Here is a 115,343-nt window from a genome sequence, read left to right as displayed (position 1 = left end):
ACACCGGTGCCGGCTGCCTGTTCATCGTCAAGAATTACGAGGGCGATGTGATGAATTTCGACATGGCCGCCGAAATGTCGGAGGGCGTCATGCAAGTGGTGACCAATGACGACGTCGCGGTCGAGAACTCCTCCTACACCACCGGCCGGCGCGGCGTCGCCGGCACGCTGGTGGTCGAGAAGATCCTTGGCGCCGCGGCCGAGCAAGGCATGGCGCTGAAGCCGTTGAAGGCGCTTGGCGAACGCGTCAATGGCGCCACGCGCTCGATGGGTGTTGCGCTGACCAGTTGCACTGTACCGGCCGCCGGAAAGCCGACCTTCGATATCGGCGACGGCGAGATGGAATTCGGCGTCGGCATCCATGGCGAGCCCGGGCGCCGACGCGATGCGTTGAAGAGCGCCGACGCCATAGCCGAGGAAATTTGTGCGGCTATATCTGGCGATCTGGGTGACAGGGCAAAAGGTCCGGCGCTGCTTTTCGTCAACGGCTTTGGCGGCACGCCGCTGATAGAGCTCTACCTGATGTACAACAGCGCCCGGAAAATCTTCGAGAACACCGGCGTGACGGTCGCCCGATCGCTCGTCGGGTCCTATGTGACATCGCTCGACATGGCCGGCTGCTCGATCACACTGACCATGCTCGACGACGAGACGACCGCATTGTGGGACGCACCGGTATATACGGCTGCGCTGCGCTGGGGGATGTAGCACACGGCCAATGCCGCACTGTGGCTTAGGACAAAAAGCGGCCGTCAAAAAGCAAGCCCGCTTCGATGTGCGAAGCGGGTCTTTGCAAGAATCCCCAGAAACAGTCGGTGACAACACTGTCATGCGCCATGCCGAGCATTGTCAGGCCAGTGTAGTGGAGTTAGGCACACTGTTGCTTTGTTTACCTTTGGTAAGGTAAGGAATCCGGCGGGTTTTGGGAGAGCAGAACATGCGCTACAATTGGGATCGGGCGCCGACGGGTTTCGAACGTCACAGAAAGGCGCTGGCCGCTGCCTTGCTGATCGCCGGCGGTTTCGGACTCGTGCTCGCGGCGCTGCCGCTCTAGAACCAATCCGAATGGCGAAGTCGAGACCGCCTCGGGATGCCCTGGGCGCGAGCGGGCTTCAACGCACCTGGCCGGTCACCGCGATAAAGCGGCGGTCCCGTCCTTCAAATCCCTGACTGAAGCGTTGCACGAGCACGGCTAGCACTGCCGATTTGCCATCCGGGGTGAACGCATACGATTCCGACAGGCTGTAGGAAGTCGGGCAATTCCTCGAGCGGGGCACGGCTTTGTCCTCATGCAGCAGCTTGAACCGCTTGCCATCCTGTCCCAGCAGCGTCAGGCGGAAACCGAGCGCCTTGCCGGCCGTGGCGCCTTGCAGCGTCCCGTCGAAACTCGACGAGCAATCCGTCGTGCTCTCGGCTAGGGTCTGGTCGAGCTGGATGGTCGAGATGCCAAGCTCGTCATAGCTCGGCGAAAGCCATTTCTGCGAAACCTGCTCCAGGCGCGCAATGTCCTGGTAACCGATCATGTCGTCGGGAAAGGTGAACTTGTCCACGGCCGTCCGTTCGCCGCGCGGCGCGATGGCATATCGGGCGAGCAGAGGTGCCGCCTGCGCGGCTGCCTGTGCCCTCGCCTGCTCCACCGTCAGGGTCGAATCCTCGGTCTCATCGGCGATGTAGATCGGCTTGCCGCCGACGAACTCGTCGGTGCGTGTGTCGATGATGTCGATCTCCGACCAGCCCGAATCCGAAACACCGGCATCGAGCGTGCCGTACTGCTCGAAGGCGAAATAGTTGCCGTCCGGCGAAAAGCCGATAATGCGCCTCGCCGCCGCATCGCCTGCCTGAGCGGCAGAAGCGACCATCAAAAGCACCGCCGCCAACACGGCAATCTCGCATCGCAACTTCATTGCGCCCCGCCCCATTATGACCTGGACCATCGTGCCGGGTATTTGCGACCAAGGCGAGGTCGCCAAAAGACGAAATTGCACATGCTTGCAAAAACAGCATACGCTACTTCAAAGACAGCAAACATTCCTGGGGAGGAAGCTGGATGGCGTCACGCTACCACGAGGTCTATGACGGCTGGAAACGCGATCCGGAGAAATTCTGGGCGGATGCGGCCAAGGCCATCGACTGGTTCTCGCCTCACGACACCGTGTTTGATCCGAATGCCGGCGTCTACGGGCGTTGGTTTGGCGGCGCCTCCTGCAACACCTGCTTCAACGCCGTCGACCGCCACGTGGCGGGTGGCCGCGCCGATCAGATCGCGCTGATCCATGACAGCGCGATTTCAGGCACGATCAGGAAATTCACCTATGCCGAACTGAAGCGCGAGGTGGTCGCGCTGACATCTGTGCTGAAGAACCGCGGCGTCCAGAAAGGCGATCGGGTCATCATCTACATGCCGATGGTGCCGGAAGCGGCCTTCGCCATGCTTGCCTGCGCCCGGATCGGTGCCGTGCATTCGGTCGTCTTCGGCGGCTTTGCCTCGCACGAGCTCGCCACCCGCATCGACGACGCCAAGCCGAAGCTGATCATCTCCGCCTCTTGCGGCCTGGAGCCTGGACGCGTCGTCGCCTACAAGCCGCTGCTCGACAAGGCGATCGAGACGTCGCGGCACAAGCCCGAAGCCTGCCTCATCCTGCAGCGCGACCAGTTGCGCTGCGAGCTCAGGGAAAACCACGATATCGATTATGCCGACGCCGTCGCCCGCGAGCGGGCCGCGGGCGCCAATGTCGACTGCGTTCCGGTGCTTGCCACCGACCCGCTCTACATCATCTACACGTCCGGTACGACCGGCCAGCCCAAGGGCATCGTGCGCGACAATGGCGGCCACATGGTTGCGTTGAAATGGTCGATGGAGAACGAGTTCGGCGTCAAGCCGGGCGCGGTGTTCTGGGCGGCTTCCGATGTCGGCTGGGTGGTCGGCCATTCCTACATCGTCTACGGCCCGCTGCTGCACGGCTGCACGACCGTCATGTTCGAAGGCAAGCCGGTCGGCACGCCCGACGCCGGCACCTACTGGCGAGTGATATCAGAGCACGGAGTCGTCGCGCTGTTCACCGCGCCGACCGCCTTCCGCGCCATCAAGGGACAGGACCCAAAGGGCGAATTCGTCCCGAAATACGACCTGTCGAAATTCCGCACGCTGTTCCTCGCCGGCGAGCGCGCCGATCCGGAAACCATCAAATGGGCGGAGCAGAAATTGCACGTGCCGGTGATCGACCATTGGTGGCAGACCGAGACCGGCTCGCCGATGACGATCAACCCGGCCGGATTGGGCCTGCTGCCGGTGAAATACGGCTCGCCCGGCGTGCCGATGCCCGGCTACGACATCCGCGTGCTCGACGATGCCGGCCACGAAGTGCCGCGCGGCACGCTGGGCAATGTCGTGGTCAAGCTGCCGCTGCCGGCCGGCTGCCTGCCGACGCTGTGGAATGCCGATGACCGGTTTCGCCAAGCCTATCTCGACGAATTCCCCGGCTTCTACAAGACGGCGGATGCCGGCATGATGGACGAGAACGGCTATTTGTTCGTCATGGCCCGGACCGACGACATCATCAATGTCGCCGGCCACCGGCTGTCGACCGGCGCCATGGAGGAGGTGCTGGCCGCGCATCCCGATGTTGCCGAATGCGCCGTCATCGGCATCGCGGATGCAATGAAGGGCCAGGTTCCGCTCGGCTTCGTCGTTCTGAATGCGGGTGTCGCGCGCGACACCCGCGCCATCGAGACCGAGGTGGTCACCCTGGTGCGCGAGCGGATCGGCCCGGTCGCCGCCTTCAAGACGGTGGTGACGATCAAGCGCCTGCCAAAGACGCGCTCCGGCAAGATCCTGCGCGGCACAATGCAGAAGATTGCCGACAAGGAAGAATGGACGATGCCTGCGACCATCGACGACCCGGTCATTCTCGACGAAATCACCGCGGCGCTAAAGGGACGCGGAATCGGCCTGTAAAGACATCGGACCATCGACAGCTCGCCGGTAGCCAATTTGGCTATTGTGCAATGCAGCAAATCGCCATGCAGTTTTGTCGGGGCGCCCACCGACGATACGGCATGGCTCAGCAAAAAACCACATTTGGCGGCGTCGACATTCTTCGATTTCTCGCCGCTGTCCTCGTGATGTTCTACCACTATGGTTACTGGGCCTTTCCCGCCGGCGTTTCGGCACGGGCCACCGGCGGCATCCCGCCGCATCCGGAATTGGTGATTCTCGGCTCCGGACGGGTCGGGGTGCAGGTGTTTTTCGTCATCAGCGGCTTCGTCATCGCCTTCAGCGCCGAAAACTCCAGCCCCTTGTGGTTTTTCGAGGCAAGGGTGAAGCGGCTGGCGCCGGCGGTCTGGATTTGCGCGCCGATCACCGCGGCGGTGCTGCTCCTCGTCGGGCTCAGCTGGCCGACGGATGCCGTGAACCGGCTCGTCCGCACGGCATTGTTCGTTCCCTACTCCCCCTGGGTCGACAGCGTCTATTGGACCCTCGGCATCGAGATTGCCTTTTACGCCGTCGTCTGGACCTTGCTGTGGCTCGGCCGCTTCCATCTGATGGAAGTCGTGGCGATCGTGATCGGCATGGTCAGCACGCTCTTCTGGTGCCTGTATTATCCGCTTGACTGGTCGAACCTTGCCGAGACGCGTTGGCTCGCCCTGCTGCTGATGCATCACGGATGCTTCTTTGCGACGGGCGTCATGATCTGGCTGAAGCGCTTCAAGGCGGTGACGCCCTTCCGTCTTGTCCTCTGTGCGCTGTTTCTAGCCGGCTGCGTCCTGCAGATCGCCAGTTCGGTCGAAGAGCAGATGCCATACGCGCCACCGATCGTCTTCTTCCTCGTTGCCATCGCCCTGATGGCATGGTCGTTGCGGCTCGACCTGTCCTGGCGCGGCTGGCGCCGGATCGGCCTGATGACCTACCCTCTCTATCTAATCCACGATGTCGTCGGCGCGGCCATCCTCGGCGCCCTGATGCGTGCGGGAGTGCCATACCTGCTTTCGGTGTCGGGGCGACCCATGATCGCCGCAAGCTGGCTGATTGCTATCGAGGCCGAACCGCGAATCCGGCATCTGCTCGACCACACCATCTTCCGCTATCGTCTCAAGGCTGCGTAACGGCGCCGGCGTGTCACGCCGGTTCCTGGCTGCAAACGTCCTGCTGTGGAATGTGCGGCGCGAAGCATGGCATCCACGCTCTTTGCGTGGCATGACGACGCTCGGGGTCAAGCGAGGAGATCGACCAACGCATAGCGGACCTTTCTTCCCGCCGACCCTGTCGGCCTCACGCGCAGGCTGCCGATCATGGTCTGTTCGAGGGGCATTCGTGTCCGCTCACGCCGGCCTCGGGCCCGGTATGGACCTCCCTGCGCAGGACGACGACGATCTGCTCAATATTCGTCCCTATAGACCGGCCTCAGGTGTTCACCTTCGTCCGCGCTTCCGATTTTTCCAGGTAGTAGGACGAATATTTGTCGAAGAATTTTTCCGAGCCGCCGATCGATCCATACTTCGCCAGCTTCTTCAAGTCGACCTTGTTCAAGACGACGCCGACGATCTTGTTGGCGATATAGGGTTCCGAGCTCAGGATGGATTGCACCATCGCACGCGGCGTGCGTCCCCACTCGGTCACGAGCACGAAGCCGTCGGCAAGCGGAGCAAAGGCCTTGGCATCGACCACGGGGCCGAGCGGCGGCAGATCGACGATGATGTACTCGAAGGTTCCCTTGGCGTTGTCGATGAAACGCCGCATTCCGGCCGACGACAGAAGCTCACTTGTATGCGAGAAATGGCCGCGCGGGACGGCCGGGACGATCGCCAGCTTGGTCTGCCGGTCGATCTTGCCGACGGACTGCCAGGTCTGCCCGCTCACCACCGCTTCCATCAGGCCTTGCTCGGCCTCCATGCCAAGGCTGCGGCTCAGCCCGGGGTTACGCAGGTCGCCGTCCACGAGCAGAGTTTTCGATCCGTTGGCGGCAAGCAGTCCAGCCAGATTCGCCGCCACGGTCGACTTGCCCTCGCCGGGAAGGACCGAGATCACGCCAATGACCCGGCTGCCCTGCCCTTCCATCACGACGTCGAAGGCAATTTTGGCGCTGCGAAGCGTTTCGGAAAACATAGATGCCGGCGCGTCGATGCTCACCCGCATGCGCGCGCGTCTCTCAGCGGCCGACGGTGATTGGGCGGTTTTGACGTCCGCCTGAACGTCATCACGCTTATCGTCCTTAGCGACCTTGCTGCCAATTATCGGCAGGTAGCCGAGGAATTTGAGGCCGACGCGATCGCGAACGTCCTCGCCGGTCCTGAAGAACCGTTCCCTGAATTCATTCAGGCCACCAACCCCGGCGCCCATCATCAGGCCAAGCACAAGCGAAAGTCCCAGCACTATGGACGTGCGCGGGGTTGCCGCGGATTGCGGCAGCGTCGCGTCCGAGATGACGCGGATCTTGCCGACCGGGAAGGATTGCTGCTGGGAGGCTTCCTCGTAGCGGCCAAGGAACGTCTGATAGAGCGTCGAGAGCGCCGTTGCCTTCTGCTCCAGTTCACGCAGCTTGACCTGCGACTGGTTGTCGATGGAACTCTTGCCAGCCGCTAAGGCGACATTTGCGCGGAGCGCCGTCTCACGCGCGAGAGCGACTTCGTATTCGTTGCGGTAGCTTTCGGTCAACTGCTTCAGCTCGCCGAAAATCTGCGCCGATATGTCGGCCTTTTCCTTGGCAAGTGCGACCGCCTGGGGATGCTCAGCCCCGAAATTGGCTTCGATATCCTGCTGCCGCTTGGCGACAGTGAGATAGCGGGTCTTGAGCGTTGAAATGATCGAGTTGCTTGGCTGGTCGGCGGATATGGCGGCGTCCCTGAATGCGTTGTCCGAACCGCTTTCGACAATCGACTTGTATTGCTGGTAGCGGGCGCTGGCGCGGGCGGTATCGGCCTGCGCCTCAATGAGCTGGCCATTGAGGTCGCCGAGCTGCTTGTCGCTGATCAACTGGCCATCGTTGACGGCCAATCCATGTTCGGCCCTGAATTTCTCGACGGCGAGCGCCGCTGCCTGGGAACTTTCGCGAAGCTCCGTCAGCCGGCCTTGCAGCCAGACCGCCGCTCGCTCGGTCGCATCGAAGCTGGCATCGAGCTGGTCCGCGAGATAGGCGTCGGCATAGGCTTTGGTGATCGCGGTCGCAAGTGCGGGATCCGTCGCCTGATAGGCGATGGAGATCACATAGCTTCGACCGATGCGCTCGGCTTGCACCTCGTTTTGCAGTTTGAGGATCGCGTAATCGCGGCGTGACGAGGCAATCATCGCGTCACGCGTCGCCGGATCAAGCTGGGTAACGTCGGTGGTGCCCACGGCGGGGCTGGGACGGAAGTACCGGATCACACCGCGCACAAAACCGGCAGCCTTCGACACGGCCGACGTCGGAGGATACAAGAAAGCGTCGTTCTGATCGAGCTTCTGCTTGTCGACGACCACCGCCGCCAGCCTTGCCGAGTGGAGAATTTCGATCTGGCTCAGAATGGCGGAATCGGTTTGCATGCTGACCGACGCCGCCGAGACCTCGTCAACGACCTTGTTCAAGCCTTCGTCGATCAGCACACGGCTCGTTGCCATGTAGGTGGGAGGCGTGGTCTGCAAATAGAGCACGCCCAGAAAAAGACCGATGGCAGCACACGCCGCGACCACCTTTGCCTGCCTTGCTGCCATGCTGAGCAGGCGCTCGACATCGATGAAATCGTCGGCGTTGACTGGGTCCGAACTCGGCAATGGTTTCCTCTTGTCGAGAGGAAAATTGGCATAATTCATCTTCGGTCCAATTCTAGTTTGCATCTAGAGCGGCGGTCCCTCAAGTCGACCTGTGCCGCCGCTCTAATTCTTATTTGAGCATCGGATTTTCCCAAAACGGTTCTCCACTTTTGGGTCCGATGCTCTCGTTTGCAGGCGCTAAAGCAGGATCGGGAGCATCAGCACGTATTCATGCCAGACACCTTCATGCCAAATGGATCGGAGTGTGTCTTGGGTCACCATCCATAATTCTCCCAAAAAATGGGCATTATGCGGCTTCCACCCGGCGCTCATGCGATCGGACGAACTCCTGAAGCATCTCGAAGATCGGCCCCTTCATGTCGTCACGCGCCAGCGCGAAGGCGACATTGGCCTGGATGAACCCTTCTTTCGAGCCGCAATCGAACATCCGGCCGTTGAAGGGCTGGGCGAAGAAAGCCTGGCTCTGCGCAAGGCGAACCATGGCATCGGTCAGCTGGATTTCGTTGCCGGCACCGCGCTGCTGATTGCCGAGCAGCGCAAATATCTCGGGCTGCAGGATATAGCGGCCGTTGATGTAGTAGTTCGACGGCGCATTGGCTGGAGCCGGCTTTTCGACCATGGCGGTGACCTCGAAGCCCGAGCCGACATCCGCGCCGCAGCCGACGATGCCATATCTGCTGGTCTCGGTCGGATCGCAGCGCTCGACGGCGATGACATTTCCGCCGGTCTGTGCATAGAGGTCGGCAATTTCAGCGAGACATCCGCGCCCGCCGAAGGACACCATGTCCGGCAACAGCAATGCGAAGGGTTCATCGCCGATGACTTCCCGGGCGCACCATACCGCATGGCCGAGACCTTGCGGCGACTGCTGCCGGATGAAGCTCGTCGCACCAGCCACGGGAAGCAGGCTTTCCAGCGCCTGAAGCTGCGCCGTCTTGCCGGTCTGCTCCAAAGTCCCGATCAATTCGGGATGCAGATCGAAATAATCCTCGATGACCGCCTTGTTGCGGCCCGTCACGAAGACAATGTGCTCGATGCCGGCTTCGAACGCCTCGTCCACCGCATATTGCACGACAGGCCTGTCGACGACCGGCAGCATTTCCTTCGGCATCGACTTGGTCGCCGGCAGGAATCGCGTTCCAAGCCCCGCTACCGGTATGACTGCCTTCCTGACTTTCTTCATCGCTTATTCCTTCTGAGGAGATCGACTTCAACCTGTCGCAGGCCGCGAAACTGTTTTTCACCTGCCTGCACGTTTCACCTCCCCCGCACCCACGGCAAATTGCGCCGCCACCCTCCGCAGCCGGACGGCGATCGGCATGCCCATATGCCGAACCGCCGCCGGATCGCTGAGCGCCGTCCACACCGCCTTGAGCGGGGACCGCGCCTTGATGTGCTGGACCAGCGACAGGAATGACGCCGCCTTGCGCAGGCTGCGTGTGCGCCTTGCGAAAGCGGCCTCGGCCTTTGCGTCCATCGAATGGGTTCTGGCGAAAGCGAGGTCCGCCTTGCGCATCGCCTCGACGTGATGAAGTTCGAGCACGCGGGAAATGGAGCCGGTCCGGATATGGTAGACATAGCCGGTCGTCGGCTCGACCACGCATTTGCCGCCTTTGGCCAGAGCACTGGCCAGCAGGATGTAGTCTTCGCCGATGATCAGGCTTTCGTCATAGCGAAGCCCGTTTTCGTTCAGGAAGCGTCGCTGGAAGATCGGCTTGAGATAGCCGAGGTTGAACCTGGATTCGAAGACCACATTGCCGGCGATATAGTCCGCCAGCGAGATTTCACTTAAGCCCTCGAGATAGTCGGCCGGGAACATCGTCTCTTCGGCAACGCCGTCCTCGCGAACGACCTGGAGATTGTCGACCGCGATCTCGGCGCCCGCTTTTTCGGCGCGGTCAATCATGGTGCAGATTCGCCCGGGATAGATCGCGTCATCGGAATCGAGGACCGCGACCCACCGGCCGCGGGCAAGCTCAAGGCCGGCATTCCTGGCGCCGCCGGGACCACGGTTCTGTGCAAGGGCGACGACGCGCACGATATCCTCGGGATAGGCCCGCGCCAGATCGAGCGTCCGGTCGCGCGACTGGTCGTCGACGACGATCACCTCAACGCTGACATCACGCTGGGCGACGGCGCTGGCGATCGCCCGCTCGATGGTCAGCTCCGCATTGTAGGCGGCAATGACAAAGGTGACGTCAGGCTGCACGTTTGCCCCCTTCCTGCGGCGAGGGCAGGCCGTACTGTCGGATTTCACGCACGCCGACAAGACCGCTCACGACGCCGATATGCATGATGCCGCGAAGCACGCTGCGGTTCCTGCGCACGGGACTGATGGCGACCGGGATTGCCGATGCGAAACAAAAAACCGCCTTTACCGAGGCGAGGCCGACTTGCCTGACCAGCGCGAGGCCATGCGCATCGCGCCCCAGGAGGTGCCCATGCGTCTGCCCGACGCGGAACCGGCGGCGGCGGAGCCAGTCGAATGCGGCCCTGGCGCGCGGCACCACTTCATCGACCCAGGCCTGCGGCGAAAAGGCGATACGACCGCCGGCCTTGACCATATGGTCGAAGAATTCGGTGTCCTCGCCGCCGGTCTGGCCACGCGCCAGGCTGAACCGCCGGCCGCGGAGGCTGTCGGCGCCCGTCCTGAGCAGGACGTTGCAGGTGTAGCCGGTGCGGATCTCGCCGCCCACCCAGACCGGCAGGGTGGAGTGGAAATCGCCGCGGCGCATCCAGTCGGGCGCGTCCGGCCGATAGCGCGCCCGCACGGGCCCGAGCACGGCGGCAGCGCCACTCACTTCCGCCGTCGCAACCAGTTCGGCGAGCCATCTGGACGATGCCGTTTCGTCATCGTCGAGGAAGGCGACGAAATCCGCCATGCTGGCGTCAAGGCAGGCGTTGCGGGCGATCGAGATGTTGCGCGCCGGGCAATGACGATAGCTGATCGGCAGCTTCAGCGTCTCCGCCAGCGTCGCCACCAGCAACTCGGCCGTCGGCCCGTCATCATTGTCGGCGACGATGACGCGGATGTCGATTCCCGAAGGCACCTCCAGGGCGGCTATGGAGCGGAGCGTGTCGGCAAGCTCCGGCCGCCGAAACGTGCAGACGCAAATGTCGATGCTGCGTTTTTTTTCGGCCACACCCGTCACGCTATCCTCCTACGCTGCGATCGCGGTCCAAGCAGCTGCAGCCAGAAGCCGACCGACCAGCCGAAATGCATGACCATCGCCGAAATCCCGGCAAGCGCACTGTCCGGATTGCGCTGGCTGATGGCGGTCCACACGCCATAGCCGAGACAAACCGACGCCCACACCAGAAGCGGCACGACCGCCAGCCAATGCACGAAGAAAAAGGCAGAGAGAAGGACGACAGGGAACACCAGGAGCGGCACCATCTGTCGGAGCTTCGGTATCATGCGGTGCTTGAGAACGTTCTTTGCGCGACCGCGGCCATAGCCGAGATACTGGAAATACAGGCCGGCGAGCGACGCGCGCGGGTAATAGATCATTTGCGTCTTGCCGCTCATCCAGATTCGGTAACCGGCCTGACGGAGCCGATAGTCGAGCTCCGCATCCTCGTTGTGGCTGAACGTCTCGTCATACCCGCCCACCGCCTTGAAGGCCGATATCCGCATCAACGCATGGTGGCCGTGATCGACCCACTCGCCCGCCGAGAGATGCCGATGCTTGGAGCCGCCCGTGCCGAGCTTGGAATTCTGTGCGGCCGCCACCGCTTTCTGCACCGTGCCGCTGCCGCTGGTCAGCATGGAGACGACGACCGAATCGGCGCCAGTAGCCAGCGCCTCCTCGACCAGCCGATAGCAATAGTCCGGGGGGTAGCCGCCATGCGCGTCGATGCGAATGAGATATTCAGCCCCCTCGCCGTAACTGGCGACGGCTAGATTGATCGCCGCGCTCTGGAGGCGCTTTTCATTGTGAAGAAGGATGATCCGCGGATCCTTCCCGGCAATCTCCTCGACGATCGTCCGTGTGCCGTCGGTGCTGCCGCCATCGGCAACGACGATCCTGGCGCCGAGCCTCTCGGCCGCCGGTCGAAGCTCATGAACAAGCGCACCGATGTGTGCCGCTTCGTTCAGGCACGGAATCACGATCAGGCTGGGCGCAAGCTTTTCGGTTGGCGTCATCGGCCCATGTCCATCCCTAGCCATCCTAAGCCAGTGCCTGGGCAGCATACGGACCCTGCACAACCGTCAACCCGCGAAGCTTCTCGACGAGCGCCCGGCAATCGCTGCGATCGTGGCTCCAGGTTCGCGGATTGCGGGCAAGAACACGCGCCCGCAATTTCCCGAAACGATGCTCGTCCATATCCCCCAGGGCGGCTTCGAGCGCCTCGGGCGTGGCTTGAGGCAAAAGAACGCCGATGCCCTGCCGGTCGAGAAACCGGCCAGTTTCAGTGTTGCCCATCGAGATCGGCACAGCGCCGAAGCGGCCGCCCTCATAGAGGCGGTTGGGCAGCAGCCATTCGGAATTCAGCCCCTGCTCGAAAAAGTCGATGGCCCAGGAAAAATGAACCTCGCGGTAGATCGCCGCCATATCTTCGGGGTTCCGATAGGGCCCGCCAAACGAAAGCCAGGGCTCGGCTTCGACAAAATCGTGAAAATCCGGAAATTCGGAAAGCGCGGGGCGGCCCCTGAGAATGATTTCGAAGCGACCGTCGAGCCGTCGGGAAAATTCGGCCAGAAGCTCCAGGGAGCGGCGGCACCGGAGTGCACCGAACCAGCCGATCCGCCAAGGCGGAGCGCCGGGATCATCCGCCACTATGCGATCGTCCAGCGAAACCGCGGCAGGCTCGAAATATTTGTTTTCGAGCAGTTCGACCGGCGCGGCAATCTGCCCGAACGGCTTGAAATAGTTGTCGATAAACGCCGGCGAACTGGTCACCAGCAGCTTTATGTCCCTGGCAAGATAGCGCTCCGCGCCGCGCATCGCCTTGCCCAGAAAATCGTCGCGAAGCACCAGGCGATGGATGTCTAGACACTCATACACGATCGGCACCGTCGCCTGGAACGCCGATCTGGCACGCCGGGCAAGCGCCAGCATTTCCAGGTTGCGCGCGACGATGAGGTCGGGTCTTGGCATCGAACCGAGTTTCGAGCCGATCGAGACCGCAGCCTTTGTGACCGCCGCCAGCCGCTGGACGAATCGGCCGTCGCGCGTCGCGCCAAGATCGATCGGCTGCAAGCCCTCGACGTCAGCCATCGGGCTTGCTGTCCGACGGAAGCCCGCCAGTGTGACCTGGGCGCCGCCTGCCTTGAGCATTATGATCCGCCGGCGCACGGCCGGGTCGGAGACGTCGTGTACCAAGTACAAGACATGCAGCATGAAAACTCGACCGCTGTTGGCCCGCCCGCAAGAATCCTAGTCCAGCTCGTGCTGCATCGCAACATTTTTGGTGCAGCGTAGCAGAAATCCACGTTTTTTGTTGCGCTGCAAAATCGATGGGTTAATCTCGCTCTGCTTGGGCCGCATGGACCGCGCGTTGACCTGCCACTGGGCTGCGCGCCAATAATCACGACGCGAGACCATCCTTGGCGTGCAGCATCTTCGGCCAATCCACCCCAATCCGCCCACTCGGCACGCGTCGACCGAACCGCGGGACCTACTTACGAAATGAGGTCATTCCATGAAGATCGCGGTTGAAAACACCGTCTGCCTGAACACCGGGGATGCAGCGATCCTCCTGGCGATCCGCCACGTTTTCAAGACGATCGTGCAGGACGATATCCAGTTCTACGTCTTCGACAGCCAGCCGGAGGTGGCGGCGAGGCTCTACAGGAAGAAAGAGTATCCGGATCTCGAATTCCACAAGCTGCTGTCGGAGTCGCGGTTCCGCTACAAATACGGCAGCGGGCTGAAGAACCTGTTCAAGCCGATCTACAACCGGCTCGTCCTCAACGCCCTGCGGCGGTTCGGCACCGGCGGCGTGCTTCGGAGTTTTTGCAGCCCAAGCAATCGCCGTGGTCTCGACATCTACAAAGACGCCGACCTCGTGGTCACGACAGGCGGAACCTATCTCGTCGAGACCTACAATCTGGAACGGCGCCTCAACCAATTCCGGATCGACGCGATACTGGGCAAAGACCCCGTCTTCTTCACGCAATCGCTTGGCCCGTTCAACAAAAGTTACAATCGCCAAGAGTTGAGCCCGATCTTCGACCGGAGCCCGCTCATCCTGCTGCGCGACGAGCGTTCGAGAAACCACATTGTGGACATGGTGAAAGACCCCGGCAAATGCCACGTCGTGGCCGACGCCGTCTTTGCCCTGGCCGATACCGACAGGATCGGAAATTTTCTAGCCTCCGGCCAGTCGGCAGCGGTCACCGGCCGAGTCGCCATTTCCGTGCGCCACTGGAACTATGTCAGCGACGGCGAGGGCGGCATGCGCCGCTATATCGACTCGATCCGCGAGATTGCGACCATCCTTGTCAGGGACCACGCCAAGGAGGTCACCTTCGTCTCCACCTGCCAGGGGGTGCCGGAATACGCCCATGATGATTCCAAGACGGCGCGGGCGATCGTTGCCGAGCTCGATCCGGAGATCGCCAAGCATGTCAGCGTGGACGCTTCGTTCCACACGCCGGAGCAATTGATGGCCCTGGTGAAAGGCTTCGATTTCGTCGTCGCAACGCGCATGCACATGATGATCATGTCTCTCTGCGTCGGCACGCCGGTGCTGCCGATCGCCTATGAATTCAAGACCAAGGAACTCGCCAAGCGGATCGGCGTCGCCGACCTGCTGCTCGACATCGACACGGTGACGCCCGAGGAAGCGAGCGAGAAGCTCGGCAGACTTACCGCGAATCTCGACCTCTATCGCAGGACGAGCCTTCAGGCAGTGCTTGAGGAGCATGCGTCGGCGATGTCGGCAGGTGAGCTTTTGAGACCGGTAATCGCTCGCCTAGCGGGCGTTGCGCATGGCGCTGGAAAGCGTGGTGAACAGGGCGCTGCGCGACTGTCGCAGGGCAAGCATGAGGATCAGGCCGATCGAATAATTGAGGGCAACCGCCAAGACCACCGCGAGCAGGTCTGACTGGCCGGTCAGCGATGCCGGCAGCCATCGGTACACGGACCAGGCAAGCAGCGACGACACGATGAAAAGCCCCTGCATGATCAGGAAGTCGGCTGCGGTCACCGGGCCGACCCGGTGGACCAGGACGGCAAGCACTGGGACGCGCAGCACATAGCCGCTGATTGCGTAGGCCGCCGCGACGCCGACGGCGCCCCAGTGCAATCCGATGATGAAGGCGGCGACCGTCGTCAGCGACGAGTAGATGCCCCAGTGGAACATGGTCTTGGTCTTGCCCTGGCAGATGAAGATCCATCCGGTGGTGCTTGAGACGGACTGGATCAGGCTGGCGATGCCCAGCCAGGCGAAAATCGGCGCCACCGCTGTCCAGCGCTCGCCGAAGAGAAGCCCCACCACCTGGTCCGACGTCAGCGTCAGCGCCGCGATGCCGGGCATGGTGACGGCCGCCAGCATCCAGTTGGTTCGCACATAGATGTCGCGAAACCGCGCCTTGTCCTCATGAATGCGGCTCAGCAGCGGCACCATCACGCGTGTCAGCGGCTGGTTGATGTTCTGCAGCGGAAACAGCAGGAGCTTGTAAGCGCGGTCATAATAACCGAGCTCGATCGGGCCAGAATATTTTCCGATCAGAATATTGTCGAGATTGCGCGAGAAGAAGTTGGCCAGATTGAAGCCGGTGAGGTTGGCGCCGAAAGACAATATGTCGGTATCGACCTTCAGGTCCGGCCGCGACGGCGTCCAGCGCGCCACCTGCCGTGCCGCCGCTAGTGCGACAACGGCAGAAACCGCCGGGCCGATGACCAGCGACCAATAGCCCAGCCCCGCATAGGCCGCGACTGCGGTAGTCGCGAGTCCGGCGGCGGCGGCAATCACGTCGTTCAGCGCGAGCTGGCCAAAGCGCAAATGACGGTTCATCAGCGCCAGCGGCACCGCGGCGAGGCTGCCAAGAAGCAGCGGCAAGGCAGAGCCGATGGTAATCCCGACCATACGTTGATCGCCATAGAAGGCAGCGATGGCGGGCGCCAGGCATGCCACCACCACGGCACTGCCCAGCCCAACCAGCGCACTGATCCAGAATACCTGGTTGAGCTGCTCTGCGCTGATATCCTTGCGCTGGACCACAGCCTGCTGGAGGCCAAGGTTCTGAAGCAGCCCGACAAAGGCCACGATCGGCGCGACGGAAGCCACTAGGCCGAAATCCTCCGGGACAAGCAGACGGGCAAGCACAATCACCGAGAGAAACTGAATCGCCATCTTGAAGCCTTGCGCGCCGATCGTCACCACGCCGCCGCGCAGGGCGACGCGACCGAACTGGGGGGGCGGGTTGGCGTTCATGCCGGGTGCCTGGCTTCGGCCAGCTGCGTGACGATCTGCGCAAAACGCTCGTTAAGCGCGTCCGCGTTGAAATCCTGCTCGATCTTGCGGCGCGCCGCACGTGCGATGCGCTCGCATTTCTCCGGGTTCTCGGCCACCCAGACAAGCTTGCGGGCCAACGCCGCAACGTCTCGCTCCGGTGCGAGGAAGCCTGTCTCCTGATCCTCGATCAGCTCGGGGATGCCCGAGTGATAGGTGCTGACCACGATCAGCCCGGCGGCCATAGCTTCCATCAGCGCCACCGGAATACCCTCGAGATCGCCGTCCTGCGCAGCAACGCTGGGCAGCAGGAACACATGGGCATCGCGCAGGCGCTGCTTGACCTCGGCGTGCGGGCGCGGCCCGAGGAAAGTCACGCGGTCGGCAATGCCAAGATTTAAGGCGAGCTTCTTCAACTCCTCCAGCAATTCGCCGCCGCCAATCACCGAATAGACCCAGTCGCGCCGCGGCAGGCTGGCGAGGGCGCGAAGGGCGAATTCGATGCCCTTCTTTTCGGTCAGCCGGCAGACGGAGATGAAGGACAGCGTGTCCCGGTCCCAGGAACGCCAGTGGTAGTCGATCTCACCCGGCCGCACACCCATATGGTGGACCCTGACCTGCGCGGGCGGCGCGCCGACCCCGATCAGGGCGTCGCGGAAAAACGCATTCACCGGCAGTTGGAGAACGCCCTTTTCGAAGACGACCTTGTAGCGCGTGAGCGTGTTGTCATGCAGCGGTTCGCCGACATCGCGGCCGTGGAATATGGTCACCAGCGGAGCTGAAATCCTGCCTCGTTTCATGGCGCGGGCGACGCGCATGCCGTTATTGCCGAAATGCGCGACGATCACGTCGGCGTTCTGCAGCTTGCGCGCAAAGGCGATGTCGATAGCGGTCGAGAGTTTATCCCAGAACCTGCCGGACCATCTCCTGAGCGTCGGGCGAAAGCGCCCCAGTCCGCCCCACCAGCAGACGACCTTCCCAGGCAGCGCCTGCCAGCAGCGATCGTCGATGTTGCGATCCTTGCCGAAGGACGTCTCGTTGCAGACGACGCCGACTTGCATCCCGCGCTCAAGGCACCCGGCTATCTGGTCGAGGACGAATGTCTCCGACAAAGAGGGGAATTTATCAACTGCGAAGCAAATCTTCATTGAGTGGACGATCTTTCGAGGCCGGTCGGCGATCTGCTCGCGCGGATAGAGGCTGACGCCCGTCGCCGTCGTGCGAGGCGCCTCAAGCGTCTGGTGTTGTGGGTGTCGTTGTCCCAAAGCCATCCCCTTGGGTCAGGCGCAAAGGCAGGCTTCTGGGCAACGTGTATGCTCTTGGGCGAAATGCATCAGGCGGCACGCTCCAGCGCGCCTTGCCTGGCGTTGTCGAGAACACCGAGGAAGGTCGCGAACTGGCTGTCGGGGTTCATTTGCGGTCGCTCCGAAAACAGCTGCGCCGCCGCCGACAGCTTGTCGTACTCGGCCTTGTCGCTCCATAGCCGCCTGACCGCCGCGACCCAGTCGTCGAGCGGTGCGTCATAGTCGAGCACCACGCCGCCGGCGCCAATCGCTTCCGGCAGACCGCCGCGCCGGGACCCGACGACCGGAATGCCGCTGCAATGGGCCTCGGATGCCACCCGCCCCCAGGCCTCTTCCCATTTGCTCGGCGCCAGCAGGATCTTCGTGCGGCCATAGACCGTCTTCATGTCGCTGGTGCGGCTTTCCAGCCTGACGTTGCGCAGCGGCGCGATGGTCTGTTCGATCTGCGCCCGGTGGTCGTCGTCGAGCTTCCAGCTTTCGACGAACAGGAACGGGATTTCGGGGCACTGGCCGGCAATACGCACGGCGAGTTCGAACCCTTTTTCATTGTAGGGGTTGATCAGCGTGACGAATTCGCCGGTCGTCGGCGTGCTGTAGAGCCCGGGATTGATGGTCGGCGGGATCACGGTCGAATCGATTCCGAACTTTTCCTTATAGGTGCGCGCGGTGAATTCGGAATTGGCGATATAAAGCGCCGAATGCAATTCGCGCAGGTCGCCGGCCAGTTCGTGGAATTCGACGTTCCGCAGATAAACCACCAGCGGCATGCCGAGCGCCTGCAGCGCTTTTCCGATCGGCACCGATTTGTGGCACTGCACGACGGCGACATCGGGGTTGAGCCGTTCGACGGCAAAGCGCGCCGCTTGCCAGGGAAACCACGCCCGCACCACCGGGTAACCGGGGTAGCTGTCGATGACCGCACGCTGGCGAAGTAGCTTCATCTTGGCGCGCGCCTTGAAGCCGAACATGCCATCACCGAACAGCGCCGCCAGAACTGAGGCGTCATGACCATGCTCGCGCAACTGCTCGACCAAATGGTGCGTGCTCGACTGAACGCCACCGCTGAACTGCGGTGTGTAGCCATTGCCGCCTGCAAACAGAACTTTCATGGACCTGGCTCCTTGCTGGACAGCCCTATCGTCACGCCGCCATCCTGCCGATCGAGTGATATTCGATGCCGTAGCGAGCGATGACCTTGGGGTCGTAGAGGTTTCGGCCGTCGAAGATGATCGGCGTGACCAGCGCATCCTTCATCGCGTCGAACGACGGCGCCTGGAAGTTCTTCCACTCGGTGGCGATCATCAGCGCATCGGCGCCACGCAGCGCTGCCTCCTTGGTGCCGCACAAGAGCAGATCCTCGCGCAGTCCGTAGATGGCCTGGCATTCCTGCATCGCCTCGGGATCGTAAGCCTGCACTTTGGCGCCCGCCTTCCAGAGCGCTTCCATCAAGACACGCGCCGGCGCCTCGCGCATGTCGTCGGTATTGGGCTTGAAAGCCAGGCCCCACAGCGCAAAGGTCTTGCCCTTCAGATTGCCCTTGAAATAGCGGTTCACCTTGTCGAACAGGACCGACTTCTGTTCGTTGTTGCGTTCCTCGACCGCGCGCAGCAGCTTGGCATCGAATTTGACGCCTTCGGCGGTCTTGATCAGGGCGCGCACGTCCTTGGGGAAGCATGAGCCGCCATAGCCGAGGCCCGGATAGATGAAGTGGTAGCCGATGCGCGGATCGCTGCCGATGCCCTTGCGGACCTCCTCGATGTCGGCGCCCAGCTCCTCGGCCAGATTCGCCATTTCGTTCATGAAGCTGATCTTGGTCGCCAGCATGCAATTGGCGGCATATTTGGTGAACTCGGCGCTGCGCACATCCATCACGATCATCTTCTCGTGGTTCCGGTTGAATGGAGCGTAAAGCTCACGCATCACCGCCTCGGTATCCTCACTGCCGGTACCGACGATAATGCGATCGGGCTTCATGCAGTCGGCCACCGCGGAGCCTTCCTTGAGGAATTCCGGATTGGAGGCGACGTCGAAAGTCAGATCCTCGCGGCCCCGCGCCTTCAGCGTCGCGGCGATCCTGGCCTTTATCTTTTCGCAGGTGCCGACCGGCACCGTCGACTTCCCGACGACGATCTTGGGCGCGTCCATCTCCCGGCCGATGGCTTCGGCAACGGCCAGAACATATTTTAGGTCGGCCGAACCATCCTCGCCCGGAGGCGTGCCGACAGCGATCATCTGGATCTGGCCATGCTTGACGGCGGCCGCGGCATCGGTGGTGAACTTGATGCGGCCGGCTGCGTGGTTCTCCTTGACGAGATTTTCGAGCCCGGGCTCAAAAATCGGGATGAGACCCTGATTGAGCCGCTCCACTTTTTTCACGTCGATGTCGACGCACATCACCTGATGTCCGACTTCGGCAAGCACCGCCGCCTGCACGAGACCGACATAGCCAATTCCAAAGACCGTCAAATTCATTTGATTTCATTCCTGTTCAAGACTTCGGAGCGCTTTCGGTCCGGCCGGTTCAGATTAGTCTTTACTTTACGCTGCATACCAGCGATTCCGGAAACTGGCACGGCTGGCCGAGCGCCGTGAAGGCGACGCGGTCCACCTGCAAGGTAAGCTTGCGGCCCGGATCCGAAAACGGCCCCATCCATTCCTTCATCGTGTCGCTGCCCCAGAGGCTGAAGAATATCTTTTGCGCATGGGTGGGCAGCTTTGCCGGATCAGTGATCGTGTTCATCAGTTGGCCGTTGACGTACCAGCGCAGCCGGTCCTTCTCCCAGACGAAGGCGTAGTCGTTAAAAGCCTTGTCGGCGCCGCCAGCTACATCCACCAATTTCTCGTTGTTGCCCTTGCCGGCTACGTACGCGTTGACCTGCACCTTGGAGGTGTCCTTGGTCAGCACCTCGAAGTCGATTTCATCCCACGGCTGCTTGTCAGTGGGGCCGATGTAAGTAAAGAAAGCGGCGTTGATGCCGGAGCCCGCATCGGTTTTCATCCGCGCCTCATAGGTGCCATAGCCGAAGCGCTGCTTGGTCTGGACCTCGCCACAGGCAAAGTCACGATCCTTTAGTTTCTGCTTTTCGAAACCGAGCGTCAGCATGCCGTCGGAAAGCCGGACCTGGCTTTTGGACCAGGTGCAGTTCTGGTGCTTGCCGTTCGTCCAGCCGTCGGCAATGTACCAACGCGCACGATCGAAGCTGGTGAAATCATCGACGAACGATGGCGCAGTCGGGATCTCCTGCGAATGGGAAGGGGTCGGGCCTGCAACCAGGCTGCCGAGTGCGAGCAGCAGAAACGCGCCGCCCGAACATAGCTGCCTCAGGTTTCCTTGCCTGATCGAGCGCTTGAACGGCCTGCCGCCGGTTGCTGGGGTGGACGTGCTTTTCGGATCCGCGTTCATACCAAACTCACCTTTGTGCTGCGCCCCCAACCCAAAGTCGACGTTCAAACCATGACGAAACGAGCTGACCTTGACCTTCTGCCAGTACGTTCCTTGTGCCGCCTCTTTACTTGCCCAGTGACACCACACCTCCTGTGGGCCCACCCAGGGATCTTGAAGTTCACCCTGTGCCGGCGGCCGGCTTGGCGAAATCAGCCTTGGCGGTCGAGCTACGCTGGGCGCCTTCGTCGAAGATTGCATCCAGCGAATGACGGAGATCCTTCATCAATTCGTTCTGGCGCGCGAGCGCCGCGATGCGCCGCTCATAGTTCAGGATCGACTTCGTCAGCTCGCTGACCTCGGAGGATCTGCTGGAGGAGGCCGCCCCATTTTCCATCGCCTCGACTAGGAAGGCCGCGTTGGTGGCCGTTGTCCGGTAGCGATTCTCAAGGCCGTTTTTCTCCGCCTCGACCTCGGCTGCGATCTGGTCAAGCAGCTTTGCCAGGCGGTCAATGCGCGAGATGTCGGTCTGCCTGTCTCGAGCCGGATCCCTTGATCTGAAGCCAAATATCGAGGCCATGCGCTCAGTTTCCTGTCATAGCCGGCCTAAGGCTATCCCTGTGCCCGTCCGGGCCAAAAAAGTCTTGTCGCATCGTCCAGCTCCTCTGACAGGGGGACATTTTCGGGCCGATTCAAACAGCCAATCAAAATTGCTGCACCGCAACATACATGCCATCCCCAAAGCGAGTAGGCAACCAACTAGTGCGGCGAATCGGAAATTCACATCACTTTGGAGCAGGGTAAGGACCTGTTGACATGATCGGCATGGCGCCGGTTGCGGACAGCTCAAGTCTCGGCGACCGGGCTGGTTGCGGCCATGAGAAAGCGCAGCGGCGGCACAGGCTGCTTCGAGGCAAAGCCGGCGCGGCGAAACAGCGCATCCAGCTTGTCGGCGGCCACGCCGCGAAGGATGGGGATGAGGTTGGATTGGCTGGCCAGGGCGTAGGCCGCAGCCGATGTCAGCCCCTGCTCGTTCTTCACGTCGAGGAAGTTTCGCAACCGATATTTGTCGCGGACCTGCCGTTCGTGCCTTCTGAGCACGGCCTTAGAACCTTCCGGCAAACTGTCGATCGCCAGCAGCGCCAGATCCGCGTCTGCCAGACGCTTGAGATCCTGCGTCTTGTGCTGACCGCTCAGCGAATCCGCGCGAACGATGGCGCCATAGCCGCAGGACCTGATGACTTTGAAGCGCGCCCCGCAAGCAACCGCGCGCGCGTAGAGTTCATAGTCTTCGCCCAGCCGCAGGTTTTCGTCATAACGCAGCCCATGCCGGTCGAGAAACGCGCGGCTGATCACCGGTTTGAGGAAGCCCAACTCACCTCTCCGCACACGGCGACTGGAAATATTGCCTTCGATGAAACGCTCGAAATCGAGAAATTCCGGATCGGCCGAAAACCGCGGAGCGGTGATTTTCGAGACGTCGGTGACCGCATCATCCCTGATCATCATGATGTTGTCCGCAGCGAAATCCCAATCGGCGCTGGCGAACAATTCGCGAAATCTGCCCTCGAGAAAAAAATCGTCGGCGTCCAGAACGCTGATGAACGGCGATTTGGAGCTGGCGATCGCGGCGTTGCGGGCGAAGGAGGGACCGCCGTTGACGTCGAGCCGGATGACGGAAAGCTTGCCGCTGCCATCGTCGGCCGCCCGAGCGACTTTCGCGGTGTCGTCGGTGGAGGCGTCATCGACGACGACGACTTCCGCCACCTCCGGCTCGCGCAATGCCGATCCGATGGCAACCGGGATTGTCCGCGCCGCGTTGCGGGCAGCGATGACCACGCAGACCTGGGGTTCCGTCACCAATTCGCCTCTCGACTGCACCGTAGCTCCGATTTCCTCGCTGGGTCGCGTTGAATGGCCAATGCAGCTCTCGTCCTCACTGACTGTCCGGTCGTTTAAAAAGCGCCAGCCAGCGCTTATGCTGCAATGCGAAGCAAAGCATCGTCAAAATCATTCGCCCCGTCCAGTCTTTCCTGTCGGTATCTCATGGCGCAATCGATGGGCGGTGAAATGCCCGCGGACAGACGGAACGCGTCGCAAACCGTCCCTGCTCATTCTGGATGGAGCCGTCAGCGCACTCGAATCGCTGATCACCAAGTCGACAGAATTTAGGCCATACTAGGGGTCGAGGCTGAAGGGAAAATCCGGAAGCCGGTTGTCACGGATGCTTCGGGCGAGCAGTCCGCCGGGAATCCGGCCGACGCTACCTACCGTCCGGTCAGTGGAGGCTTCTCCTTGCACTGAACTTCTCGCCATCGGCCGCTTCGGTCACACTCAGCATTCGTTCCGCATCGCGATTCCTATCAGCCGACGTCGGGGTATTTCTGGCAACCATGACGAAAAGCAGCAGAAAGTAGCCCAGCTGGATGACAATGGCGCAGGCTATAGCGCGAAAAAGCGTTGTGCCAAGCGAAGCGCCGTCGAGATAAGACCAGGCGACCACGATCGCCAGAGCGAAAATCATGCCGACAATGAATTTTGGTAGCGACATACCCGACAGCCCGTCAACCTGCCCGGGCAAATATCGTTGACCCACCCCGAGCCTCCCTTCGACATGCGAGCTTGTTGAGGCCACTCGCTTTCTTTGGCCGGTTGCTTCCGGCCTTCCCACGCTGTCCATACTCTGACAGAAACAATTTGCAACTCTATTAAGGTGGGCAATAGCGGGCGAGGCCAACGGCAAATTATTTTGGATAAGTTCGCGGGATCGACTCTGCCATGTTGCGATGCACACATCGGGTGGCACGACCAATCTCCCGGTATGGACTCACATCAGTAAGAGCCACAATATTAATCAGTATTTTACTTTAAAATCCCTCTATATTTTACAAATCTACAGAGCGATAATGCTCAAGGACGAGGCACAAAGAGGGAATCGCCCAAAATCAGCCTCAAAAAGGCACTAGATTTTTCAAGGTTGCCCATAATTTGTCACAAACTCGCCACAAAGGCCAAAATTTGAGCAGGATCGGTTTATCATTTAGTCAATTCATGACGTGATTATTTCAGGCGCTCAAGGAATTGTGTGTTGCGATGCAGCATTTTTTTGATATTGTGTGGTAAACCATCCGTTCAACGTATGGAGTTTACGCATGAGGGACGTAGCCAAGCCGGCCAACGCGGATTTTTCGCAGGCCGGTATCGACTTTCCACCAATCGGCGGCCTGCTCAAACGCAGCTTCGATATTGCCGGTTCACTGATTGGCCTGGTTGCTCTCAGTCCGCTGTTTGTGATGGTCGCGCTGCTTGTCAAATTATCCGACGGCGGGCCGATTTTCTACGGTCACAGCCGGATCGGTCGGGGAGGACGGATTTTCCCGTGCCTCAAGTTTCGCACCATGGTTCAGGATGGCGAACGGGTGCTGGCGGCATATCTTGCCGCCAACCCGGAAGCCAACGCCGAATGGGTAGCCACCCGCAAGCTCAAGAACGATCCGCGCGTCACGCGCGTCGGGACCGTGCTGAGGAAGCTCAGCCTCGATGAGCTGCCGCAGATCATCAACATCCTTCAGGGTGACATGAGCCTTGTCGGGCCTCGCCCCGTCGTGCGCGACGAGCTTGAGATCTACGGCAGTTCGGCCGTCTATTACCTGAAATCGCGCCCCGGCCTGACCGGGCTCTGGCAGGTCAGCGGCCGCAACGACGTTTCCTATGACAGCCGCGTCGCATTCGATCGCCACTATGTCGAAAACTGGTCGCTGTTCGAGGATATTCGCATCATCATCAAGACCGTGCCTGCCGTCTGGATGTCGCGGGGCTGCTACTGACCGGCCGGGAGCCGGTTCTGTGTGGAGGAGTGACAGTCCAGGCGCCAAACATTCTGCAGCAAGTTTCATCGGGCGGGGCTAAAACGGATCGGAAAACGTTCAGTTGAAAACAAATATCTTCGAAATCTCCTGCGCCGGCATTGTTAGCAATCGCATGCGGCGGATGCGGCTTATGACCACTTGCCTCGCGCTGGCGCTCACCATTCCCCAACTCGCCGTCGCCGATGAGTACCGCCTTGGATCGCAGGACAAGCTGACCATCCGCGTGGCCGAATGGCAGACCGTGGAAGGCACGTTCCGCGACTGGACGGCCGTCAACGGAGAATACACGGTCGGCCCGTCTGGAACATTGTCGGTGCCGTTCGTCGGCGAAATGCCGGCATCCGGCAAAACCACATCCGAGATCGCGGCAGCGATCAGCCAGGCGCTCCAGCGCAAGCTCGCTTTGGCGGACCGGCCGGAAGCCTCCGTCGAAATGGCGCAGTACAGGCCGTTCTACATTTCCGGGGAGGTCCAGACGCCCGGCCAGTATCCTTACGTGCCCGGCCTGACCGTCCTGAGGGCGATGAGCATCGCGGGTGGCCTCCGGCGGGTCCCCGAAGGACAGCGGTACGACCGCGACATGATCAATGCCAAGGGCGATTTTGACGTTCTCGAAGACCAACGGGTCCGGCTGATCGTCAGGCGCGCGCGCATCGAAGCGGAGATGGCGGACAAGCCGACATTCGACGTGCCGAAGGAGGTGGCCGACGATCCGAAGGTGGCAAGCGTCGTTGCGGACGAGATGGCAATCCTGACGGCTGATCAAAAGAAGCTCAAACTGCGCCTTCAGGCGCTCGACGATTTGAAGAAGCTGCTGCAGAGCGAGATCGATTCGCTGCAGAAAAAGATCGTCAACCAGCAGCGGCAGGTCGACTTGGCAAAGGAACAGCTCAGCGGCATCGGCTCGCTGGCGCAGAAAGGCCTTGTCGTCAACACGCGGGTTCTGACTTCGCAACAAACGATCGCCGACCTGGAAGGCCAGATCCTGGATTACGACACGGCCATCCTTACCGCCAAGCAGTCGATCAGCAAGGCCAATCAGGATGCCATCGACCTGGAAAACACTCAGAATGCGAGCCTCGCCGCCGACCGGCAACAGGTAGAAGCCGATCTCAGTGCGACGATGCTCAAGATGAACATGCAAACCGGCCTGATGGCCGAAGCCATGGCGGGGGACCCGGCGTTGCAACGCTATCGCGACGGCGAAGAGCCAACGATGTCGTTTGCCCTGGTTCGGGTGGCCGACGGCAAGACCAGCGAAATCGCCGCCAGCGAAGACACGCCCGTGCTGCCCGGGGACGTGATCAAGGTGAAGCTGGCGCCAATGGCTAGCCAATAGGCCTTCGAGCGATCGAATACCAAAACGTCAGCTGACGCTCAAAGGGAGCGTCATGCCAAGGCCGTCCGCATAGATGCACGCTCCTCAGCGAGGAGCGGCTATCCGCGGGGAAGCGTCGTTGTGATCACCAAAAGTGCACCCCACGAAGCCTGGTTGCAGGAAATCCAGCCCGATAATTCGCGAAAGTGTGGCGCCCCAGATTACATTCGTTTTTGATGCCAACTTTAACAGCCGAATATCAAGGCGACGTTCAGCGCTTTGCTTAGCCCTTTGCGGTTTCTGGTTCGGCCAGGTCGGCCGCAGTCCACCGAGGACGGGCGACAGGCACCCTCACCAACTTGAAGTAGCTGTAATACAGGAGGAAGGAGCCCATGATATAGGGGTTGAGGGTCTCGACCTCGACGAAGGACCGGATGAACAGAAGCACCATCACGCCGGCAAGAATCACAGACTCGGCTTGCCATGTCCTGAATATCAACGCCGATATGTGGCCCCACAGCGTGCGCACGATGATCAGCGAAATCAGCGTCGCCCCGACATAGCCAAGTTCGACGACGGCTTCGATATAGGTGTTGTGGAAGTGGAAGCCGCTTCGGGCCGTGATGTAGAATTCGTTCCAAAGCCGCTCGGCCTCGGCGAAACCCTGCACCCAATAGGCCGCATAGCCGACGCCGAGGATCGGCGCTTGCTGCGCCGCATCCCAGCCCTGCTCCCAGAGATAGGTCCGTCCGGTGAGCGTAGAATCCTTTCCGAAGACGCCAAGGACGAAATCCAAAAGTCCCGCAAAGGCAACCGCGGTCACCGCGACCAGCCCGCATGCGCCGACCAGAAAAATCACCCTTCGATAGCGGAGCGAAAGCTTCTTCGCCATGGCAAGCAGAGCGACCAGAGCGAGAACTGCCGGTATCGAAGCCATCGAGGTGGCTGAATGCGAAATGACCAGTAGATAGGCCGACAGGACGAGAACGGGCGCCGTCAAGAGAAGGCTGATCCGGCCGCGCCTGAGAAAGGCCAGGAAGACAACGCAAAAATAGATGCCAAGGGACGCGACAAAGCCGATCTGGTTCTTAGAGCTGAATGCGCCAGTGAAATTATACGTCCCGTCGAGGACATCATAGGAATAACCCCCAACCATAAGCGAATAGAGCAGGACGAGAAAAATCCCGATCAGCGAGCCTATCGTCAACGTCCGGACGCTGACGGTGCGCGCGGCGATATAGGCGCAGGCGATATGGGAGCAATACTGGATTGCCGTCCGCAACGTGATGCCTGGGGCATCCGACCAGAAAAACGAGAGGCAGACGTAGACTGCAAACGCCAGCGGCAGCCACGCGCTGGAGGCATGTCGCAACAGCCTCCGGTAGTCTACCAGGATGAGGGGAAGCCAGACCGCATAATAGGCCAGGATCAAGATCTGGCCGAAAACGAAGGAGTAGGAGAACGCCCAAATGGATATGGCAACAGCAAATGTGCCATAGACCGTGCTCTTCTCCGGGTCGACCAACAGAGATTTTGGAATCTTCATCTCGGTAGCGAATTCCCGTCCATGCAGTTCAATGCCAATTCGCCGCCGCGCCATGCGCGAACGCGTTCATTGTGCAGTGCAATATAGCCCATCCCCTACAGCCTGTCACCCAAATGAGGCAAAAACAGCCATAAGGCGCCCCCCCCCGGGAGGGCGATAAGAGAGGAACTCTCGTTGCGGGAGCGGAAACTCGTCCAGTTGATCCCCACCGGCCATCCGCTCGCAAACAGCGCCCCAGCATCACGGTCGGCCGGTCAAGAGCCATCGCCGCCGGATTTATGAGAAGCTCGGCATCGCCACCGCGAATTGTCTTTGCAGTTCTTCCACCACCGGCCCGAGAAGGTGTAGCCAAAGGCCGCGTCGTTGAAGCGGCTGCTCCTGGCTCACCATGAACCCGTTCGGAGACTCCAGACTCCGGCTTGAACTTCTCCTCCGTTGACTTCACATTCGCCGCCGATTGGGAGGACGAGCACATGACGATGAGTTTTGCGGGACGGTTTGCCGGACGATCGGCCTTGATCACCGGTGGCGCCTCAGGCATCGGCCTGGCTGTCGCGCAAAGAATCGTTGAAGAGGGCGGACGCGTTTGCGTCTGGGATCGCGACTCCAGCCAGATCGAGCAGGCCAAGGCTGTCATTGCCGACTTGCACGGCGTGACTGTCGACGTCGCCGATCCCGTGGCGGTCGAACAGACCGCCCGGCAGACGATCGATGCCCTTGGCGCGGTCGATATCCTGGTCACCAGTGCGGCCATCACCGGACCGAACATGACGACCTGGGACTATTCGGTGGAGGATTGGCGCCGGGTCATCGACATCAACATCAACGGCGTCTTCTTCTGCAACAAGGCGCTTGTTCCGCACATGCTCGAGCGCAATTACGGGAGGATCGTCAACATCGCCTCGATCGCCGGCAAAGAGGGAAACCCGAATGCCTCAGCCTACAGCGCGTCAAAGGCGGCGGTGATCGGCCTGACCAAGTCGTTGGGCAAGGAACTGGCCAAGACCAAGGTGACGGTGAACTGCGTCACGCCGGCGGCGGTGCGCACCGCGATCTTCCAGCAGATGAGCCAGCAGCACATCGATTTCATGTTGTCGAAGATACCGATGGCGCGGTTTGGCGAGGTCGAGGAGGTGGCGGCGCTGATCTCGTGGATCGCTTCCGAGGAATGCTCCTTCACGACGGCCGCCGTTTTCGACGTTTCCGGCGGCCGGGCCACCTATTGAAGCAAGTCGGGCGATTTACCGCCAGGACCGCCAGACTGGAGTTCACGTCGTTTGCTTAGGGTCGAACCTCCACTGTCCGACGAAGACCTGCTCGACCGCTTCCAATGCGCGGCCTTCGGCTATTTTCTGGAAAGCGTGAATCCGGAAAACGGGCTGGTCGCCGACACCTCGCGGCCAGATTGGCCGGCAAGCATCGCGGTCGTCGGCTTCGCGTTGTCCTGCTATCCGGTCGGGGTCGAGCGAGGCTGGATGACACGCGACGCAGCCGCGAAGCTGACGCTTGCCGCACTGCGCTTCTTCTGGAACAGCCGGCAAGGCAATGGCGACGACGTCAGCGGCCACAAAGGCTTTTACTACCACTTCCTCGATATGCGGACCGGCCTGCGCGCCTGGCGATGCGAGTTGTCGGTGGTGGACACGGCGCTGCTGATCGCCGGCGTGCTCGTGGCTGGCGCCTATTTCACAGGCGACACTGACGACGAAGCCGAAATTCGCGACCTGGCGGAAATGCTCTATCGGCGCGTCGACTGGCGATGGATGCAAGGCAGCAGTCCGACCTTGCGACAGGGCTGGAAGCCGAACAGCGGTTTTCTGCGTTATGGCTGGGAAGGCTACAACGAAGCGACGATCCTCTACGTCCTGGCGATGGCCGCCCCCGACAAGCCAGCCTCGGACAACAGCTATGCCGGCTGGACGGCGACATATCAGTGGGAAAACATCTACGGCTACGACGTGCTCTACGGCGGCCCGCTGTTCATGCACCAGTTCTCGCATGCCTGGATCGACTTCGACGGCATTCGGGACGCGTTCATGAGGGAGAAGAACTCGGACTATTTCGAAAACAGCCGCCGCGCGACCTACCTTCACCGGGACTATGCGCGGCACAACCCCTCCGGCTACGACGGTTACGGCGAAGGACTTTGGGGTCTCTCGGCGGGTGACGGACCCGGCAAATTCCGCGCGCGGATCGAGCGGCGGCCGCGGAAATTTTCCGGCTATGCGGCGCGCGGCGCACCGTTCGGCCCCGACGATGGAACGATAGCGCCGTGGTCGTATCTCGCATCGCTGCCCTTCGCGCCGGAAATCTGCCTGCCGGCGCTGCGCCATCTCAGAGAACGCCACCCTGAGGTGGTCGACGGTTTCAGGATGCCGAGCGGCTTCAACCCGACGCTGGCGAACCGGCGGACGTTCGGGCCGAGCGGCTGGATATCGGATGCGCATTACGGACTGGACCAGGGCATCGTCGTGCTGATGATCGAAAACCACCGCTCGCGCCTGATCTGGGACCTGATGCGGTCGAGCCCGCATATCCGTCGCGGCCTGAGCAAGGCCGGGTTCAGCGGCGGCTGGCTGTCGCAGCCGGCGAGCCCTCCCAAGGACCCTGCTGAATGACGGCTGCTGCCCAGCTGTTGCTGTCGTGTCGGGCACGAAGACGTTCGCCCTCCCAGCAACTCGCGCTTGCTGGGAGGGACGTTCGATTCCGTCCGGCTAGATTTACTTAGCCGGCGAACGTGTAGGCGGTCTTTACCGTAGTGTAGAATTCCGCTGCGTAGCGGCCTTGCTCGCGCGGGCCGTAGCTCGATCCTTTGCGGCCGCCGAAAGGCACGTGGAAGTCGACGCCCGCCGTCGGCAGATTGACCATCACCATGCCGGCCTCCGAGTTGCGCTTGAAATGCGTGGCGTGCTTGAGGCTCGACGTGCAGATGCCCGACGTCAGCCCGAACGGCGTGTCGTTGGCCACCGCCAACGCCTCGTCATAGTCCTTGACACGGATGACGTTGGCGACCGGTCCGAAAATCTCCTCGCGTGAAATGCGCATGGCGTTGGTGGCTTGCGTAAACAGCGCCGGCTGCAGGTAAAAGCCGCGGGTGTCGCGATCGAGCCGCTCGCCACCGAATGCGAGATCGGCGCCTTCCTGGCGACCGATAGCGATATAGTCTTCGTCCTGTTTCAACTGGCTCTGGTCGACCACCGGTCCGACCTGGGTTTTCGAATCGAGAGCGTCGCCTACGACCAGCTTGCCCAGGCGATCCTTCATAGCGTCCACGAAGCGGTCATGGATGCCATCCGTCACCACCAGGCGGGACGATGCCGTGCAGCGCTGGCCGGTCGAGAAGTATGCGCCATTGATCGCACAGTCGACGGCGACGGCAAGATCTGCATCGTCGAGCACGACAAGCGGGTTCTTACCACCCATTTCGAGCTGGAACTTGCGCATGTGCTCAACGCTGGCGCCAGCGACGCGCTTGCCGGTGCCGACCGAGCCGGTGAAGGTGATGGCATTGAGGTCAGGGCTGTCGAGCATGGCCTGGCCGACCACCGAACCCTTGCCCATGACGAGGTTGAGCACGCCCTTCGGCAGGCCAGCGCGGTGCAGGATATCGACAATGGTCCAGGCGCTCTCCGGAACCAGCTCGGCCGGCTTGAAGACGATGGTGTTGCCATAGGCCAGGGCAGGAGCGATCTTCCACGCCGGGATTGCGATCGGGAAGTTCCACGGCGTTATGATGCCGACAACGCCGACCGCCTCCCGCGTGATCTCGACACCGACGCCGGGCCGCACGCTTGGAACCTGCTCGCCAGACAGGCGCAGCGTCTCACCAGCAAAGAAATCGAAGATCTGGGCGGCCCGCACGGTCTCGCCAATGCCCTCGACCAGCGTCTTACCTTCTTCGCGCGCCAGCGCCCGGCCGATTTCATCTTTACGCGCGGTGATCTCGTCCGACGCCTTCCTCAGCACCGCATGGCGTGCCAGCAGGCCCGATCGGGACCATGCCGGAAATGCCGCTTTCGCCGCCGCGATGGCCTGCCGGGCCTGCTCGGCGTCCCCCGACGCATATTCGCCGACCACGTCGTCGAGATTGGACGGGTTGATGTTGCGGGAGCCGGCATCGCCCACCCACTCGCCATCGATGAGGTTCTTACGAATCGGGATCATGTCGCTATCTTCCTTGTCGTCCTTCGATTGCCGTCTATCTGGACCACCGGCCGCCACACCGCAAGGCCGCCGGCGGCAAAGTTCTCCTCCTCGACCGGCATGTGCTAAGCAGGTTTCGGAAAAGTGTCTCACGGTTTTCCGACAAAAACCTGCGACAAACAAAAACCTAAGCAGGCGAAGCCCCGCAAGCCTGCTTAGGTGTCGAGGTGGTAAAACATGATTCTTGAAGGTGCGACGCGGATCGCATCAGGAGGAAACTGCCATGTCCGACAGCGCGTTGCCGCTGGTGATCAGCGCGCCCGAGCCACGCACGCTCGACCTGATTTTCACGCCCGACGCACTGGTGAGATTCCGCGCCAAATACCGTATCGTCGAGACGTCGCCCGAAGCCGTCGCGGCCCTGCCGGCCGATGTGCTCGCCGAGGCGCGCTACATTGTCGGCCAGCCGCCGATCGCGCCGGAGACGCTCGACAAGATGCAAGCCCTGCGCTGCGTCTTCAATGTCGAGAGCAACCTCATCAACAACATGCCGTATGAAACGCTGTTTTCGCGCGGCATTCATGTCGTCACCACCGGCTTGGTGTTCGCCGAGCCCGTTGCTGAGCTCGGCCTTGCCATGGCGCTCAACCTCGCCCGCGACATCGTCGACGCCGACCTCGCCTTTCGGCAGGGCAAGGAACTGTGGGGCGGCGACGGCAACCGGACGGCGCGGCTTCTCTCCGGCGCGGATGTCGGTATCATCGGCTTTGGCGATCTCGGCCGTGCGCTCAACCGGCTGCTGTCAGGCTTTCGCACGCGGACCAAGGTCTTCGATCCGTGGCTGCCGCCGTCGATCCTCATCGAGAACGGCGTCGAGCCGGCTACCCTCGACACGGTTCTGTCGACCAGCGATTTCGTCTTCGTCGTCGCTTCGGTCACCAGCGAAAACCAGGGATTTCTTGGCGCTGACGCCTTTGCCAGAATGCGCAAGGGAGCCGCTTTCATCCTGCTCAGCCGTGCCGGCGTGGTCGATTTTCCGGCGCTGATGGACGCCGTTCGCAGCGGTCACATCGTCGCCGCCAGCGACGTGTTTCCGGAGGAGCCGCTGGCACAGGATCATCCCGTACGCTCGCTGCCCGGCTTCCTGCGCTCCGCCCATCGGGCCGGCGCGCTCGACATCGCCTTCAAGCGCATGGGGGCCATGGTGCTGGAAGACATGGACCTGATCGACCGTGGCCTGCCGCCGATGCGGTCGAAGCGGGCCGAACGCGAAACCGTTTCGCGTATGCGTTCGAAGCCGGTCGACAAGAACTGAGCCGTCAAGCCAGCGCCTGCGCGGGTTTCTCAGATGGTGAACGACCAGAACAGGTAGGCCAGCGTCGCTGCGGCGAAGACGACGAAGAACAGGCTTCTCAGCAGGATGTTGCGGCGCAGCTCGTTCATGAAGAGGTGGCAGCCGACGATGGCGACGACAAACAGGAAGCGCCAGTTCAGCAGCGCCGGCAAGATGTTGCCCCGATCGAAAGCCCATCTGGCGGCCAGGCAGCCAATGATGGCCGCGAACAACACGATGACTGTCCAGAAGATCGCATCCGCGGCGTTCGTCAGGACGACGCTGGCGGCTCTGATCGGCAGGATCATCATCAGCAGCGCGCTGAAGAAATAGACTGATGCAAGCGGGATGAATGTCCCAGCATCGGCGACGTCGTCCAGGCGTTTTGCGCCGATCGCACCATAGGGATAGCCATGCCTGGCCACTGCCAGGCTGAGAGCCATCAGCAAGGCCGTCAGTATGGCCATCAATGCGAATGAAGTGAGGGCTTTGCTCATAAGGGTCCCGTTCGGAACGAATCGAATAAGGACGTTGGTAGCCCATGGTTTGTAAATTGCTGGTAAGCGGCGAGGCTCGGTGTGACCGAGCTTCTCGACGGCCTCACTCCGCCGCTTGAAGCCGTCGCGCCTCGATGATGGTCCTGATCTCGGCGCGGCAGGAGCCGCAATTGGTGCCGGCATGCAAAGCCGCGCCGATCGCCTCGACGCTTACGCAGCCGCCGCGCACCGCTTCCGCGATCTGATTGGCGCCAACCCCGAAACAAGAGCATACGATAGCGCCACGGTCGACGCGATTGCCGCCCGGCCGCCCGGCCACGATCGCCAGCCGCTCGCGCCGATCGGCATGGTCCGCACCCAACTGCTCCACCGCCCAGCTGCGCGACACCGCGACCGGTTTGGGCGCCAGATAGAGCGCGCCAGCCAGCCGGCTGCCGGCGAAGCGGGCAAAGCGATAGTGCCCGCCGGCGACGTCATGATAGGCGAGCGTCTCGCCTAGCGCGTCCGCGCCAAAAAGCGAGGCTGCGAAAGCCGTCCAGTCCCGCCCAGCTTCCAGCGCAAGTTCGAGGCGCCAGCCGGCGGCGCAGCGGGCGAGGCTCCAATAATCGGCGTCGACCGAGGCCGGCCGTTCGGCAAGCACCGCGAAGCCGAAGGCGGCGGCAGCAAAGCGTTCGACGCGGGCGGCAATATTCTTCAAGGCCGGCTGGCCCGAAATCGCATCGGTGATGGGCGCCACCAGCGCATCAACGCGAGCGCGCGCTGAGAACTGGTCCGTCCAGTGCATCGGTACGAAGATCGAGCCTTGCCGCTGCCGCGCTGTCACCAACGCGCGAACCAGCACCTCACCGAGCACAGTCGAGACGCGCACGATGTCGGCATCGCCGATGCCGTAGTGCTGCGCATCCTCCGGGTGGATTTCGACGAAGGGCTCGGCCAGGTGCTGGGACAGCCGCGGGCTCTTGCCGGTCCGTGTCATGGTGTGCCAGTGATCGCGAACGCGGCCGGTGTTGAGGACGAGCGGGAATTTTTCGTTCGTGCGGGTTTGCGGAACTGGACGGATCGGGATGAAGCGCGCTTTGCCATCGGGTGTGTAGAAGTTGCCGTTAGCGAAGAAGCGGCTGCTGGGTGAGGCACGTCTTGCCTGAACGCCCAAGTCTTTCTCACTTTCAGCCTGAGCTCCCCCCTCTGGCCTGCCGGCCATCTCCCCCGCAAGGGGGGAGATTGGCAGCTTTGGCGCCGGCTCTCCCCTTGCAGCGTTGGAGATTAGCGAAGGCCGTGGTGATAGCCGATCTCCCCCCTTGCTGGGGAGATGGCCGGTAGGCCAGAGGGGGGTGCCTGGGCTCGGCGCTGGCCACTGGAAAGGCGCCAAATCCTCGTAGTCCTCAGCATCAATGTCGCCATAGGCGCCGATATCAAAATCCCGCGCGTCGTCATTCTCGAATGCCGACAGCGCGGCGTGCTCGGCGAAGATACCGGCCGGCGACGCATGCGAAAACCCTTCGCCAAAACCCATCCGCTTGGCCACTTCGGCGATGATCCACCAGTCGGCTCGTGCCTCGCCGGGTACCGGCAAAAAGGCGCGCTGGCGCGAGATGCGGCGCTCCGAATTGGTTACGCTGCCGTCCTTCTCGCCCCATGCGGCGGCGGGCAGCCGGACATGGGCGTGGCGGACCGTGTCGGTCATGGCCAGCACGTCCGACACTACGACAAACGGGCAGGCCCTGATCGCCGCTTCGACGGCATCGGCATCCGGCATCGAATCGACCGGGTTGGTCGCCATGATCCACAGCGCCTTGATGCGCCCGTCAGCCACCGCCTGGAACATCTCGACCGCCTTCAGACCGGGTCTTTCGGCGACGGTCGGCGCGCTCCAGAAACGCTGCACGCGGTCGCGATGTTCGGGGTTTTCGATCTCCATATGGGCGGCCAGCATGTTGGCCAGGCCGCCAACCTCGCGACCGCCCATGGCGTTGGGCTGGCCGGTCACTGAAAAGGGCCCGGCGCCGGGCCTGCCGATGCGGCCGGTGGCGAGATGACAGTTGATGATGGCATTGACCTTGTCGGTGCCCGACGACGACTGGTTCACGCCCTGGCTGTAGACGGTCACCGTCTTGGCCGTCGCGGCAAACAGGCTATAGAAGCGGACAAGCTCGTCCTCGCCGAGGCCCGTGGCAGCGGCAATGCCGGCAAGGTCGAGCGCCGAAGCGGCGGCAATCGCGCCGTCAAAGCCCGTCGTGTGTGCTGCGATATAGGCGTGATCCAGTATGGCCTGTTCACCAAGATAGGCGAGCAGGCCGGTGAACAGCGCGACGTCGCCATCGGGCGCGATCGCCAGATGCATGTCGGCAATGTCTGCAGTCATGGTGCGGCGCGGATCGATCAGCACCACCTTCATCTCGGGCCGCTTTTCCCGGGCCGCGGCAATGCGCTGGTAAAGCACCGGATGGCACCAGGCGAGATTGGAGCCGACCAGCACGACCAGGTCGGCGAGCTCCAAATCCTCGTAGCTGCCTGGCACTGTGTCGGAGCCGAATGCGCGACGGTGGCCGGCAACCGACGAGGCCATGCACAGGCGCGAATTGGTGTCGATATTGGCCGAGCCGATGAAGCCTTTCATCAGCTTGTTGGCGACATAATAATCCTCGGTCAGCAACTGGCCGGAGACGTAGAAGGCGACCGAATCGGGGCCGTGCTCGGCAATGGTTTGGGAGAAGGTCGAGGCGACGAGGTCGAGCGCTTCGTCCCAGCCGGTGCGGTGACCGTGGATCTCCGGATAGAGCAACCTGCCGTCGAGGTCGATCGTCTCGGCAAGCGCCGAGCCCTTGGAGCAGAGCCGGCCGAAATTCGCCGGATGGTCAGGGTCGCCGCGAACGGTTACCTCACCGTCCGCGGCGACCTTCGCAAGCACGCCGCAACCTACCCCGCAATAGGGGCAGGTGGTCCTCACCTCGCGCGCTTCATCGATCTTCATGATTCAGGCAGCGCGGCTGGCCAGCGCTTCCAGCGCAATGAACAGACGCTCGCCCTCGACCCGCACCGGAACGGTGCGCACCGCACCTTCGTCGGCACCGAGCGCCTTGCCGGTCTCCAACGAGATCACCCAATTGTGCAGGGGACAGGTGACCGCCGCGCCGTGGACGATGCCCTGCGAGAGCGGTCCGCCCTTATGCGGACAATGGTCGTCGATAGCGAAGACCTGATCGTCTGCCGTGCGGAAGACGGCGATCTTGCCTTGGGGCGTGGCGACGCAGCGCGCGCCGCGGCGTGGAATGTCTGATATCGAGCCGATTGATACCCAGTTCATCATGATCACTCCGCCGCCTGCGCGAATCCGACCGAAGCCATCGGCCGGAATTCGTGCTTGTCCTTGCCGGAAACACGTTCCGACCACGGATCGACCTGTGCGAATTTTTGCGAAAAGACGAAGCGGTCGAAATACGCCTTGCGCTTCTCGCCATCATCCATGATCTGGCGCTTGATTTCGGCGATGCCGATGCGCTTGGCCCATTTGTAAATGCGCTCGAGATAGCGGCCCTGTTCGCGATACATCTGCGTCAGCGCCACGATGTGCTCCAGCGCCTCATCCTCGGTCTTGACCAGGCCGAGCACCTCGGTGCCCTTGATGTCGAGGCCGGCGGCACCGGCGAAATGAATCTCGTAGCCCGAATCGACGCAGATCACGCCGACATCCTTGCAGGTTGCCTCCGCACAGTTCCTCGGGCAGCCCGACACCGCCATCTTGACCTTGGCGGGCGTCCACGAACCCCACATGAATTTCTCGATACGGACACCGAACCCTGTCGAATCCTGCGTGCCGAAGCGGCACCAGTCCGAACCGACGCAAGTCTTTACCGTGCGCAGTCCCTTGGCATAGGCGTGGCCGGAGACGAAGCCGGCCTGACCGAGATCGGCCCACACCGCCGGCAGGTCCTCCTTGCGGATGCCGAGCATGTCGATGCGCTGGCCGCCGGTGACCTTGACCATAGGGATCTCGAACTTGTCGACAACATCGGCGATGGCGCGCAGTTCGGCGGCATTGGTGACGCCGCCCCACATGCGCGGCACCACCGAATAGGTCCCGTCCTTCTGGATGTTGGCGTGGACGCGCTCGTTAATGAAGCGCGACTGGTAGTCGTCGGCATACTCGTCCGGCCAGTCGCAGACGAGATAGTAGTTGAGCGCCGGCCGGCATTTGGCGCAGCCGCAGGAGGTCTTCCATTCCAGCTCCTGCATGACGGCGGGGATGGTCTTCAGGCTCTTCGCCTTGATCAGCCGGCGGACCTCGTCGTGGCCGAGCGTGGTGCAGCCGCACATCGGTTGCACGGCCGCCGGATTGTATTTGTCGCCGATGGTCAGCACCATCAGCTTTTCGACCAGCCCGGTGCAGGAGCCGCAGGAAGCGGACGCCTTGGTGTGGGCACGCACGTCGTCCAGCGACGTCAGGCCCTTCCCCGTAATCGCGCCAGTGATCTTTCCCTTGCAAACGCCGTTACAGCCGCAGATTTCCGCATCATCCGGCAAGGCTGCAACGGCCGCCATAGGGTCCAGGGAGGCGCCTCCCTGGTAGGACTGGCCGAAGATAAGCGTGTCACGCATTTCCGATATGTCTGTCTGCTTCTTCTTGAGGTCATTGAACCAGGCACCGTCGGCCGTCTCGCCGTAGAGCACGGTGCCGATGATGCGGTCATCCCTGAGCACCAGGCGCTTGTAGACGCCGGCGGCGGCATCGCGCAGCACGATCTCGTGGCGGTCCTCGCCCTCGGCAAAGTCGCCGAGCGAGAACAGCTCGATGCCGGTAACCTTGAGCTTGGTCGGCGTGTCCGAATGGACGAAAGCGGCGGCCTCGTCGCCGGCCAACTGGCTGGCGGCGACACGCGCCATCTCATAGAGCGGTGCGACCAGGCCGTAGACCATGCCGTTGACCTCGGCGCATTCGCCCAGCGCGAAGATGTCGGGGTCGTTGCTGCGCATGCCGGCATCGACGACGATGCCGCGATTGACGGCAATACCGGCCTCTTTGGCGAGAGCGGCGTTCGGCCTTATGCCGACCGCCATCACCACCAGCGTCGCCGGGATGATGGTGCCGTCGGCGAGTTCCACCTGCTCGACCTTGCCGTTGCCCGTGATCGCCTGGGTGTTGGCCTTGGTGATGACTTTGATGCCGCGCTGCTCGACAGCGCGCTGCAGCAGATAGCCGGCGGCTGGATCGAGCTGGCGCTCCATCAGCGTCGGCATGACATGCAGCACGGTGACGTCCATGCCTTGCGAGTTCAAGCCTGCTGCCGCCTCCAGCCCGAGCAGACCGCCGCCGATAACCACGGCCTTGGCCCGTGACTGCGCGGCCAGCATCATAGCCCGAACGTCGTCGAGATCGCGATAGGTCAGCACGCCGGGCAGATCATGGCCGGGCACCGGGATTATAAACGGCACCGAACCGGTGGCGATGACGAGCTTGTCGTAGGGCTCAGTCACGCCATGATCGGAGGTGACGGTCTTTGCCTGCCGGTCGATGGCGACGATCTTGTGGCCCTTGTAGAGCGTGATCCCGTGCTTGATGTACCAGCCATCGCCATGGATGATGATCTCCTCATAATCCTTTTCGCCTGACAGAACCGGCGACAGCATGATGCGGTCGTAGTTCACGCGCGGCTCGGCGTTGAAGATGGTGACCTGGTAGAGGTCCGGCGCCTTTTCCAGCAGGTGCTCCAGCATGCGCCCGGGGGCCATGCCGTTGCCGATGATGACGAGTTTTTCGGTCATGTCCTGATCCACTCCGGTCTCACTCAGCCGCGTAGGAAAGGCCTGAAGCTTCGGCGGCGGCCGCGCGCTCCATCCGCCGGATACTGAAGCGCATCCAGGCAAAGCAGGTGGCGACGATGACGAAGAGCAGCATGAAGCAGCTCGACCAGACGCCGGTGAGGTCGTTGAGTGCGCCGAAGGCGATTGGCAGGATAAAGCCGCCGAGCCCGCCAATCATGCCGACAACGCCGCCGACCGCGCCGACACTCTGCGGGTAGTAAGCCGGAATGTGCTTGTAGACGGCGGCCTTGCCAAGGCTCATGAAGAAGCCGAGCACGCAGGCAACGGCTATGAAGGCGAGCGGGCCGATCTCGAAATGGAAGGCGATCGGCCCGCTGATGCCGTGCACGACGTAGTCTGCCGAGGGGAGAGACAGAACGAGAGTCGCGACGGCACTGACAGCGAAGGTCCAGTAGAGCACGGTGCGGGCGCCGATCCGGTCGGAAAGCACGCCACCATAGGCGCGGAAAATACTTGCCGGAATTGAATAGGCCGCACCGATCATGCCGGCGGTCGCAAGCCCGAAGCCGTAGACGCCGATCAGGTAGCGGGGCAGCCACAGCGACAGCGCGACGAATGCACCGAAGGCGAAGAAATAATAGAAGGCGAAGCGCCAGACCTGCAGGTTCTTGAGCGGCGCGAATTCCTGCAAGAAGCTTCTCGCGGGCGCTGCCTTGCTGGCGCGGCGCTCGCGGATGACCGGATCGTCGCTGGTCGTGAACCAGAAGACGGCGGCCATGACGACGAGTGCTGCCGCCCAGATCAGCGCGACTGATTGCCAGCCCAAGGAGAGAAGCACGAACGGTGCCAGGAACTTGGTGACCGCGGCGCCGACATTGCCGACACCGAAAATGCCAAGCGCCGTGCCCTGCTTGCCGGCCGGGAAGAAGCGCGAGACATAGGCGACACCGACGGCGAAGGAACCGCCGGCGAGCCCAACGCCTAGCGCGGCGACCAGCATCTGTCCGTAGGTGTGCGCAAAAGCGAGCAGGAAGGTCGCGACCGCCGCCGCGAGCATGGTCGCGGTGTATACCAGCCGTCCGCCAAAACGGTCGGTCCAGACACCGAGCACCATGCGCACGAGCGAACCGGTGAGGATCGGCGTGCCGACCAGCAGGCCGAACTCCGTCTCGTTCAGCCCAAGGTCCTGCTTTATGCGCACGCCGATGATTGAGAAGATCGTCCACACCGCGAAGCAGACGGTGAAGGCGATGGTGGACATCACAAGCGCCTGCCGGGGAGCATTGTCCTGGCTGGGCGTGGCTGGGAGATTTGCGGTCAACGTCTGGCTCCGGTTTGCGGCGTGGGAGGCACCGCAGATGGTTGTGGGTGAATGATCAGCGGCGCGGCATCGGTGCGTGCAACGAGACCGGGCTCGCCACGGTCAGGTCTTTGCTTTCCGTCTTGGCGCCGACAGGAAACAGCAGGAGCGCGGCGGTGAACAGCGCCGCCGTCAGCGCGCTGCTGGCCAGAAAATCGCGGCGCGTGAAGTCCGCGAGGGACGCGCCAGTTCCGATCGGTTTCGTCATCGTCATCTCCGGTTGGGCGCCGCTTGGGACCAGCGCCGTCGATCGCGTAAAAACAAAAAAGCCACCGGTCAGGTCTTTGCGCGTCCGTCCATCCGGGATCGCGTATTGACCTGAGCGGCAGCTTTGCCTGTGGCGCCCGCCATTGGACGCCGTGTCACTTGGCCCTTGCGGACCTACATTCTGAAAAGCAGGAAGCGTGCCAATTCGACAGCGCTCCAGATTATCGAATGAAATCAAGCCGCGCGATTTTTGACCAAGCCCGGCAGCGGATCAAAGATTAGTCATAATGCCTTGCACAGCAGCGTAATATTTGTGCAATGCGGTAGATTGCCCATTGCCGATGCAGATTGCTAATTGTAGATGATGACGCGTTTTTCGGTCATGGCCTTACTCCGCGGCTTCGACGAAGCGGTGGCGTTCGTAGAGGAACTTCAGCACCGCCTCGCGGCAGCGCAGAAAGGTCCGGTCGGAGGACAGCTCGACGCGGTGGCGCGGCCTGGCCAGCGGCACGGCAAGCACCTCGCCGATGGTCGCCGCCGGACCGTTGGTCATCATGACGATGCGATCGGACAACAGCACCGCCTCGTCGACATCGTGGGTGATCATGATCGTCGTCGAGCCAAGCCTCGAATGGATATCCATCACCGCATCCTGCAGATGCGCGCGCGTCAGCGCGTCAAGCGCGCCGAAGGGCTCGTCGAGCAACAGGATCTTCGGCTCCATGGCCAGCGCGCGGGCGATGCCGACGCGCTGCTTCATGCCGCCCGATATTTCGGCGGGCCGCTTGTCCTTGGCATGCGCCATCTGCACGAGGTCGAGATTGCGCATGATCCAGTCGTGCCGTTCGGCCCGGCTCCTGGTGCGGCCGAACACCTTCGACACCGCCAGGTTGATGTTTTCGTAGACGGTGAGCCATGGCAGCAGGCTGTGGTTCTGGAACACCACGGCGCGTTCAGGACCGGGGCTGTCGACCTCCTTGTCTTCGAGCAGGACCGCCCCGGCGGACACTTTCGTCAGCCCGGCGATCAGGTTGAGCAAGGTCGACTTCCCGCAGCCGGAATGGCCGATGATCGAGACGAATTCGCCCTTGTCGATGGTCAGCCGGATGTCATTCAGCACCTCGCTGACCTGGCCGCCGCGGGTGAAGGATTTGTCGATATGGTCGAGTTTCAGATAGGCCGTCATTGCCCTCTCCTCACTTTGCCGTTGTGCCGCGGGTGACGAAGGCGCCGACCGCCGCAACAAGGCGATCGAGGCAAAAGCCGGTGATGCCGATATAGGCGAGCGCAACGATGATGTCGGGCAGCCGCGACGAGTTCCAGGCATCCCAGATGAAGAAGCCGATTCCGACGCCGCCTGTCAGCATTTCGGCGGCGACGATGGCAAGCCAGGATAGGCCGATGCCGATGCGCAGGCCGGTGAAGATATAAGGCGCCGCGGCCGGCACCATGATCTTCACGAAGAACTCGAGCTGGTTGAGCCTGAGGATGCGGGAGACGTTGCGATAATCCTCTGGAATGTTGCGGACGCCGACGGCGGTGTTGATGATCACCGGCCAGATCGAGGTGATGAAGATGACGAAGATCGCCGATGGGCTGGAATCGCGGAAGGCGGCCAGCGACAGCGGCAGCCAGGCGAGCGGCGGCACGGTGCGCAGTATCTGGAACACAGGGTCGAGGCCGCGCATCGCCCAGATCGATTGGCCGACCAGCGCGCCGAGCGCAACGCCGACGATTGCAGCCAGGCCGAAGCCGATGGCGACGCGCTGCAGCGAGATCAGCACCCGCCAGGCCAGTCCGATATCCTGCGGACCATAGTCGAAGAACGGGTGGGCGATCAGATCGTAGGCCTCGTTCCATACCTGGCTGGGTGGCGGCAAGCTGGCGTTGGGCGACGAACAGGCGATCTGCCAGATGACGAGCATGACGACGATGACGACTGCCGGCGGCACCAGCGTGCTTGCCAGCTTGCCGGCGATCGCGGCGGGATCGAAGCGGTGCCTCACCTTGGCGGTGAAAGCTATGACCTCTGCGGGCTTGGCAGGCGTGGGGAACGCCTTCACCTTGGGGTCCTCGATGGCTTGGATAGACATTTTCGCAAAAAGCTCCTTGAGCATTGGCGTGACAGGCGGCGTCACTGGCGCCGCTTGCCGGCGACGTCAGGCCGATGCCTTGATCTTCAGGCTGTCGAGATAGGCGGACGGATTGGCCGGATCGAAGATCTTGCCGTCGAAGAAGGTCTCGACGCCGCGCGATGAAGACGCCGGGATGTCGGCCGCAGCGACGCCGAGATCCTTCGCCGCCTCGCGCCACAGATCTTCGCGGTTGACCTGATCGACCAGCGCCTTGATGTCGGTGGTCGCCGCGAATTTGCCCCAGCGGATGTTCTCAGCAAGGAACCAGCTGTCGTGGCTCTTGAACGGATAGGACACGCCGCCCTTCCAGAACTTCATGTAGAGGTCGGTGCCGGCGGCAACGCGGCCATTGCCGTAGTTGATGTCGCCCTTAAGGCGGCCGATGATGTCGGCGGTCGGCACGTTCATCCATTGCCGCTTGCCGATGATGGCCGCCATCTCGTCCTTGTTTTCCAAGGCTTCGCACCATTGCTGGGCTTCCATGACGGCCATCAGGATCGCCTTGGTGGCGTTCGGGTTCTTGTCGATAAAGGCGGCGCGCAGGCCGAGCGCCTTCTCCGGATGGCCCTTCCACAACTCGCCCGTCGTGGCGGCAGTGAAGCCGACGCCTTGGTGGACGAGCTGCTCGTTCCATGGCTCGCCGACGCAGAACACGTCCATATTGCCGACCTTCATGTTGGCGACCATCTGCGGCGGCGGCACAACGATGGTCGAGACATCCTTGTCGGGATCGATGCTGCCGGCTGCCAGCCAGTAGCGCAACCAGAGATCATGGGTGCCGCCCGGGAAGGTCATGGCGGCCTTCACCTCCTTGCCTTCGGCCTTCTTGGCCGCAAAGGCGTCCTTCAGCTTGGAGGCATCAAGGCCGACGCCGGTGCCGGCATATTCCTGCGCGACGGAAATCGCCTGGCAGTCGTAGTTGAGCCGCGCCACAATCGCCATCGGCATCGGCTGGTTGTTCTGCGTCACCTTGCCGGTATGCATCAGGTAAGGCATCGGCGTCAGGATATGGGCGCCGTCGATGCCGTTGGCTTCGCCGCCGAGCATCAGATTGTCGCGTGTCGCGCCCCAGGAGGCCTGCTTGAGCACCTCGACATCGGGCATGCCGAATTTTTCGAACAGGCCCTTCTCCTTGGCTATCATCAGCGGCGCTGCATCGGTCAGCGCGATGAAGCCGAGCTTGGCGCCGGTGACTTCCGGCGCTGCCGTCGCCGCATAGGCGCCGGACGGCAGCAGCGCGCGCGCCGCCGCCAGCGTTGTCGCGGTGGCCGCGCTCATCATCAGGAATTCGCGGCGCGTTACACCCTTGAGGGCGGATTGGGTTTTGATGCGTTTCGTCATCGTCGTCTCCGGTTGGGCGCGGCTTTGGATCTGCGCCGTCGATTGCGTGTTCGACCAAAACAAAAAAGCCGCCGGCCAGGCCGCGCGCGTCCGTCCATCCGGGATCGCGTGTTGACCTGAGCGGCAGCTTTGCCTGTAGCGCCCGCCATTGGACGCCTGTTCCGTGACCCCGAGAAGAGTCTGCCTATTGCAAAGCAGGAACCGTGCCAGTTTCGGAATGGATGATAAACATCAATGAGATCAACGGCATGCCATAATCATGGGCGCACTGGCCCGCTCGGCGAGCAAGCCAAAGATTGTTCATTAGCGCAGTTGCATGCATAGTTTTTGTGCAATGACAAGAATGGCGCGAAAATGATCAGGCTTCGGCGCGCGCCAATTTCTGCCCGGCAATGTAGGCGTCGATCTCGTCGGGATCGAATATCTGGCCATCGAAGAAACCATCAGGGCCGAGCACCAGACTGGCGCCGGCGGAGCCGACAGGTGTGGCAGACGTCAGCGCGCCCTCGACCTTAGAATTGGCGCCAGGAAGTGCGACGCCGAGCGGCTTCAGCGCCGACCGGTAAAGATCGGGGCGGTAGCAGTCGCGAGCAATAGCGAGGTTTTCCGGCGTGTGCGCGACATGTCCCCAGCGCACCATCTGCGTGTAGAACCACAGCGCATGGCTCTTCCACGGAAAGTTGGCGGCCTTGTCGAAGGGCAGGAAGAAATCCTCGACCGTTCGTTCCGCGCCACCGCCGAGTTGGAGATGTCCGCTCAGGATCGGCATCTGCACTGCCGCATGCAGGCCGAGGAACGCAGGCTGCGCCATCAGGGCGGCCAGTTCGCCGCGGTTTGCCGGATCCTGGCACCAGCGCGCGGCGTGATGGAGCGCGCGCAGCAGGGCTGAAAGGGCTTCAGGGTGTTTTTCGGCCCAGGCCTTGCGCACGCCGACGACTTTTTCGGGGCTGGTCTTCCAGATAGCGGCCTTGACGGTGGCGATATGGCCGGTGCCGGCGACAACCGAGACGCTGTTCCAGGGTTCGCCGGCGCAGTAGCCGTCGATCCTGCCGGCGGCGAGTGCGTCGGCCATGAAGGGCGGCGGCACGATGACGATTTCTATTTCGCGCGACGGATCGATGCCGCAGGCCGCGAGCCAGTAGCGCAGTTCGTAATTGTGTCCGGAGTGCGGATGCACGACCGCAAAGCGCAGCGGGTCGCGACCGGCATTTGCCCGTTCACGGATCAGCGCTCCCAAGGCCTTGCCGGCTCGCGCCGGATCGAGGTCGGGCAAGGCGCCGTGCGCGGCCACGCCCGCCCAGACCACGTTCGAAACGGTTACGCAGTTGCCGCCCAGTCCCAGCGAGAACGGCACGATCGTGTCGGAGGCGAGTGGCGTGAGCCCCAGATTGCAGGCGATCGGCATCGGCCCCAGCATATGCGCCAGATCGAAATGTCCGATCGCGATGCGGTCGCGGATGTTGGCCCAGGACGTTTCGCGACTGAGCGTCAGGTCGACGCCTTCGCGCGCGGCAAAGCCGATCTCCCTCGCTGCGACAAGAACGGCACTGTCGAAGAGCGGTATGAAACCGGCATTGATCTGGTGTTCGGCCGCCATGCTCAACTCTCTCCGGGATCCAGAAGGCCTGCCGCCGTCACCAGGCTCTGCGCGATTTCGCTGATCTTGCGGTTCTGGTTCATGGCGGTCTTGCGCAGAAGCGTATAGGCCGCGTCCTCCGACAGGCCACGCGACCTCATAAGGATGCCCTTGGCACGGTCGATGACCTTGCGGTCCTCCAATTCACTGCGGGCTTCTTCCAGTTCGCGCGCCATCCGAGAGAACGCGTTAAAGCGGCTGATCGCCATATCGAGGATCGGCTTGACGCGCTCCTGGCGCAGCCCGTCGACGACATAGGCGGAGACCCCCGCTTCCACCGCAGCTTCGATCGAAGCCTGATCCGACCGATCCACGAACATGGCGATCGGCCGCTTCACCACGCGCGACAGCTGGAACATGTTTTCAAGCATGTCGCGGTTGGGATTTTCGAGGTCGATGACGATTACGTCCGGTTCAATCTCGGCGATGCGCCGCGCTATTCCGGCAACATCGTGAACGACCGTGACCTGCTCATGCCCGGCCTCCCGCAATCCCGCCTCGATAATGGAGGCGCGAATGTGGTTTTCGTCGATCACCAGGACGGTGAGGGATTTCCGGATCATGCCGCATTTTGCGCACGCCGCGTGATTGTGCAATGCGGCATATGAGAATTGACGCAGTTATCGCTTCGGGGACTGCCACATATTTGCGGAGCCGACCCGTTAAGCTTCTTTAAATACCATTCATAGGGTCTACTTTGCTTTTGTATCGACTGCGCTATCTTTCATTTTGCGAACCTTGTCTCGCTGGCTAGAGGATTGGAGGTTTCCATGGATCGGCGATCATTTTTGACAGGAATGTTTGGCATTGCGGGGGCAGCAGCCCTTGCGAGCGCAGTTCGGCCAATCAACGCGGTAGCCGGTGTACCAGGCGCCAGAAGCGGCATTCTCGATGAACTCGACGCGCCGGATACGGAAGCCTTCGAGGATGAAGATACTCAAGCGGAGCCGGTCCGCCATCGGCGGTGGCACCGCAGGCGGCGGCGTCGGCGGCGCGCTTGGAGAAGGATCTGTCGTCGTGTCTGGCGAAATGGCCGCCCGCGCAGACGGTGCTTCCGCAGGCGTGTTTGGGTCTGGGATTGGTATTATTAGCAGTTAGTGTGCTGAAAACTCTGGTGATTGCCGGGGTTTTCAGCTTCAGGTTAGCCGAATACAGCGAAATTTTTCAGGAACCCGCCCGAGTTGTCGGCCTGCCAGTGATTAGGCAGGCCTACAGCGACTGATTTTAGAGAAAACTGGTGGAGCCAATCGGAATCGAACCGACGACCTCTTGAATGCCATTCAAGCGCTCTCCCAACTGAGCTATGGCCCCACTTCCGGCAGTCTACCGGCGCCGTTGCCGGCGAAGAGATCCGGCGCGGGTTGAGACCGCGCCGTTAGTGCAGGCGGCTTCTAACCCCGCCTTCCGCCAATATCAAGCCTTCGAGAGCGGCTTTTTCTTAAGACGCCGCGAAAGTCGGCAGGCGCTCGCGTCAGAGGCCGGATCAGACTTCGTCGTCGTCGTCGCCGACGCCGATCATGTCAGCGACATCGTCGTCTTCTTCCTCTTCGTCGGCGAGGAAAGTATCGTCTTCGTCATCGCCGAGGTCCACATCGTCCTCGTCATCGCCGAGATCGGGAAGATCGTCGGCTTTCGCATCCTCGTCCGCCTCTTCGAGCGAGACGACCTCGACGCCCCCTTCCTCCTCGGCGTCCACTTCCTTCTCGGCAACTTCCTCTTCCTCCTCGAGAGCGGCAATCTTGCCTTCCTCGAAATAGGAACGCGGATAGCTCTTGCCGGTATAGGGCGAGACGATCGGATCCTTGTTCAGGTCGTAGAATTTTTGACCCGTCTCGGGGTCGATGCGTTTGGTGCCAAGTTCGGGTTTTGCCACAGCAAGCCTCGTCGATGAAAGTTTGGTCCCCATAACCACAGTTTGCGGCGGTGTCAAAGCCTAAAGCCAGCGTCATAAATCGCCGCGTTGAGCGACCTCTTGCAAGGGGATGACCATTTCCGTCCGCCGTGGTACGAGACCGCCCAAACCAAAAGAAAAAGGCCGGCTACCGGCGTTTTCACCCAGGAAAAAGCCATGTCGCATACTGCCGCCCCGAAACCGGCCACCGCCCGCAAATCGTCAGCGCTTTCAGGCGCGGCGCGGGTGCCCGGCGACAAGTCGATCTCGCACCGCTCGTTCATGTTCGGCGGCCTCGCCTCCGGCGAGACCCGCATCACCGGCCTGCTGGAAGGCGAGGACGTGATGCGCACGGGCGCCGCGATGAAGGCGATGGGCGCGCATATAGAAAAGCGCGGCACGGAGTGGGTGATCCGCGGCACCGGCAATGGCGCGCTGCTGCAGCCGGAAGGTCCGCTCGATTTCGGCAACGCCGGCACCGGCTCGCGCCTCACCATGGGCCTGGTCGGCACCTACGACATGGAAACCACCTTCATCGGCGACGCTTCGCTGTCCGGCCGGCCGATGGGCCGCGTGCTCGAGCCGCTGCGCCAGATGGGCGTGCAGGTGCTGAAGGCGACGCCCGGCGACCGCATGCCGATCACGCTGCACGGGCCCAAGCACGCCGCACCCATCACCTACCGCGTGCCGATGGCCTCGGCGCAGGTGAAGTCGGCGGTGCTGCTCGCCGGGCTGAACACGCCTGGCGTCACCACCGTGATCGAGCCGGTGATGACGCGTGACCACACCGAAAAGATGCTGAAGGGATTCGGCGCCAATCTGTCGGTCGAGACCGACGAGCGCGGCGTGCGTCACATCTTCATCGAGGGCCAGGGCAAGCTCACCGGCCAGACGATCGCTGTGCCGGGCGACCCGTCCTCCGCCGGCTTCCCGCTGGTGGCGGCGCTGATCGTGCCGGGCTCGGACATCACAATCGAAAACGTGCTGATGAACCCGACCCGCACCGGGCTTTTGTTGACGCTACAGGAAATGGGCGCCCGGATCGACATAATCGACCCGCGCAATGAAGGCGGCGAAGATGTCGCAGATCTACGCGTACGCTATTCTGAGCTGAAGGGGGTCACCGTGCCGCCCGAGCGGGCGCCGACGATGATCGACGAATATCCGGTGCTTGCTGTCGCCGCCAGCTTTGCCGAGGGCGAGACGCTGATGCAGGGGCTGGAAGAGCTGCGGGTGAAGGAATCCGACCGGCTGTCGGCAGTGGCCGAAGGGCTGAAACTCAGCGGCGTCGACTGCACCGAGGGCGAGGCCTCGCTGGCGGTGCGTGGAAAACCCGGCGGCAAGGGTTTGGGACAGCACCCCAATGGACAGAGCACCATCGTCCAAACTCATCTCGACCACCGCATTGCCATGAGCTTTCTGGTAATGGGGCTGGCAACGGAAAAGCCTGTCACCATCGACGACCAGGCGATGATCGCGACGAGTTTTCCTGAATTCATGGGCCTGATGAAGGGGCTGGGGGCGGAGATTGAGTGACATGGTATTCGCAAACCTCGGAGATTGGTCCCCGACACCTCTGCCTTCGTCATCCTGGGGCGAAGCAAGGAGCGAAGCGACGCGGCGCAGACCCCAGGATCCATGCCGTAACATTAGAGCGCCGCAGCGATGCTGAATTCTGGTTGGCAGCACTCTTTGGCTGATGTCACGGCATGGATCCCAGGGTCTTTGCTCCGCTGCGCGTTCGCTGCGCCCTGGGATGACGAAGGCGTGAGGGCTTGTTGCCGGGCAGACAAAGCGTTGACCCGCCAATGACATCAACCTTCACCATCGCCATCGACGGACCCGCCGGCGCCGGCAAAGGCACTCTGGCGCGGCGGCTGGCTGACCATTACCGACTGAACCTGCTTGACACCGGCCTCACCTATCGCGCAGTGGCCCATGCGCTGCTTCGGCTCGGCCTGCCGCTTGACAATGTTTCGGCTGCCGAAACCGCCGCCCGTCAGGTCGATATGGCCAAGCTCGACCGGTCAGTGCTGTCGGCGCATGCGGTCGGCGAGGCGGCTTCGAAAGTGGCAGTTTTCCCGTCAGTACGGCGCATACTGGTCGAAAAGCAGCGCGAATTCGCCAAGGCGCCGCCGGGCGCCGTGCTCGACGGCCGCGACATCGGCACCGTCGTCTGTCCCGACGCCGACATTAAGCTCTATGTGACAGCCAGCGCCGAAGTGCGGGCAGAGCGGCGGCTGGCCGAGATCGAGAGCATCGGCGGCACCGCCAATTTCAACGATATCCTGGCCGATATCCTACGCCGCGACGAGCGCGACATGGGCCGCGCCGACGCGCCGCTGAAGCCGGCTGCCGACGCGCACTTGCTCGACACGTCGGAAATGGCTATAGAAGCCGCGTTCCTGGCGGCCAAGGCAATCATCGACGACGTTCTGGCCAAGAGAAACAACGCCTGAGCCGGGTTTTCCTCCCGTTGCCGATTGCCGGCGGCGAAAAGATACCCGTATCGGGCACGAACCAGCCTGCCAGCATTTTTCATGCGCCGGAATTGCCGCTTAGGCGGCCAAGGGCTTTTTTGAAGCCCGGAACGCCGGCAGGCCAACGCAACGCTAACCCACGGCGCCCGCCCCGCGACAGATGCGGGGCATTCCAGGAGAAACTATGTCAGTTGCAAATCCCACTCGCGATGATTTCGCGAGCCTGCTCGAAGAATCTTTTTCCGCCGGCCATTCCGGCGAAGGCCAAGTCGTCAAGGGCACGATCACCGCGATCGAAAAGGACATGGCTATCATCGACGTCGGCCTCAAGGTCGAAGGCCGCGTGCCGCTGAAGGAATTCGGCGTCAAGGGCAAGGACTCGACGCTCAAGGTCGGCGACACGGTCGAAGTCTATGTCGAGCGCATCGAGAACGCGCTTGGCGAAGCGATGCTTTCCCGTGAGAAGGCCCGCCGCGAAGAGAGCTGGGTCCGTCTCGAAGAGAAGTTCACCAAGGGCGAGCGCGTCGAAGGCGTCATCTTCAACCAGGTCAAGGGCGGCTTCACCGTCGATCTCGATGGCGCCGTGGCCTTCCTGCCGCGCAGCCAAGTCGACATCCGCCCGATCCGCGACGTTTCTCCGCTGATGCACAATCCGCAGCCTTTCGAGATCCTCAAGATGGATCGCCGCCGCGGCAACATCGTGGTGTCGCGCCGTACCGTGCTCGAGGAAAGCCGCGCCGAACAGCGTTCGGAAATCGTGCAGAACCTCGAAGAGGGCCAGGTGGTCGAAGGCGTCGTCAAGAACATCACCGATTATGGTGCGTTCGTCGATCTCGGCGGCATCGACGGCCTGCTGCATGTCACCGACATGGCATGGCGTCGCGTCAACCATCCGACCGAAATCCTCAACATCGGCCAGACGGTCAAGGTGCAGATCATCCGCATCAACCAGGAAACCCACCGCATCTCGCTCGGCATGAAGCAGCTCGAGAGCGATCCGTGGTCCGAGATCGGAACGAAATTCCCGATCGGCAAGAAGATCAAGGGCACCGTCACCAACATCACCGACTACGGCGCGTTCGTCGAGCTGGAGCCGGGCATCGAGGGCCTCATCCACGTTTCGGAAATGTCGTGGACGAAGAAGAACGTCCATCCCGGCAAGATCCTGTCGACGACGCAGGAAGTCGACGTGGTGGTGCTCGAGGTCGATCCGGCCAAGCGCCGCATTTCGCTCGGCCTCAAGCAGACGCTCGAGAACCCGTGGCAGGCTTTCGCCAGCAGCCATCCGGTCGGCAGCCAGGTCGAGGGCGAGGTCAAGAACAAGACCGAGTTCGGCCTGTTCATCGGCCTCGAAGGCGATGTCGACGGCATGGTCCATCTTTCCGACCTCGACTGGACCCGTCCGGGCGAGCAGGTAATCGAAGAATACAATCGCGGCGACATGGTCAAGGCGCAGGTGCTCGACGTCGACATCGACAAGGAGCGCATCTCGCTCGGCATCAAGCAGCTGGCCAAGGACACGGCCGGCGAGGCGGCGACTTCAGGCGAACTGCGCAAGAACGCGGTCGTCACTTGCGAGGTCACCGGCGTCAAAGATGGCGGTCTGGAAGTGCGGCTCGTCGAGAGCGGCCTCGAGACCTTCATCAAGCGCTCCGACCTCAGCCGTGACCGCGACGAGCAGCGCCCCGAGCGCTTCACGGTCGGCCAGAAGGTCGACGCCCGCGTCATCGCCTTCGACAAGAAGACCCGCAAACTGCAGGTCTCGATCAAGGCGCTGGAAATCGCTGAGGAGAAGGAAGCGGTCGCCCAGTACGGCTCGACCGACTCCGGCGCTTCGCTGGGCGACATCCTGGGTGCCGCGCTGAAGAAGCAGGGCAGCTAAATCTGCAAACACCGCGCCTCGCGCGCGGCTTGTAACAGAACCCCGCCGGAGCGATCCGGCGGGGTTTTTGTTTGACCATGGTCAGAGCGTCGGACCCAAGCGTGGCAAACCGGGAAATCCGCGCTCAAACAAAGAGATAGATCAGGCCCTGCCGTATAGCGGCACCAGCGTGCCGCTGATCGCCAGATTGGCCGGCGAAGCGAGATAGGCAATGGCCTCCGCGGCCGCTTCGAGGCTGACCCATTTGCTGAAATCGGCTGCTGGCATGTCAGCCCGGGTGGCCGGCGTGTCGAGCGTCGAGGGCGCGACCGCGTTGACCAGGATTCCCTTGCCCTTGAGTTCTTCCGCCATAGCCACCGTCATTGCGGCGACCGCCGCCTTGCTGGCGGCGTAGGCGACCATGCCGGAACCGCGCCGCAGGTCGAGCCCGGCGCGCGCCGTGACATTGACGATGCGCCCCGACACGGAAGATTCCAGCATCGAGCGGATCGCAGCGCGGCAGCACAGGAAGGTGGTACGGGCGTTGGTGTCCATCATTTCGGCAAAGGACGCGGGCTCGATCTTCTCGACCGGCGCAGCGGTAAAGCCACCGGCCAGATGGATGGATGCCCACAAATCCGTTACGCTGGCATAGAACGCATCAACCTTGGCTGGATCGGCGAGATCGACATTGTGCGCCAGCCTGACGCGCTCATGTGCCGGGAAGGGAAAATGCGCGGGCGCGGCAGCATGGGCATTGGGAACATGGCAGACCGCGCCCTGCTCCAGCAGTTTGCCGACAACCGCGCCACCGAGCGCTCCGGTGCCGCCGGTCACCACAACATGCCTGCCGTCCAGTGTATCCGTCATCTTCGACCGCTCCAGTCACTCTTATGCCGCGCCGCCGCCGAAGGTCGCGCCTTTCGCGCGATCACTCAACCGAAATCTCGATGACAGAGTGTCGTTTACGCGCCTCAAGCCGGCGGCCATCCGACGCGGATCGCATCCCCAAGCGGACGCTGCCGCAGCAACTCAATCGACAGTGATCTCGATAACATACGGCACGCCGGTCCCCCGCGCGCGCTTGAGTGCGTCTGCCAGATGACCGATGCCGGCGAGCCGCTCAGCGGCAATGCCATAGGCCTCGGCCAGCTTGCAGAAATCAGGCGGCGCCGGCGAGACGCCGACCGGCTCGACGCCGACATCGAGCATCGAGGTTTCGATTTCGCGATAACCGCGATTGTTCCAGACGACGAAGATCACCGGCGCCGAGGCGTCGAGCGCGGCGCCCAGTTCCGGCAGCGTGAACTGGAAACCACCGTCGCCGGTGAGACAAACGACCGGCGCATGAGGCACGGCAAGGGCCGCACCGATCGCCGCCGGCGGACCATAGCCCAGCGCGCCGAAGCCGGTGGCGGCGTTGAACCAGCCGCCCGGTCGATCGTGATCGTAATAGAGGTTGGCGGCATAGACCGGCTGGGTCGAATCGCCGACGATGATCGAGCCCGGCAATGCATCGCGGATCGCCTCGACGGCTCGTGTTTGCGCCTGGAGGCTCGCGCTGATTTCGGCGAAGGCCGCTTGCCTCGTTGCAGCGGCGCGAGCCGGACCGTCGTCCGATGTCGGCTGGCCCTTGCCGATTTCGGCAAGCAGCGCCTCGAGTGCTACGCCGCAATCGGCCTGGATCGAAATCCGGGCCGGACGGCGGGCAAGCTGGTCGGCGCCGATGTCGATGCGGATCAGATTGGGCGGCAGGACAAAGCCGCCGTCGCTATACCCATCATAGTCGGTCGGGCCGAATTCGGTGCCGGCGGCAATGACCAGATCGGCCTCGGCCATCAGCGCACGCACCGCCTTCAGACTGGGGCTGGCCGGCACGACAAGCGGATGGCGATGCAGCAGGCCGCGGGCATTGGCCGTCTGGACAACCGGTGCTCCCAGCCTTTCGGCAAGGCGCTGCAACGGTGTTTCGGCTCTCTTGGCACCGCCGCCGGCAAGGATCAGCGGTCGGCGGGCAGCCGCGCAAAGCCTTGCCGCCTCTGCTATCGCCGCCGCATCCGGTTCGGGCGGCGCGACATTCGTCAGCAAAGCTACGATGCCGTCGGCCGGCTTGACCATGATGTCGGTCGGGATCTCGATATGGACCGGACCGGGGCGCGATGACGAAAACAGGGCGAAGGCGCGGGCAAGCACGCCTGGCAGTTCGTCGGCGTCGGTGACACGGTGCGAGAACAGCGCGACCTTCTTCATCATACCACGCTGGTCGGGCAGTTCGTGCAGATGGCCGAGGCCCTTGCCCAGCGTCGGCGTGGCGTTGACGCCTGAGATCACCAGCATCGGAACCGAATCGGCACGGGCCTGGCCCATGGCGGTTATGGTGTTGGTCAGTCCCGGTCCGGTGATGACGAAGGCGACGCCAGGCTTGCCGCTGGCGCGCGCATAACCGTCGGCCATGAAGCCGGCGCCCTGCTCATGACGCGGGGTGACGTGGCGGATCTTCGAGCGCGCCAGCCCGCGATAGAGTTCGACGGTATGCACACCTGGAATGCCGAAGACCGTGTCGACGTCATGGGCTTCGAGCAAAGTGATGAGCGCTTCGCCGACTGTCGTCATTGTCTGAGCACCGGACGTGTGAGGCAAGTCGGTCCGCCCTCGCAAGCAATGCACAGCGCGTCCGCCTCGAAGGTTGAAACCCTGCAGCCGGCGGCCGCCATGGCCGCCGCCGTATTCGGGAAGCCGGCAATGGCGATCACCTCGCGCGGCGCCGTCGGCAGCACGTTGAGGCTGAGACCGTTGGAGGCGAAGAACTCCTCGGCGTCGCCCTCGACCAGGCGAATGCCTCGCGCCCGCAGCATCTGGTAGAAGGCAGCCGGCAAAAGCGGTGCATAGACCAGCGCCAGATCGTCGGCGAGCGGACTGATCACCGACATCAGATGCAGGCAGGCCTCCTCGCCATGCCAGAGCGGCAGGTCGTAACCGTAGACCTGGATACCCTTGGGGGTGAGTAGGTTGGCGAGTTGCTGGATGCCGTCCTGGTTGGTGCGCACGCCGCGGCCGACTGCCAGCGTCCGAGGATCCACCCAGACGCAATCGCCGCCCTCGACTTGGCCGGGATGCTCGATGCGGCCGAGGAGAGGAACGCCCATGCGCCTGTAGGCCGCCTCGTGCAGGCCGGGTTCGGCCCGGCGCAGCGCCTTGCCCATGGCAAGGATGATGGCGCCGTGGTCGGTCATCAACGAAGGATCGTGCGTGAAGACCGAATCGGCAAGCCCGTCATCGGCGTCGGTCAGCCATTCGATCTCGGCGCCGGATGCCAAAACCAGCGTCGTCAGCGCCTCATACTGGGCAGCGGCCTTTTGCGGATCGAAGCCCGGGCCATAGTGCCATTCCGATGCTCTGGCGCGGGGCATGGCGCTTGCGGCGGACCGCATCAGCACGCGCTGCAGGGGCCCTGCCATGGACTGCGACCCGTATGCTTTACCCACCAAGTGCTCCTGAAATATCCCATCCAGCCAATAGCCACTCAGCAAGCCGCGATCAATGGTCCAAAAAGCATGGTTGACGGAGGCAAGCGGAACGGTCCATCTTGAGAATGAGAAGTCTGTCCAGTGATGGTAATGGGTAAAAAATTCCAGCAGCGACGGGTCCAGCCGCTTCGTGAGGCACCGAAAAGGTGATAGCGCAAGGCACGGCCCCCGCCCTGAAGTACACGGCGCAGAACGATGCCGCCGAAGCCATCCATGTCGAGAACCTGCACAAAAGATTCGGCGAACTGCATGTGCTGAAAGGTGTTTCGCTGTCGGCGCGCGACGGTGAGGTCATCGCCATCATCGGCGGCAGCGGCTCGGGCAAGTCGACGCTGCTGCGCTGCATAAATTGCCTGGAGAACCCGACGAGCGGAATCGTCCGCGTCAATGGCGAGGAGATCCGGATGAAGGCCGACAGCTATGGCCACACCGTTCCCGCCGACCGCAAGCAGATCGAGCGCATCCGCTCCAAGCTCGGCATGGTCTTCCAGAATTTCAATTTGTGGAGCCACATGACGCTGATCGAGAACGTCATCGAGGTTCCGGTGCAAGTTCTGGGCGTCAAGCGCGATGTGGCCATTGCCGAGGCCGAAAAGCTGCTCGAGCGCGTCGGCCTGGCCGAAAAGCGCGATGTCTATCCGGCCTATCTGTCGGGCGGCCAGCAGCAGCGTGCGGCCATCGCCCGGGCGCTGGCCATCAATCCGCGCGTCATGCTGTTCGACGAGCCGACCTCCGCGCTCGACCCGGAACTGATCGGCGAGGTGCTGAAGGTGATCGGCGATCTGGCGCGCGAAGGCCGCACCATGGTGCTGGTCACCCATGAGATGAAGTTTGCCCGCGAGGTCGCGACGCATGTAGTCTATCTCTATAATGGGTTGGTCGAGGAAGAGGGCCCGCCGGAGCAGATCTTCGGCGCTCCAAAATCCGAAAGGCTGAAGCAATTCATCCGCAACATCGGTTAAGCCGAGGCGGATGGACAAACGGGAACAACAACAAACTGGGAGTTATTGAAATGAAGACCGTTCTGAAGACATTTGCCGCAGCGCTGTTGCTCGGCGTTGCCGCGATGGGCGCGGCGAAGGCCGAGCCGGTCAAGATCGGCGTCGCCGCCGAACCCTATCCGCCGTTCACCTCGCCGGATTCCTCGGGCAAATGGGTCGGCTGGGAGATCGAATTCATCAACGCGGTCTGCGCCGAGCAGAAGCTCGACTGCGTCATCACCCCTGTCGCCTGGGACGGCATCATCCCGGCGCTGACGACCAAGAAGATCGATGTGATCGCCAGTTCCATGTCGATCACCGACGAGCGCAAGAAGACGATCGACTTTTCCGACAAATATTACAACACGCCGACCGCCATTATCGGGCCGAAGGATCAGAAGTTCGGCTCCGCACCCGAGGACCTCAAGGGCAAGATCATCGGCGTCCAAGTTTCGACCGTGCATGCCGACTACGTCAAGAAACACTTCACCGAAGCGGCGGAAATCAAGGAATACCAGACCCAGGACGAGGCCAATCAGGATCTTGCCGCCGGTCGCCTCGATGCGGTGCAGGCCGATTCGATCGCGCTCGACGCCTTTCTGAAATCGGATCAGGGCAAGCAATGCTGCGATCTGAAGGGCATGGTCGCGCCGGATCTGGCGATCCTCGGGCCAGGCGTCGGCGCCGGTGTCCGCAAGGAAGACACCGAGCTGAAAGAGAAGATCAATGCCGGTATCAAGGCGATCCGCGCGAACGGCAAATATGACGAGATTTCGAAGAAATACTTCGACTTCGACATTTACGGCGCCGACACCCAGTCGAACTGACGGCATCCCTGATCGAATAACCACGCGGCGCGGGCAGCGCCGTGTGGCTTCGTCGACATCCACCCATGCAAGCTTTCCGCTGACGGTATCGCCGGCGGTTTTGGCGCCAGCAATTCGGGGGCGACGCTGATCGACGCATTTTTTCCGGCCTCTGTGGCCCGCATCATCGAACTGCTTTCGCCGACGCCGCCTGGCTGGGGCGGAACGCTTCTGGTCGGACTGCTCCACTCGGTCGAGATCGCTGCCGGTGCTTTCGGTCTCGGCCTCGTGATCGGCATTTGCGGCGCGTACGGCAAGCTCTACGGCGGGCCTGTGGTGCGCGATCTGCTGGCGGTCTATACGACGATCGTCCGCGCCGTGCCGGAGTTGGTGCTGATCCTGCTGCTCTATTATGCCGGCACCGATTTGATCAACCAGTTGCTGACGGCAATGGGATATCAACGCATCGACATCAGCGGGCTGGTGGCCGGCATTGCCGTGCTCGGATTCGTCCAGGGCGCCTATTCGACCGAGGTGATGCGTGGCGCGATCCTTGCCATTCCGCAAGGCCAGATCGAAGCCGCGCGCGCCTATGGCATGTCTCCCGGCCTCCTGCTGCGACGCATCACGCTGCCGGCGATGCTGCCTTTCGCCATACCCGGTCTCGCCAATCTCTGGCTGATCGCCACCAAGGACACCGCCCTGCTCGCGGTCGTCGGCTTCTTTGAACTGACATTGGCGACGCGCCAAGCGGCGGGCGTGACCAAGGCCTATCTTACGTTCTTTCTCGCCGCAGGCGTGATCTACCTCCTGTTGACGCTGGTCTCCAATCTGATCATCGGCCGCATCGAACTCTGGGCTCGGCGCGGCATGCCCTCCCTCAAGGAGGCGCGTTGATGGCCGGCGAAGCAATCATCATCAATGTTGCCCGCGCGTCGCTGTGGCTGCAGCCGCACCGCATCGTGCTGGTCCTGATAGCGCTGGCGCTGGTTCTCGCAGCCGCCTTCTTCATGCGCTGGGACTGGCTGCCGCAATATTACGAAATGGCACTTGTCGGCCTCTGGCGCACGCTCTGGATCCTCGCCGTCACCTGCACACTGGGCTTCCTGCTCGCCGTGCCGCTCGGGCTGGCGCAGGCTGCCGGCCCTTTCTGGCTCGCGGCGCCTGCAAAGGCCTTCTGCACCGTCATCAGGGGAACGCCGCTGCTGCTGCAGCTCTGGCTGCTCTACTATGGGCTCGGCTCGCTGTTTCCGCAGTACCCATGGATTCGCGAATCCTGGATGTGGCCATATCTCAGGCAGGCGTGGCCCTACGGCGTCCTGGCGCTGACCTTGTCCTTCGCCGGCTATGAGGGTGAAGTGATGCGGGGTGCCTTTGCCGGGGTGCCGAAAGGGCAGTTGGAAGCGGCGCGTGCCTTCGGCATGAGCCGCTGGAAGATTCTCCGGCGGATCTGGCTGCCGCAAGCCATCTACCGGGCGCTGCCGACGCTGACCGGCGAAACCGTGCTGCAGCTGAAATCGACGCCGCTGGTGGCGACCATCAGCGTGATCGACATATTCGCCGTCTCGTCAAAGGTGCGGCAGAGCACTTTCCTCACCTACGAACCCTTGCTGCTCCTGGCGTTGATCTATATGGCGATCACCGGCATCCTGGTCTTCGCCCTCGGCAAGATCGAGGCGCGGATCCCGAACAAGCTAGGCTAAAGCAGTTAAAGTCGCGAATTCAGGGCAGCTACAATGCAACTCAGTCTCGACCAGGCGACAGGGCTGTGCCGGATAGCGGCGCTCGGCGCCGGCGCCAATGAAGAAGCGGCGCAGTCGCTCGCAGCCTCCATCGTAGCGGCCGAGGCGGAAGGTCTGTCGACGGTCGGACTGTCGCATTTCATCGACTATCTCGAAGCGCTGGAAGCCGGCCGCATCGACGGCAAGGCCGAGCCGGTCATCACAAGGCCGGCTTTGGCGATCTATCTCTCCGACGCGCGCGGCGGTCTGGCGCATACCGGCTTCGACCGCACGATCGACGATCTCGCCAAGGCGGCACGCCTGTTCGGCGTTGCTATCTTTTCGCAGAAGAACGCCTATACATGCGGCGCGCTCGGCTATTTCACCGGGCGGCTGGCCGCGCAGGGGCTGGTGTCCTTCGCCGCGACCAACGGACCGGCCGTGCTTGCCGGCTCGGGCTCGGTCAAGCCGGTCTATTGCACCAACCCGATGTCCTTCGCCGCGCCCACCGCCGACGGAGCGCCACTGGTGATCGACCAGTCGTCGAGCGCCACTGCCTTCGTCAACATCCGCAAGGCGGCCGAGGACGGCAAGAAAATTCCCGAAGGCTGGGCCTTGGACGTCATCGGCAACCCGACCACCGATCCCGCCGCCGCCATGAAAGGCGCGATGCTTGCCTTCGGCGGCCAGCGCGGCGCCAACATCGCACTGATGGTCGAAGTGCTGGCGGCGGGCCTATCGGGCGCCAACTGGTCGCTCGATGCGCCATGGTTTAGCGGCGGACCGGACAGCCCGGGAACCGGCCTCTTCGTGCTGGCCGTCGAGCCCAAGCTGCTCGATCCGGATTTCGAGAAGCGCATGAAAGACCAGCTCGAACGGTTGCGCCGTCGCTACGGCGTGCATGTGCCCGGCCGTGCCCGCGCCGAAGCGGCAGAGAAGGCGGCGGCACGGGGCATAACGGCTCCGAAAGCCGTGGTCCAGCGCATTTCCGAGTTCGCCTCGCGCTACTCTTCCTGAAAAAATCCTGATCGCCGGTAACCAGCGCCTCGACGCAATGATTTCGCAGGCTAAAGAACGTCACATTTGAGCGGGTTACGGCGCGCTTAAGTGCTTGTTTTTTTATGCATGTCGTTTCGCAAACCGCTGCGCACCTTTGTGCGACCTGCGATGGAAGCCGATCGGGGCGAATGTTTTCGAAGCGCTTGCTGAATCTTTTTGCGCGCCGCCAAGTCACCGGAAACCCCGCTTCGGCGGGGTTTTCTGCGTTCTCTCGCATCTGGTAAGTTAACACGCGTTTTCTAGTCAACTTTTGTTCATTTGACTTTGACCGAGGTGGTCGGGTGTTTGCGCGAAGCAGCAAAAGAGGAGCCCCAATGTCCGCAAGCACCGACAATTCCAGAAGAAGCCTTTTCGTCCCGGCCCTTGGCAGCCTATATGCGGCGCTGCACACCACCTCTGAAACCATCCTGCGTGCGGTAGCCGGCATCTTCCTCACCATCCATGGTTCGCAGAAGATCACCGATCCGTTTGGCGCCGCCGAGATGGTGGAGGGCCTCGGCTTCTATCCGGGCGCATTTTGGTCCCTGCTCTTGGCATGCACCGAGTTCTTCGGAGGCATTTTCATCGCCATAGGCCTCTTGACCCGCCCGGCCGCCTTCGCCGGAATGTTCGTGCTTCTGGTCACGGTCTGGTTCCACTGGGTCACCATGGGCCAGGGCTTTTCGGGCGCTGAAAAATCGCTGCTGTGGGCGGCAATCCTGTTCTTCTTCGTCATTCGCGGCGGCAACCGCCAATCGGTCGACGCGCGCATCGGCAAAGCGTTCTGACGCGGTCGAAACAGGGTTCTCCGGCGACTTATCGTCGCCCTTTGCGTTTGGCGCGAAACGGACTATGAAACGGCCTCAGCCAAGCCCATCTGGAAAGCGCGCCGGAGCCCGCAATGACCGAAATCCTGCAGACCCCAAAGCTCGTCGTCGTGTTCGGCGGCTCCGGCTTTGTCGGCCGCCACGTCGTGCGGGCGCTGGCCAGGCGCGGCTATCGCATCAGGGTCGCCTGCCGCCGGCCCGATCTCGCCGGCCATCTGCAGCCGCTCGGCAATGTCGGCCAGATCCAGCCGGTGCAGGCCAATGTTCGCGTGCGCTGGTCGGTCGACCGCGCCGCGCAGGGCGCCGACCACGTCGTCAATTTGGTGGCCATCCTGCATGAGAGCGGCCGGCAGAAATTCACACCCGTCCACGAATTCGGCGCCCGCGCGGTCGCCGAAGCGGCGCGCGCCGTCGGCGCCGGCCTCACCCATATCTCGGCGCTGGGCGCCGATCTGAACGCGCAATCGGACTATGCGCGCACCAAAGCGCTTGGTGAAAAAGCGGTCCTGGAAACCATTGGCGATGCCGTCATCTTGCGTCCGTCGATCAATTTCGGGCCGGAGGATAGTTTCTTCAACCGGTTCGCCAATATGGCGCGCTATTCGCCGGTTCTGCCGCTGATCGGCGGTGGGCAAACCAAATTCCAGCCTGTCTATGTCGGCGATGTCGCCGAAGCGGTGGCACGCTCGGTCGACGGCAAAGTCCAGGGCGGCCGGATCTATGAGCTTGGCGGACCGCAGGTGCTCACCTTCAAGCAATGCATGCAGGAAATGCTTTCCATGATCGACCGCAAGCGGCTTCTGGTGTCGGTGCCGTGGTGGTTGGCGAACATGCAGGCATCGATCCTCGGGCTTTTGCCCAACCCGCTGCTGACCAAGGATCAGGTCCTGCAGTTGCGCCAGCACAACATCGTGTCGGAAGCGGCCATCAGGGAAAACAGAACGCTCGCCGGTCTCGATATCCAGCCACAGTCGATCGGCAGCATCCTGCCGAGCTATCTCTGGCGCTACCGGCCCGCCGGCCAGTTCCAGCGCAGGACGGCGGCCTAGCCAATCAGGCGGCTCACTAGAGCGGTTCAGCTTTTGAAGAACCGCCGAACGGCTATAAGTGTTTGTTTTTACGCAATTCCGGACGGAAAACCGCTACGCACTTTTCCTGGAATTGCTCTAAAGGCGCCGCGTGACCTGCATCGGCAGGCCGCCCTCCGGTTGCGTCGTCAGTTTCTGCACCGGCCACGGTTTGGTCTCGGCGGTGGTATCGAAGCGGAAGCGCGACAGCATGATCGCCAGAGCGATGATCGCCTCCTGCATGGCAAAGCTGGCGCCGATGCAGACGCGAGGACCGGCGCCGAACGGCAAATACTGGAAGCGGTCGATTTTCTCGCGATTTCCCGGATGGAAGCGTTCGGGCATGAACGCGTCGGGCCTGTCCCACAGCTTGCGATGACGGTGGACGACCCAGGGCATGACCAGCACCGCGGCGCGCCTCGGTATGTAGAGGCCGTTCCAGGTTTCAGGCTCGATCGGCTCGCGGTTGATGGACGGCGCCGGCGGATAAAGCCTGAGCGCCTCCTCGAAGGCGGCGCGGGTGAACGGCATGGCGTCGAGCCACTTTGTCGGGTCGGGCTCACGCGCCAGCACCGCGTCGATTTCGCGCTCGGCCTTTTCGCGCTCCCAAGGCGCTTCGGCCAGGCAATAGAGCGTCCAGCCGAGCGCACGCGCGGTGGTCTCATGGCCGGCGCCGATGAAGGTGATGATGTTGTCCTCGACCTCGGCGCGCGTTAGGCCGTCCGGTCCTTCCGCCTTGAGCAAAAGCGTGAGAAAATCCTGCGGCACCTTGTCCGGATCGCGCTTTACCCGCTCTTCGCGCATCTTGACGGTGTCAGTGACGATCTTGCGGAAGTAGGCCATGGTCTTGCGGCCGCGGATGCGGGTCAGGCGCGGCAGCCAATCGGGTGCCCGCAACAGGTCGAGAGGATCAACCCGGCCCATGGTCTCGAACAGCCGGTCGATCTCCTTGGCGAAGCTGCCCGGTTCGCCTGATATCTCGCCGGAAAACAGCGTCTCGGCCAGGATGTCAAAGGTAAGCAGCGTCATGTCGTGAGCGATGTCCGACGTGCCGCCGCCCTCGTAGCGCGTGACGAACTCCCGCGTGCGCCTCAGCATCGGCTCGGCAAAACCGAAGATGTGGCGCGGTGTGAACACCGGCGCCATCGCCTTGCGCGAGCGCCTCCATACCTCGCCCTCAGCGGTCAGCAGGCCGTCGCGCAGGATCGGCCGCAGGATCATCTGGCGCACCGTCGCCATCTTGTAGTTTTTGGCATTGTCGACCAGCACGTGGCGGATCAGGCCGGGGTCGTTGGCGATGACCAGCGGGCCGCCGATGCCGGTCACCGATATCCAGGGTTGGTTGTAGGTCGGCTCGCCCCACAATTCGAGCGGATTGCGATAGACGATGCGGATCATCTCCAGCGTCGAAGGCGGCGAGGTGCGCGGCTTCGGCGCCGGCGGGACGAAGGGGGCGGGCTGACTGTCCATGGCGTGCTCCGCTGGTCACCTCAATGTAGGGGCTGGCAAGGCAAGCGTCCATGTGGCCGAACGGCAAAGGCTGAAGTACCGGCTCTCCGGAATGTGACCGGGCACCAGAAAGTGCCTGGCTGTCGAAACAGGCTGGCCTGCTCTTGTTGCCACCGCTCTGTTCCCAAAACCGGTTCTCATTTTTGAGTCCGATGCTCTGCCGGACAGGCGTCCTCTGCTTCCCTCCGGAAATGCCTGCAAACCTTGGAAAAACCGCCTTTTGCGCCTATATCTAGGACATCAAAGCGGCGCGATTCGCAGCCATATTTTCGCGCTGGACAAGCGGCATCAATCAGACAGGTTTTCATGAGCGATCAGATCGACAACGCCAACGGCGCTGAGGCCGAGTACGGCGCCGATTCCATCAAAGTTTTGAAGGGGTTGGATGCCGTCCGCAAGCGGCCTGGCATGTATATCGGCGATACCGACGACGGCTCGGGCCTGCATCACATGGTCTACGAGGTCGTCGACAACGCCATCGATGAAGCGCTGGCCGGCCATGCCGACCTCGTCACGGTAACGCTCAACCCCGATGGTTCGGTGACGGTCATCGACAATGGCCGCGGCATTCCGACCGATATCCACACCGGCGAAGGCATTTCGGCGGCCGAAGTGATCATGACGCAGCTGCATGCCGGCGGCAAGTTCGACCAGAACTCCTACAAGGTGTCCGGCGGTCTGCACGGCGTCGGCGTCTCGGTAGTCAACGCGCTGTCGGCCTGGCTGAAGCTGAAGATCCGCCGCAACGGCCAAATCTACGAGATGAGCTTCACGCACGGCAATGCCGACGCGCCGCTGAGGGTCACCGGCACCTACGAACAGCGCAAGGTTGCCGGCACCTATGAGGGGCGCAGCGGCAGCGAGATCACCTTTTTCCCGTCAGCCGAGACGTTCACCATGGTCGAGTTCGACTTCGGCACGCTGGAGCACCGGCTGCGCGAACTCGCCTTTCTGAATTCCGGCGTGCGCATCGTTCTGACCGATGCCCGCCATGCCGACGTCGTGCGCCATGAGCTGCATTATGATGGCGGACTCGAGGAGTTTGTCAAATATCTCGACCGCGTCAAGAAACCGCTGATCGACAAGCCGATTGCGATCAAAGCCGAGCGCGACGGCATCACCGTCGAGGTCGCCATGTGGTGGAACGACAGCTACCACGAGAACGTGCTGGCCTTCACCAACAACATTCCGCAACGCGACGGCGGCACACACCTTGCCGGCTTCCGCGGCGCGCTGACACGCCAGATAACCGGCTATGGCGAATCCTCGGGCCTCACCAAGAAGGAGAAGGTGGCGCTGATCGGCGACGACTGCCGCGAAGGGCTGACGGCGGTGCTGTCGGTCAAGGTTCCCGACCCGAAATTCTCGTCGCAGACCAAGGACAAGCTGGTCTCGTCCGAAGTTCGCCCGGTGGTGGAAGGGCTCGTCAACGAGGCGCTCGGCACCTGGCTCGAAGAGCATCCGACCGAGGGCAAGGTGGTCATCGACAAGGTCATCCAGGCGGCAGCGGCGCGCGAAGCTGCGCGCAAGGCGCGCGACATCACCCGCAAGAGCTCGCTCGGCGTCACCTCACTGCCCGGCAAGCTGGCCGACTGCCAGGAACGCGATCCGGCGAAGTCCGAAATCTTCATCGTCGAGGGTGACAGCGCCGGCGGCTCGGCCAAGGGCGGCCGTTCGCGTCAGAACCAGGCCATTCTTCCCCTGCGCGGCAAGATCCTCAATGTCGAGCGAGCCCGCTTCGACCGCATGCTCGGCTCCGACATGATCGGCACCCTGATCACTGCACTCGGCACCTCGATCGGCAAGGACGAGTTCAACGCCGACAAATTGCGCTATCACAAGATCATCCTTATGACCGACGCCGACGTCGACGGCGCCCACATCCGCACCTTGCTGCTGACCTTCTTCTTCCGGCAGATGCCGGAGCTGATCGAGCGCGGCCATCTCTATATCGCCCAGCCGCCGCTCTACAAGGTGACGCGCGGCAAGAGCTCGCAATACATCAAGGACGAAAGCGCCTTCGAGGAATTCCTGATCGGCTCGGGGCTGGAGGAGGCGTCGCTTGCGCTCAGCACCGGCGAGGTGCGGGCCGGACAGGACCTGCGCAGCGCCATCGACGATGCGCTGGCGGTGCGTCAGCTCATCAACGGGCTGCACACCCGTTACAACAGAGGCGTGGTCGAGCAAGCGGCGATCGCCGGCGCACTCAACCCGGACGTTTTCGCCGATCTCGGCCGGGCCAACGACATGGCCGAGCGTGTCGCCCGGCGCCTCGACATCATCGCCGAGGACACCGAACGCGGCTGGACGGGCCGCATGTCGACCTCAAACGAAGGGGTCGGCGGCTATGTGTTCGAGCGCACGGTGCGCAGCGTCAAGGAATTCGCGCATCTCGATCTCGCGCTGATCAATTCGGCCGACGCCCGCCAGCTCGACCGCTATGCGCCTCGCCTGGCAGAAATCTATGGCGAGCCGCCGGTGCTGCGCCGCAAGGATGTGTCGGAAACCATCTCGGGACCGCTGGCGCTGCTCAACGCCGTGTTTGCCACCGGCCGCAAGGGCCTGACCATGCAGCGCTATAAGGGCCTTGGCGAGATGAACGCCGAGCAGCTCTGGGAAACCACGCTCGACCCGAATGTGCGCTCGCTCTTACAGGTCAAGGTCAACGACGCAACGGACGCCGACTCGCTGTTTTCGCGATTGATGGGCGATGAGGTCGAACCCAGGCGCGAGTTCATCCAGGAAAACGCATTGTCGGTCGCCAATCTGGATATCTAAAGCCCAGGCCGGACGCTCAATTTCAAGCGTTTGAGACATCATTGGTACACCTAGGCCTACCAATGATGTCTGCTGCATCGCAACAAGGTTCACCGAGAGCCGGCCGGAACGGAAAGGCTTCCAAGGCATTGTGATTGATCACAATCGCCGCAGGAGGCACTCATGGGACGTGGCATTTTGCTCTGGCTTCTCGGAGTCCCGATTCCGATCATTATTCTGATTATGCTTTTCGCACGGTAGGGGACTGACATGCAGTCAACCCTAACGGCTGTCGACGTTTCCGCACCGACGGAATCCTCTTCCACCGCTGTCAGCTGGGGGCCGATCGTGGCCGGCGCCTTTGCTGCCTCGGCGCTAACCTTGATCCTGATGCTGCTCGGCTCCGGGCTCGGGCTGACCATGGTTTCGCCGTGGTCCGGCTTGAGCACCTCGGTCACAACTTTCGCGGTCTCCACCGCTGCGTGGCTGATCATCGTGCAGTGGCTGTCATCGGCTCTCGGCGGTTATCTTGCCGGGCGCCTACGCACCAAATGGGTCGGCGTCCACAACGACGAAGTCTTTTTTCGCGATACCGCCCACGGCTTCCTCGCTTGGGCGCTTGCGACGTTGCTCGTCGCCGGCGTGCTCGGCTCGGCGCTTTCCGCAGCTGTCGGAACCGGCGTCCAGGCCGCTTCGACAGTCGCGTCGGGCGCGGCAATGGGCGCTTCGGCAGGTGCTACTGCAAACGCCGGAGGCGCCGCGACCGATAACGCAACGTCGTACTTCGTCGATGCGTTGTTCCGCCCGGCCGATGCGGCCAGGCTTGCTGCCGGCAATCCGGAGAGCGATGCGGCGGCAACGGCGCAGGCTTCGCGCATTTTGATCGCGAGCGCAGCAACAGGCGAAGTATCTGCCGACGACAAGACCTATCTGTCGCAGCTGGTCGCTGCTCGAACCGGGCTGTCGGAACCGGACGCCAGGGCTCGCGTCGATGCCGTACTTGCCAGGGTCGAAGAGGCGAAGGTCCAGGCCCAGCAGGCTGCCGATACAGCCAGGAAAGCCGGTGCCACCTTCGCGCTGCTTGGCGCATTGTCGTTGGTCGTCGGCGCTTTCATCGCAAGCGCCGCGGCAGCACTTGGCGGCAGGCAGCGCGACGACGAGGAGGCGCTCTTCCTGACCAACCGTTGATCGGTGCTTGACGGTTTCTTTCGATGCCGGGACTCTGCCCCGGCATCGATCTGTTGTTTTGATGGCGTGATCGGCTTGGATTGCGCGCGCTGATTCGCCGAAACGAGCGGCCCCAATTTTCCAGCAGCAATCGCCCCATTTCCAGCAGCACTCGTCGCTGTCGCTTAGCTTGGCTCCAGTTTGCGGCCGAGATCGACGGCGTCGCGCAGCACGTCGATGTGCGAGCGCGGCGGCGGGCCGGCGGCGGCGGCGATCTCGACACCGGTCGCCTTCAGCGACCAATAGAGCCGGTGCGTGAAGACGCGGCCAAGTGAGCCGCGCAGCGCGACCTGGATGTTCTCCACCCCGGGGCCGAAATTTTCCGCCATGGGTCCGGAGATCGGGTCGCCCGTCAGCCAGCCATTGCCCTTGTCGAAGATGTTGGTCCAACGTGTGGCGGCAAACACCGCACCATGATGCACTGCCCGCTGTGGCTTGCCTGAACGGCTGCGCCCTTCCTGATAGAGGACGGTTCCACCGGCCGCCGTCTCGGCGATCGGCGGACATGCCGAGAACAGCCGTTCAGCGATGCCGCGCCTGAATTCGGCGAGATTGTAGGTCACCAGAAATTCGCTGTGGGTCAGCGGGCTGCCGAGTGTGACGAAGTCGCTGATCTTCCACGGCAACGGATGATCGGCGTCCGTGGCGCGAAGCTGCCGATAGAGCTCCCACTGATTGCGGCGGAATCCGGAAAAATCATCCAAGCTGTCGGGCCACGCAGAACCGTCGGCATTGAGTGTGGCCTTGTCGACGGCGCGGATCGCTTTCAGTCTCGCCTTGTCGCGGGCGGCTTCCAGCTTTCGGGGTCTGAAATCGGCCCACAATATCTGCAGCAGATCATAGGCGATGATTGATCCCAGGCTGTGCGAGACCAGCACGATCCGGTCGTAGCCATCGTCCATCATAAGACGCCTCAGCAGCATCAGGCCACGGTCGCGGACAAGCGCGCGCTTCTCGACCGTTGCCGCTTCAGCACGCACGTAGGCGGCCACATCGCCGAAATAAGGAAGGCCAAACCGGTCCACCAACGAGATGACGAACGAGGCCAGGATCGTGACGAGCGTACCCGTGGTCCAGGAAACATACCCTTGCAAGGCCGACGTCGCGAGCACGAGCGCCGCGCACAAGACTGTTATGACGGTTAGAAGCGTGACGACGTAAAGCGCGCGGGCATCGCGCGGAATGTCGGCGGGCTTGCGCCAGAGCAGATTCGTCACCCAGGCCGCAAGCCGGCCCCGCGTCGTGCCCTGGGTGATATCGGCCCAGTAAAGCTCGTAGAAATCGGTGCGTCGGCCATCGACATCGTAAGGGGTGGTGATCCGGCGAAGCTCGTGCGAGCTCGTCCGGCTGTCAGGCGTGATCCAGCTCTGGTTGATCTTCTCACCGCCCGGATCGGCGGGATCGGCGACCCGGGCATAAAACGGCGCGCGAGCGGGATCATGGCTCCAAACAGCCTGGACAAATTCCCTCAGCGTGCCCATGGGCCGCTGTTCGCCCATGCCATGCACGATCACCACGGCCTGGTTGAGTTTGCGCGGCGCCTTTCCGGCGGCCGGCGGACTGGTCTTGGCCGGCGACGCAATAGGATGAGGGTCGGACACCAGTGCCTCCGTTGGTGACAAATCCCGGAACAGAATTTGCCCATCGTAGCTCTGAAACCGGCGTGAGAGCAAAGGACGCTGGATGCTCAGCGCCAAGAAAAAACCCGGCGCGGGGCCGGGCTTTTGTTTCGAGCAACTAGCGATGTATCGGGGGCCGCCAACCCGGGTCAGTGATCCATGGCCTTGACGATCTCCTCGGTCATCTTCTTCGCATCTCCGAGCAGCATCATGGTGCCGTCCTTGTAAAACAGCGTGTTGTCGATGCCGGCATAGCCGGAGCCGAGCGAGCGCTTGACGAACAGACAGGTGCGGGCCTTATCGACGTCGAGGATCGGCATGCCGTAGATCGGCGAGGACTTGTCGTCGCGGGCGGACGGGTTGGTGACGTCGTTCGCGCCGATGACATACGCGACGTCGGCCTGCGCGAATTCGGAGTTGATATTCTCGAGTTCGAACACTTCGTCATAAGGCACATTGGCTTCTGCCAGCAGCACGTTCATGTGGCCGGGCATGCGGCCGGCGACCGGATGAATGGCGTACTTCACGTCGACACCGGCTGCCTTGAGCTTGTCGGCCATCTCGCGCAGCGCATGCTGCGCCTGGGCGACCGCCATGCCGTAACCAGGCACGATGATGACCTTCTGCGCGTTCATCATCAGATAGGCGGCATCGTCGGCAGAGCCCTGCTTGACCGTGCGCTCGATGCCGTCGTCGGCAGTGGCGGAAGTCTCGCCGCCGAAGCCGCCGAGGATGACCGAGATGAACGACCGGTTCATGCCCTTGCACATGATGTAGGAGAGGATCGCGCCGGACGAGCCGACCAGTGCGCCGGTGATGATCAGCGCCAGATTGCCGAGCGTGAAGCCGAGTGCCGCAGCCGCCCAACCCGAATAGGAATTCAGCATCGAGACGACCACCGGCATGTCGGCGCCGCCGATCGGGATGATGAGCAGGACGCCAAGGACAAGCGACGCCGCCACGATCAGCCAGAACACCAGCTTGGACTCGGTAGTGACCAACAGCACAATCAGCACGATCAGCCCGATGCCGAGGGCGGCGTTGATGAAGTGGCGGCCGCCAATCATGATCGGCTTGCCCGACATGCGGCCGTCGAGCTTAAGGAAGGCGATAACCGAGCCGGTGAAGGTGATGGCGCCGATGGCGACGCCGAGGCTCATCTCGATCAGCGCCTGGGCGTGGATGTCGGCGACCGTACCGATGCCGAAACTTTCCGGCGCATAGACGGCGGCAGCCGCCACCATGACGGCGGCAAGGCCAACCAGCGAGTGGAAGGCGGCGACCAGCTGCGGCATCGAGGTCATGGCGATGCGCCGTGCGGTGACCGCGCCGACCGAGCCGCCGATCAAAAGACCGAGCACGATGAGGCCGAAGCCCCCCGCCGAAGGGGTCGCCAGCGCCAGCGTGGTGGCAATGGCGATGCCCATGCCGATCATGCCGTACATGTTGCCCTGGCGGCTGGTGGTCGGGTGCGACAGGCCGCGCAATGCCAGGATGAACAGGATGCCGGAGACCAGATAGAGGAAGGAGGCGAAGTTGGCGTTCATGGCGCTCTACTTGTCCTTCTTCTTGTACATCGCCAGCATGCGCTGGGTGACGAGGAAACCGCCGAAGATGTTGACCGAGACCAGCATCAGCGCGACGAAACCGAAGCCGGTGGCGATGCCGGACGCCGAGATGCCGACGGCAAGCAGCGCGCCGACGACGATGACCGAGGAGATGGCGTTGGTGACGGCCATCAGCGGCGTGTGCAGCGCCGGCGTCACCGACCAGACGACGTAATAGCCAACGAAGATCGCCAGGACAAAAATGGCGAAGCGGAAGACGAACGGATCGATCGCTCCGCCGGACAGCGCGTGCGCGGCGTCGGCTGCCGCATCGGTGCCGCCTGGAGCGGTGGCCAGATCCTGCACCGCGAGCCGGACGGCGGCGGTCGCCTGGTCGAGCTGGTCGAGGGCTTTCTGCAAGGTCTGGTCCATCACGCGATCCCTTTCGACTTATCAGCGGGCGACTTGGGTGCGGCAAGTTTCTTGGGTGCGGCAGCTTTCTTTGCAGCGGGCTTCGCAGGCTCAGCCGAGGCGATCATCACCGCCGGCTTGCCGGCGAAGGCCGGATGCACGACCTGGCCACCATCGGTCAGCATCGTCGCCTTGACCAATTCGTCGTCGCGGTTGATGGCAAGCGTCTTCGTGGTCTTGTCGACCAGCGTCTCGAGGAACGCAAAGAGGTTCCTGGCATAAAGCAGCGAGGCGGAGGCAGCGACGCGGCCCGGCACGTTGAGATGGCCGACGATTTTCACCCCGTTGGCCGTGATCGCCACCTGCCCCGGCACAGCGCCCTCGACATTGCCGCCGCGTTCGACGGCGAGGTCGACGATCACCGAGCCCGGCTTCATCGAGGCGACCATCGCGGTCGAAACGAGCTTCGGCGCCGGACGACCGGGAATCAGCGCCGTGGTGATGACGATGTCCTGCTTGGCGATGTGCTCGGCGGTCAGTGCGGCTTGCTTGGCCTGGTATTCCTTGGACATTTCCTTGGCATAGCCGCCAGCCGTCTCCGCCGCCTTGAACTCCTCGTCCTCGACCGCCAGGAACTTTGCTCCCAGCGAGGCGACCTGTTCCTTGGCGGCGGGGCGCACGTCGGTGGCGGTGACGACGGCGCCAAGCCGTCTTGCCGTCGCAATGGCCTGCAGGCCGGCGACGCCGACGCCCATGATGAAGACTTTCGCCGCCGGCACCGTGCCGGCCGCCGTCATCATCATCGGCAGCGCCCGGTCATATTCGGCAGCCGCGTCGATCACCGCCTGATAGCCGGCGAGGTTCGCCTGGCTGGACAGGACGTCCATCGATTGGGCGCGCGTGATGCGCGGCATGAACTCCATCGAGAAGGCGGTGACGCCGGCCCTTGCCAGAGCATCGACGGCAGCATCGTTGCCATAGGGATCCATGATGGCGATGACGGCAGTGCCCGAGCGATAGGCCTTCAGCTCAGCCTCATCAGGCCGGCGCACCTTCAGCACCACATCGGCCTTGGCGACATCGCCGGCCTTACCGACCACAGCGCCGGCCTTGCCGAACTCGTCGTCGGGAATGCGTGATGCCGTGCCGGCGCCGCTTTCGATGATCACGTCGAATCCCAGCCCCGCCAGCCGCTTCACCGTGTCGGGCGAGGCGGCAACGCGCGGCTCGTTCGCATCGAGCTCACGAGGGATGAAAACCGTCTGTCCCACCGCATGATCCTTTCGGCTGGAACCTGTCTGCGCAGGACGCCGTCCGGACTTCCGGCGATGTCACGGGCAAGGGGTTTTGAAGAATTTACCGGAGAATGAAAGCGCCGACAGCGAGGATCAGAACGAACAGGACAAATCCCGAGAAGAAGCCGCCCGCAAAGAAGCCGAAGGCCATTGCCAGAAGCACGGCGAGGCAAAACAGCGATCCGTATTTCGCGAGCCTAAGGAAGCCGGCATAGGTGCGGTCGTGCTCGGCATAGTCCATCTTCGCGCCTAGTTCGACAGGACCGGTCGGCGAGTGATCAGCCATAGGAATACCCCTTCGAAGACATCTTTCAGGCACATAGCGAAAAGCCAGGCCGAGGGCAATGGCGCTATTGCCGCATCGCCGGAGACATCAGCCTCAAAGGAAAGTTGAAGCTGGCAGATGCAGGGAGCATGTTGCTGAGGTAACCGTGGCTGCCGCCTTGCGCTTCCTTGCGGCTGAGGCTTGTCACATCAGCCGGCGAGCTGCGGAAACAGCCCAAGCAGGCCGACGACGATCAGGTAGAGCGCGACGATGTAGTTGAGGAGTCGCGGCATCACCAGGATCAGCACGCCGGCAATCAGCGAGATCAGTGGAGTGAGTGCGAGCGTGGAAATGGTCATGTCGTTCCCTTTCGATAGGATTTGCCGCCAACGCTATGCGGGTCGACGTCGTTCATGCGCTACCGGCGCGCTTGCCAGAACGCCGAAGCGGCCGGAAAGCTCCATGGCCAGGCTGCAAAGTTGTCGAACGTCTCGCCTTTGTTTAGGTGCATGTCGTTGTCCCAAAACCGTTGCGCGCTTTTGGGAGAAACGCATCAGGCGGCTTCGCGAAAATATTTGGCTGTGGGCAAGATAGTCAGCGGCGCGAGTTCACCGACATTGGGCATATCGAACAGCATGCGCTGCTCCATTGGCGTCGAACGGAAGAACGGGAACCGGGAGAGGGACCGCTCGCGGATTGCATTGACGTCGGCACGGTAGAGCACGACCTTGTTGTAGACGCCGGGATAGGCGCGGGCCTCGCTGATCTTCTCGGAATAGTAGATCCGCTTGTAGAAGCCGGCGTGGTCCTCGCGGATGGTCGACAGGCAGTAAGGCGCGTTGAAATGGAAACACGCCATGCCCGCGAGCCGCAATGTGAGATAGGGTATTTGCGGATAGACGCGTGACCACTCGGGGTCGGAGGCGAACCGGCTGGGACAGATGAAGCTCAGTCCCTTTACCAGCATCGGCATGACGATATCGCCGAAAGCCTTGGTGGAAGGCGACATCGGCGTCGCCAGCGTGACGTGGTGAATGCGCAGCGTGCTGACGAGTTCCTGGTCGATGTAGACGCCGAAACGAAAGACGTTCGGTGCCTCGTCGAGCTCGTCGTGAATGGTATGGTTCTCGTTGTCGGGCACCATATCGTTGGAGCGATACGACTTGTAGCGCAGGCGGTAGATGTCCTCGAGGTCTTCGCCCTTGTCGCAGCGACGGTATTCCGTCCGCTCGAGCATCGCCGAGACATTCCTGGCAAAGCTGGACATAGTGTCGGACGCATCACTCCCGTCCGCACCCGCCGCTTGGCGAGGCGAAATCAACTCAACAACCATAAACTCAATCCCCGGAACTGCCGCCGCGATCAACACTACGGCAGGGTCGTAAGATGTAAAGATGAAAACAAGATAGAGATCGTTTACCAGCTATTAAGGTTAATGATTGTAAAAATTATACCAAAGTACGAGATTTCTTCCATGGAAATCAGCGATGCGTCGCTTTCTTGGCCGTCTTGATGTCCTTGGCGAAGGGCCAGACCGTGCTCGACATCGTCTCGATACCGGACGCGCTTAGCGCCGAGCCGAACAGGAATCCTTGAACCAGGTCCGGCTTGACCTGCAAGGCAAGGATCTTGAGCTGCTCGAAAGTCTCGACGCCCTCGACAGTCACCGAAAGCCCCAGTGGCCGTGACAGATTGACGATGCCCTTGAGCAGTTCGAGCGAACGGCTGTTCTGGGTAACGTCCATCAGGAACGAGCGGTCGATCTTGATCTTGTCGAGCGGAAGTTTGTGGAGATAGCTCAGGCTCGAATAGCCGGTGCCGAAATCGTCGAGCGCGATGCGCACGCCAAGCCGCTTCAATTCTTCGATATACTGACGCGTCAGCGACTTGTCGTCGAGCAGCGCCGTCTCGGTGACCTCGATCTCCAGGCGACCGGCGGCGAGACCGGAACTGGCGAGCGCATCGTGAACCTTCTCGATAACGTCGCGGTTGCGAAAGTCCTTGGCCGAGAGATTGACCGAGACACTGGTCTGTGCGGGCCATTTGGCGCATTCGGTGCACGCCGCATGCAGGACGAAGGTGCTGATCTCGGAAATGATGCCCATTTCTTCCGCCAGCGGAATGAAGATGCTGGGCGAAATCGGTCCGAGATCGGGGTGGTCCCAACGGCACAGCGCCTCGCAGCTGGCTATGCGCATCGTGCTCATCGCCACGATCGGCTGGTAGACCACCCGCAACCCCTTGCTTTCTACCGCGGTGCGCAGATCCGCCTTCATCAGCTGACGGTTGCGGAAAGCGGCCTCCATCGACGCCTCGAACAACCGCCAAGTATTCTTGCCGAGTTCCTTGGCCTTGTAGAGCGCGAGGTCCGCCTTGACGATCATGGCGTCGACATCGGTATCCCTGACCCTCGACAGCACCGCGCCACCGCTGGCCTGGATGCGCAGCCCATGGCCGGCGACGTCGACCTCGCCCTGCAGCTCCAGGAAAATCTCATCGATTTGGCTGGACAGATGGCTCTCGTCCTTGACGCGGTCGAAGAAGATCATGAACTCGTCGCCGCCGAAACGGCTGACGGTGACGCCTGGTCCGGCGACCGCCGCCAGCCGTTCAGCGACGGCGTAGATCAATCCATCGCCGACCGGGTGGCCAAGCGTGTCGTTGACGCTCTTGAAGTCGTCGAGGTCGAGCACGGCGAGCCCGCAGAGACGCTCGAGGTCGCCGGACGCCATCGCCTCTCCGATCAACTCGTGGAAATAGGCGCGGTTGGGCAGGCCGGTGAGATTGTCGTAACGCGCCATGAAGCGGATCTTGTCTTCCGCCTCGACGCGGGCCGTCACATCCTCGAAGGTGATGACGCCCAGTTCCTGGCTGCCTTCACGTGCCGAGAACTCATAGTGCTGACCATTCGCAAGCGAGACGAGAACCTTGCGATCGCGGCCCTCGCGCAGGGCGCGCGTAAGTTGGGCTTCGATGTAGCGGCAGTCCTTCAGCGCCAGCATGCCGCCGGCAACGCCGCGCATCAGCAGACCGTGGATCGATCGCCCGAGCAACGCGTCGGGCGATTTGAGCGACATCAGATGCGCGGCTTCGGCGTTGGCCACCGCCACCCGGCCGTCCGGGCCGAGCATGACAAGGCCATGCGACATGGTGTTCAGCGCCCGATTGAAGCGCTGGGCAAGGCGGTTCGCCTTCTTCTCCTCCGACACCGCCGCAAAAAGCACATCGCGCACCGTGTTGGCGAATTTGCGGATCGCGAACAGGAACGGCGCTGACAGCAGGCCAAGGAGGACATGATAGATATCGCCGCGCAGCAGGAACCCCAGCGAGATGGGCCAGGTCAATGCAAGGGTCAGGATGGTCACCATGCGCGGCGAGCCATAGTTGCGGCCGGCAATGGAGGTCGCGGTCGCCAGCGTCAGGCAGACGGAGGCGATCTCGGCGAAATCGTCGCGCGCAAAGTAGATGCCGAGCAGGCAGAAAGCCCCGAGCGTAAGCCCATGCAGGGAGCCGAAGAGTATATAATCGTTTTCGCGCTTGTGCGCTTCCTCCCAGGTCGTCGGTGATGGCAAGTTATTGTATTTTCGGAAGTTTCTCAGGCGGAATATGCCTACGAGAACCATCGCGATCGCAACGACCAGGTAACGCGGATCGCCGTTTTTCCACCAGACAAGGCCGATCAGGAAAGTTTGCGCGAGAATACCGATCGAAAGCGTCACCCCGTCGCGAAACAGAGTTTCCACGAACGGGATATAGACGTCGACCGGGATCTCGTTTTTTCTTTTCAGATTCACGCCTGAATCCCAACCCTGGGGAGCCAAGCTGTGTCACATTCGCCTTAAGAAAGATTTAGAGAGGCCGTTTCGGGCCTCACCGTCAGGTCGGTGACCCCGGGGAAGCCATTCTTCAGGTACACAAGGCATATCGATCACTCGGCGGCCTGGAGTTCCGGCCGCACCGGCGTTTTTGCCAGCCGATCGAGCAGCCTCTGGCGCTCGCCAGCGGCCTTTTCGGCACTGGCCTGCCTGACGTGACCATAGCCGCGAATGAGCGCCGGCACTGAGACAAGCGCTGCCGCGGCCTCGACCCTGCCCGGCGCGAGTGCTGCGGCGACAAGCTCCAAATCGGCTTCGTACTGCGCAAGAAGCTGCCGCTCCATACGCCTTTCGGTGCTGTAGCCGAACACATCGAAGAGAGTGCCACGCAAGCTTTTCATCGCTGCCAGCAGGCGGAACCCCTTCATCATCCAGGGACCGAAGCTCGACTTCCCCGGCTTGCCGCCCTTGCCGCGCCTGCCCATGATCGGCGGCGCGAGATGAAATTCGAGTTTGTCGTAGCTCTGGAACTGCTTGCCCAGCTCGGCGGCGAAGGAGCCGTCGGTGTAGAGCCTCGCCACCTCGTATTCGTCCTTGATCGCCATCAGCTTGAACAGGTTCCTCGCGGCGGCCTCGGTCACATCAATCGAACCGGGCACCGCCCTGGCTTCGGCCTTGCGCAGCGCGGCCAGCCGGTCGGCATAGCGCTTGCCATAGGCGGCGTTCTGATAGGCGGTGAGGAAGGCGACGCGGCGGGCGATGATGTCGTCCAGCGTTTCGGCGACAGCGGCAGTCTGTGCAGTCTTGCCCGGCTGGGCAACGAGGCCGCGCACGAAATCCGGCTGGTGGGCGGCGCGGCGGCCCCAGCGGAAGGCTGAGACGTTCATTGCCACGGCCTGGCCGTTGAGCTCGATCGCCTTTTCGACTGCCTCGGCCGACAGCGGCAAGCCGCCATGCTGAAACGCGAAGCCGAGCATGAACATGTTGGCGCCGAGCGAACTGCCGAACAGCGCCGTGGCGGTGCAAGTGGCGTCGAAGAAATGCGCCTTGTCGTCACCAGCGGCAGTGCGGATCGCCTTTTTCAGCCGCTCGACGGGCAGCGAGAAATCCGCTGACCGGGTAAACTCGCCGGGCATGATCTCGGCGGTGTTGGCGAGGAAGATCGTGTGGCCCTCACGCACCGCGGCGAGCACCTTTTGGGCGCCCGACACGACGAGGTCGCAGCCAAGCACAAGGTCTGCCTTGCCGGCCGAAACGCGGATGGCATGGATATCGCCCGGGCTGCGCGCGATGCGGACATGGGTGAACACCGAGCCGCCCTTCTGGGCAAGGCCGGCCATGTCGATCATGCCGCAGCCCTTGTCTTCGAGATGGGCCGCCATGCCGAGCACCGCGCCGATGGTGACGACGCCGGTGCCGCCGACGCCGTCGATGATCGCCGCCCAGCCTTGTTCGCCGAGCGGGAATTCGGCGGGCGCGGGCACGCCGTCGAGCGGGTCGATCGTGCCGGCAATACCGTCGGCCTTCCTGATCTTGCCACCATGCACGGTGACGAAGGACGGACAGAAGCCGTTGATGCAGGAGAAATCCTTGTTGCAGCTCGACTGGTCGATCCTGCGCTTGCGGCCGAATTCGGTCTCGACCGGCTGGATCGACACGCAATTCGACTGCACGCCGCAATCGCCGCAGCCTTCGCAGACCAGTTCGTTGATGAAGACGCGCTTGTCGGGATCGGGGAAGGTGCCGCGCTTGCGGCGGCGGCGCTTTTCGGCGGCGCACGTCTGGTCGTAGATCAGCACGGATGTACCCCTGATCGCGCGCAATTCGCGCTGGACGAGGTCGAGGTCGTCGCGGTGATGGATAGTGGCGCCGGCGGGGAATTCGATCTTGCCGGTATATTTGTCCGGCTCGTCGGTGACGATGGCGATCCGCTCAACGCCCTCGGCCCGCACCTGCCTGGCGATCATGTCCACGGTCAGGCCTCCCTCGTGCGGCTGGCCGCCAGTCATGGCGACGGCGTCGTTGTAGAGGATCTTGTAGGTGATGTTGGCGTCGGTCGACAGCGCGAAGCGGATCGCCAGCGCACCAGAGTGGTTGTAGGTGCCGTCGCCGAGATTCTGGAATATGTGATCGCGCTTCGAGAACGGCGCCTGGCCGACCCATTGCGCGCCCTCGCCGCCCATGGCGGTGAAACCAACGGTGTTGCGATCCATCCACAGCGCCATGAAATGGCAGCCGATGCCGGCGGCGGCGAGCGAGCCGTCGGGCACCTTGGTCGAGGAATTATGCGGGCAGCCGGAGCAGAAGAAGGGCGTGCGCGAGGCGATGTCTGAAGTGTCGGCGAGCATCGCCTGGAACTGGCGAAGTTTCGCCACCCGCGCGGCAATCTCGTCCGACGGGCCGATCGTCCGCAAGATCCTGTCGCCGAGCGCGATGGCGATGTCGTTGGGATCAAGCGCGCCCTTGGCCGGGAACAGTCCGTCGCCGCGCTCGTCCTTCTTGCCGACGATGACCGGCTGCATGGCGGTGCCATAAAGGTTTTCGCGCAGCTGCACCTCGATCAGCGAGCGTTTCTCCTCGACGACGACAATGGTGTCGAGACCGCGAGCGAAGTCGGCGATGTGCTGCAGGTCGAGCGGCCACGGGCAACCGACCTTGAACAGTCTGATACCAATGCGGTTGGCACCGGCTTCGTCGACGCCGATGTCTTCCAGCGCCTGGCGAACGTCGAGATAGCTTTTGCCGATGGTGACGATGCCAAGCTTCGGGCTGCCGCCGCCGGAATAGACGATCCGGTTGAGCCCGTTGGCATGGATGAAGGCCGAAGCAGCGGCGCGCTTGTATTCATGCAGCCGCTCCTCCTGGCCGAGCATGTCGATCTCGTTGCGAATGTTGAGGCCGCCAGGCGGCATGTCGAAGTCCGGGGTGACGATCTCAAGCCGTTCGAGCGCGGCATCGACCGAAGCCGTCGATTCGATGTTGTCCTTGACGCATTTGATCGCCGCCCAGGTGCCGGCGAAACGCGACATGGCGATGCCGTAGAGGCCATAGTCGATGATCTCCTGGACCCCGGCCGGATTGAGGATCGGCACCATGGTGTCAACGAACAGGAATTCGGTCGCATGCGCGTTGGTCGAGGATTCGGCCATGTGGTCATCGCCCATCAGGGCGAGCACGCCGCCATATCTTGACGAGCCGGCGAGATTGGCATGGCGGAACACGTCGCCGGAGCGATCGACGCCCGGTCCCTTGCCGTACCAGACAGAAAAGACGCCGTCATGCGTGCCCTCACCCAGTAATTCGGCCTGCTGCGAACCCCAGCAAGCCGTGGCCGCGAGTTCCTCATTGAGGCCGGGCTGGAAGACGATGTCCGACTGGGCGAGCTGCTTCCTGGCCTTCCAAAGCTGCATGTCGAGGCCGCCGAGCGGCGAGCCGCGATAGCCGGATACGAAGCCGGCGGTGTTCAGGCCAGCCCGGCGGTCGCGCTCGCGCTGCATCAGCAGCATGCGGATGACCGCCTGCGCGCCGGAAAGGAAGATGCGCTCCTTTCCCAGGTCGAACTTGTCGTCGAGCGCGACATCATGCAGAATCATCAGGCATTTCCTCTGCGGAGGCCGCAGTTCTAGCGCAGCCAACGTCGGAGTTGGAGGCTGCAGTGTTTCTCCCCTTGCCGGGCAGGTCAAACAAAATCGAAGATGCCCAGGTGAGGCGCAACAAACGATCCGGTCCGCGCCCGATGGTGTAAGAAATCGCACACTCGTTGTTCCGTCAGCGCACGAAAATTCCAGCCGCGGCCGATACCCGGCGATGACGCGTCAGCCGGCCTTCGAACAGTCGGGCTTAGGTGCGCCCGGCAGCTTGCCGTCCGGATGGCCAGCAAGCTCGGGATTGGGCGTATAGAGCTGGTCGATGACCAGCGGCCGGTCGGGCAGGACCGACTGGTCCTGCGTCGACATCAGCGTGGTGTCGATCTTCTGGAGGACCGCGTCGTCGGCATCCTTGATGCTGATCGCAATCGCATAAGGCTTGTCTTTGACGATGCAGGAAAGCGCCGGGCTCTCGAGCGATACCTTGCCGAGCTTCGGCCAGATTTTCTGTTCGACGACCAGCGGCTCGCCGCCGGCCGGATTCTGGAAGCTGGCGACCGCGACCTGTCCTACCTCCATCGGCCGCAACGGTCTCAGCGTGACGACAAAGGTCGCCCTTGCGAGCCGATAATTGAAGACGACCAGCTTGCCGGAGATCTCGAACAATCTGCCTTCGCCGTCCTTGCCGGTATCGCGGCAGGCGCCGAGCGTTATCGCTGCCACGAGCGCGGCGCCGACAACGACCAGGCGTAAGATCTTCCTAGACATTGGCGGTCCCTCCGGCTGCCGTTCGGCGGCGATAGTGGCGGCTTGCCTTCTGGCGGTTGCCGCACACCGCCATGTCGCACCAAAGACGGCTGGAATTGCGGCTTCGGTCGAGGAACAGCCAAGTGCAATTGGGGCAGATCCTCAGCCTTTCGACGGTGTCGACGTGCAGCAGTGACAGTGCGGAAACCGCCAGCGCCGCCTCGAAGGCGATGGGCGTCGCCGGATCGCCGAACGGCCGTCCCGGCGCATCGATCTCGGTGCGGCTGTGCGCGAGACCCTCAGCGCAGGCACTAAGAAAGCCAGGCAGATCGCCCGTAGCGATCGCGCCTTTCGACACCGCACCACGAAACAGCCGGTCGGTCGTCTCGCGGATCGCCAGCACAACCGGCGCGATCTTATCCGGCGACGGCGCTTCGAGCCGCCTGCCGCCAAGCTCGGCGGTGCGAAAGCCGCTTGCCGCGTCGGCGAAACGGGCGATCTCCGCCGGATCCTTGAGCCGGTCGAAGGTTTTCTGGGGATCGCCACGCAGCACCACCGTGTTCGCCGTGTCGAGTGCAAGAAGACCGCCGGTGAAGCGGTGCGGGGTCCAGGAAACCGTCATGAGCGGCATTTCTAACCGATAAATCACGTTTGACAAGTTAGATTACCCGATGCAAATCTGCTCCGCGTGGACGCGGTCTTCCGCGATCCAAGGGAATTCGCATGCTCTATTTCTTCCAGCAGGTCCTGAACGGGCTGCATTCCGGCGCGCTCTATGCGTTGCTTGCCTTCGGCTATGTGCTGACCAACGGCATCCTGCACCGAACCAACCTTGCCTATGGCGCACTGTTTGCCTTTTGCGGACAGACGATGATCCTCACCGCAGCCTTCGGCTATCAGGCCCTGTGGCTGACGCTGTTGGCGGCCGTCACGCTCGGTATTGTCGCGGCCTTCCTGTATGCGGCACTGATCAGCCATGTCCTGTCGCGCAGCATCTTCGAGCCGCTGGCCGACCGCACGCCCAATGCGATCGTGGTGACGACGCTGGGCATATTGCTGCTGCTGTCGGAGGCAAGCCGCATCGCCGCTGACACACATGATCTGTGGCTGCCGCCAATGCTGGCCCAGCCCATCATTTTTGCGAAGGGGACCAATTTCAATGCGACGCTGACGCTGATTCAGTTGCTCGACTGCGGGATCGTCGTGGCAACCATTGCGCTCGCCGCCTGGGCGTTCGCCCGCTCAAGCTTCGGCCGGCGTTGGCGCGCCGTGTCCGACGACCCCAAAGCCGCGGCCATGTGCGGTGTCGACGTCCGCGCGGTGTTTCGGCACGCGGTGCTCGCCGGCGGCCTTTGCGCGGCGCTGGCCGGTGTCCTCGCCGGCCTTTACTACGGCAATATCAGCTTCGGCTCCGGCCTGGTCTACGGGCTGAAAATCCTGTTCGTAACGGCGGTGGGCGGCTATCTCTCGCCGTTGCGGGCTGCACTTGGCGCTGCCGCCTTCGGCATGGCCGAATCGCTGTGGGCCGGCTACTTCCCGGTCGAGTGGCGCGATGCCTGGATGTATCTGTTCCTCGTCGCCATGCTGGTGCTGATCGGCGCCGGGCGCGACCAGAGCAAGATTGCCTAACTGCAATCAGACCTGGGTAGACTTTGGTTGCATCACTTCTACAGCGCCGCGCGTCCGCTCGGACGCGCAAAGGACGCTGTAGCACATTGATCTTGCGCGTCATCCCCAGCGAAAATCGACCCCGATCTTCGGGTCATGCGCTGCGTCAGACGGCTGTTTCATCTCTTCCCCATCTCACAAGATTGCTTTAGTCGGTCTGCCCTATGTTGACCCGCCGGGCCACGCACGGCATACCGTTGGGCCACAGCGAGGCGACGGAAAACAAGCGGGAATTGGCGCGCCGCTGACACTTTGAGTCACACATCGTGCTTTTCGAAAATCGACACCGATTTTCGGGTCGATGCGTAAAGGGAGGAATGCATGGCAGGGCTGCTCGCTCTATCCAGAACCATTGATCGCGTGAACGAATTCATCGGCAGATGGGTGTCGTGGCTGATCCTGCTGGCAATCCTGGTCAGCGCCGCCAATGCGGTCATCCGCAAGACGTTCGATATGTCGTCGAACGCCTGGCTGGAACTGCAGTGGTATTTGTTCGGCGCCGCCTTCATGCTGGCCGCTGCCTACACGCTTAAGCAGAACGACCACATCCGCATCGACATCGTCTACGGCATGTTCTCGCGCCGCGTGCAGCACTGGATCGACCTTCTCGGTCACCTCTTTTTCCTGATGCCGTTCGTCACCCTGATGGTGGTCTATTTCGTCCCCTATGTTTCGCTGTCGTTTCGCAGCGGCGAAATGTCGAACAATTCCGGCGGGCTGATCATCTGGCCGGCAAAGGCGATCCTGCTGGCCGGCTTTTTCCTGCTCGCGCTCCAGGGCATCTCGGAGATCATCAAGAAGATCGCCATCATGCGCGGCGACATGGACGATCCCACCCCGTTCATATCGGTGCATGAGCAGGCCGAGCTCGAAGCGAAGGCGCTCGCCGAAGAGGTGCGCTCGTGATCGAGTTCATCGCCCAGAACATGGCGCCGATCATGTTCGCCTCGCTGGTCATCTTCCTGCTGATCGGCTACCCGGTCGCCTTCTCACTCGCCGCCAACGGCCTACTGTTCTTCTTCATCGGCGTTGTGCTTTCACCCTATTCGGGCGGATCGATTAATCTCGCCTGGCCGCTGCTGCACGCACTGCCGGATAATTTCTACGGCAGCCGGGTGATGTCGAACGACACCCTGCTGGCCATCCCGTTCTTCACTTTCATGGGCATCGTGCTCGAACGATCGGGCATGGCCGAGGACCTTCTCGATACGATCGGCCAATTGTTCGGACCGATCCGCGGCGGCCTCGCCTATGCCGTGATCTTCGTCGGGGCGCTGCTTGCCGCAACCACCGGTGTGGTGGCTGCTTCCGTCATCGCAATGGGCCTGATCTCGCTGCCGATCATGCTGCGCTACGGCTATGACCGCCGTGTAGCGTCCGGCGTCATCGCGGCGTCGGGCACGCTCGCCCAGATCATTCCGCCCTCGCTGGTGCTGATCGTTCTGGCCGATCAGCTCGGCCGCTCGGTCGGCGACATGTATGCGGGCGCGCTGATCCCGGGGCTGGTTCTGACCGGCCTCTATACGTTCTACATCCTGATCATGGCGATTGTCCGGCCGAAGTCGATGCCGGCATTGCCGCTGGAGGCCCGCACGCTCGGCCACGGCATCCTGTCGTTGCTGGTCGCGGTGCTGACGGCAGTCGTGGTTTCCTACGCGGCGTATCGCTATCTCGCGCCGTCGCAGGGCCAAAACGCCGACATTCTCGGCGCTACCATCGGCGTGGTCTTCATCTACATCCTGGCGATCGCCGACCAGCGCCTGAAGATCAACATGATGTCGCGGCTGGCGCAGCAGGTGATCATCGTGCTGATCCCGCCGCTGGCGCTGATCTTCTTGGTGCTGGGCACCATCTTTCTCGGTATCGCCACTCCGACCGAGGGCGGCGCCATGGGCGCTGTCGGCGCGCTGATCATGGCGGCAATGAAAGGGCGGCTGTCGCTGGACGTGATCAAGCAGGCGCTGGCATCGACGACGCGGCTGTCGTCCTTCGTGCTGTTCATCCTGATCGGCGCGCGGGTGTTCTCGCTCACCTTTTACGGCGTCAACGGCCATATCTGGGTCGAACACCTCCTGACATCTCTGCCGGGTGGCGAGATCGGCTTCCTGATCGGCGTTAACATCCTCGTCTTCCTGCTCGCCTTCTTTCTCGATTTCTTCGAGCTCGCGTTCATTATCGTGCCGCTTTTGGCGCCGGCCGCCGACAAGCTCGGCATCGACCTGATCTGGTTCGGCGTGCTGCTCGGCGTCAACATGCAGACCAGCTTCATGCATCCACCCTTCGGCTTCGCGCTGTTCTACCTGCGTTCGGTCGCCGCCAGGGTGCCCTATCTGGATCGCCTCACCGGCAAGCAGATCGCACCGGTGACCACCGGCCAGATCTATTGGGGCGCGGTTCCCTTCGTTTGCATCCAGGTCATCATGATCGGGTTGACCATCGCCTTCCCGCAGATGGTGATGCATTACAAGGGCACGCCAGTGGACCCGGGCACGATCGATTACCAGGTACCGGAAACGCCGGGCCTGTCGCCGCTTGGCACACCGCCCGCGGATGGCGGCACGGCGCCGACCGCGCCTGCACCGGATCTGTCGCAGCCGCCGAGTTTCGGTGAAACGCCGCCTGCCAAGCCATCAGCGCCAGCACCCGATCTGTCCCAACCACCGAGTTTCAACTGATGCCGGAGGCGCAACAGACATGAAAGCGGTGCGGCTGGAGGGCGTGGGCAGCATTGCCCTGCGCGAGGTCGGCAAACCGTCAGCCGGGCCGGGCGATCTTCTGGTGCGGATCGAAACATGCGGCGTCTGCGGCACCGACCGGCACCTTTTCCATGGCGAATTTCCCTGTACGCCGCCGGTGACGCTCGGACATGAATTCTCCGGGTTCGTCGAGGCGATTGGAACGGCTGTGTCTGGTTTTTCGATCGGCGATCGCGTCACCGGCGATCCCAACATCGCCTGCGGGCGCTGTCCGCACTGCCATGCCGGTCGCACCAATCTCTGCCATAATCTGGTTGCCATCGGCATCCGCCGCGACGGCGGCTTCGCCGAATATGTCGTGCTGCCTCAGAAGCAGGCCTTCCTCCTTCCGAAAGACCTGAAGCCGACGCATGGTGCGTTATGCGAGCCACTTGGCTGCTGCCTGCATGGCATGGACCTGGCGCAGATCAGGCCCGGCTCCTCGGTCGCCGTGCTTGGCGGCGGGGTGATCGGCCTGCTCACCGTGCAACTGGCGAGGCTTGCCGGCGCGACGACAATCATCCTGTCGACTCGCCAGGCCTCGCGGCGTGCCCTCGCCGAAGAATTGGGCGCAACGGCGACGGTCGACCCAAGCGCTTGCGATATCATCGACACGGTCGTCGGTGCGTCGGGCCTGATGCCAGGCGGCGTCGATGTGGTGTTCGAATGTGCTGGCGTAAGAGAGACAGTCGAGCAATCGATGCGGCTGGCCAAAGCAGGCGGTAAGGTTGTCATCGTCGGCGTGATGCCTCAAGGCATGAAGGCCGAGTTCGAACCTTTCGACCTGTTGTTCCGGGAATTGAGGGTCCTGGGCTCGTTTCTCAATCCGTTTACGCATCGCCGGGCCGCCGATCTCATCGCCTCGGGTGCGATCGAGATCGACAAGCTCATCTCACGGCAGGTGACGCTTGAGGAGGCGGCTGCGGTGATCGCCAATCCGCCTGCGCCAGGCGAAGTCAAGGTGCTGGTTGTGCCGCGCTGATCCGGCAAATCGAAGTGTGACGGCGCCCCGGGTCCTAAGAGCGCGGGGCGCCGTAACTGTTGTCAGAGCTTGCCGGTGCGCTGCTGGACCATCATGAAGGTGTCGTAATTGTACTCGGCCACCTGCGCCCAGAGATAGTGCTCCTTGCGGAAGGCTTTGATCGAGTCCCAGATCTTCTTGAACGGCGCGTTCGAGGCTTCCATCTCGGCATAGACTTCGTTCGCCTTTTCGAAGCAAGCTGCCAAGATTTCCGGGCTGAACGGGCGCAATTTGGCGCCCCCGGACACCAGCCGCCTCACGGCCGCCGGATTCAGAAGGTCGTATTTCTGCAGCATGTTGGCGTCGGCGGCCTGCGCGGCGGTGTGCACCAGCGACTTGTAGGCCGGCGAAAGCTCTTCGTATTTCGCCTTGTTGAACATCAAATGGACGGTCGGTCCGCCTTCCCACCAGCCGGGATAATAATAATTGGGCGCGACCTTGTAGAATCCGAGCTTCTCATCGTCATAAGGACCGACCCATTCGGCGGCGTCGATGGTGCCTTTTTCCAGCGCCGGATAGATGTCGCCGCCGGCGATCTGCTGCGGCACCACGCCGAGCCTTTCCACCACTTTGCCGGCAAAGCCACCGATGCGCATCTTGAGGCCCGAAAGGTCGGCGACGGTGTTGATCTCCTTGCGGAACCAGCCGCCCATCTGCACGCCGGTATTGCCGCCCGGCAAGCCAAAAAGGCCCTGCGTGGCGAGAAACTCGTTGAACAGGTCGATGCCGCCGCCGTGGTAATGCCAGGCATTGATGCCGCGCGCGTTGAGCGAGAACGGAACCGCAGCGCCCAGCGCCCATGTCGGGTCCTTGCCCCAATAATAATATGCCACCGTATGGCAGGCCTCGACGGTGCCGGCGGTGGTGGCGTCCGCGGCCTGCAGGCCAGGCACGAGTTCACCTGCGGCGAAGACCTGGACCTGGAAGTTGCCGTCGGTTGCCTCCGCAAGCATCTTGGAAAAGACCTCGGCGCCGCCGTAGATCGTGTCGAGAGATTTCGGGAAGGACGACGCCAGGCGCCATGTCACTTTCGGATTGGATTGGGCGATAGCCGGCGCGGCAAGCGCTGCTGTAGCCGCCGCGGCGCCCACGCCGGTCGCGCCGGCCTTGCGGATGAATGATCGACGATCCATGAAGTCCTCCCTATTGGATCAATAGACCGACGTTCGGGAAATGCTCTGTGCCCCGGATCGGCTTCGCGGCAGACAATACACGGGCAAAAAGTCGAGTCCAGCCATGGCAGCCGGTTTTGCCGGCGGCGTTTCCGCGAAATTCGCGGCGCGGACGCACCTCTTGCAACTTAAGTCTAACGCCGTTTCCGTGGATCATGCGACATGCCGAACTTGTCATGGCAAAGCGCCTTCGGATCGCCTATTTTAAAGGCACAATAGATCCCCGCACTGAATGGAACCCGGATCAAAAATGCAGCAGCCGCTCGTCGCCATATCGACCGACGTCCGCCAGTTCGATAACTACACCTGGCATGCCGTTCCGCAGCAATATCTGGAGGCGGCGCTTTTGGGCGCCGGCGTATTCCCGGTGCTGGTGCCGTCCTTCGGCGACCGGCTCGATTTCGACGAACTCCTGTCATCGGTCGACGGCGTCATGGTCACCGGTTCGAAGTCCAATGTGCATCCCTCGCTCTATGGCGTCGATGCCAGCGAGGCCAATGGTCCCTATGATCCTGCCCGCGACGCGACGACGCTGCCGTTGATCCGCAAGGCAGTGGAGCGCGGCGTGCCGCTGCTCGCCATCTGCCGCGGCATCCAGGAAATGAATGTGGCGCTGGGCGGCACGCTGGCCGCGGAAATCCAGGAGCGCGAGGGGTCGCTGGACCATCGCGCGCCGGCGAGCGACAATCAGGACGAACGCTTCGCCATCCGCCAGACCATTTCGATCAAGCCCGGAAGCTGCCTCGCCGGCGTCTTCGGGGCGGGCGACATCATGGTCAATTCGGTGCACCGCCAGGCCATCGACCGGCTCGGCCCGAAGCTGCAGATAGAGGCGGTTGCCAGCGACGGCACGGTCGAGGCGGTTTCTGTGCGGGACGCCCGCGCCTTCGCTGTCGGCGTCCAGTGGCATCCCGAATACTGGGTCAAGTCGGACAGTGTCTCGGCAAGGATACTCAGTGCCTTCGGAGACGCGGTGCGCCTCCACGCCGCAGCGAAATCCGGCGCGCGCACTGCCGCGGAATAGTTCAGCGATCGGACGTCAACATCAATCGCTGCCGGCCGCCAGCGACAGCAGCGGCAGGGCTGGCGCGTAAGATTCATAACCGTCGCCGTCGGCGACGCCGAAAGTGACGATCGGGTCGATGCCGTTCGCGCTGAAGGTGACCGTGCCGTCATCCTGCTCACGCCAGAATTTCGCGCGCTCGATGCCGGGCAAGACCCGGCGGCAATTCGCAGTGACCGTCAACAGCGACAGGCCATGTGAAACCTCAGTGCCGCGCTTGACCGCGCAGGAGGCTTCGTCGCCATTGGCCGCCAGCCTGTAGTCGTCGGGCGACGGCGTTGGCTCATCGGCGGCTGTGCGGCCTTCGCCGCTGCCGCCGTGAAACAGCTGAACGCTGCCGAACAGCGCGGCCACCGCCATCAATGCAGCAAGTGCTTTCATCTGCGTTCTCCGCGTGTCTGGCGATAGATGAAGAATGATTTCAAAGCGTTAAGCCGTAGTTAACAAATAAGAAAGCGTGCCGCTCAGCTGCGGGCCTTGACCTTTTCCGTTTCCGGCACCGGCGTCAGCGCCCTCCCTTCCGAAAACCAGGAAATCAGATTGTCGACGCACAGATCGGCCATGGCGCGGCGGGTATGTTCCGAAGCCGAGCCGACATGCGGCAAAAGCGAGGTGTTGGGAGCGGCGAGCAGCGCCGGCGGCACGTTCGGCTCATCGGCGAAGACGTCGAGCCCGGCAGCGGCGATGGTGCCATTGGCCAAGGCTGCGGCAAGGGCTGCCTCGTCCACCGTGCTGCCGCGGCCGATGTTGACGAAGACGCCATTCGGGCCGAGCGCCGACAGGATCTCGGTGTTGACCGCCTTTTCCGTCGAGGCGCCGCCGGGCGCCACCGAGATCAGTGTATCGACCGCCTCGGCAAGGCCTTTCAGCGTGCCATAGTATTCGTAGGATAGGCCTTCGACCTGGCGCCGGTTGTGATAGGCGATCGGGAGCCCAAAGGCCTCCAGCCGGCGCACAATCGCAAGGCCGATGCGGCCCATGCCGAAAATACCGACACGACGGCCGCGCAACGTCAGCCGGCTTAGCGGATAGTTGGCGTTGCGTGCCCAACTGCCGTCGCGCAGCCAGGTCTCGGCGCGCGGTAACTCGCGGATGGTGTTGATCAAAAGCCCGATCGCCGTGTCGGCGACCTCCTCGGTCAACACGTCAGGCGTGTTGGTGACCATGACACCGCGTTGTGCGGCGTGACGGGCATCGACCGAATCATAGCCGACGCCGAAATTGGCGATGATCTCGAGGTTCGGCAGCGCGTCGATGAGGGCTGCGTTGATCCCGCCAAAGGCTGCAATGCCGCGCACCGTCCGGCGCATCGCGTCGGTGACCAGCGACGCATCTGGCCGTTCGATCCACACGCGGCTGAACGTCCGGTCGATGCGGCCGACCGCGTGGTCGTTGAATTGGCCCGGCACCAGAATGGCGACTGCTTGCTGCTGTTCGGCTTTTGTCATGCACGCTCCACCGGTTTGCCGGTCGACTGGCGCACATGCAGTTCCGGCTTGATCAGTTCCTGCGACGGCCGCACCATCTGCCCATTGAGCTTGTCGAGCAGCGCGCTGGCTGCGCGGCGGCCGACTTCACGCTGGCCGTTCCACACGGTGGTCAGCGCCGGCGTCGCGATCGCCGCCTCCTCGAGATCGTCATAACCGGTGACGGAGATGTCGATGCCCGGCACCAGCCCGGCGCGTGCAATACCGTTCATCAGGCCGATGGCGACGAGGTCATTCCAGCAGCACGCCGCGGTTGGCTTGTCCTTCAGCGCCAGGAACTGCCCGGCGGCTTCGAAGCCGGCCTGCTTGGTGCGCGGACCGGCGATGCGCCACGACGGCCTGACCTCCAGCCCTGCCGCCTCCATAGCGTTGACATAGCCCTGGTAGCGATCGCGGCCGGTCGAGGTCTGGTCGGTGCCGCCGACCATGGCGATGCGCTTATGGCCGAGCGAGATCAGATGGTTGGTGGCAAGCCCGGTGCCGTAGGCATCGTCGCCGCGAAACACCGGCACGTCGGCGCCTTCGACGGTGCGCGCGATCAGCACCGCGGGCAGGCCGTTTTCCTCGGCCATGAATATGTCTTCGGGCGGCGTGCCAATGGCCGGCGACATGATGACGCCGTCGGCGCCGAGCTGCAAAAGCGTGTCGATGAAGGTGCGCTGCTTTTCGAGCTGGTCATAATGGTTCGACAGGATGAAGGTCTGCCGGCTGCGATCGAGCTCGCTTTCGATCGAGCGCAATATCTCGGCGAAAAACGGGTTCATGATGTCGTGAACGACGACCCCGACGATGCCCGAACGCGAGGTGCGCAGGCTGGCGGCACGACGATTATAGATATAGCCGATGGCGCGGGCATGTTCCTTGATGCGGTCGCGGGTGTTTCCGGCAACCAGCGGACTGTCGCGCAGAGCCAGCGAGACCGTGGCCGTGGACACACCGAGCGCATCCGCGATCGTCGAAAGCTTGATCTTCTGTGCCAGCGCCTTGCGCTCCCCCGACGACCTAGAGCTGATCCATGATCTCCAGCGAAAACCGGATGCCACTTTGGGGATCGTGATCTAAACAATTTAAACGCGGCCTTATGCCACCCTTTCGGAACAAATCAAAGTTTTTTTGCCAGCGCTTCCACCTCGACGTCGAGGGCGGCGCGGTTGGGCACGCGAAGCCGGTGCTCGCGATGGACGATATAAAGGCCGCTGGCGACGATGACGACCGCCCCGACGAGGGTCCAGCGGTCGGGAAACTGGTTGAAGACAATCCAGCCGGCAAAGATCATCCAGATCATCTGTGAATAGGGATAGGGAGCTAATGCCGTGATTGTGGCAAGCCGATAGGCCTGAACCAGGAGCCAGTGGCCGATTGCGCCAAAGACGCCAAGCATCAGCAGGATGAACCAGTGCCAGCCATCCTGCGGCAGCGAAAGCGAAAACGGCAGCATCGGCAGGAGCAGCACGGCCGGCGCCAGCGCCGAAAAGAGAATGAGGCTCTCCGAGGTTTCCGTGGCCGACATGCGCCGCGTCATGATGACGTAAAAACAGTTCGACAGCATCGAGCCGAGCGCGAAGAGATGGCCGACGCCAAAGACGCCAACGCCTGGCCGGGTGATGATGAGGACGCCGACGAAGCCGCTCAGGATTGCCAGCCAGCGCCGCCAGCCAGCCCATTCACCGAGCAAAGGACCGGCGATTGCTGTGATCACCATCGGCGCGAAGAAGTAAATCGAGGTGGTTTCGGCCAGTTGCAAAGTCCGCAGCGCCATGACGTTGCAAATGGTCGATCCGAACAGGAAGGCGCCGCGCAGAATATGCGCTGGCAGATTGTTGGCGCGAAAGCGCGCCGGCTCACGCCATCCGCGCAGAAAGATACCGACAAGCACGACATGGACGGCGAAGCGAGCCCAGGCGACGATCAGCGCCGAGACGCCGGCCAGGACGAGATATTTGCTGCTGGTGTCGAGGAAGGTGAAAAACACATAGACTGAAAGCATGCAAAGGATCGCCACCGGAGGCGTCGCGCTTTCGTCTTGTCTTGGGAGAGCACTCAATTTCAGGCCGGATGGGAAGCAGGGCAGAGCCCTACCTTTGAGGCAATTGTCACCTGCCGGCAAGCCAAAAGAGCCTGGCACAAGCCGCCACAGACTGCATGTCGTTATCCCAAAACCGCTATGCCCTCTTAGGGGACATGCGCTAGCTAGGGATGCATGCGGGCCCCCTTGGTGATCTTGTCGACAAGCTTCTTTTCGGCACGCACCGCGATGCCGACGACCTTGGCTTCGTCGGGTGCGAATTCGGCAAAGACGGCGCGGTTCGCCGCGTCGTGGCCGGTCGAAAACATTTCGTCGACGTAGAGCGAGGTCGTCACGCCGCGGTCCAGCGCCCGCCGGTGGATCGCACTGAGCGTCGGGCGATCGGCCGAAAGCACGATGACCGGCTGGATCGAGAGCGGATTGTAGATATTGCCGGCGCGGTCGCGATAGGGTTCGCCGATGATGTCGCTATACTGCGCAACGATACCGCTGGTCAGGAAGGCGGTGACATTGAGCTTTTGCCAGACGGGAAGGTCGTCCTGCAGCACGATTGCAAATTTCGTGTCGAACATGAGACATTTGCCATTCGAGGTTTGTGAATGAAGCGATGTCACACAGTCTAGATGGCGAGGCGTTTCAGGGTCTTGGACGTTTGTGCGTTGATGCGGCTGAGAACTGCGTCATCTCGGCACCCGATTCCGCCGGCATGGAGCGTATCGAGGCCCGGTTCCACGGCAGCGCGTTCGATCTCCATCGTCACGATACCTACGCCATCGGCGTGACGCTGCATGGCGTCCAGAGTTTCCGTTATCGCGGCGCGACGCATCACAGCCTGCCCGGCCAGATTATCGTGCTCCATCCCGACGAATTGCACGACGGCGGTGCCGGCACCGAAGAGGGCCTGCGTTACAGGATGCTTTATCTGGAGCCGTCCGTCGTGCTGGACTGCCTCGATACGATAGGCGGATCGCTGCCTGTAGTCAGAGATGCCGTGGTGACGGATCCTGTCTTCCGCACGAGGCTGCTTTCGGCGCTGGGGCCGTTGGACCAGAAGTTGGACGATCTCTTTGTCGCAGACTTCATTGCGCAGCTGATGCAAAGCCTGGCGCGGCATGCAGGCCTGCCGGCGAAACCGATCCCAAGGACGGCATGGCGCGCAGCCAGCCTGGCGCGCGATTATCTGGAAGAGAATGTTTTCCGAATCGTCCGCTCCGACGAGCTGGAGGCGATCACCGGGCTGGATCGCTACGCCCTATCGCGGCATTTCCGTGCTGCCTTCTCCACCAGCCCGCATCGCTTTCTCCTGATGCGCCGGCTTCAACGAGCACGCCGCATGATCGAGGCAAGCGAGCCACTGGCCCAGATCGCGATAGCGGCCGGGTTCAGCGACCAAAGTCATTTCAACAGGCACTTCAAGAAAGCGTTCGGTGTCACGCCGGGCCGCTGGTCGGCATTGGTCCATGGATCGTCAACAGCCGCTGCCTGATGGCGTCAGCCGCTGATCATTCGTCGGCGTCGATCTCATCATCGACGAGAACCATCTCGCCGTTCGAGAGGTTCGCCTCAACGCGGGCGAGCAGCTTGAACAGCGCCTTCTGGTCCTTTTTATCGAGACCCTTCAGCGCCTGCTTCTCGGTCTTCTTCACCGATTTCTCGATGGCATGAATGATTTCGCGGCCCGTGTCAGTCAGAAAGATATGGGCCTGGCGGGCATCGGCGGAAGAGGCGCGCTTTTCCAGGAAGCCCTGCGCCTGCAGCCGGTTGATGGTCTTGGTGATGGTCGGCGGGCGCACACCGAGGCGACCGGCAAGATTGCCGGGCGTCTGCCCGTCCTCACGGTCGAGCGCGAGCATGATCTGGTCCTGACCGGCATAGAAGCCGTGCCCTAGAAGCCGCGCGGCGAGTGCCGTACGCGCAAGCCGCGCCGCCGAATGCAGCCGGCTCATTGTCGCAGTCTTGTCCGCCTTGGCCATGGTCATCCCTCTTCGGCCGAACCGGTGCGGACAGCATAGAGGCACCCACCCGGTTGGCAATCGACGATCAAAAGATCCGGCTTTGCAAAACAGCTTTGCCGGCAAGCAATGCGGTGTCCGCCGTGGCTAATGCCAGATGTTTATTTCAGTTAGATGACAAACGACTTTTCAGTAGAGGTGGGAGCTTTCCGCAGGAGCGACGCATACGCGAAACGAGAGTCATGCAGCCTTTACTGCGACGATCATCAGGGCCTGATAGGCGTCCGCCATCTCGCGCAGCGCCGCCTGCGACAGCGGCCCGGCGCGCCGCGCGATACCGTCCCTGGCGTTCGACGTATCGCGCCTGCCGGACCGGTCGGCGTAAGGCGCGACAGTGGTGAATATCTGCTCGCTCAGGCTGTCGGGGAAAAACAGCTGGCCGGTCATCACCGAATTGTCATCGGGAAAGACCTTGAAATGGATGTGGGTCGTGCGGCCACGATACCAGCCGGGATAGATGGTGGCGAACGAGACGATGCCGGTGTCATCCGACTTCTGCCAGCCGCGCAGAAAACTCTGGCCTGACGTATCGACATCCTGGCCGTCGCCTTGTCCCGGATAGCCCGAATAATGCCCTTGCGCATCACAATGCCAGATGTCGACACGCGCGCCGGGAAGCGGCCGGCAGCCTGCGTCGACGACCTGCAGCCGCACATTGAGGGCAATGCCCGCTTTGCCTTCGGTGATATCGGCGCGTTCGAGTTTCGGGTCGAAATAGAACGGGCCCTCGGTCGCTTCCGGCGTGATCGCGCAGACGCCGGCACCGCTATCGAACAGGGCAAGCCCGGCATAGGGCGAGGCCGACTGAGCCAGCGCGATGCCCGGCAGAATGACACCGCCGCCCGCGCTGACGGCAATGAGGCCAAGCACCTGGCGCCGGCTCAACGACAAGGAGGACGGTTTATCGGACATCCGGCGCCTCTTTTGGTTCTTTCGAGCAAGCTGCCTTGTTCTTATCTAGGCAGTGAGACCCGCCGGCGCCAATGAAAGTCCAGCGATGTTGGGAAAGTCCGACAATGTTGGCGACCTGTTTGGCCCATCGGTTTGACGCGTGCAAAAGCACGGCGCACATCCTATATGGAGCCAACAATCCTTTTCGAGGCCCAACATGAGCGATGCACAGACGACGCAGATCCCCGTAACCGTTCTCACCGGCTATCTCGGCGCCGGCAAGACGACGCTGCTCAACCGCATCCTTTCGGAGAACCACGGCAAGCGCTACGCCGTCATCGTCAATGAGTTCGGCGAGATCGGCATCGACAACGAGCTGATCGTGGAATCCGACGAGGAAATCTACGAGATGAACAATGGCTGCGTCTGCTGCACGGTGCGCGGCGACCTGATCCGCGTCGTCGAAGGCCTGATGCGCCGGCCAGGCCGCTTCGACGCCATCGTGATCGAGACGACCGGCCTCGCCGATCCGGTGCCGGTGGCGCAGACCTTCTTCATGGACGACGATGTGCGCTCCAAGACTAGGCTCGACGCGGTGGTGGCGCTGGTCGACGCCAAGCACCTGCCGTTGCGGCTGAAGGATTCCCGCGAAGCCGAGGACCAGATCGCCTTTGCCGACGTCGTCGTACTCAACAAGACCGATCTCGTCACGCCGGAGGAACTGAGCAAGGTCGAGGCAACGATCCGCGCGATCAACCCTGCGGCAACGATCCATCGCACCACCCGCGCCGGCCTGGCGCTGTCCGAAGTGCTCGACCGCGGCGCCTTCGATCTGTCCCGGGCGCTGGAGAACGACCCGCATTTCCTCGAGGCGCATGACGCCCACGATCATGACCACGACCATCATGACCATGACCATGACCATCACGATCATGACGGGCATCATCACCATGACGGGCACGACCACCATCATCATGCGCACCCTTCTGATATCCATGACGTGACGGTGCAGTCGGTGTCGCTGCGCGGCGGCGAGATGGACCCGAAGAAATTCTTCCCGTGGATCGAGAAGATCACCCAGATGGAAGGCCCGAACATCCTGCGGCTGAAGGGCATCATTGCGCTCAAGGGCGATGACGAGCGTTATGTCATCCAGGGCGTCCACATGATCATCGAGGGCGACCACCAGCGCGCCTGGAAAGAAGGCGAGAAGCACGAGAGCCGGCTGGTGTTCATCGGCCGCGAGCTCGATGCCGAGCGGCTGAAGAAGAGTTTTGACGCCTGCCAGGCCGCTTGATTTCCAAGTCAATTTGCGGCGTTAGCTGCCCCATCCAGCTGCCGCCATCTTTTCCCCGTTTTCACGGGGAGAAGGCGAAGTTCCGACGCTGGTTGCCCCTTCCCCACGCCTGCTGGGAGAGGGTAAGGGTGAGGCAGCGGAAATCTCGAATGGAATAGTCTCTCATGCCGACAGTCGCCCCGCTCGATCTCGATGGCCATTGCGTCGCCGCCGTCTTCCTTGGCGACGTACCGCATTTCGCACTGGCCGACGGCACAATCCATCGGCTGGACCATGGCCACAAGACGGCGCAGGCCAATGACGGGCTGCTCGCCGCGTTCCACGATGCGGCCAACGACCGGCTGATCACCGGCGGTGAGGACGGCAAGATTTTTTCCGTTACCGCCGGCGGCAATGCGGCAGAATTGGCAAGCGCCGGGAAAAAATGGATCACCAGCGTCGCCGCCGGACCACAAGGCGCCGTCGCCTATGCCTCGGGCAAGATCGCCTTTGTTTGTTTCGCCGACGGCAAGACTAAGGAATTCTTGCATCCGCGTTCGGTCGAAGGGCTAGCGTTCTCGCCCAAGGGCATGCGCTTCGGCGTCGCCCGCTACAATGGCGCGACGCTGCATTTCCCGGCGGCGGACGGCAAGCCAGTCGAGCTGGAATGGGCCGGCGCCCATACCGGCATCACCTTCTCGCCGGATGGCGCCTTCCTCGTCACGACCATGCAGGAGAACGCCCTGCATGGCTGGAAGCTGGCCGACGGCAAGCACATGCGCATGAGCGGCTATCCCGGCAAAGTCAAAAGCCTGTCGTGGAGCGCCAAGGGAAAATGGCTGGCCAGTTCCGGCGCACCGGCGGCGATCGTCTGGCCGTTTTCGAGCAAGGACGGGCCGATGGGTAAGGCGCCGCTGGAACTCGGCACGCGCGGCAACGCCATGGTGACCTCGGTCGCCTGCCATCCAAGCCAGGATGTCGTCGCCGTCGGCTATGACGACGGAATGGTGATGGCGGTGCGTTTCGCTGACGCCAAGGAAGTGCTTCTGCGCCGACCGGGCAAGGGCGCCATCACCTCGATGATGTGGGACAAGGAGGAACGCCGCGTCGCCTTCGGCAGCGCCGCCGGCGACTGCGGCGTCATCGATATTTCCGCATAACCGAGAGTTCTCTACTCGGCCCCACAGGAGACTTTGCCGGTCAACGCGGCAGGCATGCCGTCGCCGCCCGTATCAGCCGTGCCCTCATAGATTGCGAGCGAATAGCGCCCGTCGTAGGTGCCTTCTTCGCTGGCCTTGGTCACGATCGTCAGTTCGACAGAACTGTAGGTGTTTGCGACCTCGTGCTCGCGATAGACGAGTAGCCGCAATTCCTTGCCGTCGAGCCAGTATTGCGTGAGGTCGGAATCCTCGAACACTGTTTTGCGCAGATCGTCGCCGAGGGGCCTGCCGAGAATTTCGAGGTCGCCGCGAAAATTGAACGTTGGACCGCCCATGCCTCTGGTGACGCCGGCTTCGACTTGGAATTTCACCGCTGCATCCTCGGCCGAGCACCAGATGCCGCCGGTGGCGAACGCCGAGCCGGCCGACAACAGCAGCGTTGTTGCACAGAAGATCGTCCGCATCTTTCTTCCCCCAAGCCACAAACCCTATCCGCATTGATGCTGGAGGATGCCCTCAGGTCAAGCGCCAGTTCTTTTCACCGTGGCCGCTGAACCAATGCAGGGCAGCTGCGCGGCCAATTGCGGTTCCGGACGCCGATTGGCAAAGTGACGTATGAGAGGGGCCTTCATGCATACAATCGACCATTCAAAGACGTCCATCGGCGGCATCAGCGCCGCCTGCATCGCCGATTTGCGCGAGACCGAGGCCGAAGCCTTCCGCAAGGCGCGGCCGAAATCGGCAGCGAAGGCCGGCAATGGCCTGCCGGGCTTCTTCGATGGCGTGCCGATGCACTGGATGACCGACTGGCCGACGCCGTTCCCGATCCTGGTCGACAGCGCCAGAGGCGCCATCATCATCGATATCGACGGCAACCAGCTCGACGATTTCTGCCTCGGCGATACCGGCTCGATGTTCGGCCACTCGCCGCTACCGGTCGCTCGCGCCATCCGTAGGCAGGCTGGACGCGGCCTGACCTACATGCTGCCTTCCGAAGATGCACTCGCCATCGGCCTGCTGCTGCGACAGCGCTTCGGCCTGCCGTTCTGGCAGATCGCGACGACCGCGACCGATGCCAACCGCTTTGCGCTGCGCGTCGCCCGCGCCATCACCGGCCGGGAAAAGATCCTGGTCTTCAACGGCTGCTATCACGGCTCGGTCGACGAGACGATGGTGCGGCTGGTCGACGGCAGGCCGGGCAACCGGCCGGGACTGGCCGGCGAATTCCGCGACCTGACCCGGACGACCGATGTCATCGAGTTCAACGATGTGCCAGCACTTGACGCCGTGCTCCGGGATAAGAATATCGCCTGCGTCATCACCGAGCCGGTGCTGACCAATTCCTGCATGGTGCTGCCCGATCCCGGCTTCCACGACGCGCTGCGACGTCTCACCCGCGCGGCCGGCACCCTGCTGCTGATCGACGAGACGCACACGATCTCGACAGATCCGGGCGGCTATACCAGGAAACACGGCTTGGAGCCGGACCTGTTCGTGCTCGGCAAGCCGATCGCCGGCGGTGTGCCGGCCAGTGTATGGGGGATGAGCCAAGACGTTGCCACCCACTATGCCGACTATCTCAGGACCAAGGAACCAGGCTATTCCGGCATGGGCACGACGCTCTCGGCCAATCCGCTGCAGTTCGCGGCGATGCGCGCCACACTCGAAGAAGTGATGACCGACGAGAATTATGGCCATATGGACCATCTGGCGCGGCGGCTCGACGCCGGGCTGACCGCCGTCATCGACCGTTACCGCCTGCCCTGGCATGTTGCCCGAGTCGGCGCCCGCGTCGAGTTCATCTGCGCACCCGGCCCGCTGAGGAATGGCGGCGAGGCGGAAACAGCGCACGCGCCGGAACTCGAAGCGGCTATCCATGTCGCGCTGGTCAATCGCGGCGTGCTGATCGCGCCGTTCCACAACATGATGCTGATCTCGCCGGCGACCAGCGCCACCCAGGTCAACCACCTGATCACAGCCTTCGGTGCGGTTGCGGCAAGGCTCGCGGCATGAGACAAGCTTGCACATGAGAGAAGCGCACAAGCAAACTTTGAACGCCATCATTGCCTCCCCTTCCGGCTCGTCGCCCGCCGAGGCGCAAACCTTTCTCGACGCCCATCCCGAGATCGAAGCGTTCGACATCGTGCTGACCGACGCCAATGGCGTCGGGCGTGGCAAGATCGTGCGCCGGCACGAATTGACGAGCATCTTCGAGGGCGGCCGGCATATGCCGATCTCGATCCTCGGCCTCGACATCACCGGCGAGGACGTGCACGAGACCGGGCTGATCTGGACGACCGGCGACGGCGACCTGCGGGCATGGCCGATCCCCGGCACGCTGGTGCCGCTGTTCGGCACACAGCCGCCGCGCGGCCAGGTGCTGATGGCGATGTATCATCTCGACGGTCAGCCCATGTCCTCCGATCCGCGGCTGGCGCTGGCCCGTCAGGTGGAAATACTGGCGGCGAAGGGCCTGCATCCGGCCGGCGCCTTCGAGCTCGAATTCTTCCTGCTCGCCAACGAGCGCGACGCCGACGGTAAGGTGCGACCGGCGAACGCGGTGCTCGACGGCCGCCGCTCGGCCAAGACTGAGGTCTATTCCGTCGACCATCTGCACGGCATGGAGCCGCTGTTTTCCGACATCTATGCCGCGGCCAAGGTGCAAGGCATCCCGGCCGAGACGGTCATTTCCGAATATGCGCCGGGCCAGTACGAGCTGACGCTGAACTATCGCCAGGATGTGATCCGGGCGGCCGACGATCTCGTCATGCTGAAGCGGCTGGTGCGGGCACAGGCGCGCCGCCACGGCGTCACCGCTTGCTTCATGGCCAAGCCGATCGAGAAATATGCCGGCTCCGGCATGCATTTCCATGTCTCACTGCAGGACAAGGCCGGCAACAATGTCTTTGCCGAAGCCAGCGGGGAGACCTGGTCGCTGCCGCTGCTGCGCGGCCTTGGCGGCCTCATTCAGACCATGGCCGAATCGATGCTGGTGTTTGCACCGCACGCCAATTCATGGCGGCGTTTCGTTTCGCAATCCTATGCGCCGGTGGCGCCGACCTGGGGCGTCAACAACCGCTCGGTGGCGCTGCGCGTGCCAGCGGGTAATGCGAAAAACCGGCGCATTGAGCACCGGCCGTCGGGGGTCGACGCCAACCCCTATCTGGTGGCGGCAACTGTGCTGGCCGGCATCACCAAGGGCCTCGACGAGGGCCTCGATCCCGGCCCCGAAACCACCGGCAATGGGTACGAATCAGCCGTGACACGGACGACAATGCCAGTGGACTGGCGTGCGGCGATCGAGGCGGCAAGGGCCTCGACATTCCTCAAAGGGGCGCTGGGGGAAGACCTGCATCGGACCTTCGTGGCGATCAAGCAATCCGAATATCTGCGGGTGGCGCGTACGGTCAGCGAGTTGGATTATCACCTTTATCTGCATGAGGTGTGAGGCGATCGCATCGCCGGTCATTCTCCCGGCGAAAGTCCGGTCCGGGCTATTTTGAAGGAACCTTTCCGGGGCTTCGCTCATTCCGCATCTGATCGCAGCAGCGGACAAGGCCGCATCAGCCATGATCGCCAGGATGCAGACAAATCCCACGCCGCACCACGCCAAGGTGCAGGCAAGACGCTGGCCGAAGCCTGAATTGCCTGAGACGGCGGAAGACGATGGCGCAAGCACCATTCCCGAGCTCAGCGAAGTCGCGAAAGCCTGCCGCCGCTGTCCGCTGTGGCGCAATGCGACACAGACTGTGTTCGGCGAAGGGCCTGACAAGGCCAAGGTGATCTTCGTCGGTGAGCAGCCCGGCGACCAGGAGGATCTGGCCGGCAAACCTTTTGTCGGACCGGCCGGCAAAGTCTTCGACGCCATCTTGGACGATGCCGGCGTCGACCGGCTGAAAGTCTATGTCACCAATGCGGTCAAGCATTTCAAATTCGAGCCGCGCGGCAAGCGGCGCATCCATTCCAAGCCGAATGCCGGCGAGGTGCAGGCCTGCCGCTGGTGGCTCGACAAGGAGCTCGATCTCATCAAGCCCAATCTGGCGGTGGCGCTCGGCGCAACCGCGGCGCAGTCGCTGCTCGGCAAGATCGTGCCGATCATGAAGATGCGCGGCGCGGTCGTGGAGCGCGAGGATGGCTTGCGTGTGTTCGTCACCATCCATCCGTCCTTCATCCTGCGCATTCGCGAGCCGGCGGACAAACAGGCCGAACGCGAGCGGTTCCTGCAGGACATGAAGACGGTGAAAAAGCTGATGGCCGCCTGACCCTATCTGATCAGGATCGCCCTCAAATCATTGACATTCGTCCCGGTCGGGCCGGGCACGAAAAGATCGCCGATGGCGTCGAATGCCGTCCAGGCGTTGTTGCCGGCGAGCATTGCCTTGCCATCGACGCCCATCGCCCGCATCCGCGATACCGTCGAACCGTCGGCAAAGGCGCCGGCATTGTCCTCAGAGCCGTCGATGCCGTCGATGTCGGCGGCCAGTGCATGGATGCCATCGATACCGCTGATGCCAATGGCGAAGGCGAGCAGGAACTCGCTGTTGCGGCCGCCCTTGCCTTTTGTGCGCACGGTCACCGTGGTTTCGCCGCCCGACAGGATCAGCACCGGCTTTGGAAAAGGCCGGTTGCGCGTCGCGACTTCACGCGCGATCGCGGCGTGGACACCGCCGACCTCGCGCGCCTCGCCCTCGATGGAATCGGAGAGGATGACCGCCTCGATACCTTGGCGCCTAGCTTCGGCCGCAGCCGCCTCCAGCGACACGCCGGCCGAGGCGATCAGATGCACTTCGTTGCGCGAAAAACGCGGATCGTCGGCGCGCGGCGCATCTGCGGCCGGCGAATTGATATACGCCATTACAGAGGCCGGCAGTTTAATGTCGTAGGCGGTGATCGACGCCAATGCGTCTTCACGGCTGCCGGAATCGGGAACAGTTGGGCCGGAAGCCACCAGCGCCGGATTGTCACCAGGAATGTCGGAGACCACCAGCGACACCACCTTGGCCGGGTAGGCAGCGGCCGCCAGCCTGCCGCCCTTGATCGTGGAAACATGCTTGCGGATGGTGTTCATGGCGGCGATCGGCGCGCCGGAGGCGAGCAGCGCCTCGTTGACGGCGATCTCGTCGGCCAGCGTCAGACCTTCGGCAGGCGACGGCATCAGCGCCGAGCCGCCACCGGAGATGAGCGCCACGACCAGATCGTCCGCGGTCAGCCCCTGCACCTTTTCGAGCAATCGGCGCGAGGCTTCGAGGCCGGCGGCGTCCGGCACCGGATGTGCCGCCTCGATGATCTCGACGCGCTGGCAGATCGCGCCATAGCCGTAACGGGTGACGACCAACCCTTCGATCGGCCCGTCCCACACCTTCTCGAAAGCCGCCGCCATCTGCGCCGAGCCTTTTCCAGCGCCAATGACGATAGTGCGCCCTTTCGGCGTTGCCGGCAGATAATCCCTGATCGTCCTCTGGGGATCGGCAGCGGCGACGGCGGCGTTGAAGATCGATATAAAGAAGGGCTTCGGGTCTAGCGCGGTCATGCTGCGCCGCCACCAACGTCGATACAGTTTTCCCACCGCTGGCGCCGCCCCTCACCCCTACCCTCTCCCCGTATAGAGACGGGGAGAGGGGGTCGCCAGCGTTGGAGCGCGTCCCTTCTCCCCGTCACTATACGGGGAGAAGGTGCCGGCAGGCGGATGAGGGGCGGTGCCAACGTCAAGATTTTGCTTCCGGCGGCAACGCAAGATCGCGCGCATCAATACCTAGGTGCTCACAAAGCGCATCGACCACGACGCCGTGATCCTCGCGCTCCGGCAGGCCCGAGACCGCGATCACACCGATCACGCCGGCACCTTTGACCGCTATGGGAAAGCCACCACCGGCCAGCACATAGTCTGATATGTCGAGCCCCTCACCGGATTTGAAGCTGCGGTCGGGGCGCTGCTGCTCCAGCACCAGGCCGTAGGTGCTTCTCAAAAACCGGCGCACGACGTTGATCTTGCGCCGCGCCCAGTCCGGATTGGAGGCGTTCGAGCCCGGCATCGCGGCATAGAACAGCGGGCGGTCAAAGGTCCTGATGTCGACGATGATCGGCAGGTTCTCGGCTAGCGCCCGATCACGGATCGCCGAGCCGATCTTGAAGGCGACAGCCTCGTCGAAGACGGGGGCGACAAGCGTAGCTTCCTGTTTCTTGATCAGAGCGATGTCGTCCGCAACGGCCATGTCGTTCCCCTGTCAATTTCGCTGCAGGCTTTGACCGATGGCTGCCGCCCGGTCAAGACGGAACGTGCGGGATAGCTAAACCGCCATATCGCTCTTCGCCGCCCGCCCAGCAACATAGACTTCGCGCACGGCGCGGTCGTCGCCCAGCGTCTGCAGCAGAAACAATTCCTGCGCCAGCGTGCCCGCCGTCTCAATCCGCAGCCGCATCGCCGGCGTGGCGCGTGCGTCGAGCACGACGATGTCGGCATCGCTGCCTTGGTCCAGCGTGCCGATTTTTTCCACGACCGACAGCGCCTCGGCATTGCCGCGGGTGAGCTGCCAGAACGACTGGAATGGATTGAGCTTCTCGCCGTTCAGCGCGATCACCTTGTAGCCCTCGTCCATGGTGCGCAGCATCGAGTAATTGGTGCCGCCGCCGACATCGGTTGCGACCGCGATGCGGAGGGCTTTGTCACGCGTGCGGTAGCGCTGATAGTCGAACAAGCCCGAGCCGAGGAACAGGTTCGAGGTCGGGCAGAACACGGCCACCGAGCCCGTGTCCGAAAGCGCATCCGCCTCACGTTCCGACAGATGGATGCAGTGGCCGAACAGGCTTTTGCGCCCGAGCAGCCCATAGCGTTCGTAGACGTCGGTATAGTCGTGTGCCTGCGGATAGAGTTGCAGCGCAAAGGCGATCTCGGCGTGGTTTTCCGACAGATGCGTCTGCATGTGCAGGTCTGGATGTTCGCGACAGAGCGCACCCGCCATCTCCAACTGCTCGGGTGACGAGGTGATGGCGAAGCGCGGCGTGATCGCATAATGCTGGCGCCCCTTGCCGTGCCAATCGGCGATCAGCGCCTTGCTATCGTCATAGGCCGACTGCGCTGTGTCGAGCACCCCTTCCGGCGCGTTGCGGTCCATCATCACCTTGCCGGCGATGTTGAGCATGTTGCGGTCATGCGACTCGGCAAAGAACGCTTCGGCAGACTCCTTGTGGACCGAGCAATAGGCGGCGACCGTCGTCGTGCCATGACGCACCATCTCGTCGAGGAACAGCCTGGCGATGCGGCGGCCATGCTGCGCGTTCTGGAATTTGGTTTCCTCGGGAAAAGTGTAAGTGTTCAGCCAGTCGAGCAGCTCGGCGCCGTAGGAAGCGATAACCTGCATCTGCGGAAAATGCGCATGCGCGTCGATGAAGCCCGGCAGCAGCAGGTGCGGGCGGTGGTCGATCTTTTTTGCGCCTTCATCAGCCTTTTTCTCGACCTCGGCATAGGCGCCGGCGGCTACGATCCTGCCGTCGCGGATCAGCAAGCCGCCGTCCTCCTCGTAGCGCCAGGCGGAATGGTCGTCGACGGTCTCAGGCCAGCGCAGAAAGGACAGTGTGCGGCCGCGCAGGAGTGTGCTGATCATGCTTATTTCCCTGCCTCCTCGAACCAGGCCACCAGCAGCGCCCGTTCCTTGTCGGTGATGCCTGTGACATTGGCGGGCGGCATCGCATGGCTGCGGCCGGCCTGCAGGTAGATCTCGCGGGCTTGCTCGGCGATACCGGCGTCCGTGTCGAGCATCACCCCCTTCGGCGCATGGTAGATGCCCTCGTAGGACGGCTCTTGCGCATGGCACATCGAGCAACGGCCAAGCACGGTGTCGCGCACTGCGGGAAAATGCGCGGAGGCGACATAGACCTGTGCCGCAGAGGACGCCTTGGCTTCCCCGGTCAGCACCTTCGGCACCGTCGACAGCCAGATGATGACGACGAACAGGACGGCGGCCGCCAGCCAGGTCCAGGTCGGGTTGCCCTTGCGCGCATGCATGGTGTTGAAATAGTGCCGGATCAGCACGCCGACGATGAAAACCAGCGAGGCGATCACCCAGTTGAACTGGGTAGCAAACGCCAGCGGGTAGTGGTTCGACAGCATCAGGAACAAAACGGGCAGCGTCAGGTAATTGTTGTGCAGTGAGCGCTGCTTGGCAATCTTGCCGTATTTCGGGTCGGGCTTGCGGCCGGCGATCAGGTCGGCAACGACGATCTTCTGGTTCGGGATGATGACCATGAAGACATTGGCCGACATGATCGTGGCGGTGATGGCGCCCAGATGCAGGAAGGCGGCGCGGCCGGTGAACAGATGGGTGAGCCCCCAGGCGATGAACACCAGCACGCCGTAGAGCACCAGCATCAGGCCGGTGTCGCTCTTGCCCAGCGGCGAACGGCAGAGCAGATCGTAGACCACCCAGCCGACGCCGATCGTCGCCAGCGACAGCAGGATGCCTACCGGCACCGACATCGGCAGCACGTTGGGATCGATCAGGAACAGATCGGCGCCGGCGTAGTAGACGACGCACAGCATGGCGAAACCCGACAGCCAGGTGGCGTAGGATTCCCATTTGAACCAGGTCAGATGCTCGGGCATTTCGGCCGGCGCCACCAGATATTTCTGGATGTGATAGAAGCCGCCGCCATGCACCTGCCATTCCTCGCCGAAGGCGCCGACAGGCATGCCCGGACGCTGGCGCAGTCCGAGATCAAGCGCGACGAAATAGAAGGACGAGCCGATCCAGGCGATACCGGTGACGACATGCAGCCAGCGCACGGCGAAACTCAGCCAGTCCCAGAAAATTGCGAAATCGATCATTGAAAAGACGTCCCTGCCGATTGGGTGACTTTACGGACTGGAGCGCAAACGGAAAGGGTTGAGCTGCACGATGACTTTCAAAAAAAATTGGAAAATACTAGGGTTATCCCTACGCAGCGTATGAGAGCCCTAAAGCCGCATGGCCTATCTCGACAACATCGCCGTTTTCGTCCGTGTCGTCGAGCTTGGCAATCTGTCAGCGGCGGGACGCGACATGCGCATTTCGCCGGCGGTCGCCTCCAACCGCATCAAGGAACTCGAAAAACACCTCGGTGTCAGGCTGTTCAACCGCACGACGCGGCAATTGATGCCGACCGAGCACGGCACGGTATTCTATTCCGGCGCCAAGCAGGTGCTGGAAGCCATCACCGAGGCGGAAGCCGCGGTCAGCGCTTTGTCCGGCCAGCCGCGCGGCACCATCAAGGTGACAGCGCCGCTCGGCCTAGGCCGCCGGCTGGTGGCGTCGGGTATCCCGGATTTTCACGACAAATATCCTGACATCGAGGTGCGGCTAAGGCTTTCAGACCACAATGTCGACATCATGAAGGAAGGCATCGACGTCGCCTTCCGGCTGGGCATCATCGAAGATTCCAGCCTCAGGATGCGCGGCATCATGGAATGCGAGCGGGTGCTGGTGGCGGCACCGAAATATCTGGAGGCGCGTGGCGAGCCGACCGAGCCGCAGGAACTGATCGGCAAGAAGCATGACTGCCTGATGCTGCGCTATTCCGGCGCGCGTGAATATGTGTGGACGCTGCAGACGGCCGACGGCCCGCGAAAATTCGAAGTGCACGGGCCCTACGACACCGACCATGGCGACGTGCTGACCGGATGGGCGCTGTCGGGCCGCGGCATCATCAACAAGCCGCGCTTCGAGGTCGAGCCGTTCATCCGCGACCGGCGGCTGAAGGTGATCCTGCCCGATACGCCGCCGACACCGGTGCAGTTCGCCGCCGTCTATCCGCACAAGAAGCTGCAGGATCCCAAGGTGCGGCTGCTGCTCGACTTCATGGCCGAGCGCTGCCAACGGCTGATCAAGGATATTCTGGCCGGCAAATGATCGCCGGCTGGCCGGTTGCTTCCCGTCCAACCGGCGAAGATAGTCCCTGCGGAATTCACTCACCAGAGAAGACCGATGGCCAGCGGTGCCACAATGCATCTCGCCGTTTCACTGTTTCCGGAAAGCGCTCTTTCCCCTCCCTCCGACGCCGGTCTGGATTTCAGCCTTCTGGCCCAGTTCGTGCAAAAGGCCGAAGCGGCTGGGCTGGACATGGTGCTGCTTGCCGATTCAGCGCTGGTTTCAGGCGGCGACGCACCAAACCGGCAACTGCCCTTCGAAGCGACGACCCTGCTGGCGGCGCTGGGGACGGTGACCAGCAGGATCGGCCTCGTCGCCGCGGCGTCGACGGTCGCCCACCAGCCTTACAATCTGGCGCGCCGTTTTGCCTCGCTCGACATCATCAGCCATGGCCGTTCCGGCTGGAACGCGACGATGATGCCGGATCCGCGCGAGGCTGCCGATTTCAGCCGGCCGGAAGGGTTTTCCCGCGATGATTTCCGCCGACGTGCGGAGGAATTCATCGGGATCGTGCAGGGCCTGTGGCGAGGCTGGGATGCGGACGCCCTGCTGTTCGACAAAAGCGGCGGCCGCTTCTTCGACCCTAAAAAGATGCACCTGCTCGACCATAAGGGAGAATATTTTTCGGTGCGTGGGCCGCTGAACGTGGCGCGCTCACCGCAGGATACCCCGGTGCTCGTCATGTCAGGCCTGTCGGAGCCCGACATAGAGATCGCCGCCCGCTTCGCCGATGTCATCCTGCTGGACGAGCCATCGGTCGCGGGTGCGAAGGCCGACGATCTGATGCGCCGCGCGCTGGCGTTCGGGCGCGGTCCGGGCACGATGAAGGTGCTGATGAACGTCGCACCGGGTTCTGAAACGGCCGCCAGGCCGGACTTGATCGCGGACAGGCTCGAAGAGACCTTCCGATCGAAAAACTGCGACGGTTTCACCATACTCATGCCGCCGGTGCTGTCTGTGCTCAATGACTTCGTCGATCACGTGCTGCCGGAGCTTCGTCGTCGCGGCCTTGTTCGGCCGGATTATCGCGATGCCACGCTGCGCTCCCATCTCGGACTTGCCGGGGACGAGGGACAATGACCGCCCGTCAGATGAAAGTCGGCGCTTTTCTGTGGGCGACAGGCCACCACATCGCGGCCTGGCGCCATCCGCAGGCGCATGTGACGGCGGGTGTCGACATCGACCATTACATCCAGCTGGCGCGGACGGCGGAGGCGGCGAAATTCGATATGCTCTTCTGCGAGGACGCCGCGGGCGTGCGCGAGGCCAATGTCAACATCGCCAGCCAGACGTCACGTTCGATCGGCTTCGAACCCATCAGCCTGCTTGCGGCTCTCGCGGTCCAGACCAGCCATATCGGCCTCGTCTCCACGGCCTCGACGAGTTACAACGAACCCTACGGATTGGCGCGGACCTTCTTGTCGCTCGACCATCTGAGCGGCGGCCGTGCCGGCTGGAACCTGGTCACCTCCGCCAGCCACATCGAAGCCGCCAATTTCGGCTCGACCGGCTTGCGCCCGCATGCCGACCGCTACGAGCGAGCGCGTGAGTTCGCCGAAGTGGTCACCGGACTTTGGTACGGCAAGCTCGATGGAGCTTCCGGATCTGGTCATGACGGCCAGAGCTTTTCGGTTCGCGACCCGCTCGACCTGCCGCGCTCGCCGCAGGGCGCGCCGGTGATGGTCCAGGCCGGCGCCTCGGACGTTGGCAGGGATCTTGCCGCCCGGACCGCTGATGTCGTGTTCACGGCGGCGCAGACATTCGAGGAGGCGAAGGCCTTCTACACCGATCTCAAGGGGCGTCTGGCGGCCTTTGGGCGCGAGCCCGACGACATCAAGATCATGCCTGGCGTCGCGCCCGTGGTGGCCGAAACGGAATCAGAAGCCCACGAGAAGTATGAGGAACTGCAGGAGCTCATCCCAGACGATGTCGGCGTCGCGTTGCTGTCTAGCTATCTCAGCATTTCCGATCTGTGGCGCTACCCCATCGACGGGCCGTTGCCGGAGCTGCCGGCCAGCGAAGGCATGCAGAGCCGGCAGGCTCTCGTCATCGAGCAGTCACGCCGGGACAACCTCTCGATCCGGCAACTTGCGCGACACTTCGCCGGCGCGCGCGGCCACTGGCGCATCGTCGGCACGCCGGCCCAGATCGCCGACGAACTCGAGGCACGGTTCGAGGGCGGCGCGGCCGACGGTTTCAACGTCATGCCATCTTATTTTTCCGGCGAACTCGACGCCTTTGCCGCGCTTGTCGTGCCGGAGCTGCAGCGGCGCGGGTTGTTTCGCAAGGACTATGAAGGCCGCACGCTGCGCGACAATCTGGGCCTGAAGCGGCCGATGTGAACAGCAGGCTATGGATGCGCGCCTGCACGAAAATGCAGCTCGGCTGGACATCAGCTGTCAGCCGGCCATTGCCTCGCCACGAGAGGCGGGGTGCGGAGCGGCTGGTGCGACGGTGTGAGCGACCAGCGCCGTCATGATCTCGGCCGCCGCAAGTGCCGCGATCACGTGCGGACGCTTGTCCTTGACTGCATCGCCGCCGATCGGCGAGACGAGGGGAGCAAATTCCGCCTCGCTGCCGTCCGCCGACTTCAGGAACCAGCTCCTGAACGTCGCCTTTTTGGTCTTCGAGCCGATCATGCCGACATAGGCGGCATCCCGGCGTTTCAGTGCCTCGGCAACGATCAGGAAATCCAGCGCGTGGTCGTGGGTGAGGACTACAAAGGCGCTCCCAGACGGAGCCTCGCGCACCATTGCTTCAGGCATTGGCGTCAGGCTGGTTTCGACCGTGCCCGGCATGCCTTCCAGGGCCTCGGCCCGCGTCTCGACAACGACGACACGGACCGGCAGCAACGCCACCGCCGATGCCAGCGCCTGGCCGACATGGCCGCCGCCGAAGATGTAGACATGCGGCAGTTGCGCTTCCTCGGCTTCCGCCGCCGCAACCAGCTTTTGCGCCAACGCTGCGTCGACCAGCCGGATCAGCACCTCGACCCTGCCGCCGCAGCACTGACCGATCTCGGGCCCGAGCGCGATGTCGAGAGTGGCGCGGATGTCCCTCCCCCTTGAGGGGAGGGTGGCGGCGAAGCCGCCGGGTGGGGTCGCCGCGGCAGTGCTCGACGCTCTGGCGCTGCCTTCAGAGACGACCCCCTCTGGCCGCTCCGCGGCCATCTCCCCCTCAAGGGGGGAGAAAAGCAGCTGTCGTGCCTTGTCGATTGCCATGTATTCGAGTTGGCCGCCGCCGATCGTGCCAAAAATTGCCGCGCCCGAGACGAGCATGAAGGCGCCCTTCTCTCGTGGCGTCGAGCCTTTTGTCCCGGCCACCTCGACCAGGGCGACCCGGCCGGCGCGCGCAAGAAAGGCTTTCAGGCTTTGCACTTTCGCGTTCATCATTCGTATTCCCTGTCGGGAAATATAGAGTTTTTCGGCCTGAATTGCACGCTTTCTGCGATTTCCGAGGCTGGGTTCACGTGCCGGCCTTGGCCTCCTCCTTCAGCCGTTCGATAGCCATCAACACCCGCTCCGGCGTCGCCGGTGGGTCGAGGCGCGGGCAGATCCGGTGGTCGGCAACGCTTGCCACCGCATCCGACAGCGCATGCAGCACCGAGATGCCGAGCGGGAGCGGCGGCTCGCCGACCGCCTTGGAGCGGTGAATAGTCGGCTCGCTCGCTTCAGACCAGTCGGCCAGCGTCACGTTGAAGATCTTCGGCCGGTCCGAGGCGAGCGGGATCTTGTAGGTCGACGGCGCATGGGTCCGCAGCCGGCCCTTGTCGTCCCACCACAATTCCTCCGTCGTCAGCCAGCCCATGCCCTGGATGAAGCCGCCCTCGACCTGGCCGAGGTCGATGGCGCGGTTCAGCGAGCGTCCGGTCTCGTGCAGGATGTCGGTGCGCTCGACCATGTATTCGCCGGTCAGCGTGTCGACCGAGACTTCCGAGCACGCGGCGCCGTAAGCGAAGTAGTAGAATGGACGGCCCTCGCCCTTGTCGCGGTCCCAGTGGATTTTCGGTGTCTTGTAGAAGCCCGCCGCCGAAAGCTGGATGCGGGCCATATAGGCCTGCCTGACGAGATCGGCGAAGGCGATTTCCTGGTTGCCGATGCGCACCCGGTTGGGCAGGAACAGCACCTGGTCGCGCGGAACCTGATATTTTTCAGCGGCGAAATTGGTCAGCCGATCCTTGATCTGCCGGGCGGCGTTCTGCGCCGCCATGCCGTTGAGGTCGGAGCCGGAAGAGGCGGCGGTCGCCGAGGTGTTCGGCACCTTGCCGGTTGTCGTGGCGGTGATCTTCACCTGGTCGAGGTCGATCTGGAATTCTTCCGCCACAACCTGCGCCACCTTGATGTAGAGGCCCTGCCCCATCTCGGTGCCGCCATGGTTCAGATGCACCGACCCGTCGGTGTAGACATGCACCAGCGCGCCGGCCTGGTTGTAGTGGGTGGCGGTGAACGAGATGCCGAACTTGACCGGCGTCAGCGCCAATCCACGCTTGATGAAGCGACTGTTGGCGTTGAAGGCTTCAATGGTGCGGCGGCGCCTCGCATAGTCGCAACTCGCCTCCAGTTCGGCGACGATGCGGTGGATGATGTTGTCCTCGACCTTCTGGTGGTACGGCGTGATGTTGCGATCACTGGTGCCATAAAAGTTCTTCTTACGGATATCGAGCGGGTCCTTGCCGACGGCAAAGGCGACCTCTTCGATGACACGCTCGGCCCCGACCATGCCTTGCGGCCCGCCGAAGCCGCGGAAGGCGGTGTTCGACACGGTGTTGGTGTAGAGCGGCGCCGATTGCGCGTGCACCGCCGGCCAGAAATAGGTGTTGTCGCAATGGAACAGCGCACGGTCGGTGACCGGGCCCGAAAGGTCCGCCGAGAAGCCGCAGCGCGCCGCGAACATGAAATCGACGCCGAGAATATTGCCCTCGTCGTCGAAGCCGACCTCGTAATCGACCAGAAAGTCGTGGCGCTTGCCGGTGGCGATCATGTCGTCGTCACGGTCAGGCCGGATTTTGACGGCGCGGTGGTGTTTTTTCGCAGCAATCGCCGCGAGCGCGGCAAACTGGTTGCCTTGCGTTTCCTTGCCGCCAAAGCCGCCACCCATACGGCGGATCTCGACCGTGACGGCATGGCTCGGCACGCCAAGCGCATGGCTGACCATGTGCTGGATTTCGCTCGGGTGCTGGGTCGAGGAATAGATGGTGACGTCTTGGTCCTCGCCGGGGATGGCCATGGCGATCTGGCCTTCGAGATAGAAATGGTCCTGGCCGCCGATGCGCATTTTTCCCTTCAGCCGGCGCGGCGCCGCGTTGATCGCAGCCGTTGCATCGCCGCGCCTCAGGGTCAGCGGCGGCGTGACCAGCTTGTCCTTGCGGGGATCAAGCACCTCGATGTCGGTGACGAAGGGCAATTCCTTGTATTCGACCTTGGCCAGCCTTGTGGCGCGGCGCGCCTGCTCGCGGGTTTCGGCAATGACGCAGAAGATCGGCTGGCCGAAGAATTGCACCTTGCCGTCGGCAAGCACCGGTTCGTCGTGACGGCCGGTCGGCGAAATATCGTTTTCGCCCGGCACATCGCTGGCCGTCAGCACGTCGACGACACCGGGCGCAGCGCGTACCGCCGACAAGTCCATGCTGGCGATGGTCGCGTGCGTGGCCGTCGAAAGCCCAAGGCAGCCATGCAGCGTACCGGCCAATTCCGGCATGTCGTCGATATAGACGGCCGTGCCGCGGATATGCTTGTGCGCGGAATCATGGCGCTGGTCGGTGGAAACGCCACCGGCGATTTTCTGTGCCTTGAAGTTAGGAGCGTGCGTGGTCATTAAGCCGCCTCGTGCCGCGATACCTGGATCGGCGCCTTGGTGCCGCTGGTCTCGGCGAAGAAGCGCAACAGCAGGTTCCGTGCCGCCAACGCCCGGTATTCGGCGCTCGCTCGCATGTCGGTCAGCGGGGTGAAATCCCTGGCGTACTCGGCCATTCCCGCCTCGACCGTCGCCTCCGTCCAAGGCCTGCCGAGCAACGCCTTTTCCACGCCGAAAGCCCGCTTCGGCGTTGCTGCCATGCCGCCATAGGCGATGCGGATATCCGCCACTGTGCCGTCCCTGGCCAGCGTCAGCAGGAACGCGCCGAGCGCTGCGGTGATGTCCTCGTCACGGCGCTTGGTGATCTTGTAGACAGCGAATTTCATGTCTCGGCCCGGCACCGGGACATGCACGGTCTCGACGAATTCGCCCGGCTGCCGGTCCTGCTTGCCATGGGCGATGAAGAAACCTTCGAGCGGGATCGTCCGCCGCTTGTTGCCCCGGCGCAGCGTCAGCCGCGCACCGAGTGCGATCAGCGGCGGCGGCGTATCGCCGATCGGCGAGCCATTGGCGATGTTGCCGCCGATTGTGCCCATATTGCGCACCTGATCGCCGCCAATACGATCGAACAGCGGCCCGAGCGCCGGGATGCGTTTCGCCAGCGTCGAGAACGCCTCGGTGTAGGTGACACCAGCACCGATCGAGATGATGCCCCTGTCTTCGGAGATAGCGCAGAGCCCGTCGAGATTGCCGATGAAAATCGCCGGCGAAATTTCGCGCATATTCTTGGTGACCCATAGGCCGACATCGGTCGAACCGGCTACGATGGTAGCGCCCGGCTCCTTGTCGAGTAAGGCGGCGAGATCGTCGATATTCGCGGGCACGACCAGCCGCTGCTTACCGGCGCCGATCTCGATGCGCGCACCGTCTTTCATGGCCGCGAGCTTCTCGGCGATCACCTTGCGCTCCGCTGCCAGCGGGTCCTTTGCCGCCTTGCCATAGCTGGAGATGGCGCGGGCGGCCCGTATGATCGCTTCGTACCCGGTGCAGCGGCAAAGATTGCCCTGCAGTGCCTTTTCGATGGCCGCATCCGACGGCTCCGGCGTCCTCATCCACAAGGCGTAAAGCGACATGACGAAACCCGGCGTGCAGAAGCCACATTGCGAGCCGTGGAAATCGACCATCGCCTGCTGCACCGGATGCAGCCTGTCGCCGTCGCCGCGCAGATGCTCGATCGTCACGACATGAGTGCCGTCGAGCGAACCGAGGAAGCGTATGCAGGCATTGACGCTTTGATAGACCAGCCGGCCGGCTGAGAGCCTTCCGACCAACACGGTGCAAGCACCGCAATCGCCTTCGGCGCAGCCTTCCTTGGTGCCGCGCAGCGTGCGCTCGAGCCGCAGCCAGTCTAGCAAGGTCTCCTCAGGCGCGACCGTGGTCAGCGCAATATCCTCGCCATTGAGGATGAAGCGTATCTCATTACGTGTCTTGAACCCAGCCATGCCTCAGCTCCCCCGATAGGTCGAATAGCCGTAGGGCGATATGAGCAGCGGCACATGATAGTGCACCGGCTCGGCCATGCCAAAGCGGATCGGCACGCTGTCGAGGTAGGCCGGTTCCGGCAGCCTCAATCCCTGCCGGCGCAGATAGTCGCCGGCCGCAAATACCAGCTCATATTCGCCGGTGCGGAATTCCGCATCGGCAAGAAGCGGCGCGTCACAGCGGCCGTCCGCATTGGTGACCGCCGTCTTCAGATGCGACCGCATGTCGCCGTCGATGCGATAGAGTTCGATCGACAGGCCTGCCGCCGGCTTGCCGGTCGCGGTGTCGAGGACATGGGTCGTCAGACGTCCGCCTTCGGCTTTCGACGTTTCCGCCACTGGCTGCTCCCATTCCCGGTACACTCAAAACGTGCTTGAACGAATTGTGCGCCAATTAAAGGCGATGCATAAGTCCCGGTCGAGTGAAGTGCTGCAAAAACACTTTCAAAAATTTTCGGGGGAATGCGCAAGCGGCCCTTTCGACTATCCTGATCACACTATCCGGCAGGAGCGACGATGCGTTACGAACGAGACATGCGCGGCTACGGCGCCAATCCGCCGGATCCGAAATGGCCTGGCGGGGCGCATGTGGCGGTGCAGTTCGTCGTCAACTACGAGGAAGGCGGCGAGAACTGCGTCCTGCAT

The 115,343-nt window shown here is 62.6% G+C and carries 99 protein-coding genes, 1 tRNA gene and 1 pseudogene (2 of these 101 running past the window's edge); 38 read left to right on the top strand and 63 right to left on the bottom strand.

Translation table 11 applies throughout. From position 1 onward, the window contains the following. Positions 1-707 carry the 3' portion of a dihydroxyacetone kinase subunit DhaK gene (gene dhaK, locus NKH36_RS01910; RefSeq protein WP_352958414.1) on the top strand. 280 nt of this gene lie to the left of the window's left edge, so only the last 707 of its 987 coding nucleotides appear in the window; the start codon falls outside the window, past its left edge; it ends in the stop codon at positions 705-707. Between the two features lie 404 nt (positions 708-1,111). Here dhaK and NKH36_RS01905 read toward each other — a convergent pair whose 3' ends face one another. After that, positions 1,112-1,903 (bottom strand): DUF2259 domain-containing protein, encoded by a 792-nt coding sequence (locus tag NKH36_RS01905; RefSeq protein ID WP_352958413.1) that lies wholly within the window; start codon positions 1,901-1,903, stop codon positions 1,112-1,114. Between the two features lie 143 nt (positions 1,904-2,046). Between NKH36_RS01905 and NKH36_RS01900 the strand changes: the two genes are divergently transcribed. After that, complete coding sequence (locus NKH36_RS01900) at positions 2,047-3,954, top strand: propionyl-CoA synthetase (RefSeq protein WP_352958412.1); 1,908 nt, start codon at positions 2,047-2,049, stop codon at positions 3,952-3,954. 101 nt (positions 3,955-4,055) lie between these two features. Continuing rightward, on the top strand, positions 4,056-5,102 hold the full coding sequence (locus NKH36_RS01895) for an acyltransferase family protein (protein WP_352958411.1): 1,047 nt from the start codon (positions 4,056-4,058) through the stop codon (positions 5,100-5,102). A gap of 298 nt (positions 5,103-5,400) precedes the next feature. On the opposite strand, the gene NKH36_RS01890 is transcribed toward NKH36_RS01895, so the two are convergent. From NKH36_RS01890 to NKH36_RS01865, 6 genes are all read right to left on the bottom strand, one after another. Next, positions 5,401-7,782 carry a polysaccharide biosynthesis tyrosine autokinase gene (locus tag NKH36_RS01890; protein ID WP_352958410.1) on the bottom strand — a complete coding sequence of 794 codons (2,382 nt, stop codon included), beginning with the start codon at positions 7,780-7,782 and terminating at the stop codon, positions 5,401-5,403. Positions 7,783-8,029: 247 nt separating this feature from the next. Beyond that, on the bottom strand, positions 8,030-8,926 hold the full coding sequence (locus NKH36_RS01885) for a UTP--glucose-1-phosphate uridylyltransferase (protein ID WP_352958409.1): 897 nt from the start codon (positions 8,924-8,926) through the stop codon (positions 8,030-8,032). A 57-nt stretch (positions 8,927-8,983) separates the two neighbouring features. Next, the gene (locus NKH36_RS01880; RefSeq protein WP_352958407.1) at positions 8,984-9,952 is read right to left on the bottom strand and encodes a glycosyltransferase family 2 protein; all 969 of its coding nucleotides are present in this window, start codon (positions 9,950-9,952) and stop codon (positions 8,984-8,986) included. Further along, positions 9,942-10,895, bottom strand: coding sequence for a glycosyltransferase family 2 protein (locus NKH36_RS01875; RefSeq protein WP_352958406.1), 954 nt, complete (start codon positions 10,893-10,895; stop codon positions 9,942-9,944). The genes NKH36_RS01880 and NKH36_RS01875 overlap by 11 nt, the downstream gene beginning before the upstream one ends. After that, positions 10,892-11,890 (bottom strand): glycosyltransferase family 2 protein, encoded by a 999-nt coding sequence (locus NKH36_RS01870; RefSeq protein ID WP_352958405.1) that lies wholly within the window; start codon positions 11,888-11,890, stop codon positions 10,892-10,894. The genes NKH36_RS01875 and NKH36_RS01870 overlap by 4 nt, the downstream gene beginning before the upstream one ends. Before the next feature lie 25 nt (positions 11,891-11,915). Further along, positions 11,916-13,088 (bottom strand): glycosyltransferase family protein, encoded by a 1,173-nt coding sequence (locus NKH36_RS01865; protein WP_352958403.1) that lies wholly within the window; start codon positions 13,086-13,088, stop codon positions 11,916-11,918. Between the two features lie 301 nt (positions 13,089-13,389). Here NKH36_RS01865 and NKH36_RS01860 point away from each other — a divergent pair. Then, positions 13,390-14,442: pseudogene (locus NKH36_RS01860) on the top strand (polysaccharide pyruvyl transferase family protein); the annotation flags it as partial. A gap of 222 nt (positions 14,443-14,664) precedes the next feature. On the opposite strand, the gene NKH36_RS01855 reads toward NKH36_RS01860, so the two are convergent. The 8 genes from NKH36_RS01855 to NKH36_RS01820 all read right to left on the bottom strand — a co-directional run bounded on the left by NKH36_RS01855 (position 14,665) and on the right by NKH36_RS01820 (position 23,467). Then, positions 14,665-16,128 (bottom strand): lipopolysaccharide biosynthesis protein, encoded by a 1,464-nt coding sequence (locus NKH36_RS01855; protein WP_352958401.1) that lies wholly within the window; start codon positions 16,126-16,128, stop codon positions 14,665-14,667. After that, complete coding sequence (locus NKH36_RS01850) at positions 16,125-17,294, bottom strand: glycosyltransferase (RefSeq protein ID WP_352958465.1); 1,170 nt, start codon at positions 17,292-17,294, stop codon at positions 16,125-16,127. The genes NKH36_RS01855 and NKH36_RS01850 overlap by 4 nt, the downstream gene beginning before the upstream one ends. A gap of 185 nt (positions 17,295-17,479) precedes the next feature. Next, positions 17,480-18,559: a glycosyltransferase gene (locus NKH36_RS01845; protein WP_352958400.1), complete on the bottom strand. Its 1,080-nt coding sequence runs from the start codon at positions 18,557-18,559 to the stop codon at positions 17,480-17,482. A gap of 31 nt (positions 18,560-18,590) precedes the next feature. Further along, entirely contained in the window at positions 18,591-19,922 is a 1,332-nt protein-coding gene (locus tag NKH36_RS01840; protein ID WP_352958399.1) for a UDP-glucose dehydrogenase family protein, read from the bottom strand. A 61-nt stretch (positions 19,923-19,983) separates the two neighbouring features. Next, positions 19,984-20,853, bottom strand: a complete 870-nt coding sequence (gene exoK, locus NKH36_RS01835; RefSeq protein ID WP_352958464.1) for an endo-1,3-1,4-beta-glycanase ExoK — start codon at positions 20,851-20,853, stop codon at positions 19,984-19,986. A 160-nt stretch (positions 20,854-21,013) separates the two neighbouring features. Continuing rightward, a complete protein-coding gene (locus NKH36_RS01830; protein ID WP_352958397.1) occupies positions 21,014-21,412 on the bottom strand; it encodes a hypothetical protein in 399 nt (132 codons plus the stop codon). A gap of 266 nt (positions 21,413-21,678) precedes the next feature. Then, positions 21,679-22,692: a glycosyltransferase family 2 protein gene (locus NKH36_RS01825; protein ID WP_352958396.1), complete on the bottom strand. Its 1,014-nt coding sequence runs from the start codon at positions 22,690-22,692 to the stop codon at positions 21,679-21,681. Positions 22,693-23,110: 418 nt separating this feature from the next. Continuing rightward, on the bottom strand, positions 23,111-23,467 hold the full coding sequence (locus tag NKH36_RS01820; RefSeq protein WP_352958395.1) for an exopolysaccharide production repressor protein: 357 nt from the start codon (positions 23,465-23,467) through the stop codon (positions 23,111-23,113). A gap of 517 nt (positions 23,468-23,984) precedes the next feature. Between NKH36_RS01820 and NKH36_RS01815 the strand changes: the two genes are divergently transcribed. Both NKH36_RS01815 and NKH36_RS01810 read left to right on the top strand, forming a co-directional pair. Further along, a complete protein-coding gene (locus tag NKH36_RS01815; protein WP_352958393.1) occupies positions 23,985-24,659 on the top strand; it encodes a sugar transferase in 675 nt (224 codons plus the stop codon). 172 nt (positions 24,660-24,831) lie between these two features. Then, positions 24,832-26,040, top strand: coding sequence for a polysaccharide biosynthesis/export family protein (locus tag NKH36_RS01810; protein ID WP_352958391.1), 1,209 nt, complete (start codon positions 24,832-24,834; stop codon positions 26,038-26,040). A 262-nt stretch (positions 26,041-26,302) separates the two neighbouring features. Here NKH36_RS01810 and NKH36_RS01805 read toward each other — a convergent pair whose 3' ends face one another. Beyond that, positions 26,303-27,565: an O-antigen ligase family protein gene (locus tag NKH36_RS01805; RefSeq protein ID WP_352958390.1), complete on the bottom strand. Its 1,263-nt coding sequence runs from the start codon at positions 27,563-27,565 to the stop codon at positions 26,303-26,305. Positions 27,566-28,038: 473 nt separating this feature from the next. Between NKH36_RS01805 and NKH36_RS01800 the strand changes: the two genes are divergently transcribed. Then, positions 28,039-28,791 carry an SDR family NAD(P)-dependent oxidoreductase gene (locus NKH36_RS01800; RefSeq protein ID WP_352958388.1) on the top strand — a complete coding sequence of 251 codons (753 nt, stop codon included), beginning with the start codon at positions 28,039-28,041 and terminating at the stop codon, positions 28,789-28,791. 51 nt (positions 28,792-28,842) lie between these two features. After that, a complete protein-coding gene (locus tag NKH36_RS01795; protein WP_352958386.1) occupies positions 28,843-30,183 on the top strand; it encodes a glucoamylase family protein in 1,341 nt (446 codons plus the stop codon). 106 nt (positions 30,184-30,289) lie between these two features. Here the strand turns inward: NKH36_RS01795 and NKH36_RS01790 are convergent, their stop codons facing one another. Continuing rightward, positions 30,290-31,729, bottom strand: coding sequence for an aldehyde dehydrogenase family protein (locus NKH36_RS01790; protein ID WP_502911940.1), 1,440 nt, complete (start codon positions 31,727-31,729; stop codon positions 30,290-30,292). Positions 31,730-31,991: 262 nt separating this feature from the next. Between NKH36_RS01790 and NKH36_RS01785 the strand changes: the two genes are divergently transcribed. Then, positions 31,992-33,023: a hydroxyacid dehydrogenase gene (locus tag NKH36_RS01785; RefSeq protein ID WP_352958384.1), complete on the top strand. Its 1,032-nt coding sequence runs from the start codon at positions 31,992-31,994 to the stop codon at positions 33,021-33,023. Between the two features lie 29 nt (positions 33,024-33,052). On the opposite strand, the gene NKH36_RS01780 is transcribed toward NKH36_RS01785, so the two are convergent. From NKH36_RS01780 to NKH36_RS01740, 9 genes are all read right to left on the bottom strand, one after another. Beyond that, positions 33,053-33,538, bottom strand: coding sequence for a hypothetical protein (locus NKH36_RS01780; protein ID WP_352958383.1), 486 nt, complete (start codon positions 33,536-33,538; stop codon positions 33,053-33,055). Positions 33,539-33,641: 103 nt separating this feature from the next. Further along, positions 33,642-36,509: a nitrate reductase gene (locus NKH36_RS01775; RefSeq protein ID WP_352959814.1), complete on the bottom strand. Its 2,868-nt coding sequence runs from the start codon at positions 36,507-36,509 to the stop codon at positions 33,642-33,644. A gap of 3 nt (positions 36,510-36,512) precedes the next feature. Beyond that, entirely contained in the window at positions 36,513-36,848 is a 336-nt protein-coding gene (gene nirD / locus NKH36_RS01770) for a nitrite reductase small subunit NirD (RefSeq protein WP_352958461.1), read from the bottom strand. Then, positions 36,848-39,298 (bottom strand): nitrite reductase large subunit NirB, encoded by a 2,451-nt coding sequence (gene nirB, locus NKH36_RS01765; protein WP_352958381.1) that lies wholly within the window; start codon positions 39,296-39,298, stop codon positions 36,848-36,850. The genes nirD and nirB overlap by 1 nt, the downstream gene beginning before the upstream one ends. A 19-nt stretch (positions 39,299-39,317) precedes the next feature. Then, positions 39,318-40,559, bottom strand: coding sequence for an MFS transporter (locus NKH36_RS01760; RefSeq protein ID WP_352958460.1), 1,242 nt, complete (start codon positions 40,557-40,559; stop codon positions 39,318-39,320). A 115-nt stretch (positions 40,560-40,674) separates the two neighbouring features. Continuing rightward, complete coding sequence (locus NKH36_RS01755; protein WP_352958380.1) at positions 40,675-40,866, bottom strand: hypothetical protein; 192 nt, start codon at positions 40,864-40,866, stop codon at positions 40,675-40,677. Positions 40,867-41,253: 387 nt separating this feature from the next. Further along, on the bottom strand, positions 41,254-42,051 hold the full coding sequence (locus NKH36_RS01750; protein ID WP_352958379.1) for an ABC transporter ATP-binding protein: 798 nt from the start codon (positions 42,049-42,051) through the stop codon (positions 41,254-41,256). 10 nt (positions 42,052-42,061) lie between these two features. Then, positions 42,062-42,958 carry a nitrate ABC transporter permease gene (gene ntrB, locus NKH36_RS01745; protein ID WP_352958378.1) on the bottom strand — a complete coding sequence of 299 codons (897 nt, stop codon included), beginning with the start codon at positions 42,956-42,958 and terminating at the stop codon, positions 42,062-42,064. 66 nt (positions 42,959-43,024) lie between these two features. Continuing rightward, the gene (locus NKH36_RS01740) at positions 43,025-44,341 is read right to left on the bottom strand and encodes a CmpA/NrtA family ABC transporter substrate-binding protein (RefSeq protein WP_352958377.1); all 1,317 of its coding nucleotides are present in this window, start codon (positions 44,339-44,341) and stop codon (positions 43,025-43,027) included. Between NKH36_RS01740 and NKH36_RS01735 the strand changes: the two genes are divergently transcribed. Continuing rightward, on the top strand, positions 44,328-44,456 hold the full coding sequence (locus NKH36_RS01735; RefSeq protein ID WP_352958376.1) for a hypothetical protein: 129 nt from the start codon (positions 44,328-44,330) through the stop codon (positions 44,454-44,456). The genes NKH36_RS01740 and NKH36_RS01735 overlap by 14 nt on opposite strands. A 243-nt stretch (positions 44,457-44,699) precedes the next feature. Here NKH36_RS01735 and NKH36_RS01730 read toward each other — a convergent pair whose 3' ends face one another. The 3 genes from NKH36_RS01730 to NKH36_RS01720 all read right to left on the bottom strand — a co-directional run bounded on the left by NKH36_RS01730 (position 44,700) and on the right by NKH36_RS01720 (position 46,936). Continuing rightward, positions 44,700-45,938 (bottom strand): CmpA/NrtA family ABC transporter substrate-binding protein, encoded by a 1,239-nt coding sequence (locus NKH36_RS01730; RefSeq protein ID WP_352958375.1) that lies wholly within the window; start codon positions 45,936-45,938, stop codon positions 44,700-44,702. Positions 45,939-45,940: 2 nt separating this feature from the next. After that, complete coding sequence (locus NKH36_RS01725) at positions 45,941-46,540, bottom strand: ANTAR domain-containing response regulator (protein WP_023796771.1); 600 nt, start codon at positions 46,538-46,540, stop codon at positions 45,941-45,943. Between the two features lie 219 nt (positions 46,541-46,759). Continuing rightward, on the bottom strand, positions 46,760-46,936 hold the full coding sequence (locus NKH36_RS01720; protein ID WP_352958374.1) for a hypothetical protein: 177 nt from the start codon (positions 46,934-46,936) through the stop codon (positions 46,760-46,762). Between the two features lie 38 nt (positions 46,937-46,974). On the opposite strand from NKH36_RS01720, the gene NKH36_RS01715 reads away from it, so the two are divergent. Continuing rightward, on the top strand, positions 46,975-47,199 hold the full coding sequence (locus tag NKH36_RS01715) for a hypothetical protein (RefSeq protein ID WP_352958373.1): 225 nt from the start codon (positions 46,975-46,977) through the stop codon (positions 47,197-47,199). A gap of 13 nt (positions 47,200-47,212) precedes the next feature. On the opposite strand, the gene NKH36_RS01710 is transcribed toward NKH36_RS01715, so the two are convergent. Next, a tRNA-Ala gene (locus NKH36_RS01710) sits at positions 47,213-47,288 on the bottom strand. Positions 47,289-47,460: 172 nt separating this feature from the next. Beyond that, positions 47,461-47,850 (bottom strand): TIGR02300 family protein, encoded by a 390-nt coding sequence (locus NKH36_RS01705; RefSeq protein ID WP_352958372.1) that lies wholly within the window; start codon positions 47,848-47,850, stop codon positions 47,461-47,463. 195 nt (positions 47,851-48,045) lie between these two features. Here NKH36_RS01705 and aroA point away from each other — a divergent pair, with 195 nt between their 5' ends. The 3 genes from aroA to rpsA all read left to right on the top strand — a co-directional run bounded on the left by aroA (position 48,046) and on the right by rpsA (position 52,230). Then, positions 48,046-49,404 carry a 3-phosphoshikimate 1-carboxyvinyltransferase gene (gene aroA / locus NKH36_RS01700; protein ID WP_352958371.1) on the top strand — a complete coding sequence of 453 codons (1,359 nt, stop codon included), beginning with the start codon at positions 48,046-48,048 and terminating at the stop codon, positions 49,402-49,404. 272 nt (positions 49,405-49,676) lie between these two features. Next, positions 49,677-50,327 carry a (d)CMP kinase gene (gene cmk, locus NKH36_RS01695; RefSeq protein WP_352958370.1) on the top strand — a complete coding sequence of 217 codons (651 nt, stop codon included), beginning with the start codon at positions 49,677-49,679 and terminating at the stop codon, positions 50,325-50,327. A 205-nt stretch (positions 50,328-50,532) separates the two neighbouring features. Next, positions 50,533-52,230, top strand: coding sequence for a 30S ribosomal protein S1 (rpsA, locus tag NKH36_RS01690; RefSeq protein ID WP_352958368.1), 1,698 nt, complete (start codon positions 50,533-50,535; stop codon positions 52,228-52,230). Between the two features lie 141 nt (positions 52,231-52,371). On the opposite strand, the gene NKH36_RS01685 is transcribed toward rpsA, so the two are convergent. From NKH36_RS01685 to NKH36_RS01675, 3 genes are all read right to left on the bottom strand, one after another. Next, positions 52,372-53,079 carry an SDR family NAD(P)-dependent oxidoreductase gene (locus NKH36_RS01685; protein ID WP_352958366.1) on the bottom strand — a complete coding sequence of 236 codons (708 nt, stop codon included), beginning with the start codon at positions 53,077-53,079 and terminating at the stop codon, positions 52,372-52,374. A gap of 162 nt (positions 53,080-53,241) precedes the next feature. Then, positions 53,242-54,822, bottom strand: a complete 1,581-nt coding sequence (locus tag NKH36_RS01680) for a 5-guanidino-2-oxopentanoate decarboxylase (protein WP_352958365.1) — start codon at positions 54,820-54,822, stop codon at positions 53,242-53,244. Further along, a complete protein-coding gene (locus NKH36_RS01675) occupies positions 54,819-55,667 on the bottom strand; it encodes a dimethylarginine dimethylaminohydrolase family protein (RefSeq protein ID WP_352958364.1) in 849 nt (282 codons plus the stop codon). Before NKH36_RS01675 ends, NKH36_RS01680 begins: the two co-directional genes overlap by 4 nt. 218 nt (positions 55,668-55,885) lie before the next feature. Between NKH36_RS01675 and NKH36_RS01670 the strand changes: the two genes are divergently transcribed. The 7 genes from NKH36_RS01670 to NKH36_RS01640 all read left to right on the top strand — a co-directional run bounded on the left by NKH36_RS01670 (position 55,886) and on the right by NKH36_RS01640 (position 62,157). Beyond that, positions 55,886-56,698 carry an ABC transporter ATP-binding protein gene (locus NKH36_RS01670; RefSeq protein ID WP_352958459.1) on the top strand — a complete coding sequence of 271 codons (813 nt, stop codon included), beginning with the start codon at positions 55,886-55,888 and terminating at the stop codon, positions 56,696-56,698. Between the two features lie 50 nt (positions 56,699-56,748). Then, positions 56,749-57,543, top strand: coding sequence for a transporter substrate-binding domain-containing protein (locus tag NKH36_RS01665; RefSeq protein ID WP_352958362.1), 795 nt, complete (start codon positions 56,749-56,751; stop codon positions 57,541-57,543). A gap of 153 nt (positions 57,544-57,696) precedes the next feature. Then, positions 57,697-58,419, top strand: a complete 723-nt coding sequence (locus tag NKH36_RS01660; protein WP_352958360.1) for an ABC transporter permease — start codon at positions 57,697-57,699, stop codon at positions 58,417-58,419. Further along, on the top strand, positions 58,419-59,225 hold the full coding sequence (locus NKH36_RS01655) for an ABC transporter permease (protein ID WP_352958359.1): 807 nt from the start codon (positions 58,419-58,421) through the stop codon (positions 59,223-59,225). The genes NKH36_RS01660 and NKH36_RS01655 overlap by 1 nt, the downstream gene beginning before the upstream one ends. 33 nt (positions 59,226-59,258) lie before the next feature. Then, on the top strand, positions 59,259-60,260 hold the full coding sequence (locus tag NKH36_RS01650; RefSeq protein WP_352958357.1) for an Ldh family oxidoreductase: 1,002 nt from the start codon (positions 59,259-59,261) through the stop codon (positions 60,258-60,260). Positions 60,261-60,616: 356 nt separating this feature from the next. Next, entirely contained in the window at positions 60,617-61,069 is a 453-nt protein-coding gene (locus NKH36_RS01645; protein ID WP_352958356.1) for a DoxX family protein, read from the top strand. Between the two features lie 113 nt (positions 61,070-61,182). Next, complete coding sequence (locus NKH36_RS01640; protein WP_352958354.1) at positions 61,183-62,157, top strand: complex I NDUFA9 subunit family protein; 975 nt, start codon at positions 61,183-61,185, stop codon at positions 62,155-62,157. A gap of 117 nt (positions 62,158-62,274) precedes the next feature. Here the strand turns inward: NKH36_RS01640 and NKH36_RS01635 are convergent, their stop codons facing one another. After that, on the bottom strand, positions 62,275-63,645 hold the full coding sequence (locus NKH36_RS01635; RefSeq protein WP_352958353.1) for a cytochrome P450: 1,371 nt from the start codon (positions 63,643-63,645) through the stop codon (positions 62,275-62,277). A 345-nt stretch (positions 63,646-63,990) separates the two neighbouring features. Between NKH36_RS01635 and gyrB the strand changes: the two genes are divergently transcribed. Together gyrB and NKH36_RS01625 are read left to right on the top strand one after the other, a co-directional pair. Beyond that, positions 63,991-66,462 (top strand): DNA topoisomerase (ATP-hydrolyzing) subunit B, encoded by a 2,472-nt coding sequence (gene gyrB / locus NKH36_RS01630; protein ID WP_352958351.1) that lies wholly within the window; start codon positions 63,991-63,993, stop codon positions 66,460-66,462. Between the two features lie 249 nt (positions 66,463-66,711). Further along, entirely contained in the window at positions 66,712-67,629 is a 918-nt protein-coding gene (locus tag NKH36_RS01625; protein ID WP_352959813.1) for a hypothetical protein, read from the top strand. A gap of 164 nt (positions 67,630-67,793) precedes the next feature. Here NKH36_RS01625 and NKH36_RS01620 read toward each other — a convergent pair whose 3' ends face one another. The 11 genes from NKH36_RS01620 to NKH36_RS01570 form a co-directional block, all read right to left on the bottom strand. Next, on the bottom strand, positions 67,794-69,269 hold the full coding sequence (locus NKH36_RS01620) for a hypothetical protein (RefSeq protein WP_352958348.1): 1,476 nt from the start codon (positions 69,267-69,269) through the stop codon (positions 67,794-67,796). Between the two features lie 167 nt (positions 69,270-69,436). Next, a complete protein-coding gene (locus NKH36_RS01615) occupies positions 69,437-70,834 on the bottom strand; it encodes an NAD(P)(+) transhydrogenase (Re/Si-specific) subunit beta (protein WP_352958346.1) in 1,398 nt (465 codons plus the stop codon). Positions 70,835-70,840: 6 nt separating this feature from the next. After that, entirely contained in the window at positions 70,841-71,266 is a 426-nt protein-coding gene (locus NKH36_RS01610; protein ID WP_077375054.1) for a proton-translocating transhydrogenase family protein, read from the bottom strand. Then, positions 71,266-72,516: a Re/Si-specific NAD(P)(+) transhydrogenase subunit alpha gene (locus NKH36_RS01605; protein WP_352958344.1), complete on the bottom strand. Its 1,251-nt coding sequence runs from the start codon at positions 72,514-72,516 to the stop codon at positions 71,266-71,268. The genes NKH36_RS01610 and NKH36_RS01605 overlap by 1 nt, the downstream gene beginning before the upstream one ends. Before the next feature lie 85 nt (positions 72,517-72,601). Continuing rightward, positions 72,602-72,826 carry an aa3-type cytochrome c oxidase subunit IV gene (locus tag NKH36_RS01600; RefSeq protein WP_352956060.1) on the bottom strand — a complete coding sequence of 75 codons (225 nt, stop codon included), beginning with the start codon at positions 72,824-72,826 and terminating at the stop codon, positions 72,602-72,604. A gap of 188 nt (positions 72,827-73,014) precedes the next feature. Continuing rightward, complete coding sequence (locus NKH36_RS01595) at positions 73,015-73,164, bottom strand: DUF3096 domain-containing protein (protein ID WP_065006071.1); 150 nt, start codon at positions 73,162-73,164, stop codon at positions 73,015-73,017. 194 nt (positions 73,165-73,358) lie between these two features. Then, a complete protein-coding gene (locus NKH36_RS01590; protein ID WP_352958342.1) occupies positions 73,359-74,138 on the bottom strand; it encodes an N-acyl amino acid synthase FeeM domain-containing protein in 780 nt (259 codons plus the stop codon). Between the two features lie 148 nt (positions 74,139-74,286). Next, positions 74,287-76,599, bottom strand: a complete 2,313-nt coding sequence (locus tag NKH36_RS01585) for a putative bifunctional diguanylate cyclase/phosphodiesterase (protein WP_352958340.1) — start codon at positions 76,597-76,599, stop codon at positions 74,287-74,289. Between the two features lie 134 nt (positions 76,600-76,733). Beyond that, positions 76,734-80,213, bottom strand: a complete 3,480-nt coding sequence (locus NKH36_RS01580; protein WP_352958339.1) for an indolepyruvate ferredoxin oxidoreductase family protein — start codon at positions 80,211-80,213, stop codon at positions 76,734-76,736. A gap of 222 nt (positions 80,214-80,435) precedes the next feature. Beyond that, complete coding sequence (locus NKH36_RS01575) at positions 80,436-80,975, bottom strand: hypothetical protein (protein ID WP_352958338.1); 540 nt, start codon at positions 80,973-80,975, stop codon at positions 80,436-80,438. Further along, on the bottom strand, positions 80,968-81,576 hold the full coding sequence (locus NKH36_RS01570; RefSeq protein ID WP_352958337.1) for a CGNR zinc finger domain-containing protein: 609 nt from the start codon (positions 81,574-81,576) through the stop codon (positions 80,968-80,970). Before NKH36_RS01570 ends, NKH36_RS01575 begins: the two co-directional genes overlap by 8 nt. Positions 81,577-81,677: 101 nt before the next feature. Here NKH36_RS01570 and NKH36_RS01565 point away from each other — a divergent pair, with 101 nt between their 5' ends. From NKH36_RS01565 to NKH36_RS01550, 4 genes are all read left to right on the top strand, one after another. Next, a complete protein-coding gene (locus tag NKH36_RS01565) occupies positions 81,678-82,583 on the top strand; it encodes a branched-chain amino acid ABC transporter permease (protein ID WP_352958335.1) in 906 nt (301 codons plus the stop codon). 360 nt (positions 82,584-82,943) lie between these two features. Then, complete coding sequence (locus NKH36_RS01560) at positions 82,944-83,528, top strand: TRAP transporter small permease subunit (RefSeq protein ID WP_352958334.1); 585 nt, start codon at positions 82,944-82,946, stop codon at positions 83,526-83,528. After that, positions 83,525-85,297 carry a TRAP transporter large permease gene (locus NKH36_RS01555; protein WP_352958333.1) on the top strand — a complete coding sequence of 591 codons (1,773 nt, stop codon included), beginning with the start codon at positions 83,525-83,527 and terminating at the stop codon, positions 85,295-85,297. The genes NKH36_RS01560 and NKH36_RS01555 overlap by 4 nt, the downstream gene beginning before the upstream one ends. A gap of 19 nt (positions 85,298-85,316) precedes the next feature. Next, positions 85,317-86,339: a zinc-dependent alcohol dehydrogenase family protein gene (locus tag NKH36_RS01550; RefSeq protein ID WP_352958332.1), complete on the top strand. Its 1,023-nt coding sequence runs from the start codon at positions 85,317-85,319 to the stop codon at positions 86,337-86,339. A gap of 62 nt (positions 86,340-86,401) precedes the next feature. Here the strand turns inward: NKH36_RS01550 and NKH36_RS01545 are convergent, their stop codons facing one another. Then, positions 86,402-87,511 (bottom strand): TRAP transporter substrate-binding protein, encoded by a 1,110-nt coding sequence (locus tag NKH36_RS01545; RefSeq protein ID WP_236393436.1) that lies wholly within the window; start codon positions 87,509-87,511, stop codon positions 86,402-86,404. A gap of 289 nt (positions 87,512-87,800) precedes the next feature. Between NKH36_RS01545 and NKH36_RS01540 the strand changes: the two genes are divergently transcribed. After that, entirely contained in the window at positions 87,801-88,574 is a 774-nt protein-coding gene (locus NKH36_RS01540; protein WP_352959812.1) for a gamma-glutamyl-gamma-aminobutyrate hydrolase family protein, read from the top strand. A 21-nt stretch (positions 88,575-88,595) separates the two neighbouring features. Here the strand turns inward: NKH36_RS01540 and NKH36_RS01535 are convergent, their stop codons facing one another. The 5 genes from NKH36_RS01535 to NKH36_RS01515 all read right to left on the bottom strand — a co-directional run bounded on the left by NKH36_RS01535 (position 88,596) and on the right by NKH36_RS01515 (position 92,698). Next, a complete protein-coding gene (locus NKH36_RS01535; protein ID WP_352959811.1) occupies positions 88,596-88,994 on the bottom strand; it encodes a hypothetical protein in 399 nt (132 codons plus the stop codon). 83 nt (positions 88,995-89,077) lie between these two features. After that, positions 89,078-90,061, bottom strand: coding sequence for a 2-hydroxyacid dehydrogenase (locus tag NKH36_RS01530; RefSeq protein ID WP_352959810.1), 984 nt, complete (start codon positions 90,059-90,061; stop codon positions 89,078-89,080). Further along, positions 90,058-91,080: a LacI family DNA-binding transcriptional regulator gene (locus NKH36_RS01525; RefSeq protein WP_127318480.1), complete on the bottom strand. Its 1,023-nt coding sequence runs from the start codon at positions 91,078-91,080 to the stop codon at positions 90,058-90,060. Before NKH36_RS01525 ends, NKH36_RS01530 begins: the two co-directional genes overlap by 4 nt. 122 nt (positions 91,081-91,202) lie before the next feature. After that, the gene (locus NKH36_RS01520; RefSeq protein ID WP_352959809.1) at positions 91,203-92,087 is read right to left on the bottom strand and encodes a DMT family transporter; all 885 of its coding nucleotides are present in this window, start codon (positions 92,085-92,087) and stop codon (positions 91,203-91,205) included. Positions 92,088-92,290: 203 nt separating this feature from the next. Continuing rightward, a complete protein-coding gene (locus NKH36_RS01515; protein WP_352959808.1) occupies positions 92,291-92,698 on the bottom strand; it encodes a DUF2000 family protein in 408 nt (135 codons plus the stop codon). A gap of 35 nt (positions 92,699-92,733) precedes the next feature. On the opposite strand from NKH36_RS01515, the gene NKH36_RS01510 reads away from it, so the two are divergent. Next, complete coding sequence (locus NKH36_RS01510) at positions 92,734-93,612, top strand: AraC family transcriptional regulator (RefSeq protein ID WP_352959807.1); 879 nt, start codon at positions 92,734-92,736, stop codon at positions 93,610-93,612. 16 nt (positions 93,613-93,628) lie between these two features. Here the strand turns inward: NKH36_RS01510 and NKH36_RS01505 are convergent, their stop codons facing one another. Both NKH36_RS01505 and NKH36_RS01500 read right to left on the bottom strand, forming a co-directional pair. Continuing rightward, complete coding sequence (locus NKH36_RS01505) at positions 93,629-94,099, bottom strand: MarR family winged helix-turn-helix transcriptional regulator (protein ID WP_036267548.1); 471 nt, start codon at positions 94,097-94,099, stop codon at positions 93,629-93,631. Between the two features lie 219 nt (positions 94,100-94,318). Further along, positions 94,319-95,050 carry an intradiol ring-cleavage dioxygenase gene (locus NKH36_RS01500; RefSeq protein WP_352959806.1) on the bottom strand — a complete coding sequence of 244 codons (732 nt, stop codon included), beginning with the start codon at positions 95,048-95,050 and terminating at the stop codon, positions 94,319-94,321. 196 nt (positions 95,051-95,246) lie between these two features. Here NKH36_RS01500 and NKH36_RS01495 point away from each other — a divergent pair, with 196 nt between their 5' ends. Both NKH36_RS01495 and NKH36_RS01490 read left to right on the top strand, forming a co-directional pair. Continuing rightward, a complete protein-coding gene (locus tag NKH36_RS01495; RefSeq protein WP_352959805.1) occupies positions 95,247-96,326 on the top strand; it encodes a CobW family GTP-binding protein in 1,080 nt (359 codons plus the stop codon). Positions 96,327-96,490: 164 nt separating this feature from the next. Further along, complete coding sequence (locus NKH36_RS01490; protein ID WP_352959804.1) at positions 96,491-97,465, top strand: WD40 repeat domain-containing protein; 975 nt, start codon at positions 96,491-96,493, stop codon at positions 97,463-97,465. Positions 97,466-97,476: 11 nt separating this feature from the next. Here the strand turns inward: NKH36_RS01490 and NKH36_RS01485 are convergent, their stop codons facing one another. Continuing rightward, positions 97,477-97,929, bottom strand: a complete 453-nt coding sequence (locus NKH36_RS01485; RefSeq protein WP_352959803.1) for a hypothetical protein — start codon at positions 97,927-97,929, stop codon at positions 97,477-97,479. A 166-nt stretch (positions 97,930-98,095) separates the two neighbouring features. Between NKH36_RS01485 and NKH36_RS01480 the strand changes: the two genes are divergently transcribed. From NKH36_RS01480 to NKH36_RS01470, 3 genes are all read left to right on the top strand, one after another. Further along, on the top strand, positions 98,096-99,478 hold the full coding sequence (locus tag NKH36_RS01480; protein ID WP_352959802.1) for an aspartate aminotransferase family protein: 1,383 nt from the start codon (positions 98,096-98,098) through the stop codon (positions 99,476-99,478). A 13-nt stretch (positions 99,479-99,491) separates the two neighbouring features. Further along, positions 99,492-100,913, top strand: coding sequence for a glutamine synthetase family protein (locus NKH36_RS01475; RefSeq protein ID WP_352959843.1), 1,422 nt, complete (start codon positions 99,492-99,494; stop codon positions 100,911-100,913). 79 nt (positions 100,914-100,992) lie between these two features. Beyond that, complete coding sequence (locus NKH36_RS01470) at positions 100,993-101,727, top strand: UdgX family uracil-DNA binding protein (RefSeq protein ID WP_352959842.1); 735 nt, start codon at positions 100,993-100,995, stop codon at positions 101,725-101,727. Between the two features lie 2 nt (positions 101,728-101,729). Here the strand turns inward: NKH36_RS01470 and NKH36_RS01465 are convergent, their stop codons facing one another. The 4 genes from NKH36_RS01465 to NKH36_RS01450 form a co-directional block, all read right to left on the bottom strand. After that, positions 101,730-102,995: a glycerate kinase type-2 family protein gene (locus tag NKH36_RS01465; protein ID WP_352959801.1), complete on the bottom strand. Its 1,266-nt coding sequence runs from the start codon at positions 102,993-102,995 to the stop codon at positions 101,730-101,732. 175 nt (positions 102,996-103,170) lie between these two features. Then, on the bottom strand, positions 103,171-103,677 hold the full coding sequence (locus tag NKH36_RS01460) for a heme-degrading domain-containing protein (protein ID WP_352959800.1): 507 nt from the start codon (positions 103,675-103,677) through the stop codon (positions 103,171-103,173). Positions 103,678-103,752: 75 nt separating this feature from the next. Next, positions 103,753-105,066: a guanine deaminase gene (gene guaD / locus NKH36_RS01455; RefSeq protein ID WP_352959799.1), complete on the bottom strand. Its 1,314-nt coding sequence runs from the start codon at positions 105,064-105,066 to the stop codon at positions 103,753-103,755. Between the two features lie 2 nt (positions 105,067-105,068). Further along, positions 105,069-106,286, bottom strand: a complete 1,218-nt coding sequence (locus tag NKH36_RS01450) for a urate hydroxylase PuuD (RefSeq protein WP_352959798.1) — start codon at positions 106,284-106,286, stop codon at positions 105,069-105,071. Between the two features lie 139 nt (positions 106,287-106,425). Between NKH36_RS01450 and NKH36_RS01445 the strand changes: the two genes are divergently transcribed. From NKH36_RS01445 to NKH36_RS01435, 3 genes are all read left to right on the top strand, one after another. Next, the gene (locus tag NKH36_RS01445; RefSeq protein ID WP_352959797.1) at positions 106,426-107,346 is read left to right on the top strand and encodes a LysR family transcriptional regulator; all 921 of its coding nucleotides are present in this window, start codon (positions 106,426-106,428) and stop codon (positions 107,344-107,346) included. Positions 107,347-107,421: 75 nt separating this feature from the next. Next, complete coding sequence (locus NKH36_RS01440; protein WP_352959796.1) at positions 107,422-108,444, top strand: LLM class flavin-dependent oxidoreductase; 1,023 nt, start codon at positions 107,422-107,424, stop codon at positions 108,442-108,444. Further along, on the top strand, positions 108,441-109,706 hold the full coding sequence (locus NKH36_RS01435; protein ID WP_352959795.1) for an LLM class flavin-dependent oxidoreductase: 1,266 nt from the start codon (positions 108,441-108,443) through the stop codon (positions 109,704-109,706). The genes NKH36_RS01440 and NKH36_RS01435 overlap by 4 nt, the downstream gene beginning before the upstream one ends. A gap of 57 nt (positions 109,707-109,763) precedes the next feature. Here NKH36_RS01435 and xdhC read toward each other — a convergent pair whose 3' ends face one another. The 4 genes from xdhC to uraH all read right to left on the bottom strand — a co-directional run bounded on the left by xdhC (position 109,764) and on the right by uraH (position 115,037). Then, positions 109,764-110,753 carry a xanthine dehydrogenase accessory protein XdhC gene (xdhC, locus tag NKH36_RS01430; RefSeq protein ID WP_352959841.1) on the bottom strand — a complete coding sequence of 330 codons (990 nt, stop codon included), beginning with the start codon at positions 110,751-110,753 and terminating at the stop codon, positions 109,764-109,766. A gap of 76 nt (positions 110,754-110,829) precedes the next feature. After that, entirely contained in the window at positions 110,830-113,178 is a 2,349-nt protein-coding gene (gene xdhB / locus NKH36_RS01425) for a xanthine dehydrogenase molybdopterin binding subunit (RefSeq protein WP_352959794.1), read from the bottom strand. After that, positions 113,178-114,659 (bottom strand): xanthine dehydrogenase small subunit, encoded by a 1,482-nt coding sequence (xdhA, locus tag NKH36_RS01420; protein ID WP_352959793.1) that lies wholly within the window; start codon positions 114,657-114,659, stop codon positions 113,178-113,180. The genes xdhB and xdhA overlap by 1 nt, the downstream gene beginning before the upstream one ends. A 3-nt stretch (positions 114,660-114,662) precedes the next feature. Beyond that, a complete protein-coding gene (gene uraH / locus NKH36_RS01415; protein WP_352959792.1) occupies positions 114,663-115,037 on the bottom strand; it encodes a hydroxyisourate hydrolase in 375 nt (124 codons plus the stop codon). Between the two features lie 177 nt (positions 115,038-115,214). On the opposite strand from uraH, the gene puuE reads away from it, so the two are divergent. Then, positions 115,215-115,343: the start of an allantoinase PuuE gene (puuE, locus tag NKH36_RS01410; protein ID WP_352959791.1), read on the top strand. Its footprint extends 1,305 nt past the window's final position; only the first 129 of its 1,434 coding nucleotides appear in the window; it begins with the start codon at positions 115,215-115,217; its stop codon lies off the right edge, out of view.

Source organism: Mesorhizobium sp. M1312 (assembly GCF_040318115.1).
Taxonomy (GTDB): Bacteria; Pseudomonadota; Alphaproteobacteria; order Rhizobiales; family Rhizobiaceae; genus Mesorhizobium.
The sequence above is the reverse complement of the archived record's forward strand: the minus strand, read 5'-3'. Positions and strand labels throughout refer to the sequence as shown.

What these genes read in the sequence shown, in the direction of transcription:
- NKH36_RS01905 (WP_352958413.1), bottom strand. Translation starts at nt 1,903, where the DNA reads ATGAAGTTGCGATGCGAGATTGCCGTGTTGGCGGCGGTGCTTTTGATG.
- NKH36_RS01900 (WP_352958412.1), top strand. Translation starts at nt 2,047, where the DNA reads ATGGCGTCACGCTACCACGAGGTCTATGACGGCTGGAAACGCGATCCG.
- NKH36_RS01895 (WP_352958411.1), top strand. Translation starts at nt 4,056, where the DNA reads ATGGCTCAGCAAAAAACCACATTTGGCGGCGTCGACATTCTTCGATTT.
- NKH36_RS01890 (WP_352958410.1), bottom strand. Translation starts at nt 7,782, where the DNA reads ATGAATTATGCCAATTTTCCTCTCGACAAGAGGAAACCATTGCCGAGT.
- NKH36_RS01885 (WP_352958409.1), bottom strand. Translation starts at nt 8,926, where the DNA reads ATGAAGAAAGTCAGGAAGGCAGTCATACCGGTAGCGGGGCTTGGAACG.
- NKH36_RS01870 (WP_352958405.1), bottom strand. Translation starts at nt 11,890, where the DNA reads ATGACGCCAACCGAAAAGCTTGCGCCCAGCCTGATCGTGATTCCGTGC.
- NKH36_RS01865 (WP_352958403.1), bottom strand. Translation starts at nt 13,088, where the DNA reads ATGCTGCATGTCTTGTACTTGGTACACGACGTCTCCGACCCGGCCGTG.
- NKH36_RS01855 (WP_352958401.1), bottom strand. Translation starts at nt 16,128, where the DNA reads ATGAACGCCAACCCGCCCCCCCAGTTCGGTCGCGTCGCCCTGCGCGGC.
- NKH36_RS01850 (WP_352958465.1), bottom strand. Translation starts at nt 17,294, where the DNA reads ATGAAGATTTGCTTCGCAGTTGATAAATTCCCCTCTTTGTCGGAGACA.
- NKH36_RS01845 (WP_352958400.1), bottom strand. Translation starts at nt 18,559, where the DNA reads ATGAAAGTTCTGTTTGCAGGCGGCAATGGCTACACACCGCAGTTCAGC.
- NKH36_RS01840 (WP_352958399.1), bottom strand. Translation starts at nt 19,922, where the DNA reads ATGAATTTGACGGTCTTTGGAATTGGCTATGTCGGTCTCGTGCAGGCG.
- exoK (WP_352958464.1), bottom strand. Translation starts at nt 20,853, where the DNA reads ATGAACGCGGATCCGAAAAGCACGTCCACCCCAGCAACCGGCGGCAGG.
- NKH36_RS01830 (WP_352958397.1), bottom strand. Translation starts at nt 21,412, where the DNA reads ATGGCCTCGATATTTGGCTTCAGATCAAGGGATCCGGCTCGAGACAGG.
- NKH36_RS01815 (WP_352958393.1), top strand. Translation starts at nt 23,985, where the DNA reads ATGAGGGACGTAGCCAAGCCGGCCAACGCGGATTTTTCGCAGGCCGGT.
- NKH36_RS01810 (WP_352958391.1), top strand. Translation starts at nt 24,832, where the DNA reads ATGACCACTTGCCTCGCGCTGGCGCTCACCATTCCCCAACTCGCCGTC.
- NKH36_RS01805 (WP_352958390.1), bottom strand. Translation starts at nt 27,565, where the DNA reads ATGAAGATTCCAAAATCTCTGTTGGTCGACCCGGAGAAGAGCACGGTC.
- NKH36_RS01800 (WP_352958388.1), top strand. Translation starts at nt 28,039, where the DNA reads ATGACGATGAGTTTTGCGGGACGGTTTGCCGGACGATCGGCCTTGATC.
- NKH36_RS01790 (WP_502911940.1), bottom strand. Translation starts at nt 31,729, where the DNA reads ATGATCCCGATTCGTAAGAACCTCATCGATGGCGAGTGGGTGGGCGAT.
- NKH36_RS01785 (WP_352958384.1), top strand. Translation starts at nt 31,992, where the DNA reads ATGTCCGACAGCGCGTTGCCGCTGGTGATCAGCGCGCCCGAGCCACGC.
- NKH36_RS01780 (WP_352958383.1), bottom strand. Translation starts at nt 33,538, where the DNA reads ATGAGCAAAGCCCTCACTTCATTCGCATTGATGGCCATACTGACGGCC.
- NKH36_RS01775 (WP_352959814.1), bottom strand. Translation starts at nt 36,509, where the DNA reads ATGAAGATCGATGAAGCGCGCGAGGTGAGGACCACCTGCCCCTATTGC.
- nirB (WP_352958381.1), bottom strand. Translation starts at nt 39,298, where the DNA reads ATGACCGAAAAACTCGTCATCATCGGCAACGGCATGGCCCCCGGGCGC.
- NKH36_RS01760 (WP_352958460.1), bottom strand. Translation starts at nt 40,559, where the DNA reads ATGTCCACCATCGCCTTCACCGTCTGCTTCGCGGTGTGGACGATCTTC.
- NKH36_RS01755 (WP_352958380.1), bottom strand. Translation starts at nt 40,866, where the DNA reads ATGACGAAACCGATCGGAACTGGCGCGTCCCTCGCGGACTTCACGCGC.
- NKH36_RS01750 (WP_352958379.1), bottom strand. Translation starts at nt 42,051, where the DNA reads ATGACGGCCTATCTGAAACTCGACCATATCGACAAATCCTTCACCCGC.
- ntrB (WP_352958378.1), bottom strand. Translation starts at nt 42,958, where the DNA reads ATGTCTATCCAAGCCATCGAGGACCCCAAGGTGAAGGCGTTCCCCACG.
- NKH36_RS01735 (WP_352958376.1), top strand. Translation starts at nt 44,328, where the DNA reads ATGCGTTTCGTCATCGTCGTCTCCGGTTGGGCGCGGCTTTGGATCTGC.
- NKH36_RS01740 (WP_352958377.1), bottom strand. Translation starts at nt 44,341, where the DNA reads ATGACGAAACGCATCAAAACCCAATCCGCCCTCAAGGGTGTAACGCGC.
- NKH36_RS01730 (WP_352958375.1), bottom strand. Translation starts at nt 45,938, where the DNA reads ATGGCGGCCGAACACCAGATCAATGCCGGTTTCATACCGCTCTTCGAC.
- NKH36_RS01725 (WP_023796771.1), bottom strand. Translation starts at nt 46,540, where the DNA reads ATGATCCGGAAATCCCTCACCGTCCTGGTGATCGACGAAAACCACATT.
- NKH36_RS01720 (WP_352958374.1), bottom strand. Translation starts at nt 46,936, where the DNA reads ATGGCGGACCGGCTCCGCTTGAGTATCTTCATCCTCGAAGGCTTCCGT.
- aroA (WP_352958371.1), top strand. Translation starts at nt 48,046, where the DNA reads ATGTCGCATACTGCCGCCCCGAAACCGGCCACCGCCCGCAAATCGTCA.
- cmk (WP_352958370.1), top strand. Translation starts at nt 49,677, where the DNA reads ATGACATCAACCTTCACCATCGCCATCGACGGACCCGCCGGCGCCGGC.
- rpsA (WP_352958368.1), top strand. Translation starts at nt 50,533, where the DNA reads ATGTCAGTTGCAAATCCCACTCGCGATGATTTCGCGAGCCTGCTCGAA.
- NKH36_RS01685 (WP_352958366.1), bottom strand. Translation starts at nt 53,079, where the DNA reads ATGACGGATACACTGGACGGCAGGCATGTTGTGGTGACCGGCGGCACC.
- NKH36_RS01680 (WP_352958365.1), bottom strand. Translation starts at nt 54,822, where the DNA reads ATGACGACAGTCGGCGAAGCGCTCATCACTTTGCTCGAAGCCCATGAC.
- NKH36_RS01675 (WP_352958364.1), bottom strand. Translation starts at nt 55,667, where the DNA reads ATGGCAGGGCCCCTGCAGCGCGTGCTGATGCGGTCCGCCGCAAGCGCC.
- NKH36_RS01665 (WP_352958362.1), top strand. Translation starts at nt 56,749, where the DNA reads ATGAAGACCGTTCTGAAGACATTTGCCGCAGCGCTGTTGCTCGGCGTT.
- NKH36_RS01655 (WP_352958359.1), top strand. Translation starts at nt 58,419, where the DNA reads ATGGCCGGCGAAGCAATCATCATCAATGTTGCCCGCGCGTCGCTGTGG.
- NKH36_RS01650 (WP_352958357.1), top strand. Translation starts at nt 59,259, where the DNA reads ATGCAACTCAGTCTCGACCAGGCGACAGGGCTGTGCCGGATAGCGGCG.
- NKH36_RS01645 (WP_352958356.1), top strand. Translation starts at nt 60,617, where the DNA reads ATGTCCGCAAGCACCGACAATTCCAGAAGAAGCCTTTTCGTCCCGGCC.
- NKH36_RS01640 (WP_352958354.1), top strand. Translation starts at nt 61,183, where the DNA reads ATGACCGAAATCCTGCAGACCCCAAAGCTCGTCGTCGTGTTCGGCGGC.
- NKH36_RS01635 (WP_352958353.1), bottom strand. Translation starts at nt 63,645, where the DNA reads ATGGACAGTCAGCCCGCCCCCTTCGTCCCGCCGGCGCCGAAGCCGCGC.
- gyrB (WP_352958351.1), top strand. Translation starts at nt 63,991, where the DNA reads ATGAGCGATCAGATCGACAACGCCAACGGCGCTGAGGCCGAGTACGGC.
- NKH36_RS01625 (WP_352959813.1), top strand. Translation starts at nt 66,712, where the DNA reads ATGCAGTCAACCCTAACGGCTGTCGACGTTTCCGCACCGACGGAATCC.
- NKH36_RS01615 (WP_352958346.1), bottom strand. Translation starts at nt 70,834, where the DNA reads ATGAACGCCAACTTCGCCTCCTTCCTCTATCTGGTCTCCGGCATCCTG.
- NKH36_RS01610 (WP_077375054.1), bottom strand. Translation starts at nt 71,266, where the DNA reads ATGGACCAGACCTTGCAGAAAGCCCTCGACCAGCTCGACCAGGCGACC.
- NKH36_RS01600 (WP_352956060.1), bottom strand. Translation starts at nt 72,826, where the DNA reads ATGGCTGATCACTCGCCGACCGGTCCTGTCGAACTAGGCGCGAAGATG.
- NKH36_RS01595 (WP_065006071.1), bottom strand. Translation starts at nt 73,164, where the DNA reads ATGACCATTTCCACGCTCGCACTCACTCCACTGATCTCGCTGATTGCC.
- NKH36_RS01590 (WP_352958342.1), bottom strand. Translation starts at nt 74,138, where the DNA reads ATGGTTGTTGAGTTGATTTCGCCTCGCCAAGCGGCGGGTGCGGACGGG.
- NKH36_RS01580 (WP_352958339.1), bottom strand. Translation starts at nt 80,213, where the DNA reads ATGATTCTGCATGATGTCGCGCTCGACGACAAGTTCGACCTGGGAAAG.
- NKH36_RS01575 (WP_352958338.1), bottom strand. Translation starts at nt 80,975, where the DNA reads ATGTCTAGGAAGATCTTACGCCTGGTCGTTGTCGGCGCCGCGCTCGTG.
- NKH36_RS01570 (WP_352958337.1), bottom strand. Translation starts at nt 81,576, where the DNA reads ATGACGGTTTCCTGGACCCCGCACCGCTTCACCGGCGGTCTTCTTGCA.
- NKH36_RS01565 (WP_352958335.1), top strand. Translation starts at nt 81,678, where the DNA reads ATGCTCTATTTCTTCCAGCAGGTCCTGAACGGGCTGCATTCCGGCGCG.
- NKH36_RS01560 (WP_352958334.1), top strand. Translation starts at nt 82,944, where the DNA reads ATGGCAGGGCTGCTCGCTCTATCCAGAACCATTGATCGCGTGAACGAA.
- NKH36_RS01550 (WP_352958332.1), top strand. Translation starts at nt 85,317, where the DNA reads ATGAAAGCGGTGCGGCTGGAGGGCGTGGGCAGCATTGCCCTGCGCGAG.
- NKH36_RS01545 (WP_236393436.1), bottom strand. Translation starts at nt 87,511, where the DNA reads ATGGATCGTCGATCATTCATCCGCAAGGCCGGCGCGACCGGCGTGGGC.
- NKH36_RS01540 (WP_352959812.1), top strand. Translation starts at nt 87,801, where the DNA reads ATGCAGCAGCCGCTCGTCGCCATATCGACCGACGTCCGCCAGTTCGAT.
- NKH36_RS01535 (WP_352959811.1), bottom strand. Translation starts at nt 88,994, where the DNA reads ATGAAAGCACTTGCTGCATTGATGGCGGTGGCCGCGCTGTTCGGCAGC.
- NKH36_RS01530 (WP_352959810.1), bottom strand. Translation starts at nt 90,061, where the DNA reads ATGACAAAAGCCGAACAGCAGCAAGCAGTCGCCATTCTGGTGCCGGGC.
- NKH36_RS01520 (WP_352959809.1), bottom strand. Translation starts at nt 92,087, where the DNA reads ATGCTTTCAGTCTATGTGTTTTTCACCTTCCTCGACACCAGCAGCAAA.
- NKH36_RS01515 (WP_352959808.1), bottom strand. Translation starts at nt 92,698, where the DNA reads ATGTTCGACACGAAATTTGCAATCGTGCTGCAGGACGACCTTCCCGTC.
- NKH36_RS01510 (WP_352959807.1), top strand. Translation starts at nt 92,734, where the DNA reads ATGTCACACAGTCTAGATGGCGAGGCGTTTCAGGGTCTTGGACGTTTG.
- NKH36_RS01505 (WP_036267548.1), bottom strand. Translation starts at nt 94,099, where the DNA reads ATGGCCAAGGCGGACAAGACTGCGACAATGAGCCGGCTGCATTCGGCG.
- NKH36_RS01500 (WP_352959806.1), bottom strand. Translation starts at nt 95,050, where the DNA reads ATGTCCGATAAACCGTCCTCCTTGTCGTTGAGCCGGCGCCAGGTGCTT.
- NKH36_RS01495 (WP_352959805.1), top strand. Translation starts at nt 95,247, where the DNA reads ATGAGCGATGCACAGACGACGCAGATCCCCGTAACCGTTCTCACCGGC.
- NKH36_RS01490 (WP_352959804.1), top strand. Translation starts at nt 96,491, where the DNA reads ATGCCGACAGTCGCCCCGCTCGATCTCGATGGCCATTGCGTCGCCGCC.
- NKH36_RS01485 (WP_352959803.1), bottom strand. Translation starts at nt 97,929, where the DNA reads ATGCGGACGATCTTCTGTGCAACAACGCTGCTGTTGTCGGCCGGCTCG.
- NKH36_RS01480 (WP_352959802.1), top strand. Translation starts at nt 98,096, where the DNA reads ATGCATACAATCGACCATTCAAAGACGTCCATCGGCGGCATCAGCGCC.
- NKH36_RS01475 (WP_352959843.1), top strand. Translation starts at nt 99,492, where the DNA reads ATGAGAGAAGCGCACAAGCAAACTTTGAACGCCATCATTGCCTCCCCT.
- NKH36_RS01465 (WP_352959801.1), bottom strand. Translation starts at nt 102,995, where the DNA reads ATGACCGCGCTAGACCCGAAGCCCTTCTTTATATCGATCTTCAACGCC.
- NKH36_RS01460 (WP_352959800.1), bottom strand. Translation starts at nt 103,677, where the DNA reads ATGGCCGTTGCGGACGACATCGCTCTGATCAAGAAACAGGAAGCTACG.
- guaD (WP_352959799.1), bottom strand. Translation starts at nt 105,066, where the DNA reads ATGATCAGCACACTCCTGCGCGGCCGCACACTGTCCTTTCTGCGCTGG.
- NKH36_RS01450 (WP_352959798.1), bottom strand. Translation starts at nt 106,286, where the DNA reads ATGATCGATTTCGCAATTTTCTGGGACTGGCTGAGTTTCGCCGTGCGC.
- NKH36_RS01445 (WP_352959797.1), top strand. Translation starts at nt 106,426, where the DNA reads ATGGCCTATCTCGACAACATCGCCGTTTTCGTCCGTGTCGTCGAGCTT.
- NKH36_RS01440 (WP_352959796.1), top strand. Translation starts at nt 107,422, where the DNA reads ATGGCCAGCGGTGCCACAATGCATCTCGCCGTTTCACTGTTTCCGGAA.
- NKH36_RS01435 (WP_352959795.1), top strand. Translation starts at nt 108,441, where the DNA reads ATGACCGCCCGTCAGATGAAAGTCGGCGCTTTTCTGTGGGCGACAGGC.
- xdhC (WP_352959841.1), bottom strand. Translation starts at nt 110,753, where the DNA reads ATGAACGCGAAAGTGCAAAGCCTGAAAGCCTTTCTTGCGCGCGCCGGC.
- xdhB (WP_352959794.1), bottom strand. Translation starts at nt 113,178, where the DNA reads ATGACCACGCACGCTCCTAACTTCAAGGCACAGAAAATCGCCGGTGGC.
- xdhA (WP_352959793.1), bottom strand. Translation starts at nt 114,659, where the DNA reads ATGGCTGGGTTCAAGACACGTAATGAGATACGCTTCATCCTCAATGGC.